The following is a 115343-nucleotide window of genomic DNA, read 5'->3' on the forward strand; positions in this document are numbered from 1 at the left end:
GATTATTCTGACAACAGGTTCGTGTTATCTGGCGATGGTTTATTCACATTTTCTGGTGCGTTATCTGGGTGAAACCGGCAAAGAGATTATCACGCGGATCTTCGGCATTATTCTTTCAGTGATTGCTGTACAGTTTGTAATTAACGGCGTGCTGGAGATATACGCTGGTCTTTAATCAGTATAGCCTCAATCCGATTTTGATGATTTTATCGCCTTCCACCTCATTGACTACCCAATGGATGCCATGCCAGTCCACATCATCACCAACTACCGGGTGTCCTCCCACACGGCGTGAAATAAAGTCACTTACAGTCATGCCATATTCGGCAGAGCTGATAACCAGTCCATAGGCTTTGGCGACATCAGAAAGTAATGCATCACCGCGAATATTGAATGAGCCAAAAAACGCTTCTTTCTGTTTTAGTTTGGAATGACCACTGAAGATTTGATTCAGTGCGTCCAAGTCTTCATTACGACTGATCACGCATATCGTGTCATTGAGTTTCAATTCAGTACTGCCTTTAGGATGCAGCATGACATCATTGCGAAATAATGCGGAAATCAGCGTACCCGATGGAAACCTTATTAACCGTATAGGTTGACCATCCAGCTGTTCGTTTTCAATGCGATACACAAACAACTCATAATCATTCTGCGGCAATATACCCAATGCACCCCGATGATTTGGTTTAATCCCGACCGGTACTTCAACGCGCATCCAACGTGCCATTAACGATAATGTGCTGCCTTGAATTAACAGTGACAGCAACACCACCACAAAAGCAACGTTGAAATATAAAGACGCATTTTCCACACCACCTATCACCGGAAAGATAGCCAATACAATGGGCACTGCGCCTCGTAAACCCACCCAGGAAATAAAACCGATTTCGCGCCAGCGGAAGCGAAAAAAAGGTTTAACCGAGAGAACTACCGCAATCGGTCTGGCAACAAAAATTAATGCTAATGCGATAACCAGAGCGGGCAGTGCGTATTGCATCAATTCACTTGGATTTACTAACAGGCCCAATATCAGGAATAAGCCAATCTGGCTGAGCCAGGCCAGGCCATCATGTACCGGGAGTATGAAATTTAAATGCCGTCCCGGCCGATTGCCAATCATCAGGCCACAAAGATAAATGGCTAAAAAGCCACTGCCGCCAACCGCTCCGGTAAGACCAAAAACACTAAATCCAAGCGCTAGTGCCAGCATGGCATAGAGCCCCGGCGCCAGGTCCAGCCAGCTGAGTAATCTGGCTATTAACCAACCGCCTCCGATACCGATAATCAGGCCAAAACCAAATTGCTGAACAAAAAATAAAATGGTCTCAAGCGGTGCACCAATTTCGCCAACCAGTACTTCCACCAACATAATCGTCAGAAATATTGCCATCGGGTCGTTGGTGCCGGATTCAATTTCCAGTGTAGCGCCGACACGTTCATTCAGGTTGATACCGCGACCACTAAGCATGGAAAAGACAGCCGCTGCATCAGTGGAACCTACAATAGCGCCAATCAATAATCCTTCAAATACACTCAGATCAAACACCCACATGGCAAGAAAACCGACACTGCCACTGGTCAAAAGTACGCCTAACGTTGCAAGGGATAATGCCGGTTTAAAACCAACGCGAAAGGTTTTGAGTCTTGTGCGTAAACCACCATCCAGCAGAATCATGGCTAAGGCGAGATGGCCTATCAGAAATGCCATTGAGTAATCATCAAACTGGATACCCAGAATACCTTCTTCGCCTGCCAACATGCCCAGGGCCAAAAAGATAATCAATAAAGGCAGGCCAAATTTTGATGAAAGTCGACTGCCGAGAATGCTCAAAGCAATGAGCAGGCCGCCGAGCAGGAACAGTGTATTGATAAAATCCATGTTAAACCTTGAACAAGTGTAAAGAGAATTATTACATACTCGTCGGTTGCATTTTTAAGGATTAAGTGTTTCAGCAACAATTATTGTTCAGTGTCGCTGCTTATTGGCAATACAAAAAAACCGGCAATCGCCGGTTTTTTTGTGCATTTTAAACAGAGTCAGGCCTGTTTGAGGAAAGGGTAATCGATATAACCTTTTTCATCACCACCATAAAAGCTTTCCGGATCTGGTTTATTGAGAGGGGCATCGATGGCAAACCGTTCCGGCAGATCCGGATTGGCAATGAATAATTTTCCGAAAGAAATCAGATCCGCTTTGCCTTCTTGTAGTGCTGCATTCGCAGATTTATAGTCGTAATTGCTGTTGGTCATATAGACGCCATCCCATAAGCTACGCAATGAGCTGATATCAAAATACGGACCCGCAATACCCGGAGTTTCTGCACCCATTTCTGTAATGTGTAAATAGCCCAGCCCGAATTTATTCAGGGCTTTGACCATGTAGCTGAAAGTAGCTTGGGGATTAGAGTCATATAAATCATTAAATGGCTGCAGCGGTGAAAGACGAATACCGACTTTTTCGGGATCCCATATTTCACAGACAGCGGCAGTGACTTCCATAATCAAACGCGATCGGTTTTCGATACTGCCACCATATTGATCCTGGCGTTGATTGGTTCCATCACGTAAAAACTGATCCAGGAGATAACCATTTGCTGCATGAATTTCTACGCCATCAAAACCGGCTTCTACGGCACAACACGCTGCGTGACGATATTGCTCAATAATACGTGGGATATCTGCTGTTTCTATCGCCTGTGGAGTTTCATAAGGTTTCATACCCTCATAGGTGTAAACTTCACCAGCCGGTTTTATTGCAGAGGGGGCAAGCGGTTTCATGCCATCTGGTAACATGGAGCTATGCGAAACCCTTCCACAATGCCAAAGTTGCATAAAGATTAAGCCATCTTCTTTATGTACTGCGTCAGTCACACGCTTCCAACCAACTACCTGTGCTTCAGAATGAATGCCGGGGGTGAGTGGATAACCCAGTGCATCATCAGCAATTTGTGAACCTTCACTGATAATCAGGCCAGCGCTGGCACGTTGCCGGTAATAGGTGACATTCATTTCGGTGGGCACAAGACCATCACCTGCTCTATTGCGGGTTAAGGGGGCCATGACCATGCGGTTTTTTAAAGTCTGACGGCCTATTTTAATTGGAGACAGTAACGTAATATCCTGCGATTCGCTCATGAATACCTCTGGCATAAAAGAAAATTAAGGTTAATAGTGCAGTTAGCGTTGATATTGGACTTACTTTAAAGATCCAAACGTTACCGGCTGCAAATCATTGACGATCATGCAGGATGGTTCAGCAAAGCTTTTTACTGATTGGTTCTGGCCTAATATCTTATCGTTGTAGATTTTTCGCTTTTTGTTTTGCTTCAAGTAAAGATTTAATGAATTCCAGTTTTTCCGGAACAGCGTCGCAACTGTCTACTGCACTTCCGCAACGTGAGCAATTTAATGCGAACCATGCCGCATCAATGACATCGCTGCGAATTTCTTCCTCTACCTGATTTGCCGTACCCACCATCGATCTGGCTCGGGTCTGAATATATCCATGTTGATTTTTGCACTGCATCACATCAATCGGCTGCTTGAAGTCGTATTGTTGATGCAGTTCCAGGCCCACCTGATATTGGTAAAGCATTTCCTGATAAACCAGTTTTAGTGGATCGCCCGTACCAAGCTGAGAAACAGCACCGGCGTTAGCCAGCAAGGGCATGCAAAGTAACAGCAGAATTATTTTAAGTTTCATAGCAGTGTCCAGGAAAAATTCCCATAGTAATCACAGCTTAATGGATTTTTAAACTGTGTGCATCGGCAAATTCCTTACTGATAAACTGCTAAAGGAATTGCTATTTAAAATGTAAACTAACAACTTTAAGGTGAACGCAACGTGAACAGGGGACAGTCAATGATGGCCAGTGAATTGAGAATCGTTGTGCCAGTATCTGAGAGTATTCATTTTGCTATTGGTATCAGTCCGGTAGGACATGTGCTTACCGCGGAATCTGCCAAGGGTATATGTGCCGTTTATTTGGGTAAATCCCCAAAATTGATGATGGCCAGTCTCCAAAAACAGTTTCCGGATGCGAAGTGTATAGATGGTGGAAAGGGGGTTAAAAATACACTTTCCAAAGTGATTGAAGTTATTCATAACCCCCAAAAAAATAGAGACTTTTCGCTGGATTTGCGTGGTACGGTTTTTCAGAAACAAGTCTGGCAAGCCTTGCAGCAAATCCCGACAGGAACCACTGTAAGCTACAGTGACATAGCTGAAAAATTAAATAATCCGGGAGCTGTGAGAGCCATTGCCAGTGCCTGTGGGGCAAATAATATTGCGGTGATCATTCCGTGTCATCGGGTCATTCGTAAAGATGGCTCGCTTTCGGGATATCGGTGGGGAGTCGAAAGCAAACTAGCACTGCTGCGTCGCGAAAGGCTTGTTTTGACAAAATGAAGATGGCAGATTTATTTGCCGATTTGATACCCACTGATGTGCAACAGATATTGCCAGATGTATTCTTATTAAAGGGTTTCGCTTTGGCGCAAGCCGAGCAACTTTTTAAGGCTATTTCAGCTATTGAAACACAATCCCCTTTTCGCAAAATGCAGACACCGGGCGGTTTTCTCATGTCAGCGGCGATTACCAATTGTGGTGAAGTTGGCTGGCATACGGATCGACAGGGTTACCATTACAGTGAAATTGACCCGCAAACCGAGCAAGCCTGGCCAGCGATGCCGGTATGTTTTGAGCAACTTGCTCAACAGGCAGCTCTGTTAGCTGGGTTTAATGATTTTATTCCTGATGTGTGTCTGATGAATCGCTATGAAATCGGTGCCAAAATGGGATTACATCAGGACAAGGATGAGCAGGACTTTTCACAGCCAATCGTTTCTGTCTCTTTGGGACTGCCAATCGTGTTTCAGTTTGGTGGGGGCAACAGAAATGATCCAAAGCAGCGAATACCATTGGAACATGGTGATGTGATTGTCTGGGGCAGGGCTGCGAGGCGTTATTATCATGGCGTTTTAGCGTTAAAACCCGGGCAACATGCATTGACCGGGCCTTATCGTTATAACCTGACGTTTCGGCATGCGAGGTAACTCAGCTTAGACCAACTTTACGAACCAGTTCCATGGTTCTCATGCTGTAACCCCATTCATTGTCGTACCAGGCATAGATTTTCACTTGGGTTTCATTGGTCACCATGGTCGACAGCGCATCAATAATGCTGGAACGCGGATCCCCCCGATAATCACTGGAGACCAGGGGTTTTTCTTCATAGCCTAAAATACCATTTAGTTCATTTTCTGCTGCGGCTTTCAACAACCTGTTAACTTCCTCAACGCTGGTAGCTCGATCAACTTCAAACACACAATCGGTTAATGAAGCATTCGCTAAAGGTACGCGTACCGCATGTCCATTCAAGCGGCCTCTCAGCTCTGGAAAAATTTCGGTGATAGCGGTGGCACTGCCAGTCGTTGTCGGTATCAGATTAGTGCCTGACATACGGGCACGGCGAAGGTCCTTATGCGGTGTATCCAGAATTGATTGAGTGTTGGTCAAATCATGAATCGTGGTAATCATGCCGTGTTTGATGCCCAGCGCTTCATGAATCACTTTAACCACGGGAGCCAGGCAGTTGGTGGTGCAGGAAGCAGCGGTGACAATAGGATGTTTACCCGCATCATATAAGTCATCATTTACCCCCATTACAATATTCAAAATGCCGGGTTGTTTTACCGGCGCTGTCACCACCACTCGTTTAACACCCTGATCTAGATAGGTGTGTAATAAAGCGCTATCACGCATTTTGCCGGAAGCTTCTATCACCACATCACAACCAGACCAGTCTGTGTCATTAATAGCTTTATTGGCTGTCACTTTCAGAGTTTTATCACTAATAGTAATCGTATTGCCACTGGCGATGGCCTGATGCTGCCATCGACCATGTACCGAATCAAAATTTAATAAATGCGCGTGGGTTTCGGCATCACCAGCCGGATCATTTAACTGTATAAACTCAATGTCTGGCCAGTCCCAGGCCGCCCGTAAACACAAACGTCCAATGCGGCCAAAACCGTTAATACCTACTTTGATTGTCATGTTGAATCCTTAATCAATTTGTTGGGAACCAATGCCTTGTACGATTGGCAAAATAAACTAATGTCAGCATCACAGGTACTTCAACCAGAACACCCACTACGGTTGCCAGCGCGGCACCTGAATGCAGTCCGAATAATGAAATGGCAACAGCGACGGCCATTTCGAAAAAGTTTGAGGTACCGATTAAACAGGCAGGAGCAGCAACATCGTGTTGCAGACGCATTTTGATGGCGGCGAGATAGCCCAGAGCAAAAATCCCATAAGTTTGAAGCAGCAGGGGAATAGCAATCAGCACAATAACAAAAGGTTGTTGCATAATGGTTTTAGCCTGAAAACCGAATAGCAAAACCACTGTGGCCAATAACCCCATAATTGACCAGGGTTTGATATGGCTTAAAAAACTGGTGAGGGCTGGTAAACCATGCTTTTTCAGGATATGTTGGCGTGTGAAAAAGCCTGCTATCAGGGGTAATAACACATATAAAACCACCGAAATCAGCAAGGTTTCCCACGGTACGGTTAAATCGGTTATGCCGAGTAAAAATGCGGCAATTGGTGCAAAAGCGAAAATCATGATGATGTCATTGAGCGAGACCTGAACCAGGGTGTAATTGGCATCCCCTTTGACCAGTTGACTCCAGATAAATACCATTGCAGTACACGGCGCAACGCCGAGTAAAATCATGCCAGCGATATATTCATCGGCCGATTGCGGATCGACCCAGCCGGCAAAAAACACTTTAAAAAACAGCCAGCCTAATGCGGCCATGGTGAACGGTTTGATGAACCAGTTGATAATCAAAGTAAGCCATATTCCCTGGGGGCGCTTGCCGATATCTTTTATCGCCGTAAAATCCACCTGCACCATCATCGGGTAAATCATTAACCAGATAAATACAGCAATTAGCAGATTCACATGCGCAAATTCCAGACTGGCAATCAAATTGAATATGTCAGGAAACAGGTTGCCGAAAAACATGCCAGCCAGAATGCTCAGTCCCACCCAAACAGATAAATAACGTTCAAATATGCCCATTAGTGCATGGCTCCTATACGTTTGAGTTCGATACTGAGGTTGGCTGCCGATAGTTCAGCCGGATGTAATTGCAGGAGTGCGTCAATACGGGTTTCCAGCAGCTTGATCAATCCTTCAAAGCTTTGCTGACGCTGAGCAGGATCCACTATCTTTGATGCATCAGTGAGTCCCCAGTGTCCTTTAACCGCTTTACCAAACCAGACTGGACAACTTTCACCCGCCGCCTGATCGCAGACGGTGATAACTATATCAGGCTGATACTCACTTAAATCATCCCAGGATTTACTATACAAACCGTCGGTGTTGTACCCGTATTCGGTTAATTTAGTCAGTGTCTCAGGAAAAATCTTACCGGCAGGGTGGCTGCCGGCACTGGTCACGATAAATGTGTCGCCGGCTTGCTGACGGCAAATGGCTTCTGCCAGGATACTGCGACAGGCATTATGCGTGCAGATAAATAAAAGTTTGAGCGGTGCATGGGTCATGATATATGAATATCCATATATATTTAATGAAAATTTTTAGCAGCAATTATCCAGACGTTGCAACTTGGCTAAGTCGGCAACGAGAAAATTTGGTTTACTATGGTGAGCGGCGTTGATGGACTCTATCGCCCAGGCAGGAAGATTCGGATTAAGTCGATAATAGACCCATTGTCCCTGACGCCTGTCCTGTAACACTCCATGCTGTCTCAATAGAGCCAGATGCCGGGAGATTTTAGGTTGACTAATCTGCAGCGCTGAAATCAGTTCACATACACACAGTTCATCCTGATCCGCGATCAGTAATACAACACGCAGACGGGTTTCATCGGCCAGGCATTTATGAAAGTTCAGTAAATCCATAACAGTTTAATATTTGGTAAATAGCATATTCGCTAAATCATATATGAAAGTTTAATTATGTCAATCGATTAATTGCCAGCTATCTTCACCGATTTGAAAAATATCGCCTGCAACCATCTGTCTGCGTTTACGTGTTTCAACTTCACCGTTCACTTTAACGTGACCCTCAGCGATAATATTTTTCGCTTCGGCACCACTATTGGCGATACCTTCAAATTTAAGGATTTTGAACAGTTCAACCGGACTTTTGGTGATATGTACGGTGGTGATTTCGTCGGTCATCAGGAGAACCTTTTATTTAGTGAAAAACATTCGATGGGTCACGTTTTAGTAACGTGAATAGCTCTAAAATCAACGAACTTAAAATGGCTCAATGAAAGGAAACATGGCCATGAAATATCAACAGACCCTGGTAAAGTTGCTACAGATCTCAATTGTAGTGGTGATGTTATACCCGCTCTATTATGTCTGGGAAACTGACAGGATAAAAAGCGCTTGCCAGCAAATCAAACCCGGCATGTCCTATAACGATATCGTCTCAAACCTGAAAGAAGCCGGACTCAGCTTTAGCCGGATGAGTGGTGATTATACCAAAGGTGATAAATGGTTAGGTCTGGTTGAATCACAAGCTTCTTTTGCCGGTTATGCCTGTGAAGTAAGAGGTTTTGGTCAGCAGGTTGCGGGCGTCAGAGTTGTTAAAGGTCAGCAAATTGCTCCCTGAAACATCAGGTTTCAGGGAGCAGAGCCTAATCAGCTGGCGACGTAATTAATCAGAATACCTGCTGCCACTGCAGAACCGATAACACCTGCTACATTTGGCCCCATAGCATGCATTAACAGGAAGTTATGTTTATCCGCTTCCAGTCCCAGCTTATTGGAAACCCTTGCAGCCATCGGCACAGCTGAAACACCTGCAGAGCCAATCAAAGGATTAATAGGTTCTTTGGTGAGTTTGTTGAGTATTTTCGCCATAATGACACCTGATGCAGTGCCGATTGAGAAGGCCACCATACCCAGTAACAGAATGCCCAAAGTCATGTGATTCAAAAAGCTTTCAGCACTTAATTTTGAGCCGACAGCCAGGCCAAGGAAAATAGTGACAGTATTGATAAGTGAATTCTGGGTTGTGTTACTTAAACGATCAACAACCGCACATTCTTTCATCAGATTACCAAAACAGAACATCCCTAACAGTGGTGCAGCATCCGGTAGAAACAATGCGACCAGAATCAACAAAACTAACGGAAAGACAATTTTTTCACGTTGTGACACATGCCGTTGCTGATGCATGCGAATTTTACGATCTTTCTCGCTGGTCAGCGCCCGCATAATCGGGGGCTGAATTAATGGCACCAGAGCCATGTATGAATAGGATGCAACGGCGATGGCACCTAATAAATCTGGAGCCAGTTTACTGGCAACATATATTGACGTCGGACCATCAGCACCACCGATAATACCAATTGCTGCAGCATCAGCCAGACTGAAGTCAAAGATGCCAAACGTCGAGAGTATGACGGCGCCCATTAAGGTTGCAAAAATACCGAACTGAGCAGCTGCACCTAAAAACAGTGTTTTTGGATTGGCGAGTAAAGGACCAAAATCGGTCATTGCGCCAACCCCCATAAAAATAATCAGTGGGAATGCGCCGCTCTCAATGCCAATGGTATAAAACAGATACAGAATACCACCAGGATCAGCTAGGCCCGCTCCGGGGATATTTGCCAGTACACCACCAAATCCGATGGGTACAAGTAACAGAGGTTCAAAGTTTTTCTTGATTGCCAGATATAACAACAACATACCGATCAGGATCATCACAGCCTGACCGAGCTGCATTTGTTGGAAACCCGTGGCTTCCCATAGATGCAATAACTTATCCATTTGACTAGCCCTTAAGCGATTGAAACCAGTGAGTCGCCAACTTTGACGGTATCACCGGGTTTAACATTGATAGAAGTCACCGTACCTGGATGCTCAGCTACGATCTGCGTTTCCATTTTCATCGCTTCAAGGATGAGTAAAACATCACCTTCCTTAACCGTTTGTCCTGCTGAAACCATGATTTTCCAGATATTCCCGGATAATGGCGCTTTAACAGCAATACCTTCACCAGAGCTCGGCTGGCTAGTCGGTTGAGGGGCTTGTGAACTGTCTATCTGGCTGATATCACCGCCTTCATTGACCTCAACAACATATTGCTGGCCATTGACGGTGATGGTGTAGGTCTCTGGCGCATCAGCTGCTTTTGCCGGGGCTGACGGTGCATGAGTAGATTCTGCGGTTGGTAATGGTTCAAATGCATCGGGATTACCACGGTTTTTAAGAAATTTAACCGCCGTTTGATTGAAAAGCGCAAACGTCAATACATCGTCAATCTGTCTTTCACCTTCCTCCAGTTTGAAATCATCCTGATCTGCAAGAGAAATTAGATCAGCGGTCAGTTTATCCATTTCATCTTCCAGCAAATCGGCTGGTCGACAGGTAATCGCTTGTTCACCATTTAGCACACGTTTTTGCAGTTCTGCATTAAATGGTGCAGGAGCTGAACCGTACTCACCGCGCAATACCCCTTGTGTCTCTTCAGTGATGGATTTATAACGCTCACCGGTTAATACGTTAATAACGGCTTGTGTACCGACAATTTGTGAAGTAGGCGTAACCAGTGGAATAAAACCGAGATCTTCGCGAACACGCGGGATTTCATGTAACACTTCATCCATACGGTCCAGTGCGTTTTGTTCACGTAACTGGCTTTCCATATTGGTTAGCATGCCGCCGGGAACCTGTGCCACCAAAATACGGGAATCAACACCTCGTAAACTGCCTTCAAACTTGGCATATTTTTTACGGATATCCCGGAAGTACGCAGCGATTTCTTCCAGCAACTCGATATTCAACCCGGTATCACTATCCGTACCTTCAAAGATGGAAACTACCGATTCAGTTGCTGAATGGCCGTAAGTCATCGACATCGAAGAGATAGCTGTGTCGACATTATCAATGCCTGCTTCAACACATTTCATAATCGTTGCAGTCGACAAACCTGTCGTGGCATGAGATTGCATATGTATAGGAATATCAATGGTTTGCTTAAGACTTTTAACAAGCTCGTAAGCTTTGTAAGGCTTAAGCAAACCAGCCATATCCTTAATGCATAAGGAATGTGCGCCCATATCTTCGATACGTTTCGCCATATCCAGCCACATTTGTAAGTCATGTACCGGGCTGATGGTGTACGCCATGGTGCCTTGTGCATGTTTTTCGTTTTCCAGAACGGCTTTAATGGCAACTTCCAGATTGCGCGGGTCATTCATCGCGTCAAATACACGGAATACATCTACGCCATTGATAGCGGCTCTTTCAACAAATTTACGGACAACATCATCAGCATAATGACGATAGCCGAGTAAATTCTGACCACGTAACAGCATTTGCTGAGGTGTATTGGGCATGGCGGCTTTCAGACTGCGAATGCGATGCCAGGGGTCTTCACCGAGGTAACGTATGCAGGCGTCAAATGTCGCACCGCCCCAGGTTTCGACAGACCAGTAGCCGACCTGATCAAGTTTGTCAGCAATTGGCAACATGTCATCCAAACGAAGGCGAGTTGCGAATAAGGATTGATGAGCATCACGTAAAACGACATCTGTGATGCCAAGAGTTTTTTTTGCTTCGGTCATGTTATGGCCTTGTGATTAAACTGATTTTTATGATGACTTGGCGTCACTTATTTTTTTTATTTCGATATTTATGGACTGCGCTGGATAAGACTGTCAGCAATGTGTGATCTTGTTGGGAAGGCTGGGACTGATTTTGATTATGAGTGGATTTATTTTGACCGAGAACGGCAGTGGGGGCGGGAATTCCTTCTGCTGGAAGGGCGCCTACGCTTTTCTCGTAGCGGGTTATAACCCACGACATCAATGTTGTAACGAGTACTAACACTGTCAAGAACACAAATACAAAACCCATGCCGGTCAGCATGAGCGTTAATCCTTCTGACATAAGGGTGGTGTCATCCATCTGTTTGCCTCTGATTGATTTGGGTCGTTAAAAGCTTGTAGCGTTTTCAACTGTAAACAGCCGCCTAGTATAGCATTGTTGATTTAAGTCACATATTTCCTTTACGCAAAAAGCGACTTCTTATGTAGCGTAGCAGGGTAAAGGAATATTCAAAATAGCTTGTGTTTTAATAACTTGGTCGGTAAAACTCAGAAAAAGGATTGTTCGGTAAACAATAATAAAACGATAGAAAATTAACACACGTATCTAAGGGAAATTTACGGAGTTTTATGGAGCATCATGTCCCGCTTATCAGCACGATAGCTGCAGGCTTTGGCCTGGCGCTTGTACTGGGCTTTATTGCAGAAAAAATCAATGTGCCTGCATTGGTTGGCTATCTGCTTGCCGGCATCATTATTGGCCCCAGTACCCCGGGATTTCATGCCGATGTTGATATTGCCATTCAATTATCCGAGATAGGTGTGATGCTGCTGATGTTTGGTGTCGGGTTGCATTTTTCGCTTAAAGATTTAATGGCGGTTAAACGGATTGCAGTGCCCGGCGCCATAGTGCAGATGTCCATTGCAACGCTGTTAGGCACTATGCTGGCAATGAGCTGGGGGTGGACGTTTGGTGAGGGGCTGGTGTTGGGCTTGTCCTTGTCGTGTGCCAGCACGGTGGTGTTATTAAAAGGCCTTGAAGCCCAAGGCGTGCTGGACACGATGAATGGACGTATTGCCGTAGGCTGGTTGATTGTTGAGGATTTGGCAACGGTATTGATGCTGGTGTTATTACCTGCTTTAGCAGGTATTTTGGGCTCTAGTGATGCTGCCCTGTCTGATGCGCCACTCTGGCAAACGATCAGTAAGATTTTATTGCAGGTAACAGCCTTTATTGCGGTGATGTTAATCGTTGGCCGCCGACTGTTTCCCTGGATTCTCTGGCAGGTGGCTGGCACCGGTTCGCGTGAGTTGTTTACTCTGGCAACCATTACCGCAGCCATCAGTATTGCTTATGGGGCCGCGTTGCTGTTCAGTGTGTCGTTTGCTCTGGGGGCTTTTTTTGCCGGTATGATGATGCGTGAGTCTGAATTCAGTCATCGGGCTGCCCAGGAATCACTGCCATTACGCGATGCATTTTCGGTGCTGTTTTTTGTAGCCGTAGGCATGTTGTTTGATCCGGCTATTTTAATAGAAGAACCACTGCATGTGCTGGCCGTCGTGGGCATCATTATTGTCGGTAAATCCATGGCAGCCATGGCACTGACTCTGGCATTTCGCTATCCGCTTAATACAGCGTTAACCGTCGCCGCCAGCCTGGCGCAAATCGGCGAGTTTTCGTTTATTCTGGCAGGGCTTGGGGTGACGCTGGGACTGCTGCCTCATGAAGGTATGAATCTGGTATTGGCAGGAGCCATTATTTCAATAGCCGTCAATCCTTTATTATTCTCGGCTGTAAAACCGTTGAGGAAGTGGATATTGATGCGTTCATTTCTGGCTCGCAGACTTGAACGGCGACAAGATCCATTTGCTGAACTGCCGATGTCGACTGAGAGTAAATTTCTTAAAGGCCAGGTCGTGTTAGTCGGGTTTGGGCGAGTAGGCAGCCGCGTGGCAGAAGCACTCAATGCACGAGATATTCCTTATGTCGTTGCGGAACAGAATCGTGAGCAGGTAGAAGCCTTGCGCAAACAGGGGATAGCTGCTGTTGCCGGTAATGCAGCAGAACCGGCTGTGTTAATTCAGGCGCATATTGCCAATGCCGCCATGCTGGTGATCGCAACACCGGATCCGGTCGATATCAGACAAATGGCCGATACCGCAAGAAAGCTGAATCCAGGAATTGAAATAGTGTTGCGGACGTATAATGCAGCAGAAGCGCAATTGTTGACCAAAGATGGTATTGGTACAGTTTTCTTCAGTGAAGACGAATTGGCAAAAAGTATTACCAGTCACATCACGACACGTTTTGCCCCGAATAATAATGAACACTGACTCCTGTTGGGGAGTCTGAATTAAGAGGTCTGGATGACACCTGGAAAAGATGATTTTTGGTTCCTGCCGCTGGGAGGCTGTGGCGAAATTGGTATGAACCTGAACGTATATGGACATAACGGGCGCTGGTTGATTGTAGATTGTGGCGTTACTTTTCAGGCAGAAGTGGATGAGTTTGGGGAGCCTCTTAACAGTCAAAACCCGCCGATTCAGATGGCAGATCCACAATTTCTGATTGATCGCCGTCAACAACTGGATGGACTGATTATTACTCACGCCCATGAAGATCATATTGGCGCAGTGCCTTATCTCTGGGAATATTTCCGCTGTCCGGTCTATACCACTGCTTTTACGGCTGAAATGCTGCGACGCAAACTGGTCGAACAGGGTATCGCAGATAAAGTGCCGGTCATTATCGTCGAAGCGGACGCCAAACGGCAGATTGGTGTGTTTCAAGTGGAATGGTTGCGATTGACGCATTCGATTCCGGAGCCACATGCATTATTAATCAGCACCGCGGTTGGGAAGGTTTTTCATACTGCGGATTGGAAGCTCGATAATGCCCCGGTTGTTGGTCAGGCTTATGATGCAGCTGCATTTCAGAAACTGGCGGAATATCAGGTGGATGCAATGGTCTGTGATTCGACCAATGCGAATGTTCAGGGGTGGTCTGAATCCGAAGCCAATCTCTATAAAGGGCTGAAATTCCATGTAGAACAAGCGAAAGGCCGGGTCGTTGTTGCCTGTTTTGGCAGTAATATCGCCAGATTACATACCCTGGCCGGTATCGCTGAAGAAACCGGTCGGCATCTTGGTTTATTAGGGCGTTCCTTAATCAATACCGTCTCAGCAGCCAAAAATGTTGGTCTCTGGACCAGTGTAAAAACATCAGTAGATTCGGCTCATTTGGGGTACTTGCCTGCGCATACGGTTTTATTGGTTGCGACCGGTAGTCAGGGTGAACCTCGAACAGCGCTCAATCGATTAAGTCTGAACAGCTTTCGGGATTTGCAATTGTCACCTGGTGATACCGTTATTTTTAGCTCGAAAGTGATTCCCGGTAATGAGTTGGCTATTGCTGCATTGATTGAACGGCTCAAGGCCATGCAGGTGGATGTGATTGATATGGACAACAGTGCGTTGCCCATTCACGCTTCGGGACACCCTGCCAGTGAAGAATTGAAAACCATGTATCAGTGGGTTCAGCCACAATGTGCGATTCCGGTACATGGCGAATTAATGCATATGAAAGCCAATGCCAAAATCGCCAAAGCCAGCGGGGTGAGGCGGCAATTACTGGGTCAGAATGGTGATCTGTTTTATATCTCGCCAGTGAATGGCATCAGGCGTGGCGCAGTTAAAACAGGAAGATGGGGCCTGTTTGATCGTAAGACGTTAAAAAAACTGTAATTTACGCCTCAGCATCAAATGAGGGGCCGCGCCGCTCTGATGAAACCCGTCTTTCAATCAGGGTTTTCTGCTTGCGTTTGCGCCGTTCACGACGCTGCCGCCGGTCTTCCTGAATGCTAGGCTGGGTTTTATCCGCAGCAGGTTGCCCAGGGTTTACCGGATGTGTGCTATAGGTTATTAAAAAATTGTTATGATAAATTCGTGAAATATCCATCATATTGACCTAACTTTTGTTAACGCTTAAATCATAGCGGTCTGATTTAATATATCTTTAATTTTTTCATCAAGTTAACGCTGACTTCAACCTTTGAGACATGGAAAATAAATGAAAGATTCGCTGAAAATAGGCCTGGCCTTAGGGAGCGGTGCGGCGCGAGGTTGGGCACATATTGGCGTGATTAATGCTCTGAAGAATGCTGGGATTAAACCCGATGTAGTGGTGGGAACTTCTATCGGCGCGTTGGTTGGAGCAGCTTATCTCAGTAACAAATTACCTGATCTGCAACAGCGATTGCTTAAACTGACCAAGCTCGAAACGGCACGTTTTTTCAATATCGGATTTCCGTTTAACGGCGTCGTCAATAAAGACAAATTGCATGAATTTCTAACGCTATATGTTGCTGACGAAACAGTATTAATTGAGTCATTGCCAGAACGTTATGCCAGTGTTGCAACGCATCTTCATTCGGGACAGGAAGTGTGGAACACCGAGGGCAAATTACTGGAAGCTGTCTGGTCGTCAATTTCGTTGCCTGGTTTGTTTCCGGCGATTAAACATCATGGTCGCTGGTTGATCGATGGTGGACTAGTGAACCCTGTCCCTGTATCTGTATGCCGTGCCCTGGGAGCCGATATCGTGATTGCAGTGAATCTGAATGGCGATATTTTAGGGAAACATCTGCATCAAAATCCTCCCGTTACAAAGAATGATCAGAGCGCCAGTTTGCTTGGTAACCGTATCAGTGAATTTATAACCAATTACACTGGAAATCTTTTTGCTGAGGATAAACCTCCCAAAGAAGATGTGCCGGATATGTTTGCCGCGATTGCTGCATCAGTGAATATAACTCAGGACAGGATCACCCGCAGTCGCATGGCAGGTGACCCGCCGGATGTGTTATTACAGCCGCGCTTATCACATATCGGGTTGCTGGAGTTTTACCGGGCAGCCGAAGCCATAGAGGCTGGGGCAAAAAGTGTCGACAAAAACCTGGCGGAAATTCAGTTCTGTCTGGGGCAACGTGATTAGCTGATTCGTCTGCTGTGAAAAATTTAGCAAGTGTTAAGAACCAATTTAAATTTGAAACTGTCATGTCGTGAAGCTGGATTTTTAGTAGAAACCTGCTGACAGCGGTCGCACAAACTGTCAGTCTGGGCAAAACAATCAACAAAAATAACGCAAATCTACAGAGATATAGGCAAATAAAGCATGAAAAATGGAATTGAGGGGATCAGTAAGCTCTGGTTTTGGCTGGCATTAAGTCTGTTTGTAGTGATGTTTCTGCTATTGATGGTTCAGATAGACAGACAATGGACCAGGATGAATGAAATGACGCGGATCATGGAGGAGCAGGCTAAAGACATTCGTGCAACCCGGGGGCTTTTGCGTAATCTGGAGCAAACGCTGCGTACGGCGGAGTTTAGCCGTAACCCGAACAGCCAGCCGGTCAGCCCCAAAGATATCAGAGGCACAGATGCATTTGAACGAGCGCGTCTGGCCGCTGAAAAAGAAGATTATGCACAAGGTGACTGGCTGATGATGGCCTTCGCCAGTAACATCCGCACACTGACCCCATTAGTCTCCGCGGATGCCTATTCTTCAGAAGTGCAACAATATGTCCTGGAATCATTACTGGTCAGAAACCCGGACACATTGGAATGGAATGGTTTATTGGCAGAAGACTGGTCTACGTCTTCAGACGGTCTGACGATTACTTTTGCATTACGCCGGGATATTACGTTTTCCGATGGAGAGCCATTAACTGCCAGGGATGTCGAGTTTACCTTTAATTTCATCATGAACGAGGCGATTGCCGCTCCTCGCAGTCGTGCCTACTTATCCAGAATGGAGCGTGTTACTGCGCTGGATGATTATCATGTGGAATTTGTATTCAAAGAACCGTATTTCAATAGTCTCCAACTAGCGGGCAGTATTGATGTTTTGCCTGAACATTTTTATGGTCGATTTCTCGATGATCCTCAAACCTTTAATGAAAGCCGTGGTTTATTACTTGGTTCAGGTCCGTTCCGTTTAAGTAACCCTGAAGGCTGGTCTCCGGATAAAGGTGTCGTTGAGCTGGTGCGTAATCCTCGCTACTGGGGACCGGTCAGTGCGTCATTTGATCGAATAGTCTGGCGCATTATCGAAAACGACAGCGCACGACTGACTACTTTCCGTAACGGTGATATTGATGTTTATAGCGCCCGTCCACGTGAGTATCAGAATTTGCTCGATGACGAGGGCATTACAGAGCGTAGTCAGAATTTTGAATATATGAGTCCAACAGCCGGTTACAGCTTTATTGCCTGGAATCAGGAACGTGGCGGTGAAAAGACCATTTTTGCCGACAAACGGGTGCGTATGGCAATGTCCATGCTGACTGATGTAGATAGAGTGCTGGAAGAGATTTTCCTCGGTTATGGTCAGCCTGCTGCCAGTCCGTTTATGCCGGGTTCAGCCCAGCACGATGAAGCCAATCAGGCGATCGGTCATAACATCGATAGAGCCAGAGAGTTATTGCAGGAAGCTGGTTTTCAGGACAGTAATAATGACGGCATTCTGGAAACACCAGATGGTGAGGAATTTGAATTTTCGCTGACCTATTTTCAGGACAGTGACGATACCCGGCGGATGGTGCTGTTTCTGCGCGATTTATATGCGCGCTCCGGCATTATCATGAAACCGAATCCAACTGAGTGGTCGGTGATGGTGGAAAACATTCAACAAAAAAACTTTGATGCCATTACTTTGGCCTGGACCTCGGGCATTGAAATCGATATTTACCAGATGTTTCATTCCAGCCAGACAGTCGAAGGTGGTGATAACTTTATCAATTATCGCAACCCTGAGCTTGATGCCATCATTGATGCTGCCCGTGCAGAAGTAAAAGAAGAAGAAAGAATGAAACTCTGGCATCAGGCAGAGAAAATTCTGGTGGATGAGCAACCCTATACCTTCCTGTTCCGCCGTAATACCATGGCATTTATTGATCGACGTATCCATAACCTGCAAAAAACCGGTCTGGGTCTGAATCTGATGAGTGTTCCGGTAGAGATATATGTGCCGGCTGAACTGCAGCATAGACGTTAGTTAAGCAGGCCAAGACCATCATGCTGAATTATTTGCTGAGACGCATCTTGTTGATGATCCCGACCTTGCTCGGTATCACGATTGTTGTGTTTACCGTGATGGCTGCTGCACCGGGAGGGATCAGTGCCCAATCGCTGGTGGACGGCATGGAGCTGGAGCCGCAAAGCCGCCAGGCGCTGGAAGACTATTACAATAAACTTTACGGATTGGATAAACCGGCTCCGGTGCAATATGTTCGCTGGCTGAATAATATTTCACCAATTGGATTTAAACGCCTGCCGGACGGCACCTTTGGCGAATTTTCATTGTGGAAAGGCACTGATCTGGGTACCAGTTTCCGTTATGGCAGACCGGTTACTGATATGATTGCTGAACGGCTGCCAATCACCTTGTTACTCAATCTGATTTCTATCCCGCTCATATACGCCCTGGCCATTGGAATTGGTGTGCAGGCCGCACGCCAACGTGGCGGCCGATTTGATGTGACATCGAATATTCTGCTGCTTGGACTGTGGTCAGTCCCTAGCATGCTGGCCGGTGTTCTGTTTATTGGTTTTTTTGCGTCGGAACAATACTGGCGATGGTTTCCTACCGGTGGTCTGATGCGAAGAGAGACTGCTGACCAGACTTTCCTGCCGTTAATGACCAGTATGGGTGATGTGTTCATTACGTTTGCCTGTGTGGCATTGCTCACCGTTCTGCTTATCAGCGCCGTGGTGACCTTTTCATTGAAAATCAGACAATTCGCCGGTCTTATTGTCGGTGGTTTATTGGGTTATGCCATGGCATTTAATCTCAATGGTGATCTGTTTGGCTTATTGCATGTGTTGCTTATTCCTTCAATGGCTATGCTGGTCAGACTCTTCGCAGGATTGGGTAATATCGCACTGCGAATTGTCATTACCGGTGGATTTGCGGTGGGGTTTGGTTTGGCTTTAGCCGGATTGTTTGGTGTGCAGGTGGTACAGGGGGGCTATTTGCTGGATCGTCTATGGCATCTGGTGTTACCGGTAATTGCCCTGTCATATGGAGGTCTGGCATTTCTGGCCAAATTGACACGCTCATCGCTACTGGAAAATCTGACCGCAGATTATGCGCGTACCGCTCGAGCCAAAGGTGTGGATGAAGAAACCGTATTGTGGCGGCATGTATTTCGGAATTCGCTTTTACCGTTGATCACTGTTTCAGCAACATTACTACCCAGTTTATTGGCGGGTTCGGTCATCGTTGAAAGCATTTTCAGTATCGATGGAATGGGCAAGCTGGCGGTTGAAGCTGTCCAGACCCGCGATCGGGAGCTGGTGTTATCGGTGACACTGATTTCCGGTCTGCTGACGCTAGTTGGTTATTTGTTGGCTGATATTGCCTACGCAATTGTTGATCCGAGGGTCAGTTATGACTGAGCAAGTCGTCGAAGTTCCAGTCAAGCAGCCATCCAAATCCTGGACTCAACAGGTTGCTTCATCATTATTGAAAAGAACCAGTGCCAAAATAGGTCTGGCCTGGATAGGCTTGTTAGTTGTTATCGCCACGTTTTCACCGTTTCTGGCAAACAGTCATCCACTTTACCTGGTGGTTGATGGGCAGGCGACCAGTCCATTACTCAAGCATATGGAAGCACTGGACTGGATTTGGCTGAGTGGATTTTTTATTACGCTGGTGATTTCTGCGTTTTCAGTTGTGCTGTGGAAAAAGATTTTGTTATGGCTGGCGAGCATGGCGATGGTTTCATTTATTGCCTATTCGACTGTGTCACCACCTGTTCTGGTGGTTTATGAACAGTACCGTGAACTGGAAACGGCTGGTAAAGTTGAAAACATCATCCGTGTACCGATTCCGTACTCGGCAAAAGATTATTTACGTGATTATGCGGATACCGGCATTGAATCGCCTTTGTCTGCTGGAGAAAGAACACACTGGATGGGTACCGATGAAAATGGTGCAGATGTAGCATCGCGGATGATTCATGCATCACGGATTGCCTTGGGGATTGGTTTTATTGCTACCGGTATTGCGTTGGTTATCGGCACAATAATTGGCGGTTTGATGGGCTATTTTTCCGGCATTGTCGATATCATTGGCATGCGCCTGGTGGAAATCTTTGAAGCTATACCGACCTTGTTCCTGCTGTTGTCATTTGTTGCTTTTTTCGGACGATCTATTTACATGATGATGGTCATTATCGGCATCACCGCCTGGTCAGGCTATGCACGGTATGTACGCGCGGAGTTTCTCAAACTGCGTCAACAGGACTTTGTTCAAGCGGCAATCGCCAGTGGTTTGCCATTACGATCGATTTTATTCCGCCATATGCTGCCCAACGGTCTGGCGCCGTTGCTGGTCGCTACCAGTTTTGGTGTTGCCTCTGCGATTCTGGCTGAAGCGACATTAAGCTTTCTGGGGTTGGGGCTGGTTGATGATCCTTCCTGGGGACAATTGTTGAATCAGGCCGTTCAATCTTCGACATTTAACTGGTGGTTGGCCGTTTTCCCGGGTGGGGCAATCTTTATGACCGTATTTGCCTATAATTTGTTGGGTGAATCACTGCGTGATGCGGTAGATCCCCATACCAGTCGGGGTATGCAGTCATGAAGTTGCTGGAAGTGAAAAATCTGGTGACAGAGCTGGGTGAGGGCGATAACTGGTTACGGGCGGTGGATAATATCAGTCTCGCTGTTGAGCCCGGCCAAACCTATTGTCTGGTCGGTGAATCCGGTAGTGGTAAATCAGTAACAGCGTTATCGATCATGGGGTTATTGCCGCATGGTCATTACCGGCATCCTGATGGTCATATTCAGTTAACTGACCCTCAGGGACACTTACCTGAAACAGCATTGCTCAATGCAGATGATGAAACGTTGCGCTCAGTTCGTGGCAGTCGTATTGCGATGATATTTCAGGAGCCAATGACCTCACTTAATCCCGTGCAGACAATTGGCCAGCAACTGGAAGAAGTATTGGTGATCCATCGACCGGAACTTGATGAAGAAGCGCGTAGACAGAAGATTCTGGCAGCATTGACAGAAGTAAGGATTCCGGACCCGGAAGGTCGTATTCGGGAGTATCCCCATCGTTTATCCGGTGGCCAGCGTCAGCGGGTGATGATCGCGATGGCGCTGATTTGTGAACCGGCATTATTGATTGCGGATGAGCCGACTACTGCCCTTGATGTCACGGTACAGGCTGAGATTCTTAAGCTGATGCGTGATTTACAGACCAAATACGGAATGGGCATGTTGTTTATTACCCATGATTTTGGCGTGGTGGCACAAATTGCCGATGTGGTTGGGGTGATGCGCAAAGGCAAACTGGTCGAAAGTGGCAAGACGGCAGATGTTTTACGTAACCCGCAACATGAATATACCCAGAGCCTGATAGCCGCATTACCGGAACGCCTGACCAGACCTGACAGAATGGTGAAATCAGAAAAAGTGTTGCTGGAAGTCAAAGATGTGTCCGTGTATTTTCCAGTACGTCGCGGTTTGATGCGGCGGGTAGTCGATCATTTCCATGCCGTTGAAAACGTTTCTTTGCAGGTAAATGCCGGTGAAGTCGTGGCTCTGGTGGGTGAATCAGGCTGCGGTAAAACCACTTTGGGCCGGGCTTTACTAAGACTGCAGGAAGTGACTTCAGGCAGTATTTTTCTGGAAGGACAGGATATTACCCAATTATCAGCCAAAGCGATGCGGCCCCTTCGAAGACGAATGCAGGTGGTGTTTCAGGATCCGGGTTCCAGTTTAAATCCACGCCTGCCAATTCATACTACTTTGATTGAACCGATGCGGGTACATGGTATTGGCAGTAGCGATGCCGAACGTACTCAAATCGCAGCGCGGTTTTTGGACAGGGTTGAAATGCCAACCGATAGTTTATGGCGTTATCCACATGAATTTTCTGGCGGACAGCGACAGCGACTGGCGATTGCCAGAGCTCTGGTACTCGAACCTCGGTTTATTTTGTGTGATGAAATTACCTCAGCTTTAGATGTATCAGTTCAAGCCGGTATTTTAAGGTTGTTACGGCAGCTGGTAGATGAAGAGGGCATCGGTATGTTGTTTATCACACACAACATGGGTGTAGTGGATTATCTGGCCGATCGCATGGTGGTGATGCATAAAGCGCAATTAGTCGAATCCGGTAATACACATGACATCATGAAATCACCACAGAATGAACATACTCGGAACCTGCTGGATGCCGTGCCTAGGCTGGATGATAATTATATGGCCTCTGCCGTTTAACGCTGAGAGACAATTAATTCAGCCGCTTATCAACTTTTAGTCGTTCCTAAGGTCTGCATAAATAACACCTGAGTGGTGACCGAGCTCGACCTACTGATAGCCAAAGGATTTTAAGATGCGTTATATATTATTATTGATATCAAGTTTAATGCTTTCATTTTCGGTTCAGGCAGCAGAATCCTGCCCTGAATTTCTCGACTATGAACTTCCCAAACTGCATTCAAACGAAACCATTAATCTCTGTGAAGTAGCCAATGGAAAACCATTGCTGGTGGTGAACACGGCAAGCCACTGTGGTTATACTCGTCAGTTTGAAGGCCTTGAAGCATTGCATCAGAAGTATCAGCAAAGCGGTTTGATGGTGGTTGGCTTTGCCAGTAATGACTTTAATCAGGAAGCAAAAGACGAGGCCGAAGCTGAGCGGGTTTGCCGGGAAAATTTTGGTGTAACCTTCACCATGATCGCGCCGAGCTTTGTGACGGGTCAGAATGCTAATCCGGTATTTCAGGAAATTAACCAGCAAAGTGAAGAGCCTGGTTGGAATTTCAGTAAATACCTGATTAATGCTGATGGTAAAGTCGTTGCCGCTTTTCCCAGCAAAGTTAAGCCAAGTGATAAGCAAGTGACTGATGCCATTGAGTCATTGCTATAATTCGTAAATATTGGCGATTAAATAACAATAAAGGCTTATTAAAAGTATAAAATTATTTTTGATAAGCCTTTTTTTGTGCAAGGATATGTTGATTTGCCCGCTAACTTGGCTTTACTGAATCATGCTAAACGTGTAATCAGATTGATAGTTTGTCAGATACCTTTGAGTGATTAGGCAACGACCAAAAGCTAGTATCGATATTCCTAATCTAACCTCACTTGTCACGTCGTGTCAGACAATAAATTTTAACTTATCAATCAACGTTAATGCCGACTGGGTATTTTATTAAACTGTGCGCAACTATCCGAATTGCAAAGAGTTTTAGTGTACTTTGATTCTTCACGCGCTATTCTGTCCGTATGACCAAACATATCGATAATTTGTTTTTTAATCGCACGTTTGTAGTGTTTATTCTACTTGTAGTGTGGATCATTGGTGCGTTGAGTTTACGGTTTTTTTACCACCAACAAGTCGCTGGTTATCAAAACCCGATTAATGAGCAAATCAGTCAGCGAGTGAGTATGTTATCCGTGTTGCAAGCCGAGCTGATTGATAAAGAATTTTCTTTTGTAGGAGCCAACCTTAAACAGCTTGCCGCGATGAGCATGGAAGCACCTGAGCAGGTCGCGACTTATGCTGAAAGGTTAACAAATCTGAATCCCACTATATGGCAGCTCTATATCACTGATAACGAAGGGGTAGTTACATTTTCTACCAGTCCAGGATATCAATCACCGATATCGCTCAGAGATTATTTTACTGAGCACACCAAACATGAGCAGACAAAATTTTTCATTTCCTCACCGAGGCAATCCATTATTCAGGAAAGCGCACTCTATATTGCGATGAGTTATCCCATTCGAGATGCTGATGATCAGTTTACCGGTGTGGCGGTGGCAGCCTTGAAAAGTGAAGATCTGACAGCTCAGCTTGGCAATATTACCAAAAACAAAAATATTTCGGCTGTATTGACCGACGAATCGGGCAAACTCATCTGGTCTTCCAGTCTGTACGAAGGGCTGCAAAAAAATGATATTTACAGCCTGTGCAAGGATCATCGATACCTGACATCTACCGAGCTTGGCATACATCGCGTTCAGCTCCAGAATAACGCGCAATGTGATTTTCAATTTCTTAACAAATGGGGAATGTTCTCCATTATTGCTGAAAACCGTGCGTCTGCTGAACAGTCGATAAGACAATATGAACAGCAGATGGTGACCAGAAATTTTATTATCTTGATAGTTTTCACCCTGTTGTTACTTTTTTTAGGTAACCAGTTGCTCAAGCAGATTGAGTCCAGAAAACTGTTGGCGGTGCTTAATCATCGCAATAAAGCCATTATTGATGCGATGCCCGACTTGCTGCTCACCATGAGGGTGGATGGCAAAATAATCGACCATGAAGTAGAGGATAGTTTTCCATTGCTGGTTGATGCGACTAAGTTAAATGGAATGAATATCAGTGAGCTGCTAGATGCCGATCTGGTCGAAAAGAAACTCGCTTTGATGGCTGAAACAATAAACACTGGCGAACCGGCAACGATCGAATATCCGTTGGTATTAGATGGTAAGGAATATTATTTTCTGGAACGGCTAACGGCTCTGGATGATAAGCATGTACTGGCGTTTATTATTGATATCACCAGCAGAAGAGAGGCTGAACTGAAGCTGGAATGGCAGGCATTCCATGATGGACTGACGGGGCTTCCAAATCGTCTGATGTTCTTCGAGTTTTTGAATAAACTGGTACAAAACTATCGGCGTAATAAACGCGAATTTACTATCTTGTTTATTGATTTAAACGGATTTAAAGAAATTAACGATAACTATGGTCATCATGTGGGAGACGAAATCCTTAAACATACTGCCACACAGCTCAGCAGAATCCTGCGTGAAACAGATACTGTGGCCCGACTCGGAGGTGATGAATTTGCAGTCTTATTACCGGAAACCTCACCAAGCCAGGCGCAACGGGTCATTACATCTATTATTGAAACAATCAAACAACCGCTGATTCATAATGGTAAAAGTTTATCAGTCTCGGCGAGTATCGGTATGGCTGCCTGTCCACAGGACGCTACTTCGGCAGACGAACTTTTAAATGCTGCTGATAAGCGGATGTATGAAGTTAAGTCGGCAGAAAACAAACTTTGAAACTCTTGATTACTTATGTATGCAGCCATAACAGTAATTAGAGCTGACAGGTTTTACCCGAACGCATTAGATATGAAAACGAATATCTGATTGTCCAGAAAAAAGCTGTGGTATGCACATATCGGAAAGATGTGATTGTAAAGGTACGCATTCGAGCATATCAAACGAGTAATTTAGAGAAAACCTAAGGACAGAAAACAAAAAAGCAGCTACCAAATTAATGATAACTGCTTGATTGACTTTCAATTTTTGGTGCGCCTGGCACGATTCGAACGTGCGACCGCCTGGTTCGTAGCCAGGTACTCTATCCAGCTGAGCTACAGGCGCTTTAAAGCGTGAAATTGTACTGTTTTTTACTGACTATCACAAGGATAAATTCAGAAAAAAATGGCGGAGAGCGAGGGATTCGAACCCTCGATAGGGGTTAACCTATACGCCCTTAGCAGGGGCGCGCCTTCAGCCACTCGGCCAGCTCTCCATCAAGCCGGCCATTATACCAGCTATGATTCATTTGGCTAGTCGATTTGCTTAATTAACCTGCGTTTGATTGATCTTTTTCTGCCTGGATACGATCGTAGATTTCTTCACGATGAACCGTGACGTCTTTTGGTGCATCAACACCAATTCTGACTTGATTGCCTTTAACACCAAGCACATTTACAACAACATCATCACCAATGATGAGTGACTCTCCAACGCGACGTGTAAGTATTAACATGTTATTCCCCTTGCAGTGTAAATTCTGGCGACGAGCGGAGGAGATTTATTGACTCCTTTCGATGAGCTAGGCCTCGTGCCAGTTCCGTTTATTTCCTTGTGAGAGATCTTCGCCTCTCTTCCTCTATGACAGCGTTGGACAACTAATTATCCATATATCACAAGTGCAAAAAGTATATCAGGATATTAGCACCTTATCGATAGGAAAAACTTCCTGATATCAATGGTTTAGTTGCTCTGTTCAAGCTTGAAAGCCTTGTGTAGCGCTCTGACACCTAGCTCTAAATATTTTTCATCGACAACCACTGAAATCTTGATTTCAGAGGTGGAGATCATGCTGATATTAATATTTTCCTGTGCCAGCGTTTCAAACATGGTGCTGGCAATACCTGCATGTGAACGCATTCCAACACCTACCAGTGAAATTTTGGCAATATGCTCATCGCCTGTAACTTCACGAGCCCCCAGAGAAACCGATGTTTCTTTGAGTAGATTCAATGCCGTTTGATAATCATTACGATGCACTGTGAAAGTAAAGTCTGTAGTTGAGTCATGTCCGGTGTTTTGGATGATCATATCCACTTCAATATTCTGTTTGGCAATTGGCCCCAGAATTTTATGAGCGACACCTGGTTGATCAGGCACGCCCAGAATGGTTAATTTTGCCTCATCGCGATTAAAGGCAATACCCGAAATAAGCGCTTGTTCCATTGAGGGTTCCTCAGAGGTAATTAATGTGCCGCCACCTTCCGTAAAGGATGAAAGTACGCGTAAAGGCACGTTGTATTTTCCAGCAAATTCGACGGAGCGAATTTGCAAAACTTTTGCTCCCAGACTGGCCATTTCAAGCATTTCTTCAAAAGTAATGCGATCCAGTCGGCGGGCTTCCGGGACAACACGTGGATCGGTGGTATACACGCCATCCACATCAGTATAAATCTGACATTCATCTGCTTTCAGGGCGGCAGCTAATGCTACTGCCGTGGTATCAGAACCACCGCGCCCCAAAGTTGTAATGTTGCCTTGTTCATCACAACCTTGAAAACCGGCGACCACAACGACTTTGCCTTCTGCAAGATCCTCACGCATTTTTTCATCATCAATCTGCATGATGCGGGCTTTATTATGCGCATCGTCAGTCAGGATCTTTACTTGAGATCCGGTATAGGATTGTGCGGGCATACCCATTTGTTGCAATGTCATGCTGAGCAGAGCGATAGTGACTTGTTCACCCGTTGACAGCAAAACATCCAGTTCACGTCCTCGCGGATGTGGCGTTATTTCCTTTGCCAAAGCCAGCAAACGGTTGGTTTCGCCACTCATAGCGGATACCACAACGACGATATCATGACCATCTTTGCGATATTGGATAACTTTTTTAGCGACTTCCTGGATACGTTCAACAGAACCTACTGAAGTACCGCCGTATTTTTGTACGATAAGTGCCATGACTTAATTTTCCAGCTTAGATGCCACCCAAGTGGTGACGGAGTCGAGTGCAGCAGTTAATTTTTGTGGTTCGCTACCACCGCCCTGAGCCATATCTGGTCGGCCGCCACCTTTACCACCGACTTGTGCGGCGACATGTGATACCAGATCACCAGCACGAATTTTATCGGTCACATCTTTCGTGACACCGGCAATCAAGGTGATTTTCTCACCTTCTACCGCAGCCAGAATAATGGCGGCGCTACCCAGTTTATTTTTAAGTTGATCAACGGCTTCACGCAGACTTTTAACGTCGGCGCCTTCGAGATTGGCAGCGAGCACTTTGATAGAACCAATCTCCGTTGCTGAAGCAGCTAAATCCGAACCGGCACTGCTGGCCAGTTTTGATTTGAGGGATTCCAGTTCTTTTTCCAGTTGACGAGTGCGTTGCACCAGTTGCTGCGTTTTCTCTTCGACATTCTCTGGTTTGGCTTTGACCAAATCAGTTAGCCGGTTGAGACGGTTTTCAGACTGTTCAATATAGTTCAGTGCCGCTTCACCGGTGACAGCTTCAATACGACGAACCCCTGAAGCGATACCGGTTTCATTGGTGATTTTCAACAGACCAATATCACCCGTGTGACCAACATGTGTGCCACCGCAAAGTTCAACCGAAAATTCACCCATGCTCAGTACCCGAACTTCATCATCATACTTTTCGCCGAACAATGCCATTGCTCCACTTTTACGAGCCTTTTCAATTGGCATAAGGCGCGTTTCAACCGTGTGGTTTACGCGGATGTGCTGATTAACCAGCCGTTCTATTTCACGTAATTGTTCAGCCGAAACCGGTTCAAAATGTGAAAAATCGAAACGCAGTCGTTGTGAATCGACCAACGAACCTTTTTGCGTGACATGTTCACCGAGAATTTTACGCAAAGCAGCATGTAGCAGATGCGTGGCAGAGTGGTTAAGTGCTGTTGCCTGACGGTTATATTCATCTACGTGGGCAATCACCGGCTGACCTACTTCAAAGGTACCATCCTTACATTCACCAATATGTGTAAAGGCTTTGCCCTGTTTGCGTGTGTCTTTAACAATGAAGTGCGCACCAGCCGTGTTGATTTCGCCTTGATCGCCCACCTGACCACCGGATTCGGCATAAAAAGGCGTGTGGTCCAGAACGATAATGCCTTGCTGCCCGGCATGCAGTTTATCGACATTTTCGCCATCAACGAGCAGAGCAGTTATAACACCTTCATTACGCACATGGTCATAACCACAAAAAACGGTTTCGCCATCAATAATCAGTGTTTCGGATAAACCACCACCAAATTGACTGGCACTGCGTGCACGATTACGTTGTGCTTCCATGTGACGTTCAAAACCTGCCACATCAATCGTCAAACCGCGTTCACGGGCGATATCGGCGGTTAAATCAATCGGGAAGCCGTAGGTGTCATACAACAGGAAAATGGTTTCACCAGGAATTTCTTTATCCGCCATTTCGTCAATCGCGTGATCCAGAATTTTCAATCCATTATCCAATGTATCGGCAAAGCGTTCTTCTTCAATTTGCAAAGCCTGTTCAACAATCGCCTGTGCCTTGGAAAGTTCGGGGAAGGCTTCGCCCATTTCATCGACCAATGGCTGAACAAGTTTGTAGAAGAATGCTTCTTTTAACCCAAGCTTATGTCCATGCCGAATGGCGCGACGAATAATACGGCGCAACACATAACCACGACCTTCATTAGATGGTTGCACGCCATCGGTGATCATAAAGGCACAGGAACGAATATGGTCAGCGATAACGCGTAACGAGGTGTTGCTGGAATCAGTGGTTCCCGACAGCTTTTGAATCGCTTTGATCAGATTCTGGAACAGGTCAATGTCGTAATTATTATGTTTATGCTGGAGCACCGCGGCTAAACGTTCCAGACCCATGCCGGTATCCACCGACGGTTTAGGCAGGGGAGTCAGCGTGCCATCAGCAGAACGGTCAAACTGCATAAAGACCAGATTCCAGATCTCGATATAACGATCGCCATCTTCTTCCGGTGTACCAGGAGGGCCGCCAGCTACTTCCGGGCCGTGGTCATAGAATATTTCTGAGCAGGGGCCACATGGACCAGTGTCACCCATTGACCAGAAATTATCTTTAGCACCGATACGGGAGAAGCGTGAAGCATCGACACCAATTTCGTTTAACCAGATATCAGCGGCTTCATCATCTTCCTCAAATACCGTGATCCATAGTTTATCTGCTGGCAGCTGTAATGTTTCAGTCAGAAATTCCCAGGCGTATCGAATCGCTTCACGCTTGAAATAATCACCGAAACTGAAGTTGCCGAGCATTTCAAAGAATGTATGGTGGCGGGCGGTATAACCGACATTTTCAAGATCGTTGTGTTTACCACCGGCACGTACGCAGCGCTGAGTTGTTGTCGCGCGCGTGTACTTTCGGGTTTCCTGACCGAGAAAGACTTCTTTAAACTGAACCATGCCGGCATTGGTAAACAACAATGTCGGGTCATTGGCCGGAATTAATGGGCTACTGGAAACGACTTCGTGACCTTTGTCAGCAAAGAAGTCCAGAAATAATTTGCGTATATCAGCGCTCGTTTTCATTAGTTCAGTTCAAAACTTTCCGTTATTTGTTCATGAGTAAAGCCCCGATATTGTAAAAACCGCATCTGCTTGGCACGGTCTTTATAATCATCGGGACTCTGCTCGCCAAAACGCTTGCACCGAACTTCGATGGCAAGCGCAAACCAATCAGTTTCTGCCTGTTGTATGGTGGAGTTAATCAGTTCATCCGCCACACCTTTTTGTTTCATTTCCTGCCGAATTCGCAACTCACCATAGCCCCGTAGGGCACGGGATCGGATAAACGCTTCGGCAAAACGTTGATCATCCTGCAAGCCACTTTGTTGCAGCTTTTCTAAAGCGGCATGAATTTTATCTGTTTCATGACCGGCTTGTTGAAGTTTTTGCTGTAATTCGGCGGCGCTATGTTCCCGTCTGGCTAAATAACCAATGGCCTGTTCGGTTGCAGAGCGGGATTTCACGCGTCGATTTCATCATCCACAGGGGTTTCAGCGCTTACCTTGATGTTCTTTGGCATCATCACAGCACGAATTTTCGCTTCGATATCCTTCGCCATTTCCGGATGTTCTTTCAGGTAAATACGTACATTGTCTTTACCCTGACCAATTCGATTGCCGTCATAGCTGTACCATGCGCCGGATTTTTCGACGATATTTTCGCTGACACCCAAATCAATCAATTCGCCTTCGCGAGAGATGCCTTCACCATAGAGAATATCGAATTCGACTTGCTTGAACGGCGGAGCGACTTTATTTTTTACGACTTTCACACGGGTTTCGTTGCCCAGAATTTCATCGCCTTTTTTGATCGCGCCAATCCGGCGAATATCCAGTCGGACTGAAGCATAGAACTTAAGCGCATTACCACCGGTAGTTGTTTCAGGATTACCAAACATAACGCCGATTTTCATGCGGATTTGGTTGATGAAGATAACCAGTGTGTTGGAACGTTTGATATTGGCCGTCAGTTTACGTAAAGCCTGAGACATCAAACGGGCTTGAAGCCCCATGTGACTGTCACCCATATCACCTTCGATTTCAGCTTTAGGCGTCAATGCGGCAACTGAATCGACCACGACAATATCAACGGCACCAGAACGGACCAGCATATCGGTGATTTCCAGCGCCTGCTCACCAGTGTCAGGTTGAGAGACCAGCAGATCATCGATATTGACGCCCAGTTTTTCAGCATAAAGGGGATCAAGCGCATGTTCGGCATCGACAAATGCAGCGGTGCCCCCCAGTTTTTGCATTTCGGCAATGGCGTGCAGCGTCAGCGTGGTTTTACCGGAAGATTCCGGGCCGTAGATCTCAACGACACGACCACGTGGTAAACCGCCGATACCCAGGGCAACGTCTAGCCCAATTGAGCCTGTTGAAACCGCATCGATATCACGGTGGGCCGTTCCGTCGCCCAAACGCATTACGGCACCTTTGCCAAATTGTTTTTCGATTTGACCTAAGGCGGCGCCAAGCGCTTTCTTCTTGTTTTCATCCATTTGGTGTGCCCTTTAGCTGATATCAGAAAACTATGGATTATCACACAGATAGCCATGTCTCACCAGCGTCGATTGCGGTTTCAAACAGGCATTTAGTGGATATTAATTTTGTAGTCGGGTTCAGGCGTAATATTCGGTGGAAGCTAATTTTTTCACCAAACCATCAAGTGCGATAAATACGGCCTGGCGGCGAATGAATTCGCGATTGCCGCGCAGATAAAAGGTATTACAAAACACACTTTGTTTATCGGCCCAGGCAAAACAGACGGTTCCAACAGGTTTTTCCTCTGAACCGCCATCGGGGCCAGCAATTCCGCTTATTGCTACAGATATATCGGTATAGAAATTTTGGATGGCACCAGAGGCCATTTCAATCACGGTTTGCTCACTGACAGCACCATATTTTTCAAGCGTACTGAGCTGTACATCAAGATGTTGCTGTTTGATTTGATTGCTGTAGCTGACGATGCCACCTTCAAACCAGGCAGAGCTTCCCGGTAAATCGGTACAACATTTTGCCAGCCAGCCACCGGTACACGACTCGGCGGTGACTAATCGCAGGCCTTTTGATTGAAGCGCCTGTGCCAGTTGCTGGGTAAGCTGATAAAGTGTTGCGTCAGAATAATCTTGCATACGCTAAACTATAAAAATGACCGAAAAAACCAATCATACGCCAATGATGCAGCAATATCTGCGGATCAAGGCTGAACATCCGGAATTATTATTGTTTTATCGAATGGGCGACTTTTATGAGTTGTTTTTCGATGATGCACATAAGGCTGCTGAGCTCCTCGATATCACGCTGACTGCCCGCGGTAATAGTAACGGTGCTCCCATTCCAATGGCGGGTGTGCCTTATCATGCTGCTGAAGGCTATCTGGCCAGATTACTTAAGTCGGGTGTGCCAGTGGCCATTTGCGAGCAGATTGGTGACCCTGCAACGAGTAAAGGTCCGGTTGAACGTAAGGTAGTCAGGGTGTTGACACCCGGTACGTTAACCGATGAAGCCTTACTCGACAGCAAACAAGACAATTTACTGGTGGCGATAGCCCGGCAAAAGGATCAATACGGATTAGCCGTCGCTGAAATCAGCAGTGGTCGTTTTGAAGTTTGTCAGCATGAGTCATTAAATGATCTGCTTGCAGATTTAGCCAGACTGCAACCCGCAGAAATTTTGATTGATGACAGTCATGGCGAATCATTTAATAGCTATAACAAACTACTGCGGTTTGTCCCGGAATGGCATTTTGGTCTGGACGCGGCTCGTCGCCGTTTATGTGAGCATTTTGGAACCACAGACCTGAAAGGGTTTGGCTGTGAGGAGCTGCCGCTGGCCATTATGGCAGCAGGCTGTTTACTGAATTATGCTCAGCAAACGCATCGGACAGCACTGCCGCAATTACGCAAAATCAGTGTGGAAACACCCGTTAATAGCATTCGTATTGATCCGCAGTCCAGACGGAATCTGGAACTGGAACAGAATCTGTCAGGTGGTCGTGAAAATACCTTGTTATCAGTACTCGATAACACTGTTACTCCGATGGGAACACGCTTGCTTCGGCGTTGGTTATTGCAACCCAAACGCGATTTAACGATTTTGCAGCAACGTCAGGAGGCAATTGGCAATCTTATTGAAGCAGATGTCATTGCTTTCGCTCAAACCCTGTTAAAACCGTTGGGTGATATCGAGCGTATTGTGACCCGTTTAGCCCTTTGTAGCGCCCGTCCCAGGGATTTTGTGCAATTAAGACGCATGCTGACTGCGCTGCCGAATCTGCATCTGCATTTATCAGATGTTCAAGCCAGGTTACTGAAACAGATTGATCGGGAATTGGGCACTTTCCCGGAATTACTTGAGCTTTTAAATAAAGCCATTGTTGAAGAACCGCCGGTATTGATTCGCGATGGCGGAGTCATTGCTGAAGGCTACCATGCGGAGTTGGATCGATTACGCAATCTGCATCTGAATGCCAATGATTTTTTGCGTGAACTGGAACAGCGTGAACGGGAACGGACCGGGGTCAGCACCTTAAAAGTCGGTTATAACAAAGTGCATGGCTTTTATATCGAAATCAGCCGTGCCCACAATATTCAATTGCCCGCTGATTATCAGCGTCGGCAAACATTGAAAAATGCTGAGCGTTATATCACAGCTGAATTAAAAACCCATGAAGATCAGGTGCTCAGTGCCAGCGAAAAAGCGTTGGCATTGGAAAAATCTTTATATGAAGAACTCTTTAAACTGATTCATCCTGATCTTGCAGCATTGACCCATTGTGCTGCGGCACTGGCTGAGCTTGATGTTTTGGCAAATCTGGCTGAGCGAGCGCAAACACTCAATTATGTTGCGCCGCAGTTAACCACCGATAAAGGCTTATCGATTCAGGCTGGTCGGCATCCGGTGGTTGAGGCAGTGCAGAAAACCCATTTCTGCCCAAATGATTTGCAATTAAATGAACAGTCGATGCTGGTGATTACCGGACCAAACATGGGCGGTAAATCCACCTATATGCGTCAGACTGCCTTGATAGTTATCATGGCGTATATGGGCAGCTACGTACCGGCGGAATCAGCCAAAATTGGCCAGATAGATCAGATTTTTACCCGTATCGGTGCCAGTGATGATCTGGCGTCAGGTCGTTCCACGTTTATGGTGGAAATGAATGAAGCGGCCAATATTCTGAACAACGCGACGGCACAAAGTCTGGTGTTGATGGATGAAGTGGGGCGTGGGACCAGTACATTCGATGGGCTGGCGCTGGCCTGGAGTTGCGCTGAAAAACTGGTACGGGATATTGGTGCTTATACCTTATTTGCGACACATTATTTCGAGATGACCCAGCTACCAGCGTTATATGGCAAAGCGGCTAATGTGCATTTGGATGCCATTGAACATGGCGACAAAATTGTGTTTTTACATCAATTAAAACCGGGTGCAGCTAATCAGAGTTATGGATTACAGGTTGCACAATTGGCTGGGGTGCCAAACGATGTTATTCAGGCAGCCAAACATAAACTGGCGACGTTAGAGTCACAACGCAGCGTTGGTTCGGAGGGCCAGGAGCTACAACCGCAACAGGATTTATTTGCCCAACCGGATAATGCCGTTTTGATTCATAAAATCGGGCAAATCAATCCGGATGAATTAACACCCAAGGCCGCATTGGAATTACTTTACGAGCTGAAAAAACTGGTTTGACTTAAATTAATGCAGTTGGCCTGTGCGCTCACGATGTAACAATAAATCATTGGTCGGCGGCATTTGTACATGGAAGCCCTGTGTTTCCAGATTATGAATGACTTTATTTACATCTTCTCTAGCCAGCTTTCGCTCCGGGCTAAGCTCGAGTTCCATCACAAATATTGGTTCGTTGCCCATTGACCCATAGAGACTTGGCGGGACTTCTGAAAAATCATCTTTTTTGCTGAGATAAAGATACAGCTCTTCTTTTTTTCGGCTTTTATAGATATAGGCTTTCATAATAACTCTGATTTACGAAATCGGTGGATGATAGATGATCTGCACAACCGTTCCGGCGGGATCAAAACAATAAAAACTGCGGGCACCATCGCGATGGGTGCGAGGTGGCTGGCGCATGGGAACGGCATGATGATCCAGAAAAGCATACCATTCATCAACCTGATCAGGGGTTGGAATGATGAAGCCGATGTGATCCAGGGGCTGAACCGGGGTTTTATTGATATTTTCACCACGGTGCAAGGCCAGGTTATCATTACCTGACGTCAGATACACATTATCTGCATCGGGTCGCCACTCGACTTCCATGCCCAATAAATCCACATAAAACTGTTCACAGGCTTCGAGGTTATCGACGGTTAATGCCACATGGCGTAAACCGCCGGTTCGAGTTGGGCGCTGCATGGTTATGCTCCCTTTTTAAAAATCAAAGAATTACGTTTGTTCAATCACTTCATAGTCGTGAGTGATTTCCGCTGTTTTTGCCAGCATGATTGACGCTGAGCAATATTTTTCGGTCGACAGCTTGACTGCGCGATCCACAAAGTTCTGTTTAAGGTTGCGACCGGTTACCGTGTAATGCACATGAATTTTGGTGAACACTTTGGGGGCTTCAGTACTGCGTTCTGCGGAAACCTCGACCACACAGTCCGTCACATCCTGACGCGATTTTTTCAGAATATCGATAACATCAAATGAGGTGCAGCCGCCCAGACCCAGTAACAATAGCTCCATGGGGCGCATGCCTGTGCCATGGCCACCGGCTTCTTCCGGGCCATCCATTACGATGGTATGGCCGGTACCAGACTCACCGACAAATAAAACATCCTCAACCCACTTTACTCTTGCTTTCATTTAACTCATCCTGCATAAAATACATTTAATAACGTTTAATTTTGCCATATTCATCGGAATTGGGCAGAATTAATCCCTATAAAAATAAAGCTGAGCCTTCATGACATGGATTATTTAAAACATAAAGAAAGAGAAGAGCAGTTGGCAGAATTTTTTAAACACTGTCACAGCAAAGTTTATCCTGCCAAAACGATGCTGGCCCGACCGGGTGATATTCCTGACAAGCTCTATTATATACGCGAAGGCTCTATCAGCATCTGTGTTGAAAATGAAGAAGGTGAGGAATTAATAGTTGCCTACCTTAACCAGGGCGACTTTATCGGTGAAGTGGGGTATTTTCACGATACCATCAACGACCGCATGTCGGTGGTCAAAGCCAGAACCGATTGCCGCACAGAAGAAATCAGTTATCAAACACTGAAAGCGCTTTCCAAAACAGAATTGAAAGGTTGTTATCCGTATTTACTGGAAACGTTGGGTGAGCAGATGTCCAGACGTTTACTGACCACGACCCGTAAAGCCACCAACATGGCGTTTATGGATGTATCGGGCCGGGTAGAAGAAGCCTTGAAAGATCTGGCGGGACAGCCTGATGCCATGCGTCATGAACATGGCCGTCAAATCAAAATCACCCGTCAGGAAGTCAGTCGCATTGTGGGCTGTTCGCGAGAAATGGTCGGTCGGGTGCTTAAAGAATTGCAGGAACGCGGTGTCTTATGGGCTCATGGTAAAACCATGGTGCTATTTGATGAAGAGCATCGCGGCGTTAATGCATTAATTAAAAAGGTTGGCTAGGGCTTCACCCGGTTCATCTGCGCGCATAAAGGCTTCACCCACCAAAAAGCCATTTACTCCGTGCTCACGCATCAAAGCCACATCTGCCTTGCCAAGGATGCCGCTCTCGGTGATCACAATGGTCTCATCCGGAATAAAGTTGAGCAATTTAATAGTGGTCTCTAGCGAGGTTTCAAATGTATGTAAATCCCGGTTATTAATGCCGATTAAGGGCAGATTCAATACCAGTGCCCGATGTAATTCTTCTTCGTTATGCACTTCAACCAGCACATCCATATCCAGCAGAATGGCCAACTGACTCAACTGTTCCAGTTGATCATCATCCAAAGCAGCGACAATCAGTAAAATACAATCCGCACCAATCGCTCTGGCTTCAAATACCTGGTAGGGGTCGATAATAAAATCTTTACGAATAACGGGTAACTGACAGGCCGTTCGCGCCTGTTTGAGATAATCCTCGTGGCCCTGGAAAAAATCCCGATCGGTCAAAACGGATAAACAGGCTGCGCCACCATTTTCATAAGATAACGCAATTTCGGCCGGTTTGAAGTCAGCCCGCAGAACACCTTTACTGGGCGAGGCTTTTTTTATTTCGGCAATAACGGCACTTTGTCCCGCAGCCAGTTTACGTTCAATGGCTTCGACAAAGCCGCGGACCGGGTCAGCATTTTCGGCGAGTTGCTGCAACAGATTAATTGGCAAATGTTTACTGCGTTCAGCAATTTCCTGTTGTTTGCGTTGCAGAATTTTTTTCAGAATATCGGGTGTGTCAGTCATAAACGATCTTTTAAAGTTGGCTGCAGGTGATGAGTGCATCTAGTTTTTGGTGGGCAATACCATTATCGATAAAGTGTTTTGCCTGACGAACGCCTTCAGCAAGGCTGTCAGCCAGATCTGCTGTGTAAATGGCAGCGCCGGCATTCAGCACGACAATATCGCGTGCCGGACCGGGCTCACCGGCAAACACGCGTTTGATAATATCGAGACTTTGCTGTGCATTGGAGACCGTCAGCTGGCTGATATCGGTACGTTGCATGACAAAATCTTCGGGCTTGATAGTGTAGGTGGAAATGACGCCATCTTTGAGTTCAGCGACAAAGGTGTCTGCACCAATACTGATCTCATCCATACCGTCTTCGGCATGCACCACCATTACATGTTTACTGCCCAGTTTTTGTAAAACCTGAGCGATAGGTTCAACCCATTTTTTATCAAACACGCCCATCACCTGATGTTTGGCTTTGGCAGGGTTGGTTAGTGGGCCGAGTAAATTGAAAATGGTGCGTACACCCATTTCACGGCGAGGTCCGACAGTATGTTTCATTGCACCATGATGGCGTTGGGCAAACATAAAACCAACGCCTGTGGTTTCAACGCAATGCGCAACCTGCTCAGGTGTTAATTCCAGATTGACACCGGCCGTTTCCAGTACATCGGCACTGCCGGAAGTACTGCTGACTGAACGATTGCCATGTTTTGCAACTTTGGCACCCGCCGCAGCTACCACAAAGGCACTGGCGGTTGAAACATTAAAACTGCTGGCACCATCTCCACCTGTTCCACAGGTATCAATGACATGTTCACCGGTCACGTTTACTGGCGTGGCTAATTCACGCATCACGGATGCCGCTGCGGCAATTTCAGTAATGGTTTCGCCTTTCATCTGTAAGCCAATTAAAAAGCCACCAATCTGCGCGTCTGTGGCTTTACCGGTCATGATCATTCGCATTGCTGCGGTCATTTGCTGCTCGGACAAATGCTGATGCTGGGTAATAAGTTTTATTGCGGCCTGCATCGTGAACTCAGTATCAACCATGATGTTCATCCAGAAAATTTTTCAATAATTGATGGCCCTGTTCGGTCAGAATGGACTCAGGATGAAACTGCACTCCCTCAATTGGCAGGGTTTTATGCCGGACACCCATGATTTCATCTATGCTGCCATCGGGATTTTCGGTCCAGGCTGTCACCTCAAAACAGTCAGGCAGCGTTTCTTTTTTGATGACCAGAGAGTGATAACGAGTAGCCTGCAACGGATTATTCAGTCCCTGAAACACACCGACATTTTTATGATGTACCGGGGAAGTTTTACCATGCATGATTTCCCGTGCATGGATCACTTCACCACCAAAGGCCTGTCCAATGGCCTGATGTCCGAGACAGACTCCTAAAATGGGTTTTTTTCCGGCGAAATGATGAATAACATCCAGTGAAATGCCCGCTTCATTAGGGGTGCATGGACCTGGCGAAATCACAATAAGCTCAGGGTCAAGTGTTTCTATGTCGTTAATCGTCAGCTTGTCATTACGCTGTACTTCCACCTCAGCACCCAGTTCAGCAAAATACTGCACCAGGTTGTAGGTGAACGAATCATAGTTATCAATCATTAACAGCATAGTCGGTCCTGTTATTTATTCAGTCGGTTTTGGCGGCTCAAGACCCGCCTCTGCCATGGCAACCGCCTTGAATATTGCACGGGCTTTATTCATGGTTTCTTCCCATTCCATTTCCGGAACTGAGTCATAGACGATTCCAGCACCGGCTTGAATGTGCAGTTGTTTATCCTTGATGACGGCGGTGCGGATGGCGATTGCCGTATCCATATTGCCTGCCCAGGACAGATAACCGATTGCCCCCGCATAAACCCCGCGTTTTACCGGCTCGAATTCATCGATTATTTCCATTGCCCTTACTTTCGGTGCACCACTGACCGTTCCGGCAGGGAAGGTGGCTCGGAGGGCGTCCATTGCGGTCATCCCCGGTAATACCTGCCCAGTGACATTGGAAACAATATGCATGACATGCGAATAACGTTCTATTACCATTTTGTCGGTCAGTTTGACGGTACCGGTCTGACTGACACGACCTACATCATTGCGTCCGAGATCAATCAGCATTAAATGTTCAGCCAGCTCTTTCGGATCGTTGAGCAGTTCCTGTTCCAAGGCTTTGTCCTGCTCAGCGTTAGCACCACGACGACGTGTACCGGCAATCGGGCGAACCGTTACCTCATTGTCTTCCATGCGTACCAGAATTTCCGGAGAAGATCCGACAATATGGAAGTCCTCAAGATTCAGGTAATACATATACGGTGATGGATTCAACGTGCGCAAGGCACGGTATAAATCGATCTCCGCAGCATGAAACGGTACAGACAGACGTTGTGACAAGACAACCTGCATGATGTCGCCATCATTTATATATTGTTTGGCCTTGCTGACGGCTTCAATAAAACCATCATGGGTAAAACCGGAAACAAAATCCTGTTCTGAAACCGCATTTTGAGGCCGTTTCTCACTGAACTTGGGAGTGGATTCACGAAGTTTGCGAATCAGTTGATCCAAACGTTCCTGCGCTTTGTCGTAGGCATCAGGAAGCGTTGGATCAGCGTGTACGATCAAAAACAGCCGCCCACTGAGATTATCAAACACCACTAATTCGTCAGACACCATCAGCAGCACATCAGGACAACCCAATGGATCATTCTGCGGTGCATCCCCTAAACGAGTTTCAACATAACGGACTGTGTCATAACCGAAATAGCCAACCAGTCCACCATTAAATTTAGGCAGATGCTCCAGTGAGGGAACATGAAACTTCGACTGAAACTCGGCAATCCATGTTAAGGGATCTTCATGTTGTATCTCATTTATCAGCACATCACGCTGATAGACTTTGATTTGATCACCAAAGACTTTAATCACTGATTCGCAGGGCAGACCAATAATCGAATAACGACCCCATTTTTCGCCCCCATGAACGGACTCAAAGAGATAGGAATAGGGTGCATCTGCCAGTTTAAGATAAGTGCTTAATGGCGTATCTAAATCAGCGAGTACTTCGCGATAGAGAGGGATGCGGTTATAGCCTTCACTGGCCAGTTGGTCGAATTGTGCCTGTTTCATGTCCGGCTTCTAAAAAAGAGTATTTAACTCGGCAAAACTATCAATAACCGCGTCTGGATTAGCAGAGCGGATATCATTCCCGTGGTTGTAACCATAACTCATACAAACAATCTGAAAACCTGCGGCGCGCGATGCTTTGACATCACTTACCGAGTCGCCAATCATCAATGCTCTTCGTGGCTCGATGTTAAAATAACTGGCGGCATAAAGCAGTGGTGCAGGATCCGGTTTTTTCTGCGGTAAGGTATCACCGCTGACAACCAGTTCAAAATAATCATGGATCCCCAGATTATTTAATATCGGTAAAGTAAATTGTTCATCTTTATTTGTTACACAGCCCAGATGTATGCCTTGTTGTTTTAACCATTGCAATCCCTGTTCTACAGCAGGGTATAACTGACTGCGTTTGCTGGTGTTCTCGGCATACAATTCCATAAAGATGGGTGCGGCTTTAGCATAAAGTGCTTCTGCCGGTTCACCATCCAACTGATTTATCAGGGCGCGCTTAATCAGTCTTTCAACACCATTCCCCACCCAGGTTCTGACTTTGGCTTCACCGTGTACGGGCATACCAAGTGTCAGCATAGTCTGATCAGTACACCAGGCCAGATCCGGCACACTGTCAACCAGCGTGCCGTCAAGATCGATGAGTGCCAGATCCGGCTTGATTAAAGCCATTATTTAGATTTTAGCTTGAGCTAATTCTGCACGCAGTGCTGCGATAACGGTTTCGTATTTATTGGGATCGCTGTCCTGAGCTGCACCAAATACTGCTGAACCTGCAACGAATGTACGGGCACCGGCTTCAGCAATTTCACGAATGTTCTGTACGTTTACGCCACCATCGATTTCCAGATCGATGTCGTAACCACTTTCATCAATCATTTTGCGGGCCTGACGGAGTTTTTCCAACGTGTGAGGAATAAATTTCTGGCCGCCAAAACCCGGGTTAACTGACATCAGCAGAATACGATCCACTTTATCCAGAACATGTTCTGCTAAAGTCAGTGGTGTGGCCGGGTTAAATACCAGACCTGCTTTACAGCCTTCGGCTTTAATCAGTTGCAGGCTGCGGTCAATATGCTCGGATGCTTCAGGGTGAAAAGTAATGAAACTGGCGCCCGCTTTAGCAAAATCAGGAATAATGCGATCAACCGGTTTAACCATTAAATGCACGTCAATTTCGGCGGTAACACCGTGTTTGCGCAATGCTTCACAGACTAAAGGTCCGATCGTCAGGTTGGGCACATAATGATTATCCATGACATCAAAATGAACAATGTCAGCACCTGAGGCCAGTACATTTACCACTTCTTCGCCAAGACGGGCAAAGTCAGCGGAGAGGATTGATGGGGCAATTTTGAATTCGGCCATGTCGGATTCTCTCTAAGTTAGTTAAAAATTTACTGTCAAAACCCGTTACTCTACCGCAAAACATGGGTTTTTTCAGCTTTTGAAATTCACTATCGCTGATTATACTGGCGCGAGATGCCTAACCGACACAAATAGGAAAACCGGTGCAAATCCAGAGACGATTATTTCTTACATTATGCATACTTTTTTTAACGAACCCGGCAGCCTATGCTGGAGCTGTGGATGATGCTTCCGCAGAAAAGCCACAAATTTTGCGTCAGGGATCAGTAACAAAAGGTTATGAAGTATTGCCAGTTGGTGAGCAGACTATTGCCGCCGCATATTTATCGCAAACCCTTGGCATACCTCGCGGTGCCGTATTATTGCTACATGATATTAATGAGCATATTGATAGCGCTGCTGTTGGTTTATTAAGACGTCAGCTACCAAGTCATGGCTGGAATACTCTGGCCATTAAGATTATTCGCTTTAGTGAAGATAACGACCAGTCTCAATTGACAGCTGAAACTGAGGCTACAGTGGATCCAGTTGAAGCGGTTCAAACGGCGGAAGTATCAGATGATAATCCTTCCGGTGATGCTGAAGCTCCCGTTGATTCGTTAACAGCGGAGTCATCTGCGGAAATCTATAAAATGGTCACCACAGCTGAGCGAATAGATGCAGCATTACTTAAGTTACAACAAGAGGGCCACGAAAATATCGTGTTGATTGGTCAGGGAGCAGGCGGTCGGCTAGCATTAAAGGCGCTTAATGAAACAGCGGTTCCAGTCACCGCTTTGGTTATGATTAATACTGGAGCGTTATCAGAAGGCATCGGTATTATTGATGTGACCATTCCAACGTTAGAAATTATGGGCAGCAGGCAGAAAGACGAGGTTAAACAAGCCATTCTCCAACGCCGGACACAGATGAAAACCGAACAGAGAACCAATTATCATTTACGACAGATTACTGGAGCGGATCATTATTTCAGTAGTGCGCCTAAACAGTTAACCAACCAGGTTCATGGCTGGTTAGTCAAACAACTGCTGGATGAAGAGGCTTCTCAATAATGCAACTCTATTATGGCGGCTTTGTAGTGTATCAAGCTGCATCTGATGAAGGCATCATTGAAGTCGTTGATATTGGTGATAAAAGATCGTTGCATTTTGGTACCTATCCTCGGCAGAGCAGTATGTCACTGCAATCACCACATCTGCTTGAACTGAGTTACACACGTGCCATGATGGCGGGCTTATTGTTTCAGCCGAAGCCAAGGAATATCTGTGTTATTGGTTTAGGTGGCGGCTCGCTGGTTAAGTTTTTATTACATCATTTTAATGAATGTCAGATTGATGTCATTGAATACCGGCAGGATGTGATTGATGTTGCACAACGTTATTTTAATGTGCCGCATAATGATCCCAGATTGCGAATTCATCATGGTGATGGCTACCAGTTTGTCAGTGACCAGTTTTTCAGTAATGGTGCATTTTATGATTTGCTTTTGGTCGATGCCTATGATCATCTGGGTATGTCTGCCAGCGTTGGTGGTCAGGCCTTTTTTGATGCCTGTGCCGGTGTTTTAAATGATGATGGCCTAATGAGTATTAATTTATGGGGAACTGACCGTCCGGGATTCAGTCAATCGATGCAACGAATTAACCAAAGCTTTGCTGATCAGACCTTGGTGTTGCCAGTTGCTGATAAGGGCAATGTGATTGGTCTGGCCTTGAAACAAAGGTTCAATGTGAGCCAGTTAAAAAGGCATCGTGATCTGGCCGATTCACTGAATCTGCAATTTGATGTTGATTTACCACAATCCCTGCATGATCTGATAAAGCAGAACATTTCATTTTTAAATCGATTATTTCTTTAAAAATATTTATTTACAGGTGATAATTAAGGCGTTTTATGATAAAAATCAGTTCACATCTTTTAGCGGATTAATTGCCCTATGTTCAGGCTGCTTTTCATAGCCCTTTTACTTCACTTCCCAACGGTCACGATGGCGGCATCGGGGGAGATAGAATTGGTTATCGTGCGCTCAGAAAACAAATTATTGGTTAGAAAAGACGATAAAACGTTGCGTAGCTTTAAAGTGGCTTTAGGCAGTGGTGGCCGGCAGCCCAAGATGCAAGAGGGCGATCGCAGAACCCCCAAAGGTCATTATCGGATAAAGGATATTCGCAGTAGTGACCGGTTTTATCTGTTTATGCACCTGGATTATCCAAATATGGATGATGCCAAACAGGCCCTCAAGGAAGGACGCATCACTCGTAAGGAATATCGCCAAATTCTGGCTGCTTTTATCTATAACGAAACGCCACCCCAAAATACGCCTTTAGGTGGGCAGATTGGTATTCATGGAATTGGCGATGAAACGCCTGACAAACTCGATATTCATGAGGTTTCCAATTGGACTCAGGGCTGTATTGCGATGCGCAATGCGGAAGTTCGGGAATTAGCCATGTGGGTAGAAAAAGGTACTCCGGTTATTATCGTTGATTCTTTGGAGTCATTTAAAGCGGCTGTAAACCCCTAATATCACTCCATCATTAATACTTTTTAGAATCCTCAAGATCAATTTTCATTAAATCAAGGCATGGTTCGTCAGCAAACAGCGGTGAGCAAAAGACAAAAATAACAGCCCTGTGTTTGTTACAATAAGCCGTTGATTTTTCGCTGTTGTTGATCTGAGGTTCTATGCAAGCCGCTCCTGATATTTTTTCCTACCGCAAATTCTGGGCTCACCGCTTCGGCATTGCACCACAATTGCCAATGTCACGCAGTGAAATGGAAGCTCTGGGTTGGGACAGCTGCGATGTGATTATCATTACCGGTGATGCCTATGTGGATCATCCCAGTTTTGGCATGGCATTAATTGGTCGCTTGCTGGAATCTCAAGGCTTTCGAGTCGGCATCATCTCGCAACCGGATTGGAACAGCACCAAAGATTTTCAACGACTTGGTAAACCGAATCTGTTTTTTGGCGTCACCGGCGGCAATATGGATTCGATGGTCAATCGTTACACCTCCGATAAAAAAATTCGTCGTAATGATGCTTACACTGCTGATGGTGAAGGTGGCAAACGCCCTGATCACAGCGTCGTCGTATACAGTCAGCGTTGTCGGGAAGCCTATAAAGGTGTGCCAATTGTTATTGGTGGCATCGAAGCCAGTCTGCGTCGTATTGCACATTATGACTACTGGTCTGAAAAAGTCCGTCGCAGCGTGATTATGGATTCCAAAGCGGATTTACTGGTTTACGGTAACGGTGAACGCCAGGTAGTGGAAATAGCCCATCGGCTGGCACAGGGTGAAGCGGTTAAAGACCTGACAGATGTGCGCGGCACGGTTTATACCCGTCGTCATGGTCGACGTGAAGAATGGTGGGAAAAGGACTCTACCAGTATTGATAAGCCCGGCCAGCTTAATCCACCGATTGATCCTTATCAGATGCAGACGGAAGAGAGTTGCGAGCAATCCAAAGCGGAAACCGCCGAGAAAAATGCTGCTCCGGCGGAACCAGCAACTAATGTCATTAAAATCCATCGGGTCTCACCGCGAAATGCCGATAAAACAGTGATTCGTTTGCCGCGTTATGAAACGGTTAAAGATGATCCGATTATTTATGCACATACCTCGCGGATTCTGCATTTGGAGACTAATCCGGGCAATGCACTGGCGCTGGTTCAGCAACATGGCGATCAGGATGTCTGGCTGAACCCGCCGCCCATCCCATTGACCACCAAAGAGATGGATGCGGTGTTTGATCTGCCTTATAGCCGTTTACCGCATAAGGAATATGGCAAAGCCAATATTCCGGCTTACGAGATGATTCGCTTTTCAGTGAACATTATGCGTGGCTGTTTTGGCGGTTGTACATTCTGTTCGATTACCGAACATGAAGGTCGCATTATCCAGAGTCGCAGTGAAGATTCGATTATTCGTGAGATTGAGGCAATCCGCGATACTACTCCGGGCTTTACCGGCATTATCTCGGATCTGGGTGGACCGACCGCCAATATGTACCGGCTGGCCTGTAACAGCGAGGAAATCGAAGCCAGTTGCCGTCGTTTATCCTGTGTTTTTCCGGGTGTTTGCAAAAACCTCAACACCGATCACACGCCATTAATTAATCTATATCGTCGTGCCCGCAGTCTGCCGGGTATTAAGAAGATTCTGATTGCCTCCGGACTGCGTTATGACCTCGCGGTTCTGTCTCCGGAGTATGTTAAAGAACTGGTCACGCATCATGTGGGTGGCTATCTGAAAATTGCGCCGGAACATACCGAAGATGGTCCACTGTCGCAGATGATGAAACCCGGCATTGGCACTTATGACAAGTTCAAAGCGATGTTTGATAAATATTCCAAACAGGCTGGCAAAGAACAGTATCTGATACCTTATTTTATTGCGGCTCATCCGGGTACGACTGACAAGGACATGATGAATCTGGCGTTGTGGTTAAAACATAATGGCTTTCGAGCTGATCAGGTTCAGGCGTATTTGCCCTCACCGATGTCAGCTGCAGCAGCCATGTATCACTCAGGCAAGGACACTTTGCACAAAGTACGCCGTCAGGGCGGCGATATCACCGTTCCAAAAGGTTTGAAAGTAAGGCGCCTGCACAAAGCATTTCTGCGTTATCACGACCCGGAAAACTGGCCGATGTTACGTGAAGCCCTGAAAAGTATGGGCAGATCTGATTTGATCGGTAATGGCAAAAAGCATCTGATTCCGAGCTTTCAACCTAAAGGCACTGGCGAAATGGGTGAAGGCAAACGCATTACCCGTAAGGCTAAAACGCCATCAACGCAACCGGCTTTCCGTACCCAGCATGTCAGATCCAAAAAAGTAAAAAGTGGAACGCAACGTTCCCGCAAACGTTAGGGCTTGTTGATCTTTCATCTCCGCCTCTGTTGTGAACTGAAAAAGCGTCAATCAAGGCTCGAGGAGCACCCTTTAGTTATTCTAAATAAGCGACGAGCAACGCAGAGTGGCGCTTTTTCAGTCACAACCCGAAGGGCTGGGACTTTTTTTGCGCCCGCCTGCGTTGTCAATCACTTATGTAGGATGGCTACACTGCGTGCTTTCCGCCTTGTCTGACACAAAAATAGCCTCCAGCAGTGGTGGATATGAAAGATCAACAAGCCCTAGATGGAACCCAGCCATCAAAAGCTGGGTCAGATATGCATTCTGATAGTTTCCTATGGAGAGGAATAAATGCGTTTAACCAATACTCCTGAACGTTATGGTCTGATCAGTATCTTGCTCCACTGGTCAGTCGCATTGCTGACGATTGGTTTATTCATCCTCGGATTATGGATGGTTGATCTTGGTTATTATGATGACTGGTACTATCAGGCACCCTGGTGGCATAAAGGCCTTGGATTTATCGTCTTTATATTAGTCATTCTGCGTTGGATCTGGCGTCCGGTTGCAGGTAAACCCGCCTCGATTGAATCAATACCTGTCTGGCAACAATGGATGGCTAAAGTAGCTCATCAATTGATGAATATTGCCATTGTTGTATTGACTGTCACGGGATATCTGATTGTCACCGCGAAAGGTCAGCCTCTGGGAATTTTCGACTGGTTCAATATCCCTTCCATCACGCAATTGAGTGTCCCGACCAGTGAGCTGGTGAGCAAGCTGCATTTATGGTCTGCCTATTTCATTATCGGGTTGGCTTCTCTCCATGCGCTGGCCGCATTAAAACATCATTTCATCAATAAGGACGCCACTTTGCGTCGCATGCTTAATCTTTAAACCAACAGGAGTTACCATGAAAAAAACCATCTTTGCTTTGGCGATGAGTACGGCTTTTATATTACCCGCGCAGGCGGCTGATTATGTGATTGATACGGAAAAAGCTCATGCGTTTATTGATTTCCGCATTCAGCATCTAGGCTTCAGCTGGATGAGCGGGCGTTTTAATGACTTTGAAGGGACATTCAACTATGACGCAGAAAACCCGGAAGCATCAAAAATTGATGTGAAGATTGATGTTGCCAGTGTGGATACCAACTTTGCTGAACGTGATAAGCACTTGCGTGAACAATTTCTGAACACGGCCCAGCATCCCGAAGCACGCTTTACTTCAACCAGCTTTGAGCAGCAGGCAGATGGCACTTTATTAATGAAAGGTGATTTCACCTTGCATGGCGTGACCAAACCGATGACTATTCCGGTGGAAAAAATTGGTGAAGGTGAAGATCCATGGGGTGGTTACCGTGTGGGGTTCCATGGTGAAACCAGCTTTATCATTGAAGATTATGGCATTGATGTCAGCAAGCTGGGACCAAGCTCGCAGGAAGTCTTTCTGACCTTGTCTATTGAAGGCATCAGACAGTAACTGAATAAATTACTCTTGACTGGCTAGCGCGTACAAACGCTCCAGTTCGTCATCTAAACTGTTTGCTGGTACAACTTCGTGACCTCGGTTGTACCAGTAAGCAGCATTAGACATATCGCCTTCAATTCGATGCAAGTAACCATGAATCAAGCATGCCATCGGATCATTGTATTGCTGAATAAGCTGGTGAGCGCTATTCCAGTCTTTTTCGCGAATGTTATCCAGTGCTTGCAGATGTATGACGCTCATTGGTTTCCTCGCTATTTATGACTGCCAGGTAACACTACCCAGCATCAGCAAACTACCCACTACTGCGAAAGGTGATGTTACCACCACAAACAACAGTTTCATCAGTTCACGAAAAATATAGATGGAATCAGCGATATAACCCATAGCGAACCTCCTTTGTAGTCGACGGTTGAATTATAATGCGCGTCTATGACGTTCAAATGACATGATGATGACCAGCCAATGAATTTGCTTGCCCTTGATACCAGTACCGAAAGTTGTTCTGCCGCAATAACCATTAACGGCGTGTTGTATCAGCAGCAGCAAATGACTCAGCGGGGTCACTCAACCCTAATACTGGGGATGCTTGATCAGCTTTTCAAGCAAGCAGATGCGTCAATCGCTGATATTGACGCATTGGCATTCGGGCACGGCCCCGGCTCGTTTACCGGGGTTAGAATCGGGGTGGGGGTTGCTCAAGGAATTGCGTTTGCTCGTGAGCTTCCGGTTATTCCAGTCTCGACTTTAGCAGCAGTCGCCCAGGCTGCTGCTTATGAGCAGACCCAACAACACAATATAGCGGTGGCGATGGATGCGCGGATGGATGAAATCTATGCAGCCAGTTTTCAGGTACAAGGTGGGAGCGTTGTGCTGCTGGGTGAAGAAAAAGTCTGTCCGGCAGAACAATTCCTGCCAGCTAATACTGAGATGTGGTTTGGTGCTGGCACTGGCTGGCAAGTTTATGCAGATACATTGCAAAGCAATTTTTCCGGACAGTTAATTGGTCAGCAACCTGATATTTATCCGCAAGCAGCGATTATTTTGAAACTTGCCGAGCAATTATACGCACGGGGCGAATATGTCAGTGCGGAAAAAGCTTTACCCGTTTACCTGCGCAACGATGTGGCCAAAAAGAAGGCGCAACAGGGATGATCAAAAAAGCCGATAACATTTTTGCTTCACCGCTGGAACAGATGGTGGACTTTCGCTTTGATGAGCGCGTGGTGGATGTATTTCCCGATATGATCCAGCGTTCGGTACCAGGCTATGGCACCCTGATTTCCAATATTGGCATTCTGGCCGCTCGATATGCTCAGGCAAACAGCAGATGCTATGACCTGGGCAGTTCATTAGGAGCGGTTACTTTATCAATGCGCCAGCGTATAAAAGCTGAAGGCTGTCAGATAATTGCGGTTGATAATTCGGCCGCAATGATTGAACGAGCAGAGAAAATCATTGGGGCTGATAATAATCGAGTACCGGTTGAGCTGCGCTGTGAAGATATTAACCAGACGCTTATTGAAAATGCCTCAGTAGTGGTGATGAATTTTACGCTGCAGTTTATTGCACCAGATTTACGCGATGAGTTGATTGATAAAATCTATCAGGGCTTGAAACCCGGTGGTGTATTTATCCTGTCGGAAAAACTGGCTTTTGACAGTGATGCGCAACAGATTTTTTTTACTGAAGCACATCATGATTTCAAACGCGCTAATGGCTACAGTGATCTGGAAATCAGCCAGAAACGCAGCGCCCTGGAAAATGTATTAATCCCCGAGACTCAGACAGCACATCAGCAACGTCTCAGCCAGGCGGGTTTTTCCAGCAGTGAATGCTGGTTTCAATGTTTTAATTTTGCCTCTTTGATAGCGTTTAAATGACCGTATATGAACCGTTTTATCGTTGGCTTGACTCCGTTGGACAAGCTGACTGGGCCAAACAATTGGCCAAATTTACTGACCAGCGACTGGCTGATGATTTTCATGGCAAGATGCCGTTATGGCAAAAAGCGTTGGCTGACTTACCCTTCATAAAGCCTTCCGCTATAGAACTTCAACAACAGGTGGCTATTGGCTCAAAAGAAGATTTGGCGGCTTATGACTCAGCTTCATTTATTGAGCTGATCAAAACTTTTCATCCCTGGCGCAAAGGCCCGTACCAATTATTTGATATACACATTGATACGGAGTGGCGATCGGATTGGAAATGGGAGCGCGTATTGCCGCATCTTAGTTCATTGCAAGGTCGTAAGGTACTTGATGTCGGTGGCGGCAATGGGTATCACGGCTGGCGCATGGTGGGTGAGGGTGCCAGCATGGTGATGGGCATAGATCCGACACTGGTTTTCAGTATGCAGTATCAACTGATGCAACACTTTATTCAAAGTGACAGACATTTTGTCTTGCCGATTGGAATTGAACATATGCCGGAAAAACTGCACCTGTTTGATACGGTGTTTTCGATGGGCGTTTTATATCATCGCCGTTCACCGCTAAATCATTTACTGGAGTTACGCCATTGTCTTCGCCCGGGGGGGGAGCTGGTGCTGGAAACGTTGATCATTGACGGGGAAGAAGGCATGAGTCTGATGCCAGAAGAGCGTTACGCGAAAATGCGTAATGTCTGGTTTATCCCCTCGGTGCCGACCATGCTGATATGGTTGCAGAAATGCGGCTATAAAAACATACGCTGTGTAGATGAAAATCAAACAAGTCTGGAAGAGCAGCGTGCAACAGAATGGATGACCTTTGAATCATTGCAGGATTTTCTGGATCCTAACGATATCAATAAAACAATTGAAGGTTATCCAGCACCGAAGCGGGCCATATTTATCGCTGATGCGCCCTAGGGCGTGTTTATCTACTGCTGGTGGCTATTAATAAGGCTAAACAGGTTCTAAAAAGCCATTGAGGTAGGGGAAACTGAAATCCATTTACCACTTCGATGCTGACAGGCATCCAGCGATTTTTCCTGTATATCGTCGCCATTTTTAATTTTCAACTGATAGGCCAGACAAGGGTAATGACCGTAAGAATAACTGCGTAAAAGCTGGATTTGATAGTGAATTCCGGTGTGATGATTAATCCAGCCATGTTCGGACTCGAAATCATTTGACGAGAGGATTTCCTGGGTTCTGTCCAGATCAATAGTCGTCATCGCAGTATCAGTTTCAATACCGGCCTCGACACCCGCTAAAAGATCGAGTGATGCATAAGCTTGTGGTATTAACAGCGCCATTAGAAGGGCCGGATATAAAGTATTGTGCCAAATACGATTCAATGTGCATTCCCATAATTGGTTTAAGTCCATTAGAAACCGAAATATACCATCCTTCAATAAGTAAACTATCCTTGTTTAAGCAGGATATTTTTCCTTTAAATCCATATGCTTATTTTTTTCCGATGTTTGACCACCCAAAAAACATTACTTAGCAATCCCTAATCTTGCAACCTGGTCATATAGTTGAGGCTTCAGAAATGAGACATTTCATTTACACAATTAGCTCCAGTAAAACGCTTTAATCTCACGCATTTTCATCAACAGCATCAACATGAAATGAACCGTCATCGTTCACATAAACCGAAAACTGTATTGGCCGGCAGCAGACAAAACAATCTTCAATATATTCCTGAAAATTCACACTGGCATCGAGTAAAACTTCAATAATTTCACCACAGTAAGGACACATAACAGATTGTTCCTGTAAAGCTTGCATCGTCATACTCCAAAATTGTTTATTATCGTTATGAATATATGGGGATGGATTAGTTCAATATCTTAAAGGTATTGAGTGTGATAAACCTATGGCCAGTCTTTTTGGAAAATCCGGATGCAACAGGCAATAAAGCAAACTTTTTCTGCACTTCTTATCAGTTGGCGTGAACAATTCAATAGTCGTCCCATTATGTCAGCGTTCATCCTGTTAACGCTAATGGCGATTGTCGGCATGCTGCTCATGAATTTTCTGAGCACACATACCAGTGTTGATCCGCTTTTCCTGAAATGGGCATTGATTGGCGGTGGTGTGGGAGCGCTTTCAACGGCAATGGGAGCCGCACCCGGATTAATTGTTAAAAAACTTCCCACGGTAACGGAAGATACGATGTTGGGCATGGCTGCCGGCATGATGCTGGGAGCAAGCTTTTTCTCACTTATTCTGCCTGGTATAGACGTTGGAACTGCATTAACCGGCCATGCTCTCAGCGGTGTGGTTATTGTTATTGTGGGTATGATGGGGGGCGTGTTGTTGATGTTAGGGCTGGACTATTATTTGCCGCATGAACATCAGCACTCCGGTCCATGTGGAGCGGGACATCAACAAGTGGGACGGGTAAGCCTGTTTGTTTTGGCTATTGCGCTGCATAACTTTCCTGAAGGCATGGCAATTGGTGTCGGGTATACAGATGGAAATCTGGCTGTCGGGATTCCACTGACAGCTGCAATCGCGTTGCAGAATATTCCTGAAGGACTGGCCGTTGTATTAGCGCTGAGACGTATCAATATTTCAGCTGGCAAAGCCGTAACAATTGCTGCCGCAACTGGATTGGTAGAGCCGGTGGGAGCAGTGATGGGGATTTTTCTATCAAGTGGTTTGCCAGTTTCTTACCCTCTGGGATTAGGTATTGCAGCCGGAGCGATGATATTTGTTGTTTCTCATGAAGTCATACCGGAAACGCATCGTAATGGTCATCAGACCAAGGCCACAATGGGGCTGATGGGGGGATTGTTTGCCATCATGTTATTAGATACGTTATTGGGTTAAATCACCATACTCAAACAGATACCGACGATCACCGAGACCAATACCTTCGGCAATCTGTTTAAAACCTGATTGCCGATAAAATTTCAGCAGCTCGGGGTAATGTGCTACTGCATCTAACTGCAGTGTTCGCCCTTCAGTCAGTTCGAGACAGTACTGCAGCAAAAATCGTCCGTAACCAGATTGTTGATGCTGTGGGTGGATTGCCAGTTGGGTGAGATAAAAATCAGCATCAGGTGCCTGTGGCCAGCAGTCAGTGTAATAACTGGCTGGTTGAACGCCCAATGCCACACAACCAATGAGCTGTGATTTTTGTTTGAGAACATAGACTGTTTTTTGCAGCAGATTTTGTTTGACGGATTGCTCATCATAAACATTCAGCCAATGCGACATACCTTGCTGATGCATATCTCTGGCACAGTGGTTTAATAGCGAAACAAGGTCCGGAATATCTATCTGACAAGCAAGCTGAATTTGTACGTTAACCATCTGCATAATGTCAGTTCAGTGGCCAGATCAGCATTATTACTGCAAGCGTTACTGCACCAATAAATAAATTCATTGGTATACCCACTTTTAAAAAGTCACGGAAATGATAGCCGCCCGGACCGTATACCATCAAATTGGTTTGGTAACCCAACGGCGTTGCAAAACTAGCTGAGGCCGCCATCATTATGGCAAAAACAAATGGCTCATTATGCAATCCTGCCTTTTCAGTAAGCTCAAGCACGATGGGTAACATTAACACGGCCGCTGCATTATTGGTGATCAACTCGGTCAGCACTGAAACGGCAATATAAGTCATTATCAACATCAACCAGGGTTGATTCTGACTGACCGAAACAATGCCTGTAGCCAAATAGTCTGCGACGCCGGTCTGTTGTAATGCCACACCCAAAGCAAACGATGCAGCAATGGTTAAAATAACCGTTAAATCCAGACTGCGTTCCGCCTGACTAACGGAGCAACAACCCGTTAATATCATTAGTGTTGCACCGATCAACGAGGCGTGGAGCATATCAATAAAACCGAATCCTGCAGCAGCCACCAAGCCTATCAAAATCACCCAGGCAAGAACCGCTTTATCGTGATTGGGTGATTCTTTACCCAAATCATTAATCAATAAAAAGTCTTTGTTGTAACGTTGTCGGCTGACAAAAGCGGGTCTGGCTTCCAATAATAGCGAGTCACCCGCTTTTAAAACAATATTGCTCAAATTGCCCACGATACGTTCACCATTTCTGGCGACAGCCATAATGACAGCACCATATCGTTGACGGAATTTTGCTTCACGAATGGTTTCGCCAATAGCCGCACAGTGCGGTGAAACAACAGCTTCTACCAGACTACGTTCAGGACGATCTGCAGAAAGGACTGTGCTTTCTGCATCAGAGGTTGAGGCGACAATACCTCTAATCCGCAACAAATCAGTAATGCCCTGAGTATCTCCGGCAAATACCAGACGATCACCACCTTGCAGACGCTGTTCAGGTGTGACCGCCGTTAATACTGTTCCATTACGTTCAATTTCCACCAGATAAACACTTTTCTGTTCACGTAAGCCCGCTTGTTGAATACTTTGCCCAACCAATGGCCCATTGGCCTCGACCATCACTTCCAGGGTGAACTCCCGTACATTTTCGAATGCATGACTTTTTCCAATATCCGGCAACCATTTAGGAAAAAACAACCACATAAAAATCAAGCCGCAGATAGCGACAGGCAACCCTATAATCGTGATCGAAAAAATAGAGAAACCGGCTTCACCGGTTAACGATTGATACTGACCGTTTAAGACCAAATTGGTACTGGTTCCAATTAACGTGAGTGTTCCGCCCAGAATAGCCGTATAACTCAAAGGAATCATGAGTTTTGATGGATTGATGTTTATCCGTTTACACCAGGCGAGCAGACCCGGAACCATGGTGGCAACCACAGGCGTGTTATTTAAAAATGCACTGAGAAAAACGACCGGGGTAAACATTCTCAGATAAGAGCCACGAATAGATTTTGGCGAGCCTAACAAGGATTTCACAAAAATATCCACGCCCCCTGAAGCATGCAAACCGGCGGCAACAATAAACATGGCGGCAACCGTAATCAAACCTGCATTACTGAATCCTGCCAATGCCTGTGGACCATTGAGAATACCGGTGGCTAACAACACTGTCATCGCCGTTATCATGGCGATATGAGGTCTCACTCGGCTAAATGTCAGCACCAGTAAGACCGATAAAGTAACGGCTATGGTAAACCAGCCTTGCCAACCCATTTTCTACCTCAAGCTATTTTTCAAAGTGCTAATAATGACAGGTTTATAAATAAGTGGAATTAATAAGAGGGAATATACATATATTTAAAAGCTATATGGAAAATGGCACTGCTTAGTTGGAAACAAAACTTAAAGGTCATTATCCACTTGTATGAAAGGAGAAAAATCATCTGCATTTTTTATTTGCTAGCGCCCAATCAAATTCACCGAAGCTGAAAAGCTTGCTGAAAAAGTATCTGCACTGTTTTTTTTAACAGATAAAATCATAGCTGAATGCTCAATTTTACTTGCTTAACAAGATAATGAATAAACAATCCTTTTTTACTTGGTTCGCTTTATAACCCTGTCTTTCTACTATCTGCCTGCACTTCACAAAAACAGGAGATAGACAGTGTCATTCAAACTTAAACCTTTAACACAGCATTTGCTGCTGGCCGGATTGATAAGCATCTCGCCGTTAGCGGCACAGGCGGCTGATAATGATGCCGATGCGCGCATCGAAAAGCTCGAACAGCAAGTGAATTTGCTGCTGGAAAAACTTGAGCAGCAAAATGTACAACTTAACCAACAACAAGAAGATATTCAAGCTACTAAAGCAGTAACTAAAAATGCAGTAATCACCAAAACTAATGGACGAAGTCTGTCATTTGAGTCGGCTGATGGTGATTTCAATGCACAAATTGGTGGCCGTATCCAAGCTGATGCTGCTTTTTATGATAGTGAAATCCCAAGTGGTGATGGTACTGATTTTCGACGTTTGTTTGTCGATTTACGTGGTACCGTCTACAAAGATTGGGACTATCGCTTTCAATACGACTTTGCCCGTCCCAATGGCAGTAGTTCAACACGCGGTGTCAGAGATGCCTACTTCAAATATACCGGGCTCAATATTGGCAATATCACCGTTGGTCAGTTCAAGGCGCCATTTGGCCTTGAGCATCTGACCAGCAGCCTCAATAGTACTTTCCTCGAACGCGGCCTCAACCATGTGTTTACCCCTGACAGGCGTATCGGTGTCGGTTTTGATACCGCAAGCGATAACTGGACGTTTGCCGTGGGTGGGTTTGGCGGTCCGGCAGAAGAAAGTGAAGATAACTCCAATAATGATTCAGATGAAGGCTGGAATCTGATTGGTCGTCTGACCGCGACACCGGTTAAAACCGACAACGGCTTTATTCACCTTGGTTTGGCGGCACGTCAGAACTGGGCACAGGATACTGATGGCAGTGTTCGTTTTCGCGAGCGGCCTGAAGTACGCCTGGATGGTGCCCGTTTAGTGGATACCGGCAATATTGCCGGGGTTGATGATTCACAGTCTTATGGGCTTGAGTTTGCCACTGTTTATGGACCTTTTTCCGTACAAAGTGAATTCATTCAAACCAAGCTGAAACGAGATGGTGCGTCTGACCTGGATTTTGATGGCTGGTACGCCTACGCCAGTTATTTCCTGACCGGCGAATCACGTGCTTACAAAAATGGCATCTTTGATCGCACTAAACCTAAATCGCCAGTGGGCAAAGGCGGCTACGGAGCCTGGGAGGTCGCTGCTCGCTACAGTACGCTGGATTTAAATGATGACACGTTAACAGGTGGAGAACTGGACAATGCCACTTTAGGTGTCAACTGGTATGCAACTGACAATATTCGGTTTGCCGCCAACTACGTCAAGGTACTGGACGTAGATCGCCCAGGCAATGCCAATGATGATCTCGATGGCGATATTTTTGCCGTACGGGCCCAGGTCGACTTTTAAAACTTAAATCTTAATCACGTAACTTTTTGGAGAAAAAAATGAAATTTAAAACAGTATTGAAAACCCTGCCTTTGGCATTGAGCCTGGCAATATTTTCGGCAAACACACTGGCAAAGGATATTGAAATCCTCAATGTTTCTTATGATCCGACTCGTGAGCTGTATCAAGAGTACAACCCAATTTTTGCTAAGTATTGGAAAGAAAAAACCGGTGACAACGTTAAGATACAACAATCTCATGGTGGTGCAGGCAAACAGGCGCGGGCCGTTATTGATGGCCTGGAAGCCGATGTTGTTACCTTGGCATTAGCCTATGACATTGATGCCATTGCCGAAAGAACCGGCAAAATTCCAGCGGATTGGCAGTCACGTCTCGAAAATAATAGTGCGCCGTATACTTCTACCATCGTTTTTCTGGTGCGTTCTGGCAACCCGAAAAACATCAAAGATTGGGATGACTTGGTCAAAGAGGGCGTGGAAGTTATCACACCTAACCCGAAAACATCAGGTGGCGCACGTTGGAACTATCTGGCGGCATGGGGCTTTGCTGAACAAAAGTATGGCAGTGCAGAAAAAGCCGAAGAGTTTGTCAGCAAAATCTATAAAAACGTCCCCGTTTTGGACTCTGGAGCACGTGGTTCAACTAACACCTTTGTGCAGCGTGGAATTGGTGATGTGTTTATTTCCTGGGAGAACGAAGCATTTCTAGCGATAAACGAATTGGGCAAAGATCAGTTTGAAATCATTGTTCCCTCGGTTTCAATTTTGGCAGAGCCACCAGTGACAGTTGTCGATGGTAATGCTGAAAAAAACGGAACACAACAAGTGGCTAAGGGCTATCTGGAGTATTTGTATTCACCGGTCGGCCAGGCTTTGGCAGCCAAACATTATTACCGCCCCTTTTCTCCAGAGCATGCTGATCCGCAGGATATTGCTCGCTTTCCACAAGTGAAAATCTTCACAATTGATGAAGCATTTGGGGGTTGGCAAAACGCCCAAAAGACTCATTTTAACGATGGCGGTGTGTTTGACAGTATCTATTCTGTTCAATAATAAAATCAGTAAATCCGGCCTGAAATGGTTCAGGCCGGACCTTAAAAAGTAAAGGAAATTATCATGACAATTAAAGCGATAAACAGTCGAAATCAATTTAAAGGCATTATCAAGCGAATAAAACGCGGTGATGTGGTCAGTGAAGTTGAAGTGGATACCGGTGCGGGTGTGATTACCTCGGTGGTGACAACGAGTTCTATTGATGACCTGGGTCTAAAGCCAGGGTTTGAAGTCATTGCTTTGTTTAAATCCACTGAAGTTGCTCTGGCAAGTTTTAGCAAAATATAAAAACAAAGCCGAGGAGAAGATCAATGAAAACCAAAATCTTAACTGTGCCAGGGTACCATGGCAGTGATGAAAATCACTGGCAGACATGGCTGGAGCAACAATTTCCTGACAGCGAACGGCTGACGGGTGTGAACTGGAAATCACCACGAATTTATCCCTGGGCAGAAGCGCTTGAGAAACAGCTTGATACTATGCCGGGGCAAGTGATTTTAGTCGCTCACAGTTTTGGTTGCCTGGTGAGTGCATTGATTGCTTCCTGGCGTCCCGAGAAAGTGGCAGGTGTTATTTTAGTCGCTCCAGCCGCACCACAGCGCTTTTCGCTTTATGGACCGATCACCGAAAACCAACAGAATTTACAAACCATAGCTGGCGCATTACCTGACCAACGTCTAAATACCTTAGGAGTACTAGTGGCCAGTAAAAATGACCCATGGATGTCAGTTGTTCAGGCTGATCAACTGAGTCGCGATTGGGGATTGGCCTTTTACAATGCAGGAAACGCCGGACATATAAATAGTGAGTCCGGTTATGGCGAATGGCCGTTAATTAAAGACTTTGTTTCAGCCATGCTGGAAGCTATTGAACCCTTACCTGGTGATGAGGTCTTTCAATTAAGTAGCTGGAACAGCTCTCGTAAACGTCTTATACCTAAAACATATTCAACAATCGGTTTAACAACGCAGCAAAGTGCATTTTTACAATACGCCTGATATGCAGGCTTGGATAATGGAGAATTAACATGTCAATTCGATTGGGTGATGAAGCCCCTGACTTTGAACAAGATTCAACAGAAGGGCGTATTCATTTTCATCATTGGTTAGGAAACAGCTGGGGCGTGTTATTTTCACACCCAGCCGATTTTACCCCAGTGTGTACAACAGAACTTGGTTTGACCTCCAAGTTAAAAGCCGAGTTTGACTCGAGAAATGTCAAGGCGTTGGCGTTATCGGTTGATCCAGTGGATAAGCATCACCAATGGATCGACGATATCAACGATACGCAAAATACCACGGTGAACTTTCCAATATTGGCCGATGCCGATCGAAAAGTATCTGAGCTTTACGACATGATTCACCCCAATGCCAGTGCGACTCTCACGGTACGATCATTATTTATCATCGATCCACAGAAAAAGGTCAGGTTAATCATTACCTATCCTGCCAGTACCGGACGGAATTTTAATGAAGTGTTGCGAGTAATTGATTCGCTGCAGTTAACCGATAATGAAAAAGTAGCGACGCCAGGTAATTGGCTGCCGGGCGACCGGGTGGTGATTGTGCTATCTCTGCAAGATGAAGCAGAACTTGCTAGTCGTTTCCCTCAGGGATATGAAGCCGTGCGACCTTACTTACGTTTTACAAAGTTAAAGTGATCTAATCTAGCTATAAATAGCTATTGCATTTGTGATATCAGCCAGTAGTTCTTATCGGACTACTGGCTTTTTATTATCTAAAACCAATAGCCAAAGCGCAGCAAAAATTGTTTTAGTTGCTAAAAGAGATATTTAAAGACAAAACATTAACTTTTTTAACTGATAAAAAAGCGATTGTTTTATCTAAGTTATTGTAAATTAAAATTAAAAAATCTAATCCAGTGCTATGCATAAGCTTTGCATATTTTGTTATTTCTCAGCATAAAAAAGCCTCTCTACACTTTGCGAACATCGTTTTGAGAAGGAATAGACATGTTACGCAACCCCATGAAACAGGCCACTCAGATCCTTGCCAGCGGTGCGTTAAACCGTGATGAAGGAAATGACTGATGGCCTCAATAAAATCATTTTCTGTTTTACCCGGTTTCGGTTTGTCGATGGGATTCACCCTGGTTTACCTGTCGCTGATTGTGCTGATTCCATTAAGTGCCGTATTTATTTTTACCAGCCAATTAACCTGGGCAGAATTTTGGGCGATTGTCACTGCGCCACGGGTCGTTGCTTCTTACAAACTTTCATTCGGTGCGTCATTAGCGGCAGCTGCCATTAATACTGTGTTTGGTCTGATGCTGGCATGGGTATTAGTTCGTTACTCGTTTCCGGGGAAGAAGATTGTCGATGCGTTGGTCGATTTGCCTTTTGCCTTACCTACGGCGGTTGCCGGTATTGCATTAACCGCTTTATATGCACCGAATGGCTGGTTAGGTCAGTTTATCCAAGGCTATCTGGGCATAAAAGTCGCCTTCGCGCCATTGGGCGTTTTGGTGGCATTGGTGTTTATTGGTTTGCCGTTTGTGGTTCGGACGGTACAGCCGGTATTGCAGGATCTGGAAACTGAACTGGAAGAGGCTGCCTCGAGCCTGGGCGCGAATCGCTGGCAGATTTTTCGTTATGTGCTGATGCCTATTCTACTGCCTGCGCTAATGACAGGGTTCGCTCTGGCATTTGCCCGTGCGGTCGGTGAATATGGCTCGGTTATTTTCATCGCTGGCAATATCCCGATGGTTTCGGAAATCACGCCGCTGATGATTATTACCAAACTGGAACAATACGACTATGCCGGTGCCACGGCGATTGCAGCGGTGATGCTGGTCGTGTCATTTGTGATGTTGCTAGTCATTAACGGCCTGCAATCTTGGGCTGGCAAACGAACAGGAAGGGATAAATGAGCCATACAATAATAGTGGATAACATTTCCAAGCATTCTGCCTGGGTTTCCCAGACAAAATTTGAAAAAAATGTAGCAACGCGGGAATCGAAGTGGATCAAATTCAGCATTATTAGTATCGCGCTGATTTTTTTTGGCTTGTTTTTAGTATTGCCCCTGGTCGCCGTATTTGCAGAGGCATTACGCAAAGGTGCGGGTGTTTACTGGCTGGCATTAACTGATGCGGATGCTTTATCAGCAGTCAGATTGACCTTGATAACGGCGTTGATTGCAGTGCCATTAAACCTGGTGTTTGGTGTAGCGGCCGCCTGGGCGATTGCCAAGTTTGAATTCAAAGGCAAGCAGTTGCTGATTACTTTTATCGATCTGCCTTTTTCCGTTTCACCTGTCATTGTGGGTTTAGTGTATGTGCTGGTTTTTGGTGTGAATGGCTGGTTTGGTGAATGGCTGGTGGCCAACGACATCAAAATTATTTTTGCTGTGCCGGGCATTGTGCTGGCCACCATTTTTGTAACCTTTCCGTTTATCGCGCGTGAGTTGATTCCGTTGATGCAGGCGCAAGGCAAAGAAGAAGAGGAAGCGGCTGTGGTATTGGGCGCGAGTGGCTGGAAGACGTTCTGGTATGTGACGTTACCGAATATCAAATGGGGTTTGTTATACGGCGTGATTCTGTGTAATGCCAGAGCGATGGGCGAATTTGGTGCGGTATCCGTGGTATCCGGACACATTAGAGGCCAGACCAATACGATGCCGTTACACGTTGAAATTCTTTATAACGAATATAACTTCGCGGCGGCCTTTGCAGTGGCTTCATTACTGGCATTACTGGCTTTAGTCACGTTGGTATTAAAGACCTGGGTGGAACACCGCGCTGAAACCAATGCTTCGGCACACTAATTAAAAGAGATACGAAGATGAGTATAGAAGTTAAAAATTTACACAAACAATTTGGCAGTTTTACAGCACTTGATGATATTTCGTTGAATTTTCCGTCAGGTGAACTGGTTGCGCTTTTGGGGCCATCAGGTTGCGGTAAAACGACATTACTGAGAATTATTGCCGGTCTTGAACAGGCAGATTCAGGTTCAGTTATTCTGGATGGTGAAAATGCTTCAGATACCCATGTCCGTGAGCGGCAAGTGGGTTTTGTGTTTCAGCATTACGCATTGTTCAAACACATGACCGTATTTGATAACGTCGCGTTTGGTTTGCGGATGAAACCGCGTAAATCCAGACCTAGTGAAAAAGTGATTGCCGAAAAAGTCCATCGTTTGCTGGAGTTGGTGCAACTGGATTGGCTGGCGGACCGTTTTCCTTCACAACTGTCTGGAGGTCAACGACAACGTATTGCTTTGGCTAGAGCATTGGCGGTAGAACCTCGAGTTCTATTATTGGATGAGCCATTTGGTGCCTTGGATGCCAAAGTACGTAAAGAGCTACGGCGTTGGTTACGTAAATTACATGATGAGTTACACATCACCTCAATTTTTGTGACCCACGATCAGGAAGAGGCACTGGAAGTAGCTGACCGAGTGGTGTTAATGGATCATGGAAAAGTTGAGCAGGTAGGCACGCCTGATGAAGTGTATAACCATCCGCAAACGCCGTTTGTTTATGGTTTTTTAGGATCGGTAAACCTGTTTCATGGCCGGGTAGACGATGGACATCTGCATGTCGGTGATGATGTGCTGCATGACCAAGGTGAAAATTACGGCCCCGGTTCAGAAGTTTACGCTTTCGCACGACCGCATGAATTGGATATAGTCGTCGATACACAACAAGTCAGTGGATTATCTGCCAAGGTGAATCGCGTTTTGTCGTTTGGTCTTAATTCACGGGTGGAGTTGGATGGTATCAATAGTGCTCACGGCCAGCATTTTGAGGTGGAATTAAGTCCTCAACGGGTGCATGAATTATCATTAATACAAGGTCAGATTGTTAAATTAGTGCCATCAAAATTAAAGCTGTTTCAACGAGATAGCGTACAGAAGGATTATCACGCTTGAACTTTCAACAATTAAGAATTATCCGCGAAACAGTCCGACGCAATTTCAACCTGACAGAGGTAGCTAATCATTTGTTTACCTCGCAGTCAGGTGTGTCCAAACACATTAAAGATTTGGAAGACGAGCTTGGCGTTGAGCTATACATCAGAAAAGGGAAACGATTGACCGGCCTGACCGAACCAGGCAAAGAAATGTTGAAGATTGTTGAACGCATGTTACTCGATGCGAATAATATCAAACGCCTGGCGGAGCATTACAGTCAGCAGGATACCGGCAAATTAACCATTGCGACAACCCATACGCAGGCGAGATATGTGTTGCCGGAAGTGATTACCCAGTTTAAGCAACGCTATCCTAAAGTACATTTAAAACTGCATCAGGGCAGCCCGGATGAGATCGTCAAAATGATGATTGAAGGGGAGGCTGATATTGGCATTGCCACAGAGGCGTTGGGGAATATTCCCGAATTAGTCAGTTTTGCTTATTACCATTGGCAACATGCGGTGATTGTGCCCAAAGAGCATCCTTTGATAAAACAACAGAAGCTGACTTTGGCGGATATTGCAGAGTATCCCATCGTCACCTATCACGAGGGGTTTACCGGACGCGCCACTATCGACAAGGCCTTTCTCAAACAACATATTGATGCTGATATTGCGATGTCTGCACTGGATGCGGATGTGATTAAATCTTATGTTGAATTGGGATTGGGTGTCGGCATTGTCGCGGCTATGGCCTACGATGCCGAACGTGATATCAAATTAACGTTGTTGGATTCCAGTCATTTATTTGAACAAAACATCACCAAGATTGCCGTCAGAAAAGGGCACTACATGCGCCAGTTTGCCTATGATTTTATTCAGCTTTGTGTACCGGATTTGCCGGAAGAAGCCATGGTCGCGGCGATTACGCAATAATGACACGGCAATGGCTTTTTAATCTGGCCATTGCTGGGGTACTTTCTGAATCTCTGAAATGTCATAACCCTGCTCAGCGAGCAACTGCAGCATCTGCAGGTAATCCTGTTCGGGAATCTGCGGTGTTCTGGCCATTATCCAGACGTAATCACGTTTTTCACGACCGACAATCGTCTGCGTGTAATCTTCATTCAGATAAACGATTCGATAATCGGCTTTGACTGGCCAGATAAACTGCATACCCCAGACAGCATTTGATTCGTCATCCAGAATGAAACCTTTGGGATGGTACTGTTTCTGTTCGCCATCGAAACTGTCTTTATTAAAGGTAAAGGTGGTGGCGATAGTGCCATCTTCATTTAGTTCATAAGTTTCAACAGCGTTGTGCGCACCTTTCTCAATAAAGGTTGGAATATTGGCGATGACATACCAATCGCCCATAAAGCGATTAATATCAACATAGTTTTCCGTGCGAATGGGTTGTGACATTGACTGACATCCTGCTAATAGCGTGATAAACAGCAACAGAGATAATTTACGACCAGACATCGGCATCACTCCTGATTGGAGTACATATGATCAATCGGCAGGTGTGAACTGGATGTGAAAGTTCTGGTTTGTTTAAGATGAGTCGGCTGCTATCAGGTTTTGGCTTTGATCAACAGTTTCAACTCTTCAATTTGCATAGATAAGTCTTCAATTGTCATATCGTTTTTATGTGCTTCTTCATGCTCTTCAGCACGTTCCTGTTCCATTACATTCACAACAATACCTATCAGCATATTTAGAAAAGCAAAGGTATTCAGGAAGATAAATATCAGATAGAAAATCCAGCTGAAAGGGTATACCTCCATGGTTTCATACATGACATCAGTCCAGTCTTCAAATGTCATAACCCTGAATAACGTCAGCATGGATACCGCGATATCGCCCCATAAAAAATCATTGACGTCTGCGAACAGCGTGGTACCGATGGCCGCAAAAATATAAACGATGATAAACATCATCAATGCAACATAACCCAGTTGGGGTAAGGCTTTGAGTAATGAGTTAAGCAAATGTCGTAATTCCGGAATCACTGATACCATCCGTAATACACGGAAAATACGAATCAATCGGGCAACGTAGGCCAGTTCACTGTCATTAACCGGTATCAGGCTGACAGCGACGATAAGCGTGTCAAACACATTCCAGCCGCTTTTGAAAAAATCCCTTTTGTTGGGTTCGGCCAGAAATCGTACGCTGATTTCCATGACAAAAAACAAGGTGATTGCGTAGTCCATCCAGTCGACTAACCGTAGGATCTGAAAAGGGATTTCATAGGTTTTTACACCTGTCACCATCGCAGAAAACAAAATGACACTGACAACGACAACTTCAAATAAACGGTTGTGTCGCAGGTTCTCCAGCTTGGTCTGAAAAGATATTGGAGAGGGTGCTGAGGTTTGCATATATAAAGCGGCCAAAAGTAAATCAAGGCCGCGATCATAATCGGAATTTATGGTGGGTCAAAGATGTTTAGCTAAACGCTGCAGAATTTGATGTTAATCGTTATCAGCAAGGTTATTGATAAGGGTAAGGATAACCTTTTTATTCGCTTCATTAAGACCACGGAATAAATCCAGCAATCGTTGTTCAGAATCCGTAATCGTAAATTCTTTAGCTGATGTTGAGCGGTAATCGTTGTGACTGATTTTTGCGGCGGCTGAATGTCGACGGTACTTATCATAACTGTGGGATAGTCGCATAACGATTTCCAGATTCAGACTAATCTCATGCTGCTGACTGAAATCGCGCAATAGTATCTTGAGATCATCAGGGATGCGTAAACCAAAGGCTTCGGTATTAGTGCTTGTAGGGCACTTTTTCAGAAATTCTCGCACAGCCGTTTTATCGAAGCGATGGGCCAGACTTTTCTGTAATAAAAACAAAGCCTCGCTGGTCGTGCTCCGGTTGTGTTGTGTCGCCTCATAACGTAGCCAAGACATAAGCTCAGCAGGCAGTCGGAGGCCAAAAGGTCCTTTTCTCGCGCTCATTAATTAAAGAGTGTAAACAGTTGTTATTGACATAGTTAGTTACCATCTGTAGTTTCATTACCACTGGTATCTATCACCGTGGTATAAAGTTAAATAAAGTTTAGTCCTTATTACTGTGAAATCCCCGTGAATAAAGGGTAAACAGCTGACGAAACTTATGACTGAAAATCCACGTTAAGGACAAGGCAGGTAGTGTGAGAAACACATTATTAGAAAATGCTTTCAGGTTTGCACATGAAGGCATTGTCATCACGGATGAACATCAGAAAATTGTTGATATCAATGAAGCGACTCAACACATTACCGGGTATTCACGATCAGAACTTATCGGCAGCAATCCCAAATTCCTTAGTGCTGAAAGCCAAAATAAAATTTTAAATCAGACCATCCTGCAATCATTGCATCGCAACGGTTTCTGGCAGGGTGAAGTGTCAAATAAACGGAAAGACGGTTCGCACTATATTGCCCGTTTGAGTGTGAAACGTATTCATGCTTTCAACAAACTGTTTTATCTGGTGCATCTCAGTGATGTGACTGCTGACCGAAAATATCGCGCTATCCTTTCTGATCTGATTCTCAACCGTAATTCGCATCAAATCCTCAACAAAAACCAGCTGGAAAATGATTTTGGTCAGATGAGCTCAATGGCTGATCAGAATAATGAAAAACTGGTAGTTGCCTTTATGGATCTGGATGAGTTCAAAACAATCAATGATATTCATGGCAAAGCGGTTGCAGATAATCTGCTGGACCAGGTACCAAATCGTGTGAAAACCGTATTAGCGGAAACAGACTGTATTGTGCGTTATGGCGGTGATGAGTTTGTTTTGATAATTGGTGGTATCAAAAATGATGCTATCGCATCACAAACAATCCAGAGGGTATTATCGACAATTGCCAGTCCGTTTATTGTGAACGAAGTGCCAATGATGATCACGGCATCCATCGGTTATACACTTTATCCAGATGACAAGGGCAGTCTGGATACCTTAATCCGTCATGCTGATCAGTGTATGTATAAGGCCAAGCTTGACGGAAAATCAACCTTGTTCGCCTATGATCCGGGTGAAGAAGAGCAGATTACCGAACGCAATCAGCAACTACGTGAAATTGCCACAGCAATCCAGGAAGATCAGTTTGTTTTATTTTTTCAACCTAAAGTTACCCTCAGTACAGGGCATATTTTCGGTTTTGAGGCTTTGATTCGCTGGCAACATCCTGAAAAAGGTTTACTGACGCCGGATAGATTTATTGACCAGGTTTATGATACGGAACTGGAAGTCAGCCTTGGTCAATGGGTTATCCAGAAAGCCATAAAACAACTTTCCCAATGGCAGCAAGCTGGTCATAAGTATCAGTTAAGTATTAATCTGACGGCTTATCACTTGTCTACCAGCGACTTCTTCGATTGGTTGCAGTTTCAGATTAAACAATACCCCGAACTGGATACCAGTCGTTTTCAGATTGAGATCCTGGAAAGTAATCGTCTTAGTGATCTGAGTCTTATCAACAATGTGGTCGAGTTCTGTAAATCGGAGTTTGGTATTACCACCGCGCTGGATGATTTTGGTACAGGTTATTCCTCTCTCACTCATATTCGGGTATTGCCGGTCGATGTGGTGAAAGTGGATCAAAGTTTTGTCCGGCGGATGCTGACAGAACCCGAAGACTGCAAAATTGTGGAAGGCGTCATAGCGCTTGCCCAATCATTTAATATTCAGGTGATTGCTGAGGGGGTTGAATCTATTGCTCACGGTGAAGTGCTATTGGCGATGGGCTGTAACCAGGCTCAAGGCTACGCGTTAGCCAGACCGATGCCGATTGAGCAGCTGATGACATTTTTAAGTGCTTATCAGCCTTTCAGCCAATGGTGTGCTCAATCAGGCCTGTTGAAGAATCATAAACAAGCCCGGTTGAGTTTATTTTATTTTTATTTAAAACACTGGATACATCAGCTTCAGGAACGACTGTTCGCTGAACCGGAGATCAAAACGGAGTGGCCGATAACACAATTAGCGGATTCTCATTGCGGGATCTGGCTGGAGAAAGCCCGTTATCATCATTATCTGGATAACACAACGCTAGACCAAATCAGTCATTATCATCAATACATTTTTCACTCGGGGAATGATTTGCTGGCCAGTTACCTGGCGGGTGATATTCATGCCAGCCGAGCAGGCTATAACGCTCTTGAAACCACTTTCAAGACAACCCTTGCAGAATTGCATTCACTAATCAGACGAATGTCTGAATAAGCCCGCCATAAACAAGTCTTGACATCAGGCCGGGAAGTTGAAATGATATGATATATCATAATTTGGAGCGTTTAATGAAAGATGATTTGGCGATAGCCTGTTCCGGAGCCTGCATGGTTCATTGCTTGTTAACGCCGATGATAATCGGCTTTGGTGCTGCAGGACTGGTGGGAGAATGGTTAAGCTCGGAATGGGTTCACCGACTGATGTTGGTGCCTGTTGTTTTACTGGCTTTATTGAGCTTGCCTGGCTCCTACAGAGTACATAAAAATCAATGGCCCTTATTGCTTGGTGTAATGGGGGTTTTAACCATGGTGTCGGCGTTATTAGGGCCGGAATCCCTGGAAGCCTGGATAACGATAAGCGGTGGTCTGTTGCTGATTACGGCGCATTTGTGGAATCGCAAGTTATCTTTAAGATTATTGCTACCTCAAAGAGAGCATGCAAATGGATGAAAAAGCTTTATTAGCGGCTAACGAAGCGGATTACATGAATGCTGAGCAACTGATCTTTTTTGACAATCGACTTCAGCAACTCAGAACCGAAACATTAGACGAAATTACAGCAATAAAGACCCAAATGCTGGGTAATAGTCAGGTCAGTGATGTACTGGACAGGGCACAACAGGAAGAAGAGTCACAAATTGCTTTACGGATCGCTGATCGGAAACGTCAGCTGATTCCTAAAATTGATGCAGCACGTCAGCGAATCCGCTCAGGGGAGTATGGTTATTGTTTGCAAACCGGTGAACCAATCGGCATTGAACGATTATTGATTCGTCCAACCGCAGAATATTGCACTGATGTGAAAACCATTAATGAACAAAAAGAAGGGCTTTATGAGCACAAAACCCGATAAACGTTTGCCGGTAACGGTGTTGTCCGGCTTTCTGGGCGCTGGAAAAACGACGGTACTGAATCATATTCTGAATAACCGTGATGGTCTGAAGGTGGCGGTTATAGTGAATGATATGAGTGAAATCAATATCGATGCTCAGCAAATTCAGCAGGATGTGCAACTTAACCGTGCTGAAGAAAAGCTGGTGGAAATGAGCAACGGTTGTATCTGCTGTACCTTACGGGAAGACCTGTTAATTGAAGTACGTCGACTGGCTGAAGAAAAACGTTTTGACTATCTGGTCATCGAATCAACGGGCATTTCTGAACCTTTACCCATTGCTGAAACCTTTACTTTTGCCGATGAAGATGGCGAAAGCCTGTCACAGATTGCCCGGCTGGATACCATGGTTACAGTGGTCGATGCGATAAATTTTCTGCGTGATTTTAATGAGGCCAGAAATCTGCAGGAAACGGTGGAAAGTCTGGGTGAAGAGGACATGCGTAGTGTGGCCGATTTGCTGGTAGAGCAGGTTGAGTTCTGCGATGTGATATTAATCAGCAAAACCGATTTATGCACCACAGAACAATTAACGGAATTAACAGGTATTTTAAAAAGCCTTAATACCGAAGCAGAGTTGATTGCTATCGAAAATGGTCAGGTCCCACTGGATAAAGTATTGGGAACACATAAATTTAGCTTTGAAAAAGCCGAGCAAGCGGCGGGTTGGCTTAAAGAAATGCGCGGTGAACATATTCCTGAGACTGAAGAATATGGCATTAGCAGTTTCACCTATGTTGCCAGGCGACCGTTTCATCCACAGAAATTCTTTGAGTTTCTGCATCAGGACTGGCCTTGTGGCAAGTTAATTCGTTCCAAAGGTTATTTCTGGTTGGCCAGCCGTCCACAGTTTGCTGGCCAATGGAATCAGGCTGGTGGCATTGCCCGTTATGGATTTGCCGGCATGTTCTGGAAAGCCATCCCGGAGAATCGCTGGCCGCAGGATGCCGAAAGTCTGCAAACCATCAAAGAGAATTGGCAGGAACCGTTTGGTGATATGCGTCAGGAACTGGTGTTTATCGGCCAGAACTTAAATCCCCAAGCCGTGACAGCCCAGCTGGATGATTGTCTGTTAAGCGATATCGAGTTACTGGCAGGTAAACCATTATGGGAGTCGTTACCTGATCCATTTCCAGCATGGGATGCGGCTTAAAATGAATCAGAGTGCATTAGCCGTAAACCCATTGTTTGAGCATGTACTCAAGGCAGATTCGCCATTAGTGATGACAGCAATTTATGAGCCGCACATTAATCTGGTGGTCTGGCAACGCCAGTTAAGTAATGCACTTGACCATTATATTGCGGAAGTAACTCAAGGACTCAATGCGCTACAATTACGTACGGTTATTACCCCAGACGAAGTCAGTGACTGGTTAACCGGTTTATTACCTGATAAACCACAGCGAAATTTGTTTGTTGATGATGTCAGGCAATTAGTGGAAATGTATGCGGATTTGTTTGAGTTAAACTCGGTTGGCTTGCGCCTGAGTCTGATACACGAGACTATGTGTCCCAGATTTCATACTGATCATCTGGCGTGCAGACTGGTAACCACTTATCATGGGCAGGGGAGTGAATGGTTAACAGAGGAAGCTGTAGATCGTTCAAAACTGGGGCCCGGTGCACAAGGTTTAGCGGATCATTTATCGGGGATATACCAGGATAAAGTGGATATCCAACAATTGAATCAGGGTGATGTCGCATTATTGAAAGGTGATGGTTGGATGGATAGTCAGGTGAGCGGCATTGTGCATCGCTCACCACATATTCATAAATCTGAGAAACGATTATTGTTAACCTTGGATTTTGCAGAGTGATTGGGAGACAGATAAAAATGCGGATAGCACCATATTTATTTTCTGCGGTTTGTGGCTTCGCTGTTATGCCCATCACAAACGCCCATGAAGAGTCTCATGGGCATAAACATCACGAGCATCATGAACATCACCAACATGAGGGACATCGCCATCATGGAGCGCATGTTCATGGCATGGCAACGCTGGATTTAGTGATGGATGGTCAGGAATTGATGTTGCATTTACAATCGCCGTTGATGAATTTTTTAGGTTTTGAGCACCAACCCGAAACAGAGCAGCAAAAGGCCATTTACCACGATATGTTGCAACAACTGGAAATGTTGGATGTATTGCTGACCGTTGAAGGTTCAACTTGTAAAGCCGAGTCAATCGAAATCGATGAGCCTTTTGACAGTCAAGGTCAAGCAGGGCATGCGGATCTCGATGTCAGTTATTTTGTGCGTTGCGAACAGCCAGATAACATAACCGGTTTGAAAATCAATTTATTCGATGTGTATAACCGTCTGGAAACGTTGCAGGTTCAAATGGTGTTACCTACCGGTCAGCAGCAACTGGAATTAAATCCACAACGAACCACTATCCGGATCAACTAATGACGACAGTCGATATAGAGAATGTTCTGCAGCAGGCCGAACGTAGTTGCGTTGAGCATGGCGCCCGATTAACCAGTAAACGTAAGTACATTCTTGAAGTATTACTGAAAGCTGAGGCAGCGCGTTCAGCGTATGAGATTGCTGAACTTTATCGTCAGCAAACCAATGAAAATATTCCGGTGATGTCAGTCTATCGGATGCTGGACTTTCTGATGCAGAACAGCTTGGTTCATAAGCTGGCCTCCAATAATAAATTTATTGCCTGTGCCCATATTGCCTGTTCACATTCACACCAGACGCCTCAATTTCTGATTTGTGACAATTGTCAGCAGGTACGGGAAATCGGTGTAGATAAACAATTGATTCATGCATTGGAAGAGAGTATTGAGCACAATCATTTCCAGCTTAATAGCCCACAGCTTGAACTGCATGGCTTGTGTGAAGCCTGCCAACAACAACGTTAAGTAGAAATTTTTTTCATTCGCAGATTTACGTATTTTGCATTAAATTGATGTGATATATCGTATTTATTATGGTGATCGTTTTGCCCGATACCCATTTGATAAAACGCTTCAGGAGAAACCATGCTGGAAGTAAACCAGTTAACCAAATCATTTGGCAATCGAATTGCCGTTGATCATCTCAACTTCAAAATCGCTTCCGGTGAGGTTTTATGTTTATTGGGTGCCAATGGCGCGGGTAAGACAACAACGTTGAATATGTTGCTTGGCTTTACTGCACCAAGCAGTGGCAGCGCCACGCTGGAGGGTGATGACCTCTATCAGCAGGCCTCCTTATGCCGACAGAAAATCATGTATGTGCCGGAAAACGTCAATCTTTATCCGCGTTTTAATGCCATTGAAAATATTCACTATCTGGCTGTGCTGGCCAAAATGAAATTAACTGACCAGCAAATTCACGAAGCGTTGCTCAGTGCCGGACTCAAACCGGCTGACTTTACCAAGCATCTCGCAGAATATTCCAAAGGCATGCGGCAGAAAGTAGCCATTGCCTTTGCGTTGTTAAAACACGCTCGTTTGATTTTGATGGATGAACCGACATCCGGTCTGGATCCGGTTGCCACTCAGGATTTTATTCAAGTAGTGAATACGATTAAATCTCGCGGTGCGGCAGTGTTGATCGTCACACATGATCTTTTATGCGCCCATCAACTGGCTGACCGGATTGGCATTATGAAACAAGGTCATTTAACCGATCTCATTACCACGCAATCGTTAACACTGGATCAGCTAACGCAACGTTACTTTGATCAGTTTGCTGCCTAAGGAATTTATGATGAAAAAAACTTTTATTAGCAGCCTGATTGTGTCTGCTCTACCGTTATCTGTGGTCTTTGCCGAGACTGATAATGAACCCGCCGCCCGTATTGATCCTTTAGTGGTATTAGGTACACGTCCGGATTATGCCGATGAAAATCTGGCCGGTTCACAGGATATTATCTCGCGAGAAGAGTTATCCATCAGTCATGTGAACAACACCATGGAGCTGTTTACCAAAATTCCCGGTGTTTATTTTGCCCGATACAATCAGGGCATTATCAACACCGATATCGGCATTCGTGGCTTTGCCGCTGAGGGAAGTACTCCGCACGCCAAGCTGTTAATCGATGGTATTCCATCCAATCTGCATAACGGCTACAGCGAGATGGATCAACTGTTTCCGGGTAATATTGACACCATTCAGGTTTATAAAGGCAATAGTGATCCGCGTTATGGCACATTTAACGTAGCCGGTAATTACAATATTGCCACTCGCTCAGATATAGCGCGTGAAGTTGAAGTCACCCTTGGCAGTTATAACGCACGTGAGATACAAGGCTATTGGGGAGAACAAACCGGTAACCTGCAACACAGCTATTTTGCCGGTTATCGTGAATCGGAAGGTTACCGGGATAATTACGATATTGATAAATACAGTGTGGGTGGCCACTGGTTTTATGATTTATCTGACGATACCTCGCTCGGTTTTATTGCCCGAGTCGCCGAGTATGATGCCGATGCGCCGGGTTATCTGACCCAAGAAGAAGCCCGTAAACATCCGACCCGATCAGCTGCCTATGCAAGACAGGATGGCGGTGATAAGGAAACCCAATCCTACAGTCTGCATTTTGATACCGCCTTACGTAATGATCTGACCTGGTCAGCCAAAGCCTATTACAACTATTACGAGCGTGAGCGTTGGGTGAGGTTCAGTGAGGCTGGTTCATTGGCCAATCGTTATGATGAGCAGGATCATTATGGTTTTATCTCAACCTTGTCCTGGGATATCAATGAGCAGTGGGCATTAAACTGGGGGCTGGATATCGAGCGCCAGGATGTGTTGGAGCAGCGTTTCGGCACCATCGGCAATGTCCGCGAACGTGATACCAGTAATGTTTCGCGTAACTTTGATTATGATTTTGTCAGCAAAGGCACTTATCTGCAGGTATCTCACGCACCGAATGAATTTATAGCCTGGAATGCAGCGGTTCGGGCTGATCGAATTGATGGGGATTTTAAGCAGCGTAATGCAGCGGGTGAGGTGATCAGTAATCAAGATAGTTATGACTATGGCACCATTGTGCAACCCAAATTTAATCTGTTCCTCTACCCAACGGATCAAGTGACGTTATTTGCCAATGCTGGACGCAGTTTTCAACACCCGGTCAGCAGTAGTGGCTATACCGATGGCGATCGTTCTGCACGTGATGTCTCGGTCAATGATGGCTGGGAACTTGGGGTGAAGTGGATGCCAACCTATAGCCTCGAGTTACGATTATCCTATTGGGAACAAAAGGCTAAGGATGAGTTTATATTAGTTGATGGCCTGGCTCAAAACGTCGGTAAAACCCTGCGTCAGGGAGCTGACTTTGGTATGAGCTGGATGGCAACTGACAAACTAACGCTATGGGGTAACTTCAGCACCGTGGATTCAGAAATTCAAAGCCCTGGCGCTGATCGTGGCAATGAATTACGCAGCATTCCGTCTTATACCGCATCAACTGGTATCGCTTACCTGTTTACACCAGCTCTCACAGGACGTGTTCACTATGACGCGCAAGGCTCATCGTATATAAACGAAGCCAATAGCGGCGGCAAGTTTGGTAAATACAATCTGGTGAATGCCAGCATGGATTATGCAACCAGTTGGGGCAATATTAACTTCCAGGTCAATAATCTGTTCAACGAATACTATGAGTATGTCTACGACAATGGTGGCGTTGATGGGGTGATTTATTCACCGGGTGATGGCGTCAATGCCAGTGTCTCAGTAGCTTATAAATTCTGATTATGAAACATCCGATAGTCGAAATCGCTCGTCATGAGCTGATCACCCAATGGCGCAGCCAGACCCTGAAAATCCTGTTGCCATTGTTATTGGTGTTAACGGCATTAATTGCGTTTTCCCATTGGCAACAGCAGGAGGATTTTATTGAAGCGCAAACCATCTGGCAGCAGCAGAATGATGCTGAATGGGAAGCACAGCCAGATCGACATCCGCATCGTGCAGCACATTACGGCACGATGGTGTTTCGCATCATCTCACCACTGAGTTTTATTGATAGCGGGGTGAATCCGTTTGTCGGTAATGCCTTGTTTCTGGAAGCGCATCGGCAAAACAGCAGCAGCTTTAAACAATATGTCAGCAGCACGGCCTATATGGGACTGGGCTATCTGTCAGGGGCGACGATTATTCTGGTGATCTGGCCGCTGGTATTGATCGCTCTGGCCTTTAATAGTGTGAGTGGTGAACGTGGTCATGGCACATTACGTCAACTGGTCTCGCAAGGCATCAGTGTCAGGCAGCTTTTATTCGGCAAAACGCTGGCTTACAGTCTGATCTCACTGATTTTTCTGTTAGTGATTTTCAGTATTGCTATTGGCTTTATGCTGTTATCGCATGTGCATGGCAGCGATGTGTTACGCATGGGCTTGATGTTTGTTTTATATCTGTTTTATTGCCTGTTATGGACCATCACGGTGGTGCTGTTTTCTAACTGGTGCCGCACCAATCAGCAAAGTTTGTCTGCATTATTGTTGTTTTGGCTGCTGACAGTGATTGTGATGCCGAAAATGGCCTACAGTCTGGCTGAGATGCAGTATCCGATGCCGGATCGTGCGGTATTTGATATTCAGACAGCACAGGAGATTGCCAAAGTCGGTGATTCGCATAACCCGGATGATCCGCATTTCACTGAATTTCGTGAAAGAGTGTTGGCCGAATATGGCGTGTCACGTGTCGAGGATTTACCGGTCAACTGGCGTGGCATCGTGATGCAGGAAGGCGAGCGCATTACCAGCGAAGTATTTACCCAACAATATGAAAACGTGATGCAAATCGCTGAGCAGCAAAATCAACTGGTCAGTTATGTAGCGTGGTTTTCCCCCTATTTATTAGCTAACAAGTTATCGTCTATTTTTGCGGCGACCAACGCGGGTAGTTTTTTGCATTATGAAAATGCTGCGGAGCAATTTCGCTTTAATTTCATCAAGCAACTGAATCAGTTGCATGCAGAACAAATCGACCATGCCCATGATCGTGAACAAAAAGTCTCGAATGAGCAATTGGCAAATCTGCAGCAATTTGATTATCAATCACCTACCTTGCAGAACGAACTGAATCTGATTTACCTGCCTTTATTAATATTGCTGGGGTGGTTAATCATCGGTGTGTTGTTACTTTCCCGCAGTCGTAACGAGGTTGATTAAGGTGAGATTTATTCAATTTGAATTACGCTTGTTATGGCAGAACAAGCTCTTTAAATGGCTGATGGCAGCTTATCTTCTAGCAGCTTTATTAGCCATTATCTGGGGACAGACAGGACTGCATCGTGAATATCAACAGCGGGCTATCAGCGAAGCAAATTACCAAGCCGAATTGGCAGACTATCAGAAGGATGCTCCGTTAGCGCCATACGACTCAGGATATCTGAGTTATTACCAGTTTCATCCTGTCTGGCAAAAACCTTCTGCCTGGTCGGCATTGATACATGGTGAACGTAGCGAATCGGCCAGCCACACAAGAGTTCGTTTATTAGGTTTGCAAAGTCAATTGAGCAATACGGCGACTGGCAATATTGCTGCTATGCCTATTGGTAAGCTGGACTTGAGTTTTATCTGGATTTACCTGATGCCGTTATTGATTGCGGCATTAAGTTTAAATCTGTTGGCGGAAGAGAAGGCCAGCGGACGCTGGTCATTACTGGCATCGCAGGTAGCAAATAGTGGCATGTTACTGACTAAAAAGATGTTGATTGCAGCTGGACTGCTGGCAGTGGTGAATTTACTGATTCTGCTTGCAGCAGTGGTCATGACAGATATTGATTTTGATTCAATATGGTTGCAGGTTGCTGCGGTTTTATTGGCTTATCAACTCTGCTGGTTTTTAATCACTGGCTGGATTATCAGCTTGCAACGCACAGCTATTTTTAACAGTTTGTTATTTATCAGCCTGTGGATTGTGTTTGCTTTTGTGCTGCCCGGATTAGCATATCTGTATCAAACACAACAACAGCAACCCGCTGAACATGTTTCCATGATCTTTGATCAACGAGAGTTTATGCATGACAGCTGGGACAGGGATCAGCAAGCGGATTTCGATGTTTATTTGCAGGATTATCCTCAGTGGCAAACTACTGAACCGACGTTGCAAAAGCCTTTCGACTGGCGCTGGTATTATGCGATGCAGCATATGAGCGATGTGATTGTGGCAGAGGCGGTCGCGCAGTTTCGTGAGAGTCGTGTGCATTCCCACCAGATTGGCAATCAAGTTGCCTGGTTATCACCGGTGATGCGTTTGCAATACAGTATGAATCGTTTCGCCGATACCGATATGTTGGCAAGTCAGGCATTTCTGGATCAGATTGGTGATTATCACCAGCAATTGCGCGATTACTTCTTTGATTTCTATTTTTTTGACAAGTCGTTTACGGAAGCCGATTTCGCTAATATTCCTGTATTTGAATATCAGCCGGTAATGCAAAGCTATACGTTAAAAAGCTTAATTAATTTAGTTTTGATCGGCCTGTTTTTTGTCGGCTTGATTATGTTACAAACTCGGCGTAATCGTGGCTGAACCAACCGTCCAATTTAAGCTTTTTCAAAAGGCGATACCGACCAATGTGATTACCGGTTTTCTTGGGGTTGGTAAAACCACAGCGATCCAGCACCTTTTACAGACCAAACCGGCAGGTGAGCGCTGGGCGGTATTAATTAATGAATTTGGCAAAGTGGGCATAGATAGTCAGTTGTTAAAGACTGATGATTCTGCTGAAGGCGAAGTCACCATTCGTGAAGTGCCCGGTGGCTGTATGTGCTGTGCTGCCGGTTTACCAATGAAGGTGGCACTCAATCAGCTTATTGGAAAAGCCAAACCCGACAGGTTATTGATTGAACCCAGTGGTCTGGGGCACCCGGAAGAAGTGATCGCCGTGCTGTCAGGTGAATTTTATCAATCAATTATTGATTTACGTTCCACGCTGACCTTGGTGGATGCTCGTCATATGGCTGAAGCGAAATATCGTGAACATGAGACGTTTCAGCAGCAATTGCAGATTGCTGATCTGTTGGTAGCGAATAAGGCCGATATGTATGACCAGAGCGAAGTTGATGCTTTAAAACGATACATCAATGAGCTGCATCTTCAGGAATTGCCTTTACAGATCACGCAAGAAGCCAAAATTAATCCTGAATGGCTAAAACCAAAAGCTAAATTTAATCAGGCTGTCTGGCAGGAACAGCCAGCGGAGTTTAATGTTGATAATGAAGAACAACTTATTCCAGATTGCGGCTACCTGGCGGCCACACAAAAGTTAAGTGGCTGGTATAGCTATGGCTGGCGGTTCAAATCAACATTCAGTTTTGATTACCAACCGCTGATGTCATGGCTGGAGCAATTTAAACAGGTGCGTTTTAAAGCTGTTTTTCGAACCAGAGAGGGCTTTGTTGCAATCAATCAAGCTGATGACAATTTAACCATTGGAAAACTGCCCGCTCAGGCAGCAGAAAGCCGTATTGAGTTCGTTACCGATATGCCACTTGATGCAAAAAAAATGGAAAACCAACTATTACAGATATGTGGGATAAAGCATGTTAACCCGTCTTAAAAACGCTCGCGTATACGACCCGGTACAAAAGTTAAATGGTGAACTCATGGATCTGTGGATCCGTGATGATCGAATCGTTGATCCGAAAAATATAAGTGATAAGGATTCGGCTATTACCTATGATTTAAATGGGGCTATTACCATGGCGGGCGGTGTGGATATTCACAGCCATATTGCAGGGGGTAATGTGAATACAGCCCGTTTATTACTGCCCGATCAACATCGTAATCATCTGCAACGACAGGAAAATCTGCCATTCTATAATGCCCGCTGGTCTAGTTTTGAAACCGGTTATCGCTATACAGAAATGGGCTACAGCATGGTGGTTGAACCGGCGATGTTGCCGGTCAATGCGCCGCAGGTTCACCGTGAAATGGCGGATATTCCGATCATTGATACCGCAGCGCTGGCGATTCTCGGCAGTGATGATTTGCTGGTATCGATGTTGCGAAGTGGTGCCTCGCAGGATCAGATTAATGACTATGTGAGCTGGACCATCAATACCACGCAGGCATTAGGCTTAAAAGTGATTAATGCCGGTGGTTCGCAGGCGTTTAAGGCTGGAGTTGAACAGTTTGGTTTGGATGATGAAGTACCGGATTATGGCATCAGTTCCCGGCGCTTACTGACTTCATTACAGATCGCTGTGCATCAGCTGGGTATTCCGCATCCGGTACATGTGCATTGTAATAACCTTGGTGTGCCCGGCAATGTACAAACTGCCATTGATACCATGGAAGCCGCTCAAGGCTTGCCGATGCATCTGGCACATGTGCAATTTTATGGCTATGGAGCCGAAGGCACTCGTGGTTTTTCTTCAGCCGCGGCACAGCTAATGGAAGCGTTTAATCGCCACCCCAATATCACTATGGATGTCGGGCAGGTGTTATTTGGTCAGACCGTGACTATGTCTGGCGATATCATCGCTCAATTTTCCCGTCGTGGTGATGCCAGTCCGCATAAATGGGTAATGTGGCATGCCGAAGATGAGGGCAGTGGTGGCATCGTGCCATATCAATACAAAAAAGCCAGTTTTGTAAATGGTTTGCAGTGGGCTATTGGTCTGGAGATTTTCCTGTTATCCGGCGATCCCTGGCGTTTGTTTTTCACCACCGATCACCCCAATGGTGCACCGTTTACCCGTTACCCGGATTTACTGCATCTATTGATGGATTATGATTTTCGCATGGCTTGTCTGGCCGAACTGGATCCGGAGATCATGGAGCTGACCTTGCTCAAAGATCTGAAACAGGAATTCAGCTTATATGATATTGCCATTATGACGCGGGCGGCCCCGGCAAAATTACTTGGGTTGAATGGCCGTGGACATCTGCAACCTGGCGCATTGGCTGATATTGCGGTTTATCGGGAGCAGGATGATAAAGCGGCGATGTTCAGAAAAGCCCAATGGGTCTTCAAAAACGGTCAGTTGATTATCGAAAAAGGTGAGTTTGTACATCGCCAGTTTGGGCAAACCATGACCGTTAAACCACATTTTGATCGGCAGATTGAATCGACAGTGAAAGACTACTTCGATCGTTTTTATTCGATGAAATTATCTAATTACGGGGTGCAGGAGGATCTGCTTGCGGATCAACCTCAGCGGTTTGCAGCAATAAAGTGTTAGCGGATTATTCCTCGTATAACTCAATATTGTCGGCTGTCATCGAATAGGCTGATACGGCCACTTCATTTTCGGTGATGGTGGTTGTCAGAGTGCCCTCAACCCAATAAGGATCGTACAGATTCTGTTGAGCGACACCTTCTTTGGATGTGACATAAATAATCTGATTGGGCGGGGGCGGGGGATAATGGATGCAGGCACCGAAAAACGGCACCAGAAAAAATTCGGTCACCAGTTGCTTTTCGTTCATTTCGACTGGGACCATAAAACCGGGTAGACGAATCTGCCGCTGATCATATTCAGGTTTGACCTTGGCAGACGTTAAGGCCTGTTGATAGCGATCATCGGCAGAACTTTCGAGGGCACCGACCAATTGACTGCTGATTTGATCTTCAAATGAACCATCTTCGATTTCACTGAGATATTCCGGTGGATTCATTAATGCTTCAAGGTCGTCTTCTGGCATCAGGTCGACCCAATCGATGGCCTGGTATTTGTCGTTTGCGAACAGAGGTTGCGCTATTGTCAGGCCAGCTATGACGGAAAAAACAAGCCAGAACTTTGCATATTTCAGTGCGGTCATGATGTATCCGGGAAGTTAAAATTCGAACGAAAATGGTATGTTATAACAATAAAGTGACTGACATAAATTATCCATCATTCAATTCGGTAAACGTATGACCCAGTGTCCCGCTATCCAAATAGAAAATTGTCAATTTCGTTATCACCCTGACTCAGACAAGGCCTTATTGCAAATTGCTCACTGGCGGGTGGAAAAAGGTGAAACGGTGTTTGTTTATGGGCCATCCGGGTCAGGTAAATCGACCTTATTGAATCTGTTGGCAGGCATCTTGTTACCCCAGCAGGGCAATATCAGTCTTGATAATGTGATCGTCAACCGGCTCAGTCATCGAAAACGTGATGCGTTTCGGGCTCGGCATATTGGCATGGTGTTTCAGCGGTTTAACCTGATCCCGTATTTAACCGTTGCAGACAATATCAAACTGGCCAGTCATTTTTCCTTGAGGGATAAACAGTATCTGCAACAACGCAGAGACGGGTTGTTGAATGCGTTGCAACTTGATCCTGAAATACTGATGCGGCCTGCATCTCAACTGAGTGTAGGCCAGCAGCAACGAGTGGCCATTGTCCGTGCCCTTATCAATGAACCCGAATTACTAATTGTCGACGAGCCCACATCAGCTCTGGACAGTGATGCACGTGACAGTTTTGTTGATTTGTTACTGGATCAGATCAAAGCGGCACAGGCAACACTACTCTTTGTCAGTCACGATCGCAGTCTGGCACGGCATTTTTCCAGACAGTTGGATATTCAGTCATTTGTAGATGCAGGAGAAAATCATGCTGTTTAAACTGGCCTGGAAAAGTTTGTTGGCCCGGCGAGTCAGCGTGTTACTTACTATTTTGATGATGACTGTGAGTATTTTTGTTTTATTGAGCGTGGAAACGATTCGTTATCAGGCAAAGGACAGTTTTAGCAAAACGGTTTCGGGTGTTGATTTGATCGTCGGCGCACGTACCGGTCAGGTGAATCTTCTGCTGTATTCTGTATTTCACATTGGAGTGCCGACCAATAATGTTTCCTGGCAAAGTTATCAGGAATTTGCGACGAATCCATCTGTGGCATGGAGCATTCCAATTTCTTTGGGGGATTCACATCGAGGTTATCGTGTGGTGGGAACCAGTACTGACTTTTTTGAATTTTTCCGCTTTGGGAATAAACAAACGCTCACCTTTCAGCATGGCAAAGCGTTTAATGAACATTTTGATGCGGTGATTGGCTCAGAAGTCGCCAAACAACTGGGTTATCAAGTAGATGATGCCATTGTGCTGGCACATGGTATTGCCAGTACCAGCTTTAGTAAACATGACGATCATCCGTTTAAAATTACCGGTATTCTGGCCCCGACTGGCACACCGGTCGATCAATCTGTGTATGTGAGTTTACAAGGCATTGAAGCCATTCATTTCAACTGGCAGGGCGGGGTGCGAATGCCGGACACAGCCACGCCCGAGTTAGAAGATTTACAGCCAGAAACCATTACGGCATTTATGCTGGGACTTAATTCGCGGATACAGACCTTTAATCTGCAACGCCAAATCAATGAATATCGGCAAGAACCATTACAGGCAATTCTGCCAGGTGCGACACTGATGTCCTTATGGTCGATGCTGAGCAGCGTAGAGCAGATATTATTACTGGTTGCCTCACTTGTGTTGTTAGGTGCTTTGATTGGCATGGCCAATATGCTTCTGGTTTCAATGCGTGAGCGTAGACATGAGTTGTCAGTGCTTCGGGCTTTAGGTTATCGGCCTGGCTTTTTGTTTGCCTTACTTCAGATTGAGGCGTTATTAATCAGTCTGGCCGCGGCAATCTCAGCCTTTATCAGTTTGCAATTAAGTATGTATGTACTGAAAGACTGGTTGTTGCAGGAGTATGGGATTTTGCTGACGCGATTATCAATCATTAATGAGTTTCTGTTTATGTTGCCAATAGTACTTATCGCGAGTTTTCTGGTGGCGCTGATTCCGGCAATCAGTGCCTATCGACAAGGCCTGCATCAGCAATTAAACCTGTAGCTCAAATGCGTTTGAGTTTTGGCAGATGCTGTTTTAAATGTGATTTGATGTCTTCAATATCAGCTGAAAATACCAAAGCATAAATTTCTCGTTGCATGGTATCGGTTATGAAGGGATAAATTTCATAACCCTCTGCATAAAGTTCTGCTCGTGCCCGGCAAACTTTACGAATACCTTCACTGAACGCGAGGTTATCCACGGCCAGCAAATCCGACTCACCCATAGTCCATTGCTGATCTTTCCAGTGCTCAAAACACCAGTGAGTTAATTGCAGAACAGGATCAATTTTATCCTGCTCAACCTTGTCTGTTTGTTCATTACAACCCAGCAAACAGCCGACCAGGCTGAGGATGAAAAGCTGATGTCGCATTGGCAAACTCCACGGCAATATTCGTTGGAACAATATTGCCTGCTTTTGAGCTCAAACACCAACCTTTGATGGTCATATTAATTGCTGATCAACAGGCAATGACAAATTGTTTTTATCAGGTCATTATCTGTATGGAGCCATCTTAAATAAGGGTATCAATGGATAAGTTTTCAACCATAGGCGTGATTCTGTTGCTGATTCTTGCAGTAGTTGGCGGATATATGACTGGGTTGTTTGCCGGATATTTATACGATTTGGGAAAACGCCGACTGGGAAAAGTGTTAACGGTGATGTTGAATCTGGTGTTTTATATTGTTCCAGCCTGGGCCATTCTGAGTATTGTGTCTGATGATGGGTTACTGTTTTTTTATCTGTTATTGCTGGTTTTCTATTTTCTGGGGATTCATGATTCAAAACAACCCTCGATTCGCGATGATAAACCTGATAAAAATTATGAGCCCTATGATTAATATGACTTACCGGATAACTTTAGTGAAGATGTATCGCGCATCAAGCATGTTTAATTTCTTTTAACAATAACAATCAAATGTAACAATCTACTGGAATAGGTTTTGCCACGTCGGTCCGGGTATGAACAAATACCAATATACAAACGGGAGTTATTGTTGAAAACAGCATTACATCGCGGCCAGAGTATTGCTGCACTGACTATGCTCAGTTGCGTGCTATTGGCATTCATTCCATTTGAGTCAAATGCGGGAAACCAACTAAGTGAGATGCTTAAAGTCACTCTGACGGTGTATGCCATTGCACGTGGACTGAATGCCGTCATTTCAGTTGCTCAGGGTACGGAATTGTCCATCGAACCAATGGGGGTTGGCCTGACGCTTACCCCGGGACAAATACTGGACCCGCTGAATGATTTGATTGAACAGTTTTCTACGGTGCTCTTAATGGCCTCCGCATCATTGGGTATCCAGAAGATCCTGTTATCCATGGGAGATATTGCCATATTCCGTTGGCTACTAGCTGGCTTTGCAGCCATTGTCTTGGTGCTGGTACTTTGGCAAAAATTACCTGAACGCTGGTCTGCAAGATTGTTCAATCTGGTGCTGGTAATTACCTTACTGAGGTTGGCTATTCCATTGACGATCATGGCATCCAATCAGGTGCAGGTTTGGCTGGAACACGATAGACAAGACGCGATAGCCGTTTTACAAACCACCCGGCAGCAAGTGGCTGCACTGCAGCCTGATCCCGAGGAACCGTCACGCACATGGTATCAAGGATTTAAAGATAACCTGGATGTAAAAGCCAGATTGCAGGATATTCAACAAAAAGCCGAGCAGGGCATTAATGCTGCCATTTATTTATTAGCTGAGTTTGTATTAATTATGCTGATTTTGCCGATTGGCTTTTTGTTTGTTGCCTGGCGATTGATAACGAAACTTACCCGAACGTAACCTTAGTTATTTAAGGAATCGTAATGTTTTCGCCATCATCAATTGTTTATCAAGAATGCGTCTGGTTCGATTAAATTGTGGACTATTATCGGTAAGCCAACTGCAGAATGTAAGCAGATAGATACCGGTCAGCACCGTTTCATCAACGGCCCGCCATGGCAATGTGGAATGTTGTGCTGAAGCTTCCCGTAACCACTGAACTGTTCGGCTGATCCGCAGCAAAGCGGGTACCTGGATATGCAGATGCCCCGGTTCCAGTTTATTCACGATCATTTGTCGGGTAACACGCTGATTTAATGCCAGGGGTTCCAGCCAGGCCATTAACAAATGATGAAATTTCTGCTGATTGTTTAGTGTTGGAAATATGGATGACTGGATTGAGTTGAGCATATTCAGGTCGGCCCGATCAAACCAGGCATCGCTGATTTGTTCTTTTTCAGCGAAACAACCATACATATCAGCCAGTGAAATATTCAAATCAGCTGCAATTTCGACTAAACGAAGGGATTCCCATGATGTGGCAGAAGCCAGTTTGACTGCGCTATCAACAATCTCCTGCTGTAAATCAGTATGTTGAGTCATGATGCCTCTCCAATAACTGGTCAGGACTAGGGTCTGTTGATCTTTCATAGCCACCACTGCTGGAGGCTATTTTTTCGTCCAACACCGTGGGGCGGAAAAATAGTCCCAGCCCTTCGGGTTGTGCCAGAAAATCCACCACTCTGCGTTATTCGTCATTTATTTAGAACGACTACAAAAACGTCGGGACAAGCAATGTTCCAGACATTGCTTTTGCATACACTCCATCCATGGAGATAAACGTTTTTGAGCGTCAGCCCCGAAGGGGTGAGATACACGGATGTATCTCACAAACGACATTCCCGCGCCTTGATTGGTGCATTTTCAGTCACAACAGAGGCGGCTATGAAAGATCAACAGACCCTAGCATAACGTAAAAATGGCAGGCAAAAAAAAAGCCCCGAACAATGTCGGGGCTTTTTGATGTTTAGCTTGTCTGCAGATTAACGGTTGCAGATGTACATAGTAACTTCAAAGCCAAAACGCATATCTGAGTATTCTGGTTTAGTCCACATGTCGATTTCTCCAAATTTATTAAGAAATAATTTCTTGTTACGGATTAAATAATACGCTTGAGGAAAACTATTTTTATCAGTAATTAGCTCAATGACACTCAGGATTTTCCTGAATCCTTAAACCGTCTTTCATCTGCATTAAGAATTTTAACTTCACGCTGTGGATAAGGAATTTCGATATTGTGTTCCTTTAAAGCATCCCAAATCATCAGTAACAGATCCGCACCGACTCGATTTTCCCCATCATCTATGCCTTCCATCCAGAACTCGATCAGGATATCGACCCCTGAGTCACCAAAGCCTGCAATTTCAGCATCAGGGCGTTCTTCAATTGGAATATCATCACCACTAATAACCCTTGGATGACTGGCCACGACTTCACGTAATAATTCAAATAGAAAGTGCAAATCAGTTTTGTAAGAGACCTGGAATTCAATATCGTAACGTTGCTTGATATTTTTGTGCGTCCAGTTGGTAAAACTGGTCGTTATAAACTGTTCATTAGGCACCATAATATCTTTGCCATCAAAGGTTTCCAGTGTGGTTGAACGCATATTGAGTTCGCGGATAATACCTTTACGTCCGTCTTCCATTTCGATGTAATCGCCAACACTTAAAGAACGTTCAAGTAGCAGAATAATGCCGGAGATAAAATTGGAAGCAATAGACTGTAAACCAAACCCCAACCCCACACCTAACGCACCACCGAATACTGCGAGAGCGGTGAGGTTAATACCCATAATCTGTAATAGCAGAATAAATACGATGAAAAACAGGGCAATTTGAAACAGTTTGGCAAATACCTCACGGGTACCAATATCCAAATCTTCCTGACTGCGGATAATTTGTTGTCCGGCATTGCTTGAAATACGGCCTAACCAGAACAAAATCGAGCCGAATATCAATACCCGGACAATCCCATAAGCGGAAATGTTGATATTGCCAACCTGAAACGACATGGATTCGAGATAAGCAATGACCGTGTCAAGCCAGCCAAACAGATGCAGAATTGCAATAGGTAAAATAACCCAAAGCGCCAGTTTCTTGAATAGGGCTTTATGTACGAGTCGATCGATCAGCTTATAGAGCATAAAAATGACTGCCCAGCTCATACAAACCTGAATTAACCAGCTTTGGCCGATCCATAAATGGCTGATATCAGCAGCAACTGAAAACGCCATGATCAACATTAACGGCAGGATCAAATCGCGGCTGCGATAAATGCTGTTACGAAATTTGAGTAAAGGACCTGACGCTGGAAGTTGTCTTAATAGCGGTGAGCGGTTTTTTAAAAAACTGGCAATGGAATATGCCAGCAGGCTGGCTAAAACAATCAACCCGATTTGGGAATAAAATTTCGGACTACTTGCCCAGTCCATGGCAATGCTCAGTGATTGAAAAAAGAGGGTTTCAATTTGCTGGATATCCATGACCATTCCGTATGATGTGCTAAAAGACTGCTAATGTAGGTGAGCACAAGCGTCGAATCAAGCGGGTCTGAATAGGACTTTTAAATACAATAGCTGATTTATGTGAAAAGCGGGAGGGATTTAGATGAATGTAACCTATGACATAACAGGTAAAACAGCCTTAGTGACAGGGGCTAACCGGGGTATTGGTAAAGCGATTGTCGAGGCTTTTATCCACGCAGGTGTCAGCAAAATTTATTTGGCCGTTCGTGATGTCGCATCAGCTGATGCATTATTAGCGCAATATCCCGAACAGCTTGTTGCCATTGCGGTAGATTTAGCAAAGCCAGAAACCATATTTGCTGCTGCCAAAAAAGCCAATGATGTTGATCTGGTCGTAAATAATGCAGGTATTTTGCTAATGGCAATGCCGTTAGATGATCGTGTGGTTGAAGCCTTACAAACGCAGATGGCAGTTAATGTAAACGGTTTGCTCTATATGGCTCAGGCCTTTGCGCCTGTATTGAAATCAAATGGTGGCGGGGCCTTTGTTCAGCTTAATTCAATTGCTTCATTAAGATCTTTCCCGGCCTTTTCAAGCTATGCAGCCTCTAAAGCCGCAGCTTATTCATTAACTCAGGCCTTACAGGAGCAGCTTGCTGAACAAGGCACCAGAGTAATGAGTGTGCATCCCGGGCCAATAGCAACCGATATGGCAAAAGAGGCTGGGTTTAATGATATTGCAGAAACTGCTGATACCGTTGCAAAAGCAATTATTGATGGCCTTAAAGCGGGGCAATTTCATGTGTTTCCAGATACTATGGCACAGGACATGTGGATGCAATATCAGAGTTTTGCCCGTAATGTTGTGGAAGCTGACAGTGTTGAATAACACCCAGATACAAAAAAGCCCCGGTTAAGGGGCTTTTCGTTTCACCGAGAGGTGAAAGACAAACTGTTATATCGTGTGCAATTAAGCAGGAACGATATTTTCAGCTTGTGGACCTTTTTGACCTTGAGTAACATCAAATGTTACACGTTGGCCTTCAGTCAATGTTTTGAAACCGTCACCTTGGATTTGACGGAAATGTGCGAAAACGTCAGGGCCGTTTTCTTGTTCGATAAAACCAAAGCCTTTAGCTTCGTTAAACCATTTAACTGTTCCAGTTGAAGACATAAATCATCCTATTTTTTGTAAATCTAAAAATGCCCATGCGGGCGGGTTTGCTGTAAGTGGAGCGGGTATTTTGAAAACAGGACGAGTACTCTTTGGATCTAACATTAAAGCGGAAACATCGAACTTGAAAACAAATATCTGTCGTACTTGCAAGCACAATCGACTATATAGAGATTATTTGTAAAGGTCAAAACATATTTTTGTAAAAAACGAAATAGTATGGGGCTTGAGTAAACACTGTTCTCGGCTTCAAGTCACAATGCTAATTCATTACTGGTACAGGTGTGCGCTTTTGTCGCCTTTGACGAAACCATGTCAGGCACGGTTTCTCGACGTAATAATGGATAAGTGTTGCCAGAAGAAAAGATACAACAACAGCCATTGTTACGCCTGTTAACCCTGATAAACCCATTGCGTAGCTCTGATCGATGATTCCATAACCAATGTTCTGGTGTATCAAATACAGCGAATATGACAGGCTACCTAACCAGAGGGTGATGGTGTTAACAATAAAATTCAAATAACCGCTTATGGCCATAACAAACACGCCATAGCACGCTAATACAAAAATATTGAACGGTGCAGGATAGGCAATCAGAGCATGACTCATTGCCAGCGCAAGAAAAAAAACGTCTATTGCAGGCAAACTGCCCGATTTATGCCAGTTGTACAATAAAATCCCACTGATAAACAAAGGTGCATACAAGACAAACAGTAATTCGTGAGTAATGAACAGCATTGTGTGAGATAAATTTTCCATATTCATCACAGCGAGATAACTGATTATGATCCAACCGAATAAAACGATGCGTAACAATTGCCAGCTTTTCAAGGTATAAAACAGTAACGCCATCCAGACATAAAATGTGACCTCAATCACCAGGCTCCAGTAGGCTCCATCTACATGGGCATGATTAAAATAACTGTGAAGCAGCGTGAAGTTCATCAGGGCTGAACTCAACGGAACAGTTCGATCAGGAGGGCCAAGTAGATGAACAGCCATGAAAGTCAGAATAATGCCAACCCATAAAGCGGGTAATAATCGAAAAGCGCGGGCTAAACCAAATTTGCCTGCATGTTGTGTTCTCTCCAGAGTCATGAAAATGACAAAACCACTAAGCATGAAAAATAAATGAACGCCATAACGACCAAATTCCAGCACATCGGGCGGAGTGAATGCATGACCGTACAATTCGTTGTAATAAGGAAAATAATGAAAAAGAACTACGCCTAACGCTGCAATTCCTCGCAATGCATCAAGTGCCTGCAGTCGGTTTTTGGCCTTCGCCATACATCGCTCCTGCTGTAGAAATGCTGATGAGTATAACGTTCGAGAATTAACGCAGACTTAACATAGGCTATATAAACAGGAATTAATGCTATTTGAGAATAGCAGAATTACTAAAAAAATCACGACACAACACAGTTTTTTCCTTGATGCTTCGCAGCATAAAGATTGCGATCTGCTCGGCTGAGCAGGGCAAAAATACCATCATCCTGTTCACAATACTCGGTCAGACCAATGCTGACGGTAAAGGTTACTTTTTCGCCACTGACTAACGGCAGACTTAATTGCTCTACACACTCACGCATCCGTTCTGCTAGCGTCAGCGCTGAAGCCAGATCGGTTTCCGGTAAAACCATGGCAAACTCTTCACCACCAATACGACCAAAAATATCGTACGAACGCTTTGAACTCATAATGCATTCGCTGAATAACTTTATGGCCTCATCGCCGGTGTTATGGCCATGCAGATCATTTATACGTTTAAAGTCATCGATATCAAACATCAATAAACATAATGTTCGATTATGACGGGAGGTACGTTGCAATTCGGTTTCTGCTTGAGCAATAAATGCCCTGCGATTCCAGATCCCAGTTAAATCATCCGTATTGGCAAGATATTCTAATGTTGTTGCGACTTCTTCCAGTTCAAAGTTCTTTTCCAGAATATCCAGGTGGGCTTCAAATATATTACGTAACTGCACCAGCATTTTGCGTTGCAATTCACTGTAATAATGCGTTTTTGTATCCAGAACACACAATGAACCAAACGGATCACCATTAGGCCAGCTGACGGGGACGCCCAGATAATTGATCATGCCTAATCTGGAATCATACTTATCTTTCCAGTTATCGTCCTCATTGGCATTGGCGACAAACAGGGTTTGCTGATGATCAATAACAAATTCGCAGTACCTTCCTGAACCGGTCAATTGAAATTGTTTATTGATTTGATAAGGGTTTTCAGGTGCTCGATTTTTTACTTTTACAACAAGTTGATCATAGCTGTTAATACACGTCAACAAAGCCGCTGGTGTTTCCATAAACTCAGCTAACAAATCAATCAGATCCTGCCATTGCTGAAAATAATCATCGCTTACAATCGGATGAGACATATTCAATTTATTGGTCAAGGAGTTGATCCTTTGTTTTTACACCTAATCAAGAGCATACAATAAATTTAAAACGAGTCTTTAACCTATTTAAAGTGTCTGAAAAATAGGTTCCCAGTTTTTGGTTAAAAACGCATTATTAATGTCTGTTCCGTATCGAATTACATTCCTGTTAACTTGCCTGTTCGGGTTGATTGGCTGCGACCCGTTCGCTAAACCTGAAACCATGATGGATGAGTATGTAAAAAGGTTAGGCCATGTACTGGATGTTGAGCCGAAATACTCTGATTTAATTTATATTGAAAGAATACCCAGACCTCGGGAGCGCAAGTTATCAATCCCGGAAACCGAGATAAATATGCTCGACTTTTTGGCGTTGTATGGTTGTGAATTGCAATTTGTTGTCGGTGAGAAAAACTCGATTATGGGCCGAGTCATGCAGCCGTTGAATAATCTGCGTTATGAATTACGTTTTATTGAAGCGGCCAGGGTATGTTTAGCAGAGATTGATAACGACAACTTGCGACAAAAAGTTTCAGAAGCGATTGAAACAAAACAGCAGTCTTTACCACTAATTATCTGGAATGCTACCTGGGGAACTGATGAAATAGCCAGATTGATGAGCCTGTCCAATGGGCTGTATCAGCCCGAACAGAGCCAGCATGAAATATCGACATATTCTAATGATATTAACTATTTAAATTCGGTTGTCAGAAAGCTCCAAGCTGGTGATTATGCAGATGATCTGAATTACGTGGGTGATATACAACAGCGCTGGCAATATGGAAGCAGGGCAGGTCAGTTGCACAATAGTGTGAGATTACTGGCCAGCAGGCTTGATGATGCAACACAAATCCTGAAACAGCGAATTCATCAAAAAACCTTATGTCCACAAGGTCAACCCAATAATAAGGCAAAAATTGTAGAGTCGGTGTTCTTCAATGTCTACATCGCTAACGTTCAGCCATATCTGTCCAGCGTGAATCGTGGAGCCGAACAGTTATTCAAACCATTAGCCGAACTGGCTGACATCCAACAGCATGTCATGCCGGACTCTTTTCGGCCCTATTACGATCAAAGTTTACGTTGGGATAATGATAAAGGGCTTTGGAGCAAGTATCAGCAACAAGTTAAAGCGCACACTGAAGCCTGGCAGGATTTGCTGGAACAATGTGGTCTTCGGCCCACTCCTGATTAATATCTAAACCTTAAAGCGACTCATCATTTGTTTCATAGCGTCTGAAAAGCGTCTGATTTCCTGGGAGAGCTCTTCACCGGTTTCAGCGACTTCACTGGCCGATTCTGTCTGTTCATTCAGGCCATGCAGATTTTTACTGATCTCTTCGGCAACACAGGTTTGTTCCTCAGTTGCCTGAGCAGTTTGAGTTGCCATGTCGTTAACACGGTTAGAAGATTCCTGGATTTCATGGAAGACCACATCGGCTTCGACAAAAGTACTCGCGGTTTCATCTGCATTCACTTTACCTTCAGAGATAGCCTTGGAAGATGCACTGACGGAAAGCTGTAATTGCTGAATGATTTTATCTATGTCATTAGTACTTTGCTGAGTTCGGGTCGCCAGGGTGCGGACCTCATCTGCTACAACGGCAAAGCCACGGCCATGTTCGCCAGCACGAGCGGCTTCAATGGCTGCATTCAACGCCAGTAAATTGGTTTGTTCGGCAACACCACGAATAACATCCAATACCGTCACTATATTATTTGAGTTGGTTTCCAGTTCCTGAGACGAATTCAAGACCAAATCCATATTACGGATCAGGGCCGAAATTTTTTCATTCGATGTTCTGACAACGGCCATACCCCGATCCGCTAAACCAGCAGTTTTATCGGCTTCTGATGCTGAGTTCGTAGCAACCTGTGCCATTTCCTTATTGGCCAGAGTCATTTCATGAACGGCGCTTACAATGGATTCAGTTGATAAATTTAACTTATGGTTAATGCTTTTAGTATGTTCTGAGGCATCTGAGAGACTGGCAGTCAGACTTCCCAGGTTGCCGACTTGTGACAGGATGTTTTTTATCAGATCCTGCAGGTTGGAAACAAATACGTTAAAGGCTTGGGCCAGATTGCCAAATTCATCTTTGGAAGACACGTCTATTCTTGCGGTGAGATCACCATCACCTGAAGCGATTTCATTGATACGTTTCACCAGGTAGTTAATATCATCTGTCAGCTTTTTAGGAATCAGATAACTGAACGTTAAGGCAATCAACAAGACAATACCAACAGCAATAAAAGTAAACGTCATTTTGGTACGGATAGCAGCAGCCAATTCTTTTTCGATGACCTCAAAACCGGTAATAACTGCTTCACCTGATTTATCAAGAATATCCCTCAATTCGGCAAACTCCTGATCTTCAACCTGTCCAAGGCGATTTAATGAAAGCTTGTTATTAAAAGCTTCAATTAAAGCGTTGGATGAGCTTACCCACTCCTGATAAGCCTGATCAAATACTGCCGGATCACCTGCTATTTCCGGAAAGTCTTTCAGGTACGCTCTGTAATCAGCATAACGCGCTGCAACTTGCTGGATATTTTCCTGCCGGTCTGCTTCCTGTTGTTCGGCATCAGATTGTCCGGAAAGAATATTTAATTGCGCTAACTTGGCTTGGTAAAGATCACGATCAGCATTCAGAATAACCTCACTTGCTGGCATAAAGCTTCGAGACTGAATTTCAATAAGATTGTTTTGTAATGACATCATCCACCAGAACATCGAGATGACGATAATAATGGTTAACCCCATGACCAATACCGGTAATGAGCTTTTGGTTCGAATGCTGTGGATGTTCATATCAATGTCCTTAGAGACCGCAAAATCGTGTAATTACCAGCTTATACATGTAGTTCCTTGCAGAAGGACTTATGTACAGCAATGTTGTCGACAATCTAAGGAAAACCTTTAGAAAAAACCTGAATTAATGACACATAAGTCACATTGTTGATTTAGAGGAAAAATGGGTTTGCTGAAAAAAAGATGTCGCCAAGCTCTACAGGAACAAGAGCCTGTGTGAGAGGATTTTTTCGCTATGGCAGGTTTGATAGCTTATCTTTAAAGGTTCAGAAACGATAGAACCGTTTCACCTGCAGTCGTTAGCATTCCAGTTTATTTGGACTTTGTTTTTTTGTTGGCTTTCTTTTTATTCTTATCGGCTTTTTTGGATTTGTTGACTTTGGCTTTTAATTTTTTTGCAGATTTTTTGTCTTTTTTAGTTTTGTCTTTGTTGTCTGTGTCCAGTTTGGTCTTAACTGGCTCGGGAAAGCAGTCAATTCCATTTGTGCGGTAACGTCCCAGCCAATATCGAACCTGCCCAAGACTTAATGTAGTTTGATCTGCCGTCTCAGTTTGAGTGGCACCTTCTGAAAGTAATAATAAAGCCTTTGCTCTTTCACTATTTACGGAGTTTTTTTCACTGATTTTACGAAGTTGTTTTTGGGCTTTTTTCTTTAATTCCAATAAAACTGCTGAGTCGTTCATGCTGGATCCCCAAAATAATGAATAAATGATCTAAAACACTTAATTTTTCGACATTACTGCAACTGTATTTCAAAAATGTGACAAACAGACCTTAGGCCAGTTTATTCATGGTTTCGTGCAACTGTTTATCATAGTCAGTATGAATAACCCGCCCACTGTCTGCATCGAAATTTTCATAAAAAGAGGGTAATGACATACTGCCTTTTATTTCTGCAGCAAAACGAGGAAGGGCGTTCAGCGCAATATCCATGACTGTTGCACCACCGCGTTCACCAGGAGATGTTGAAAGAAGAATAGTGGGTTTTTTCTGAAAGATTTTTTGTTCGATGCGAGAACACCAGTCAAACAGGTTTTTCCATGCCGCTGAATAGTTTCCATTGTGTTCTGCAAACGAAATAACCAATGCATCAGCACTGCCCAATTTAGCAATAAAAGCTTGTGCCAAAGCAGGTTGTCCCAGTTCTTTTTCTATATCAACACTGAATAAAGGCAGCTCATAATCATTCAGATCAAGAACTTCTACCTCTGCCTTGTCTACCAGACTTGCCGCATAAGTGACTAACTGCTTATTGATGGATTGTTTACTACTGCTGGCTGCAAAAGCGATGACTTTCATAAAATCTCCATTAATTGAAACTCAGTTTTGTGACAGGTAGCCTGTCGAAAAGTTGTTCATATTGCAAAAGTAAAAAAGGCATCCGAGGATGCCTTTATGTATTACTGACTAATCGTAGCTGTAATGTTTTTTCAGCTGTTTAGTGACTTGCCACATGCTTTTTAAACCTGTTGGGAAAATTGCATAATCACCAGGAACGATAGTGACTGGCTCGCCGCCGTCTGGTGTAACGACAATTTCACCTTCCAGAATGTAGGCTTTTTCGGTTTCATCAAAATCCAAACGGAATTCAGTGACCGGGCAATCCCAAATTTCCCAACCTGACACACCCAGTTCTTGTAAACGAGCTTCACTGGGGTTTTTTTCAATAATAATCTCTGGCATAAAAATCCTGATATATAAAAAAGTATGATCCTGGTTGTCATGCGACAAACCGATTGCTTTTACTGTCGTCCATGTCCTATCACACGGCAACATGTCAGTATTTGACCGGCAAATAATAGCAAACCTGACTCTTTAAATCCTAAATGTATCAGTTTAACCTGCTGCACAGGTGTTCTTGTCTATCTAAATGAAAATGATTAGTGTTTACATTGGCGTGTGTCGGGCGTAGCATATATTCCTTTGAAATCTACCCCGGAGACCCCCGATGCAAACAAAATTATCGCCTTTTGCGATATCCATTGGTTTAGCTTTATTGGCAACACAGACTTTAATGGCTGCAGAAAGTGATAATGATTCTGCAGTGTTAGATGCCATTACTGTTACAGCCAGTGCCGATGCTTCTGCTGAAGGTCTATCTCCAGCCTTTGCCGGTGGTCAAGTTGCTGAGGGGGGACGTGCAGGTATTCTGGGGACTAAAGATAATCTGGATACACCTTTTAGTATTACCAGCTATACCAACGAATTTATTCAGGACCGTCAGGCGCAGAGCGTCGGAGACGTCCTGCAAGCCGATCCCGGTGTCAGGGTTGCTCGCGGCTTTGGTAACTTTCAGGAAACCTACTTCATTCGGGGTTTTCTTCTTTATTCAGATGATGTTGCCTACAATGGTCTGTATTCGTTGTTACCCCGTCAATATATTGCGACAGAGTTATTTGAACGCGTTGAAGTATTGCGTGGTGCCTCAGCATTTCTGACAGGTGCCGCTCCGGGTGGGAACGGTATCGGAGGTGTGATTAATTTACTCCCTAAACGAGCTCCAAACTATGATTTGAACCGAATCACTGTCGGTGCATCGCACAATGATCAACGCAATGTCGCTGCGGATGTGGCACGTCGTTTCGGTGAAAATCAAGAGTTTGGTATTCGAGTCAATGCTGCCCATCACAATGGTGGTACTTCGATTGACGATGAAAACGCGGAGCTGAGCCTGTTCAGCGTCGGTTTGGATTATCGGGGTGATCGACTGCGTTTATCGGCGGATATGGGGTATCAAAATCATCAATTAGATGAAACCCGAACCAATGTAGCGATTAACGGCTTAACAGATGTCGTACCGAAAGCGCCAGATGCGAGCAAGAATTGGGCACAGCCCTGGAGCTATTCCAATGAAGAGGATGTGTTTGGCACCTTCCGGGCAGAATATGATCTCAATGACAATGTGACTGCCTGGGCAGCGTATGGTCTGCGTCGGACAGATGAGGATAATTCGCTAGCTAATTTTACGCTTCAGGATGCTCGTTCTGGTGAGGGTGTGATGGGCAGATTTGATAATACCCGCGAAGATCGGGTTGATACCGGGGAAATCGGCTTCAGAGGCAATTTTGATACCGGCGCAGTCGGGCATGAATGGGTGGTGTCATATTCGTATTTCCAATTGGAAACAAAGAATGCCTTCCTTGGTGAGTTTGGTGAGCGCCGTCTGGACAGTAATTTATACAATCCGGTTTATTACAACAGACCCGGATTTGGTAGTGGCGCTGCCACCGGAACATTCTTTGGCAATGACCTCGACTCGCCTGGGTTAACTGGCAGAACAAAACTGAATAGCTTTGCCATTGGTGACACGCTCTCTTTTATGGATGAGCGTTTGTTATTGACGCTGGGCGCCCGGCATCAGTCAATCAGGGTGGATAACTATAGTAGTGACTCAGAATTTGAGACAGCAGGGGTGCGGACTTCTTATGAGGACAGTGAGATCACCCCGGCAGTCGGCGCCGTGTTCAGGGTCACTGATCAAGTGTCACTCTATGCCAACTATATTGAGAGTTTAGCGCAAGGCGAGACGGCACCGAGCACCGGTGTGATTAATGTCGGAGAGTCATTATCTCCCTATGTTTCGGAACAAAAAGAAGTGGGCGTCAAATATGAGACGGGGCAGTTAGGTCTGGGCTTGGCCTATTTCACAACGTCAAAACCCAGAGCGGTCATTGAAAATAATATCTTTCAAGAGTCAGGAGAAGATGAACATAAAGGTATCGAACTGACCGTTTACGGCAAAGCTTCTGACAATGTCAAAGTTTTGGGTGGCGTGACCTGGCTGGATACAGAACAGAAAGACACCGGGGATGCCTTAATTGATGGCAATGAAGTAATTGGTGTAGCTGAGTGGCAGGGCAATCTCGGTGCAGAATGGGAAGTCCCGCACTTGAATGGTCTGGCGCTGGATACCCGGGTGACTTATACCGGTTCACGTTATGCTGATGACGCCAATACGCTGAAAGTCGATGACTGGACCACGGTTGATATTGGCGCCCGTTATATTATGGCTGTTGGAAATCAGGATGTGACACTAAGGGCACGTGTACACAACTTGTTTGACCGTAACTACTGGGCTTCGGTGGGTGGTTTTCCCGGAAGAGGCTATTTGGCGCTTGGTGCACCTCGCACCGTAATGGTAAGCGCCACAATGGACTTCTAAACTAAGCAATATCAGTTTAAAAAAACGGCTTGCAGATACAACTTTGCAAGCCGTTTTTTTATGTTCGCTTTTTAAACATTCACCCGTTGATAATCACGATAACGTGGCAGCCAGAAGTTATCTTCAATGGCCTGTAATAAAGTATTTTCAGTCATTTCAGGGGCGAGTCGTTTTTGCTGAGCCAGTTTGGCCACTGCAAAAGCAATTTTTTTACTGAGTTCTGCCGTTTCAGTCAGTGGGGGGAGAAGTTCCTGGTGACCACTGGTCGCCATTGGCGATGCAGCCGCCAGCACTTCACTGGCGATTATTAACATATCATCGGTAATTCGTTCGATACCCGCTGCCACCACAGCGAGACCCAGCCCCGGGAAAATGTAACTGTTATTGCATTGAGCGATAGGGTAAAAATTTCCATCATAAACGACCGGCGTGAAAGGGCTACCAGTTGCTATAAGTGCATTGCCATCTGTCCATTCGATAAGTTGTTGAGGATGAGCTTCAATCTGTTTGGATGGATTACTTAACGGGAAGATGATTGGTTTTGGGCAATGCGAATACATTGATTTGATAATGGTTTCGGTAAAAATCCCTGCCTGACCGGAAACACCAATTAATACGGTCGGTTTTGCATTATCAATCACTTCTGCCAGGTTGGCATTGATACCCGACATATTCCAGGTAGCACAAACCAGATCGAGTTGAGCTAGTTTTTGTTGAAAATCCGGTAGCCCGGGTAACGATTGGGTCAGTAGTCCCGGTCGGTCAATCATAAAAATGTGTTTGCGGGCATCAACTTCACTGGTACCTTCAGTCATCATTTGTGCCACGATTTGCTCGGCGATGCCACATCCAGCAGAGCCTGCACCGACAAATACAATGGTCTGTTCCGAGAGTGTTTGTTGTTTGGCACGACAGGCGGCCAGTAATGAACCAACGGTGACAGCTGCTGTTCCCTGAATATCATCATTAAAACAACACAATTCATCGCGATAACGATTGAGTAACGGCAGGGCTTTGCGTTGTTCAAAGTCCTCAAACTGTAACAATACCTTGGGCCAGCGTTTTTTGATGGCGCTAATAAACAAGTCCATAAACTCATCGTATTGCTGAGCATCAATACGTGGATGTTGCCAACCAATATATTGGGGATTATTCAGTAATTCAGCATTGTCCGTGCCAACGTCAAGCATGATGGGCAGGGTATACGCCGGGCTGATACCACCGCAGACGGTATATAGGGAAAGCTTGCCAATCGGGATACCCATACCACCGACGCCTTGATCCCCCAGACCGAGAATACGACTGCCATCCGTCACGACAATGACTTTGACTTTGCGTTTAGTGGCATTGAGCAGTATTTCATCTATGTTGTGACGATCCGGATAGGAAATAAACAAGCCTCTTGCCCGTCGATAGATTTGCGAAAAACGCTCACACGCATCACCCACAGTGGGGGTGTAAATGATCGGCATCATTTCCTGCAGATGCTGTTCCAGCAGGTAATAAAACAGCGTTTCATTATTATCCTGAATCGTCCGCAGATAAATGTGCTTGTTAATCGGTTCAATAAAACTGGAATATTGCTGATAGGCCCGTTCAGCCTGTTGTTTTATGGTTTCAAAACGTTGCGGAATCAAGCCTCTGAGATTGAACTGCTGTCGCTCGGCTTCGCTGAATGCAGTACCTTTATTAAGAAGTGATGTTGCCAGGAGGGTCGGGCCAGCGTAAGGAATATATATTGGTTTAAGCGACATTTGATTAACGATCCGGTTAATGGTGATTCAGCATCAATATAAACATCAGTCACAGTCAAGATTCAAATCTAAATTTCCGGGTCACCACGGACTTTATGAACCAGATACACGGAGCAATTCGTGAAAGAGTAGATATTTTTTGGATATAAGTCAGGTTTACCGGTTGACTAAAGGCTATTTAAAGTCGCATATTGTCACGAGTTTTTACAGATGCCCGCGGCTGAATAGTGAGAAAAATCATGTTTTTATCTAACCTTATTTCAGTGTCAATGGCGACACTCCTGCTCTCTGGCCCTGCATTTGCAGGGAATGCCTCTTCACACGAAGAAAGTATGGCCTGTGGAAGTAACAGCATCACCATTGGTATGAGCACTGATGACATAAAAACAATATGCGGTCAGTTTTGGGAGCCAGCGTTTATCAGTTCACATACTCGCCCCGTATTAAGGAAGGTTGCTGACTCAGATCAGGTAAACGACCATTTCGAAAAATGGCTATATCGCATCGTAGATAATCAGGAAACTCATGTCGTTATAAAAAATGGTCTGGTAGTAAAAATATTCAATACCCCACAGCCATAGAGTTAGATAAACAATCAATTCAAATAAAAAAGCGGTCTTAACAGACCGTTTTTTTATTGTCACAAACATCTTATTCATCGTGGATTGATTGGCATGTTTTCAGTCACACCTTAGACGGCGATAAAAGATAAACAGACCAAAGAATAATTATTTATAAGCTGCTGGATTTTTACTGTTTAATGACGAGTCGTAAGTTTATCTTTTAACACAACACTCGCAGAGCAACTGATGAAAACATCTACTATTTTGGTTTTACCCTTGCTTGGTTTTTTAAGTCTCCCGCTTTTTGCAGATGAAATGGAAAACAATAAACAGTGTGAACTGATCGCCAATCTGACCGGAGATTACTATCACCACAAGCAATCCGGTAAATCGAAACAGGACGTAGAGCAGACCATGCGTCCTGAGTTTGCAAACGACGAATTTTTACGGGTGGTCGATCTGGCGATTAACCTGGCTTATACCTTTCCCGATGACTTACCGGAAGAAGCCGTTGAACAGCAAGTATTTAAGGGCTGCGAACAGCACCAGCACTGATGCGGGTGGTGTGACCCTTGATCTGAATCAAACACACAGCAGATAAACTTATACTTTCGGTTTAACCAAGCATTTTTGTCGTACACTGACTACCACGGTGTAAAATATTAATGCGTATATTTATGGCTTGTTATTGACCAAACCTTCAATACATCCCTCACCGATAAACGGTATGGCAATGGGGCTTCTGATCACCAATAATCCGGCGTATTAATCGTGATTTTTCAGCTGCTTCGGCAGGTTTGATTTTTTAATAAGGACTGCAATGGATGCCACCTAACCGAAATTCCAAACTACTTCGCGCAGCCATATTGTTAGTTTTCATCGCATTGTCGATATTTTTCTTGTGGCGCTGGTATCTGGCCCCTGATCCAAATGCCGGTCTGGTGTATGGAAATGGCCGGATTGAAGCGACAGAAATTGATGTGGCAGCCAAAATGGCTGGGCGTATTCAGGATATCCTGGTTCGGGAAGGTGACTTTGTCACAGCTGGTCAGGTAGTGGCCAGAATGGATACTGAAAACCTGATGGCCCAGTTACGTGAGGCCCAGGCGTTGTTTCATCAAGCCGAGAGCTCCGTGGCTATTGCCAATAGTCAATTGGTACAGCGCGAAGCAGAAAAACAAGCGGCATTAGCTTTGGTTGCTCAGCGCGAGGCCGAATTAAATGTAGCTCGTAAGCGTTATGAGCGGTCTTCGTCGTTAGCAGGACGTGGCGCAACATCCCAACAGGAAGCAGATGATGATTTTGCTCGTCAGCAAAGTGCCATAGCCGCGGTCAGTGCTTCAAAGGCACAAGTAGCCGCTTCCGATGCTGCCATTGTCACAGCCAGAGCTCAAATGGCTGGAGCCGAATCGGCTTTATTAGGTGCTCAGGCCAGTATTGATCGTATTCAGGCAGATATTTCTGATAGTGAGCTTAAAGCTGTCCGTGATGGTCGAGTCCAGTATCGTATTGCCCAACCTGGAGAAGTCATTGCTGCTGGTGGACGCGTATTGAATCTGGTGGATCTGCGTGATGTATATATGACCTTCTTTTTACCGACCAGCAGTGCCGGACGTCTGGCATTAGGTACAGAGGTCAGAATTATTATCGATGCAGCACCGAATTATGTTTTTCCAGCCAAAGTATCTTTTGTCGCCGATGTCGCCCAGTTCACACCTAAGTCAGTCGAGACTGCCAGTGAACGGGAAAAACTGATGTTTCGGGTGCGTGCCCAAATTCCTCAGGATTTGCTGGATGCGAATATTCTTCGTGTAAAAACCGGTTTGCCAGGCATGGCGTTTATTCTTGAAAATGCACAAGGAGAGTGGCCAGAACATATGGCGGTGAGGATTCCTTAATGACCTGGTCGCCACTGACGGAGGTTAACAGCAAGCGCCCAGTTGTAGTGCTGAAAAATGTTCGTCTCGACTATGGCAAAACACAGGCATTGAAAAATCTGAATCTCGATATTCCAGCAGGGGTGATGGTTGGCGTCATCGGTCCTGATGGCGTCGGTAAATCCAGCTTGTTTTCGCTGATATCTGGTGCACATGCCATTCAGCATGGTGAGGTAGAGGTGCTTGGCGGTGATATGCAGCAAAAAAAGCATCGTCAATCGGTTTGCCCACGGATCGCCTATATGCCACAAGGTCTGGGTAAAAACCTCTATCACACGTTATCTGTATTCGAAAATGTCGACTTCTTTGCTCGTTTATTTGGCCAGGATCGGGCTGAGCGTGAACAACGCATCACACAATTATTGCAAGCCACCGGACTGAGTGCTTTTGCTAATCGTCCAGCAGGCAAACTATCCGGCGGTATGAAGCAGAAATTAGGATTATGCTGTGCGCTGATTCATGATCCGGACTTATTGATTCTGGATGAACCAACAACGGGTGTGGATCCGTTATCCAGACGCCAGTTCTGGACCTTGATTAATCGCATTCGGCAAGACAATCCTCTAATGAGTGTTTTAGTGGCCACCGCCTATATGGAAGAGGCCGCAGATTTTGATTGGTTGGTCGCTATCAATCAGGGTCAGGTATTGGCTACCGGAACCCCGCAGCAGCTACTTGAGCAAACTTCTACCACCTCACTGGAATCGGCTTTTATTGCCTTACTACCGGCGATACAACGTGGTCGCCACCAAGCAGTTGTGATTCCGCCGCGTAATGAATCTATTCAGGATGGTTTTGCGATCGAAGCGGATAATCTCACTATGCGCTTTGGTGATTTTACAGCGGTCGATAGGGTGAGTTTTCGTATACCGCGTGGTGAGATTTTCGGCTTTCTCGGTTCCAATGGTTGTGGCAAAACCACCACGATGAAAATGCTCACTGGCTTATTGGCCGCCACTGAAGGCCAGGCCAGGTTGTTTGGCAACATGATTGATCCTCATGATCTGACAACCCGACAACGCGTGGGCTATATGACGCAATCCTTCTCTTTGTATGGCGAACTCACAGTCAGGCAAAACCTGGATCTGCATGCACGTTTATTCAAACTGCCATCGCAGAATATTGCGAGTCGAATCAGCGAAATGGCAAAACGTTTTGAACTTGAAACGGTGATGGATAGTTTGCCGGAGTCGTTACCGTTAGGACAAAGACAACGATTATCGCTGGCGGTAGCGATGATTCATGGTCCGGAAATGCTGATTCTGGATGAACCGACATCAGGTGTTGATCCGATTGCCCGCGATGCGTTCTGGCAAATCATGGCGGATTTGGCGCGGCATGATGGGGTGACTATCTTTATCTCCACACATTTTATGAATGAAGCGGAGCGCTGTGACCGGATTTCATTGATGCATGCCGGACGGGTATTAGTGACAGATACTCCCGATAACTTAAAAGCCTTCAAGAAAACCACATCACTTGAAGATGCCTTTGTCGATTATCTGCAGGAAGAAGTCGATCGACACGAGAAAAAGCAAGCGGTTGCCGAACAAACTGCTGAAAACACTCTGCCAACACCCATTAAAACAGCTGTTGCTACGAATACGGATAACCGATTCAGCCTGCGACGTTTATATAGTTACAGCCGACGTGAAACACTCGAATTGCTCCGTGACCCTGTGCGTTTAACGCTGGCGATGGTGGGGACTTTATTACTGATGTTTGTAGTCGGCTATGGCATTAGTCTGGATGTTGAAGATCTCAAATTTGCTGTGCTGGATGCTGATCAATCTGCTACCAGTCGTGATTACACATTGAATTTATCCGGTTCACGTTATTTTATTGAGCAGCCTGCGCTATATAGCCATGCTGAAATAGAAAAGCGCATGCAGTCAGGTGAATTGAGTCTGGCGATCGAGATTCCCTATGGTTTCGGCCGGGATCTGGCACGTGGTCAATCTGTAGAAATTGGTGCCTGGATTGATGGTTCAATGCCAACCCGCGGTGAAAATGTTCGTGGATACGTGCAAGGGATGCACGCCCATTGGCTCACCACTAAATCAAGAGAAATACTGGGCTCGGCGATATTCGCTCAGCCGGCGACGATTGAAACCCGCTTTCGTTATAATCCCGATGTGAAAAGTTTGGTGGCAATGGTACCCGCGATGATTCCTTTGCTATTGATGTTGATTCCATCCATGTTGACGGCGCTTTCGGTGGTTCGTGAGAAAGAGTTGGGGTCGATTGTAAATCTGTATGTCACCCCGGTCAGTCGTCTGGAATTTCTGTTGGGTAAACAACTACCTTACATTGCGTTGGGCATGCTGAATTATTTTTTACTGGTGTTATTTGCTGTCTTTATCTTTCAAGTGCCCTTTACCGGCAGTTTTCTTACCTTGTCGTTTGCAGCACTATTCTATGTATTTTGTGCAACCTCGTTAGGGTTGTTGATATCGGCCTTTACCCGCAGCCAGATCGCGGCATTATTTGGCACAGCATTACTAACGCTGGTACCCGCGGTACAATTTTCCGGCATGATTGATCCGGTGTCTTCGATGCAAGGTGCCGGCAGATGGATTGGTGAGATTTATCCGGCGACGCATTTTCTCACCATTTCTCGTGGTGTGTTTTCCAAAGGGCTGTCTTACACCGATTTACAATCTGCCTTTATCGCTTTGTTTATTGCGGCTCCAGCCTTATTATTTATGGGCGTGATGTTACTGAAAAAGCAGGAGCGCTGAGATGGGTGTCGCCAATCTGCTGCATTTAGGCATCAAAGAATTACGAAGTCTGGCGCGTGATCCGGTATTGATGATTTTCATTGTTTACGCATTCAGTTTATCAATTTATACCGCTGCGACAGCGATGATTGATTCCTTGAATAATGCACCGATAGCCATTGTTGATGATGATCGTTCACCCTTATCTATGCGTATTGTAGATGCTTTCTATCCACCGTATTTTATGCCTCCTGTACTGGTTGAACAGCATGAAATAGATGCTCGTATGGATATGGGAATTGATACCTTTGCTTTGCATATTCCGTCTAATTTTCAACGTGATTTACTGGCTGGTCATCAACCCGTTATTCAGTTAAATATTGATGCTACCCGAATGGGGCAGGCGTTTACCGGAAATAGTTATGTACAGTCCATTGTCAGTGGAGAAATAACAGCCTTTGTTGAACGGCATCGTCAAATCAGCACGACGCCAGCAGATCTGGTACTGCGGGCAAAATTTAATGCCGAACTCAATAGCCAATGGTTTGGCGCGGTAATGCAGTTGATTAACAACATTACGATGCTGTCAATTATTCTCACTGGGGCTGCGCTTATCCGGGAGCGTGAGCATGGCACGGTCGAGCATTTACTGGTGATGCCAGTCACACCGTTTGAGATCATGGCCAGCAAAGTCTGGTCGATGGCATTAGTGGTATTAGTCGCCACAGCTTTATCATTGTGGCTGGTGGTTCAGACATGGCTATCAGTGCCGATCCATGGATCCGTATGGTTGTTTCTGCTGGGCACCTTGCTGCATTTATTTGCAACCACTTCATTAGGCATTTTTCTGGGCACGATAGCCAGATCAATGCCTCAATTTGGTTTGTTGATGGTGCTGATTCTGTTACCTCTGCAAGTGTTATCCGGCGGCAGCACCCCGCGTGAGAGCATGCCGGAGATTATTCAGCACATCATGTTGATAGCGCCTAATACTCACTTTGTCATGCTGGCCCAATCGATTCTGTATCGCGGGGCAGGTTTCAGTGACGTTTGGCCACAGTTCCTTGCCTTGATACTGCTTGGGGCGGCTTTGTTCGGTATATCGTTGAGCCGTTTTCGCAAAACCATTGTCTCCATGGCCTAAGATCACCAGACCGATAAATCGTATTTATTGGCACAATGATAAAGACTCAATGTCATCAATATTAAATTGCATGAGCGATTGAAAAGTGGTTCTGGTCATAGTATTGATTACATAATCTGCAGCCCGGATTGGATTAACATAAATTACCTGCATTCCAGCTGCATGCGCTGCCCTGACGCCGGTTGGTGAATCCTCGAATACCAGACAGTGTTGGGGATCTACCTGCAGGACTTCAGCACTTTTAAGATATATTTCCGGATGCGGTTTGGTATTTTCAACATCATCAGCGGTATGTACGGAGTCAAAGTAGCGTTCGATGTTCAGGCATTGCAGCACGGTGTTGCAAACTGGACGTGGTGCATTCGTCGCTAAACCAATAGGTAATTGACCGGGCTTAAAAAGCGTATCAAGTAAGTTGAGCGCGCCTTGCATAGCACGGGGGCTTTTTTGAATCTGCAGGCAAACCTCTTCAATGACACGTTGCTCGGCAGCTTGAAGCGAAAAGGATGTAAGTGCTTTTGCCGACCAGAATTCCGAGACTTCCTGCATGTTCATATTGCGGGTCAGTAATTGATCGGCTTCAGTAATTGAAATTCCGTAACTGGAAAAAACAGTTTTTTCAGCATCATCCCAAATCTGCTCGGAATCAATCAGTACGCCATCCATATCAAAAATAACGGCTTTAATCATAACGATTTCCATGATGATGGCAGTTTGGCTTCAAATGAAGCATATTTAGTTTAAACATTCGGCAACATTTCAGCGATTAATCAGGTCAGATACAAGGTTTAATTAAGTTAATCTACTGTTCGAGTAATGCAAGTAACTCAGACCAGATATTATCAAGTAGTTGCGGTTGTGCTTTTGCCGTTGGATGAATCCCATCTGCCTGCATCATTGCTTCACCATCATAAACATCGGCCAGAAAGAATGGTAAAAAAGCCACGTTATACTCTTTTGCCAGACTGGAATAAACATTGGCAAATGCTGTTGTGTAACGGGGACCATAGTTCGGTGGAATTTCGATGCCGACCAATAAAACTTTTGCCTCGTGCTGTTGGGATAACTGGATCATTTTGGCTAAATTATTTCGAATAACGTCAGGTGGAAAACCTCTTAAGCCGTCGTTACCACCTAATTCTATAACGACAATGGTGGGCTCATGTTTGTCCAGTAAATCGGGTAGTCTGCGTAGACCACCGTCGGTTGTTTCACCACTGATACTGGCATTGGCCACATGCCAGGTGCCAGGTGTCTTATCTTCCAGACGATTTTTGAGCAGCTCAACCCAGGCGGCATCACTGTCGATACCATAGGCAGCGCTGAGGCTGTCACCAACAATTAACAGGTTTTTTCGCTGTGGTTCAGCAGCTTGTGACTGAAAACTGATCAGTACTAAAAACAACCAGATAAACAATTTTTGTGACGATAATAAGGTTTTCATAACCACCCATTAATTATGTGAGGAAAGCATGTCCACTGATAGACAACCGGATCTTTCAAACGACTTCATGATACAGGTACAAAATCTGTCGCACTCTGTCGATTTAGGCACTGATAAGTTATCGATTTTGCAGCATGTGAATCTGGATATCCGTAAAGGTGAATCGGCCGCTATCGTCGGCCGGTCCGGCTCAGGTAAAACCACCTTACTGGGGTTACTGGCAGGACTGGATTTACCCTCCAGTGGAACGGTTAAGCTTGATGGACATATTATCAGTGCATTATCGGAAGATGAACGTGCCAGTCTCCGTTCGCAGCGTGTTGGCTTTGTATTTCAGTCTTTTCAATTATTACCGACGTTATCTGCAATCGAAAATGTCATGCTTCCCATAGAGTTAGCAGGACTGTCTAATGCTAAAACACAAGCTGAAAACCTGCTTGAGCGTGTCGGTCTTGGCGAGCGTATGCAGCACACACCACGGCAATTATCGGGAGGTGAGCAACAACGGGTGGCTATTGCCAGAGCCTTTGCCGTTGAACCGAAAGTGTTATTTGCGGACGAACCCACTGGCAATCTGGACACGCGTACCGGTGAAGCTATTACGGATTTATTAATGGCACTGAATCGTGAACAGGGCACCACGCTGGTGATGGTGACACATGATCAGCAACTTGCCGATCGTTGTCAGCGACATTTTGTAATTGATGCGGGTGTATTACATGAACATCACGCCGCTGATGCAGGGGTTATATCTGCATGAGTGTGACAGGTAAAGTCATTTCGTTTAGTCAGGATTTACGCGAACGAAACGTTAAAGTCATGTTGCTGGCTATGATTATAGCGGTTGCTACGGTAGCCACCATTAATGCCTTTGCTGATCATCTGCAACGTACGTTAATGACGTCTGCCAGTGCTTTTTTGGCAGCAGATCGTCAATTAAACAGCCGAACCAATGCACCGATTCCAGAGGCGTGGTATGCAGAAGCAGAAAATTTTGGTTTAGAAATTGGTCGAATGATTGAGTTTGGCACCATGGTGTCTAATGAAAGCCAATTTCAACTGGTTGCGGTTAAGGCGATTGATAATAATTACCCGTTGCGAGGTGAACTTGAATGGCAGGCCGATCTGGAGGCGGCACGGCAAATTATTACATCAGGGCCCAAGCCTGGTGAAGTCTGGTTGAATCCACGTTTAATGCGCTTATTGGAATTACGTCCGGGGGATGCTCTGGAAGTCGGGGCTACATCACTTGAAGTGACTGGGGTGATCATGCGTGAGCCAGATGGCGGCTTTCGACTTTCCAATCTGGCGCCACGGGTTATGATGCATATTGACGATGTAGCGTCTACCGGGGTTATACAAGAGGGTAGCCGGGTGCGTCATCGTGGTCTGTTTGCCGGAGGTGCCACCAATCTGGCGGATTTTGAAACCTGGTTGGAACCACAGTTAACCGATAATTACCGCTGGGTAGATGTTCGTCAGGGAGAAACCCTGGGGGAATCTCTGGATAAAGCAGAAGGATTTTTATTGCTGGGCGGCAGTCTGGCCGTGTTACTGGCTGTAGTGGCCATTGCCGTTGCCAGCCGCCAATATGCACTTAGTCAGCGGGATCGGGTGGCCTTATTAAAAACTATGGGTCTGACCGGTAAACGTATTCGCAAGTTGTATTTATCCCGACTCGTCATCTGGGGACTGATATCGACAGTGATTGGCTTATTGTTAGCGATACCGGCAGCCTGGTTAATGGCCTCGATGACAGCTCAATTGATGGAACAACCGTTACAGTTTGAATTGGATTTCTGGCAACTGTGGCCAGCTATATTAACGGCTTTGGTCGCGTTGTTTGCCTTTGCCTATCCGCCAATAGATCGATTACGGAATACCCCGGCAATGCGTGTGTTTCGCAGCCTGCCAACCAATGATAAAGGTGCTTTAGCCAAAGATTTGTTGTTGGCTGTTGCGGTAATATTGGGTCTGTTGTGGATCTATGTCAGCGATCTTAAATTGGTAATAGCCTTACTGGGCGCCATTATCACTCTAGTCGTCACTCTGGCTATCGTAGGTGCCGGACTAATCTGGCTGTTACGCAAATTTACGGCAGGACAGGGTAGTTGGCGGTTAGCGGTCATCGCTTTGTACCGACATCGCAACGCCACCTTGTCACAAATGTCAGTGTTTGCCATGACGATTATGCTGGCCGCTACCTTGGTTCTGGTGCGTTCTTCCTTGTTAGCTGACTGGCAGGCACAGTTGCCTGAAGATGCGCCAAATCACTTTTTGCTTAATATTGCACCGGAATCTGTTAATGAAGTTGAAGCTTTTTTTACTGAGCATGATCTAAACAGAAGCCCGCTATACCCGATTATCCGAGGCAGACTGACCGAGATAAATGCACAGCCGGCTCAGGAAGTCGCGTTAAACAAAGATGACGATGAACTGCGCCGGGAATTAAACCTGACGATTTCAGATAGTTATCCGGATGATAATGAAATTGTGGCCGGACAATGGTTTAAGGCGGGAGATACCAAGGGCTTATCAATTGAGCAGTCATTAGCTGAATCGCTTGGAGTAAAGGTTGGCGATGAACTGGGTTTTACAGTGGGTGCTGAAAAAGTGACTGCTAAAATCACCAGTATTCGCAGTGTGCAATGGGACAGTATGCGGCCGAATTTCTTTATTATTTTTCCACCCAATGGTGCGATAGATGGATTGCCCAGTACGTCGCTTACCAGCTTTTATCTGGCAGAGCAGGATAAAGCACTGTTGAATGATTTTGTGCGACAGTTCCCAACGATTTCAGTACTGGAAATTGATCATATTATCGAACGTATTCAGCAAATCATCCGCCAGGTCACGCAGGCTGTTGAAGCAATATTATTAATGATTCTGCTGGCTGCCATTGCGGTGATGGTAGCCGTTGTCAGCGCGACGATGTCTGAACGACAACGTGAGGGGGCATTATTACGTACCTTAGGCGGTCAACAACAATTACTGGTAAGAGCCACGATGATTGAGTTTGCATTGATTGGCTTTCTAGCCGGTATTCTAGGGGTATTTGCTGCAGAAATAGCGGTTTGGGCTTTGCAAAGCCGTATGTTTGATGGCGAGTTTCGCTGGCATTGGCCGGTAGTGGTCAACTTGCCGTTTATCAGTGCTTTTATACTGGCGTTATTAGGACGCTGGCAATTAACGCCGGTATTGACCGTGTCACCCATGTTGTTACTCAGAAGACTGGAATAACGATGCCCGGAATAACGTTATCCGCATTGACTGTATTAATGAATGTTGCATGGCAAAAATAAACGCCCCATTATGTGCGGGTTTGCATCTTTGAAGATGTCTGTTTTGTTTAGGAATGGCTGTGCGTCGAGTTTATCGGTTTATTTTACGGGGATTACTGCAAGCGATATTGGCGTTTGTTCTGTTGAGTTTATTGCTGGTGTTGCCATTTCGCTGGGTGAATCCACCGATCACCATGGTGATGGCTGATAGATGGATTCATTCAACGGAAGACTTTGAATTACGACAATCCTGGTTAAGCTGGGAAGCGATTCCTAAACACGCGGCGTTAGCGGTGGTCACTTCTGAGGATCAGAAATTTCCCTTACACAGTGGGTTTGACCTTAAGGCGATTCAGCAGGCGCTGAAAGAGCGAGAGCGTAGGGGAGGCTTGCGTGGTGCCAGCACTATCAGTCAGCAAGTGGCGAAGAATATGTATCTCTGGACTGGACGCAGCTGGTTCAGAAAGGGCTTGGAAGTATGGTTTACCTTACTGATCGAACTCTCATGGAGTAAGCAACGTATTCTTGAGGTTTATCTGAATATCGCTGAGTGGGGGCCTGGGGTATTTGGCATCGAGGCCGCCAGCCAATATCACTTCAGACTTCCGGCAGCGAATCTGACCCCCATGCAGGCGGCTTTACTCGCGTCTTCATTACCCAGCCCATTAAATTACAATCCAGCGAGGCCAGCGCAGCATCTGCATAAACGTGCTGAATGGAATTTACAGCAGCAACGCAGGCTTGGTGGCGTGCAGTGGTTAGCGCCGTTAAACGAAAAATAATGCAAATCATAACGGGCCGATATAAATGTGAATCAGCTCACATGTCGACGACAAAGCATTGATTCTTCACATGAATTACACATCATCTTAATAAAATGAAAACGTATTAATTGAGTGATAACAGCTTCAATTAACAGTTTTTTCTATAACTATTGGGATTGAGATGATGAGAATGAATACTGAAATGCAGGACCTGGAGACTTGGGTCAGACATTACGCAGACCATAATGTGTTTGAACATAATGGTGAATTAATTGATAGTGAAAGTGCATTTAGTTCTGCCGGTTTACACGCTCAAGCCAAGCCAAGTTATCAGGACTGGCTGGCCACGGTTGCTTAATCAGTTCGGAAATCACCGTGGAGATTAACACGCCAGAAACAATGATTTTCCTGCAAATTTGAAATTCCAGTCTTCTCTTTGAAAAGCAGCCTATTAAGCGTAATGTAAGTTCAGTTATGATGTTTCAACGCTTGTGAATTCGAGGATATTGGCTATGGATATGTCGCAGCACAATATGGAAAATCTGTTTATGCAGCTGGGGTTGGAGAGCAATGAGGAGGCCATTGAAGACTTTATGGCGGATCATACATTGCAGGAAGATGAAAAACTGGAAGATGCCAGCTTCTGGTCAGCATCCCAGGCAGCGTTTATTAAAGAATGTCTGGCTTCAGACTCGGACTGGGCAGAAGTGGTTGATCAGCTTAATGTTCAATTACGCCAGTAATGTTTCTTTACAGAAACATGTTTGATGGTTTAACCCTGAATCGTTTTTATGTCCAGTGAAAGACGTTGGGGTAAGCAAACACAGCTTGCCCTCAGACATTTTTCTATCGGTGAAGAAACCTTTCCCCGGGAATTTATTCGTGCATTAGCTATCGTAAAACGTTGTGCTGCCCAGGCCAATATGGATATTCGCCAACTAGATTTTCAATTCGGCCGGACCATTTCAGAGGTGAGCCTTGAAGTCATAAACGGCGAACATGATCAGCAGTTTCCATTAAGCATCTGGCAATCCGGTTCCGGTACACAAACCCATATGAATATGAATGAGGTCATTGCCAACCTTGCCACACAGCGATTAGATACTGCCAGTCAAATTCATCCCAATGATCACTGCAATATCGGTCAATCCACTAATGACAGCTTTTCGACTGCAATGCATATTGCGACGGTTGAACAAATTCATCATCAGCTGTTGCCTGCATTGGAAAATATGCAACAGCTACTGGAACAGCATGCAGACCAATGGCAAGCCATTATCAAAACTGGCCGTACCCATCTGCAGGATGCCACGCCCCTGACTCTGGGCCAGCAGTTTTCGGCTTATGCCTCGCAAATTAACGCTAATATCAGATGGCTGAGACAAGTCACGGGTGAATTATATTCGGTCCCTCAAGGCGGAACGGCTGTAGGAACGGGGCTAAACAGTACCGTCGGTTTCGCCGAAAAGTTTGCTGAATATTTAACTGAGTTTACCGGTTTACCTTTCACCGCCAGTCAAAACAAACTCTCTTTGCAGGCTGCTCACGATGGGCTGGTCAATGTGTCGGGGGGATTAAATACTCTGGCGGTCAGTCTGAATAAAATCGCTGCCGATATTCGTCTATTAGGATCCGGACCGCGTTGCGGTATAGGGGAATTAAAGTTACCTGAAAATGAACCCGGTTCATCCATCATGCCGGGTAAGGTCAATCCCACTCAATGTGAAGCAATGATGATGGTCTGTGCCCAGGTAATGGGCAACCATATGACGATAACCTTCGCCGGGGCTCAGGGACAATTAGAGTTGAATACGTTTAAGCCGGTAATCATTCATAACCTGCTGCAGTCGATACGATTGCTGGTGCATACCGTAAACAGCTTTACGGAGTATTGCCTGATTGGGCTGGAACCCGATCGACTACGCATCGACGCCTTATTAAACCATTCGCTGATGCTGGTTACGGTCTTATCTCCCGTGATCGGTTACGATAACGCCAGTTTTATCGTTCAACAGGCGCACGCTAATGGAACCACATTACGGGAGGAGGCGATACGCTCTGGTTATATCAGTGCAAAAGCGTTTGATGAACTTATCCAGGCGGAAAAGATGTTGGGGCCTGTTGAGCGTTCATCATCTGGGGATGAATTGAAAGATATATAAAATGGGTGTCACAAATGCTTTGGGATATTCATTGATAAAACAGTGACCAAACAGCATACGTAAGCACAGCTGAAAAGAGTAACCAACAACAGATTATCGCTACGGCAGCATAACGATTTTCCGGTAATTGAATTGGCTTCATTGCAGCTTTTGTCAGACAGTCAGCCCATACCTCCTCCGGTATCAGTTTTACGGCCAGATAAATACCCAACGGCAGAATAAGCAGTTCATCCAAATAACCGATGACAGGAATAAAATCCGGAATAAGATCAACAGGGCTTAATGCATACGCTACTACAGCAATTCCCAACCATTTCGCCATTTCAGGTACTGCCGGGTCCTTGCTGGCTAAATACAGAGCTGAGATATGCAGTTTCAGACCCCTGGCAAACTGTTTTAACGTATTTTTCAACATGGCTTTATATTCAGCAATAGTCAGTAATGCAAAGTGCACTCTTTTAAGACACTAATTTTATTGACATAAAATTCACAATAAATCCGTTTTAATTCCTTACAAAATGCAGTGATTAGTTGGTGTTTATTCATATTGATCACATTATAAAAATTGGATGGGTTTAGATGTTTAATAAAAAATTAAAAAGAGATTTAGCTGAGACATACAGTAAATATAATGAGATTAATAGTCTGATGAATTCAATCCAGTCATCAGTGGCAACCATCCAATTTGATAATAAAGGAATTATCGAAGAGGTTAACGACAGTTTTTTATCCGTTGTGGGCTATGAAAAATCTGAACTGATTGGCAAGCATCATCAGATATTTTGTGATGAGGATTATATCCAGTCTGCTGAATATAAAAGTTTTTGGGAGCAACTTAGTCATGGTAAACAAAAGTCGGGTACGTACAAACGATTCACTAAATCCAGGCAAGTAGTTTGGTTGGAAGCTTCCTATTTTCCGATAACTAACAAGGATAATAAGGTTACCGGTATCCTTAAAATTGCAGCAGATGTCACTCAGTCTCATAACAACATGCGCGATCTTGAAGCAGCGTTTAGTGCATTAAACCGCTCGATGGCGATTATTGAGTTCACTCCTGATGGTCAGATCTTAAAAGCCAACGATAACTTTCTTTCGGTGGTGGGATATACATCAGAGCAGGTGGTTGGCAATCATCATCGTATCTTCTGTTTCGATCAATTTTATGAAGAAAATCCACATTTCTGGGCAGACATCAGTTCGGGAAAATTCTTTTCCGATCAATTCGTCAGGAAAACAGCTTCCGGACATTCCGTCTGGTTGGAAGCCTCTTATAACCCTGTGTTTGACGATGAGGGTAAGGTTGTCAAGGTGATTAAATTTGCCAGTGATATTACTCAGAGAATCGAACATAACGACAGGGTCATGCGTGCAGCAGAAATGTCATTTTCCACCGCGGAGGAAACCTCTCAAATCGCCAAAAATGGTGTTGAT

The 115343-nt window shown here is 45.2% G+C and carries 118 protein-coding genes and 2 tRNA genes (2 of these 120 running past the window's edge); 66 read left to right on the top strand and 54 right to left on the bottom strand.

Annotated features, from left to right (window positions below; all coding sequences use genetic code 11):
- A protein-coding gene (locus B2W60_RS07930; protein WP_292359919.1) for a MarC family protein crosses the window boundary here: on the top strand, nucleotides 1-175 show its final stretch. Its footprint begins 470 nt before the window's first position; the window shows 175 of its 645 coding nt (coding positions 471-645); its start codon lies off the left edge, out of view; it ends in the stop codon at nucleotides 173-175.
- Here the strand turns inward: B2W60_RS07930 and B2W60_RS07935 are convergent, their stop codons facing one another.
- The 3 genes from B2W60_RS07935 to B2W60_RS07945 all read right to left on the bottom strand — a co-directional run bounded on the left by B2W60_RS07935 (nucleotide 176) and on the right by B2W60_RS07945 (nucleotide 3706).
- The gene (locus B2W60_RS07935) at nucleotides 176-1882 is read right to left on the bottom strand and encodes a potassium/proton antiporter (RefSeq protein WP_292359918.1); all 1707 of its coding nucleotides are present in this window, start codon (nucleotides 1880-1882) and stop codon (nucleotides 176-178) included.
- 158 nt (nucleotides 1883-2040) lie between these two features.
- A complete protein-coding gene (locus tag B2W60_RS07940; RefSeq protein WP_292359916.1) occupies nucleotides 2041-3138 on the bottom strand; it encodes an alkene reductase in 1098 nt (365 codons plus the stop codon).
- A gap of 157 nt (nucleotides 3139-3295) precedes the next feature.
- Nucleotides 3296-3706: a hypothetical protein gene (locus B2W60_RS07945; RefSeq protein ID WP_292359914.1), complete on the bottom strand. Its 411-nt coding sequence runs from the start codon at nucleotides 3704-3706 to the stop codon at nucleotides 3296-3298.
- Between the two features lie 141 nt (nucleotides 3707-3847).
- Between B2W60_RS07945 and B2W60_RS07950 the strand changes: the two genes are divergently transcribed.
- Nucleotides 3848-4411, top strand: a complete 564-nt coding sequence (locus B2W60_RS07950) for a methylated-DNA--[protein]-cysteine S-methyltransferase (protein WP_292362684.1) — start codon at nucleotides 3848-3850, stop codon at nucleotides 4409-4411.
- Nucleotides 4412-4413: 2 nt separating this feature from the next.
- The gene (gene alkB, locus B2W60_RS07955; protein ID WP_292359910.1) at nucleotides 4414-5058 is read left to right on the top strand and encodes a DNA oxidative demethylase AlkB; all 645 of its coding nucleotides are present in this window, start codon (nucleotides 4414-4416) and stop codon (nucleotides 5056-5058) included.
- A 1-nt stretch (nucleotide 5059) separates the two neighbouring features.
- Here alkB and B2W60_RS07960 read toward each other — a convergent pair whose 3' ends face one another.
- Genes B2W60_RS07960 through B2W60_RS07980 form a run of 5 tightly spaced genes read right to left on the bottom strand, consistent with a single transcriptional unit; the run spans nucleotide 5060 to nucleotide 8224 of the window.
- Nucleotides 5060-6061 carry an ArsJ-associated glyceraldehyde-3-phosphate dehydrogenase gene (locus B2W60_RS07960; RefSeq protein WP_292359908.1) on the bottom strand — a complete coding sequence of 334 codons (1002 nt, stop codon included), beginning with the start codon at nucleotides 6059-6061 and terminating at the stop codon, nucleotides 5060-5062.
- 13 nt (nucleotides 6062-6074) lie between these two features.
- Nucleotides 6075-7097: an ACR3 family arsenite efflux transporter gene (gene arsB / locus B2W60_RS07965; protein ID WP_292359906.1), complete on the bottom strand. Its 1023-nt coding sequence runs from the start codon at nucleotides 7095-7097 to the stop codon at nucleotides 6075-6077.
- Nucleotides 7097-7582, bottom strand: a complete 486-nt coding sequence (locus tag B2W60_RS07970) for an arsenate reductase ArsC (RefSeq protein ID WP_292359904.1) — start codon at nucleotides 7580-7582, stop codon at nucleotides 7097-7099. Before B2W60_RS07970 ends, arsB begins: the two co-directional genes overlap by 1 nt.
- A 36-nt stretch (nucleotides 7583-7618) precedes the next feature.
- Complete coding sequence (locus B2W60_RS07975; protein WP_292359902.1) at nucleotides 7619-7942, bottom strand: metalloregulator ArsR/SmtB family transcription factor; 324 nt, start codon at nucleotides 7940-7942, stop codon at nucleotides 7619-7621.
- Nucleotides 7943-8002: 60 nt separating this feature from the next.
- Entirely contained in the window at nucleotides 8003-8224 is a 222-nt protein-coding gene (locus tag B2W60_RS07980; protein WP_349676068.1) for an RNA-binding S4 domain-containing protein, read from the bottom strand.
- Between the two features lie 109 nt (nucleotides 8225-8333).
- Here B2W60_RS07980 and B2W60_RS07985 point away from each other — a divergent pair, with 109 nt between their 5' ends.
- Nucleotides 8334-8663 carry a hypothetical protein gene (locus tag B2W60_RS07985; protein WP_292359900.1) on the top strand — a complete coding sequence of 110 codons (330 nt, stop codon included), beginning with the start codon at nucleotides 8334-8336 and terminating at the stop codon, nucleotides 8661-8663.
- Nucleotides 8664-8692: 29 nt separating this feature from the next.
- Here the strand turns inward: B2W60_RS07985 and B2W60_RS07990 are convergent, their stop codons facing one another.
- The 3 genes from B2W60_RS07990 to B2W60_RS08000 are packed head-to-tail and all read right to left on the bottom strand — an operon-like array spanning nucleotide 8693 to nucleotide 11968.
- On the bottom strand, nucleotides 8693-9826 hold the full coding sequence (locus B2W60_RS07990) for a sodium ion-translocating decarboxylase subunit beta (protein WP_292359899.1): 1134 nt from the start codon (nucleotides 9824-9826) through the stop codon (nucleotides 8693-8695).
- An 11-nt stretch (nucleotides 9827-9837) separates the two neighbouring features.
- Nucleotides 9838-11625, bottom strand: coding sequence for a sodium-extruding oxaloacetate decarboxylase subunit alpha (gene oadA / locus B2W60_RS07995; RefSeq protein ID WP_292359897.1), 1788 nt, complete (start codon nucleotides 11623-11625; stop codon nucleotides 9838-9840).
- Nucleotides 11626-11668: 43 nt separating this feature from the next.
- Complete coding sequence (locus B2W60_RS08000) at nucleotides 11669-11968, bottom strand: OadG family transporter subunit (RefSeq protein ID WP_292359896.1); 300 nt, start codon at nucleotides 11966-11968, stop codon at nucleotides 11669-11671.
- A 269-nt stretch (nucleotides 11969-12237) separates the two neighbouring features.
- On the opposite strand from B2W60_RS08000, the gene ybaL reads away from it, so the two are divergent.
- Nucleotides 12238-13941, top strand: coding sequence for a YbaL family putative K(+) efflux transporter (gene ybaL / locus B2W60_RS08005; RefSeq protein ID WP_292359894.1), 1704 nt, complete (start codon nucleotides 12238-12240; stop codon nucleotides 13939-13941).
- 33 nt (nucleotides 13942-13974) lie between these two features.
- Nucleotides 13975-15351, top strand: coding sequence for a ribonuclease J (locus tag B2W60_RS08010; RefSeq protein ID WP_292359892.1), 1377 nt, complete (start codon nucleotides 13975-13977; stop codon nucleotides 15349-15351).
- Nucleotide 15352: 1 nt separating this feature from the next.
- Here B2W60_RS08010 and B2W60_RS08015 read toward each other — a convergent pair whose 3' ends face one another.
- Entirely contained in the window at nucleotides 15353-15565 is a 213-nt protein-coding gene (locus tag B2W60_RS08015; protein ID WP_292359890.1) for a hypothetical protein, read from the bottom strand.
- Nucleotides 15566-15676: 111 nt separating this feature from the next.
- On the opposite strand from B2W60_RS08015, the gene B2W60_RS08020 reads away from it, so the two are divergent.
- The 7 genes from B2W60_RS08020 (at nucleotide 15677) to B2W60_RS08050 (ending at nucleotide 25710) form a co-directional block, all read left to right on the top strand.
- Nucleotides 15677-16600 carry a patatin-like phospholipase family protein gene (locus tag B2W60_RS08020; RefSeq protein ID WP_292359889.1) on the top strand — a complete coding sequence of 308 codons (924 nt, stop codon included), beginning with the start codon at nucleotides 15677-15679 and terminating at the stop codon, nucleotides 16598-16600.
- 180 nt (nucleotides 16601-16780) lie between these two features.
- Nucleotides 16781-18661 carry a peptide-binding protein gene (locus B2W60_RS08025; protein ID WP_292359888.1) on the top strand — a complete coding sequence of 627 codons (1881 nt, stop codon included), beginning with the start codon at nucleotides 16781-16783 and terminating at the stop codon, nucleotides 18659-18661.
- A 20-nt stretch (nucleotides 18662-18681) separates the two neighbouring features.
- A complete protein-coding gene (locus B2W60_RS08030) occupies nucleotides 18682-20064 on the top strand; it encodes an ABC transporter permease (RefSeq protein WP_292359886.1) in 1383 nt (460 codons plus the stop codon).
- The gene (locus tag B2W60_RS08035; RefSeq protein WP_292359885.1) at nucleotides 20057-21253 is read left to right on the top strand and encodes an ABC transporter permease; all 1197 of its coding nucleotides are present in this window, start codon (nucleotides 20057-20059) and stop codon (nucleotides 21251-21253) included. The genes B2W60_RS08030 and B2W60_RS08035 overlap by 8 nt, the downstream gene beginning before the upstream one ends.
- Entirely contained in the window at nucleotides 21250-22902 is a 1653-nt protein-coding gene (locus B2W60_RS08040; protein ID WP_292359883.1) for an ABC transporter ATP-binding protein, read from the top strand. Before B2W60_RS08035 ends, B2W60_RS08040 begins: the two co-directional genes overlap by 4 nt.
- 115 nt (nucleotides 22903-23017) lie before the next feature.
- Nucleotides 23018-23554, top strand: a complete 537-nt coding sequence (locus tag B2W60_RS08045) for a glutathione peroxidase (RefSeq protein WP_292359882.1) — start codon at nucleotides 23018-23020, stop codon at nucleotides 23552-23554.
- A gap of 359 nt (nucleotides 23555-23913) precedes the next feature.
- On the top strand, nucleotides 23914-25710 hold the full coding sequence (locus B2W60_RS08050; RefSeq protein ID WP_292359880.1) for a sensor domain-containing diguanylate cyclase: 1797 nt from the start codon (nucleotides 23914-23916) through the stop codon (nucleotides 25708-25710).
- A 250-nt stretch (nucleotides 25711-25960) separates the two neighbouring features.
- Here B2W60_RS08050 and B2W60_RS08055 read toward each other — a convergent pair.
- From B2W60_RS08055 to B2W60_RS08090, 8 genes are all read right to left on the bottom strand, one after another.
- Nucleotides 25961-26037: transfer RNA gene (locus tag B2W60_RS08055), tRNA-Arg, on the bottom strand.
- Nucleotides 26038-26098: 61 nt separating this feature from the next.
- A tRNA-Ser gene (locus tag B2W60_RS08060) sits at nucleotides 26099-26188 on the bottom strand.
- Nucleotides 26189-26242: 54 nt separating this feature from the next.
- Nucleotides 26243-26428, bottom strand: coding sequence for a carbon storage regulator CsrA (gene csrA, locus B2W60_RS08065; protein ID WP_014706856.1), 186 nt, complete (start codon nucleotides 26426-26428; stop codon nucleotides 26243-26245).
- A gap of 227 nt (nucleotides 26429-26655) precedes the next feature.
- On the bottom strand, nucleotides 26656-27876 hold the full coding sequence (locus B2W60_RS08070) for an aspartate kinase (RefSeq protein ID WP_292359878.1): 1221 nt from the start codon (nucleotides 27874-27876) through the stop codon (nucleotides 26656-26658).
- A gap of 3 nt (nucleotides 27877-27879) precedes the next feature.
- The gene (gene alaS, locus B2W60_RS08075; protein WP_292359876.1) at nucleotides 27880-30483 is read right to left on the bottom strand and encodes an alanine--tRNA ligase; all 2604 of its coding nucleotides are present in this window, start codon (nucleotides 30481-30483) and stop codon (nucleotides 27880-27882) included.
- On the bottom strand, nucleotides 30483-30923 hold the full coding sequence (gene recX / locus B2W60_RS08080) for a recombination regulator RecX (protein ID WP_292359875.1): 441 nt from the start codon (nucleotides 30921-30923) through the stop codon (nucleotides 30483-30485). Before recX ends, alaS begins: the two co-directional genes overlap by 1 nt.
- A complete protein-coding gene (recA, locus tag B2W60_RS08085; protein WP_292359873.1) occupies nucleotides 30920-31960 on the bottom strand; it encodes a recombinase RecA in 1041 nt (346 codons plus the stop codon). The genes recX and recA overlap by 4 nt, the downstream gene beginning before the upstream one ends.
- A gap of 120 nt (nucleotides 31961-32080) precedes the next feature.
- Nucleotides 32081-32593, bottom strand: coding sequence for a CinA family protein (locus tag B2W60_RS08090; RefSeq protein WP_292359871.1), 513 nt, complete (start codon nucleotides 32591-32593; stop codon nucleotides 32081-32083).
- A 16-nt stretch (nucleotides 32594-32609) separates the two neighbouring features.
- Here B2W60_RS08090 and mutS point away from each other — a divergent pair, with 16 nt between their 5' ends.
- A complete protein-coding gene (gene mutS, locus B2W60_RS08095) occupies nucleotides 32610-35159 on the top strand; it encodes a DNA mismatch repair protein MutS (RefSeq protein ID WP_292359870.1) in 2550 nt (849 codons plus the stop codon).
- A gap of 6 nt (nucleotides 35160-35165) precedes the next feature.
- Here the strand turns inward: mutS and B2W60_RS08100 are convergent, their stop codons facing one another.
- The 3 genes from B2W60_RS08100 to B2W60_RS08110 are packed head-to-tail and all read right to left on the bottom strand — an operon-like array spanning nucleotide 35166 to nucleotide 36293.
- A complete protein-coding gene (locus B2W60_RS08100) occupies nucleotides 35166-35441 on the bottom strand; it encodes a YcgL domain-containing protein (protein ID WP_292359868.1) in 276 nt (91 codons plus the stop codon).
- A 12-nt stretch (nucleotides 35442-35453) separates the two neighbouring features.
- A complete protein-coding gene (locus B2W60_RS08105; protein WP_292359867.1) occupies nucleotides 35454-35843 on the bottom strand; it encodes a VOC family protein in 390 nt (129 codons plus the stop codon).
- 30 nt (nucleotides 35844-35873) lie between these two features.
- Nucleotides 35874-36293 carry an OsmC family protein gene (locus B2W60_RS08110; protein ID WP_292359865.1) on the bottom strand — a complete coding sequence of 140 codons (420 nt, stop codon included), beginning with the start codon at nucleotides 36291-36293 and terminating at the stop codon, nucleotides 35874-35876.
- A 105-nt stretch (nucleotides 36294-36398) separates the two neighbouring features.
- Here B2W60_RS08110 and crp point away from each other — a divergent pair, with 105 nt between their 5' ends.
- A complete protein-coding gene (gene crp / locus B2W60_RS08115; protein WP_292359863.1) occupies nucleotides 36399-37088 on the top strand; it encodes a cAMP-activated global transcriptional regulator CRP in 690 nt (229 codons plus the stop codon).
- Here the strand turns inward: crp and trpC are convergent.
- From trpC to rpe, 6 genes are read right to left on the bottom strand one after another with little or no spacing between them, the layout of a single operon-like run.
- Complete coding sequence (gene trpC / locus B2W60_RS08120) at nucleotides 37068-37865, bottom strand: indole-3-glycerol phosphate synthase TrpC (protein ID WP_292359861.1); 798 nt, start codon at nucleotides 37863-37865, stop codon at nucleotides 37068-37070. The two genes, crp and trpC, sit on opposite strands and share 21 nt — an antisense overlap.
- A gap of 10 nt (nucleotides 37866-37875) precedes the next feature.
- Nucleotides 37876-38904 carry an anthranilate phosphoribosyltransferase gene (trpD, locus tag B2W60_RS08125; RefSeq protein WP_292359859.1) on the bottom strand — a complete coding sequence of 343 codons (1029 nt, stop codon included), beginning with the start codon at nucleotides 38902-38904 and terminating at the stop codon, nucleotides 37876-37878.
- Nucleotides 38897-39484, bottom strand: a complete 588-nt coding sequence (locus B2W60_RS08130; RefSeq protein WP_292359857.1) for an aminodeoxychorismate/anthranilate synthase component II — start codon at nucleotides 39482-39484, stop codon at nucleotides 38897-38899. The genes trpD and B2W60_RS08130 overlap by 8 nt, the downstream gene beginning before the upstream one ends.
- Before the next feature lie 15 nt (nucleotides 39485-39499).
- Nucleotides 39500-40993, bottom strand: a complete 1494-nt coding sequence (gene trpE, locus B2W60_RS08135) for an anthranilate synthase component I (RefSeq protein ID WP_292359855.1) — start codon at nucleotides 40991-40993, stop codon at nucleotides 39500-39502.
- Nucleotides 40994-41002: 9 nt separating this feature from the next.
- Nucleotides 41003-41671 carry a phosphoglycolate phosphatase gene (locus tag B2W60_RS08140; RefSeq protein ID WP_292359854.1) on the bottom strand — a complete coding sequence of 223 codons (669 nt, stop codon included), beginning with the start codon at nucleotides 41669-41671 and terminating at the stop codon, nucleotides 41003-41005.
- Nucleotides 41672-41674: 3 nt separating this feature from the next.
- Entirely contained in the window at nucleotides 41675-42367 is a 693-nt protein-coding gene (rpe, locus tag B2W60_RS08145; RefSeq protein ID WP_069295252.1) for a ribulose-phosphate 3-epimerase, read from the bottom strand.
- A gap of 218 nt (nucleotides 42368-42585) precedes the next feature.
- Here rpe and B2W60_RS08150 point away from each other — a divergent pair, with 218 nt between their 5' ends.
- From B2W60_RS08150 to B2W60_RS08175, 6 genes are all read left to right on the top strand, one after another.
- The gene (locus B2W60_RS08150) at nucleotides 42586-43419 is read left to right on the top strand and encodes a DUF3530 family protein (protein WP_292363846.1); all 834 of its coding nucleotides are present in this window, start codon (nucleotides 42586-42588) and stop codon (nucleotides 43417-43419) included.
- On the top strand, nucleotides 43419-44225 hold the full coding sequence (locus B2W60_RS08155) for a spermidine synthase (protein WP_292359848.1): 807 nt from the start codon (nucleotides 43419-43421) through the stop codon (nucleotides 44223-44225). The genes B2W60_RS08150 and B2W60_RS08155 overlap by 1 nt, the downstream gene beginning before the upstream one ends.
- Nucleotides 44226-44387: 162 nt before the next feature.
- Nucleotides 44388-44891 carry a L,D-transpeptidase family protein gene (locus tag B2W60_RS08160; RefSeq protein ID WP_292360226.1) on the top strand — a complete coding sequence of 168 codons (504 nt, stop codon included), beginning with the start codon at nucleotides 44388-44390 and terminating at the stop codon, nucleotides 44889-44891.
- Between the two features lie 161 nt (nucleotides 44892-45052).
- Nucleotides 45053-47242, top strand: a complete 2190-nt coding sequence (locus B2W60_RS08165; protein WP_292359847.1) for a YgiQ family radical SAM protein — start codon at nucleotides 45053-45055, stop codon at nucleotides 47240-47242.
- Between the two features lie 333 nt (nucleotides 47243-47575).
- Nucleotides 47576-48121 carry a cytochrome b gene (locus B2W60_RS08170; RefSeq protein WP_292359845.1) on the top strand — a complete coding sequence of 182 codons (546 nt, stop codon included), beginning with the start codon at nucleotides 47576-47578 and terminating at the stop codon, nucleotides 48119-48121.
- A 16-nt stretch (nucleotides 48122-48137) separates the two neighbouring features.
- Nucleotides 48138-48707, top strand: coding sequence for a YceI family protein (locus tag B2W60_RS08175; protein WP_292359844.1), 570 nt, complete (start codon nucleotides 48138-48140; stop codon nucleotides 48705-48707).
- A gap of 9 nt (nucleotides 48708-48716) precedes the next feature.
- Here B2W60_RS08175 and B2W60_RS08180 read toward each other — a convergent pair whose 3' ends face one another.
- Entirely contained in the window at nucleotides 48717-48956 is a 240-nt protein-coding gene (locus B2W60_RS08180; protein WP_292359843.1) for a hypothetical protein, read from the bottom strand.
- Between the two features lie 15 nt (nucleotides 48957-48971).
- Entirely contained in the window at nucleotides 48972-49100 is a 129-nt protein-coding gene (locus B2W60_RS08185; RefSeq protein ID WP_292359841.1) for a hypothetical protein, read from the bottom strand.
- A gap of 78 nt (nucleotides 49101-49178) precedes the next feature.
- Between B2W60_RS08185 and tsaB the strand changes: the two genes are divergently transcribed.
- Genes tsaB through cmoB form a run of 3 tightly spaced genes read left to right on the top strand, consistent with a single transcriptional unit; the run spans nucleotide 49179 to nucleotide 51564 of the window.
- Entirely contained in the window at nucleotides 49179-49868 is a 690-nt protein-coding gene (gene tsaB / locus B2W60_RS08190; RefSeq protein ID WP_292359840.1) for a tRNA (adenosine(37)-N6)-threonylcarbamoyltransferase complex dimerization subunit type 1 TsaB, read from the top strand.
- A complete protein-coding gene (gene cmoA, locus B2W60_RS08195) occupies nucleotides 49865-50596 on the top strand; it encodes a carboxy-S-adenosyl-L-methionine synthase CmoA (RefSeq protein ID WP_292359838.1) in 732 nt (243 codons plus the stop codon). Before tsaB ends, cmoA begins: the two co-directional genes overlap by 4 nt.
- Nucleotides 50593-51564 (top strand): tRNA 5-methoxyuridine(34)/uridine 5-oxyacetic acid(34) synthase CmoB, encoded by a 972-nt coding sequence (gene cmoB, locus B2W60_RS08200; RefSeq protein WP_292359836.1) that lies wholly within the window; start codon nucleotides 50593-50595, stop codon nucleotides 51562-51564. The genes cmoA and cmoB overlap by 4 nt, the downstream gene beginning before the upstream one ends.
- A 47-nt stretch (nucleotides 51565-51611) precedes the next feature.
- Here the strand turns inward: cmoB and B2W60_RS08205 are convergent, their stop codons facing one another.
- Together B2W60_RS08205 and B2W60_RS08210 are read right to left on the bottom strand one after the other, a co-directional pair.
- On the bottom strand, nucleotides 51612-51953 hold the full coding sequence (locus tag B2W60_RS08205; protein ID WP_292359834.1) for a hypothetical protein: 342 nt from the start codon (nucleotides 51951-51953) through the stop codon (nucleotides 51612-51614).
- A gap of 286 nt (nucleotides 51954-52239) precedes the next feature.
- The gene (locus B2W60_RS08210; RefSeq protein ID WP_292359832.1) at nucleotides 52240-52431 is read right to left on the bottom strand and encodes a CPXCG motif-containing cysteine-rich protein; all 192 of its coding nucleotides are present in this window, start codon (nucleotides 52429-52431) and stop codon (nucleotides 52240-52242) included.
- Nucleotides 52432-52545: 114 nt separating this feature from the next.
- Between B2W60_RS08210 and B2W60_RS08215 the strand changes: the two genes are divergently transcribed.
- Nucleotides 52546-53478, top strand: coding sequence for a ZIP family metal transporter (locus B2W60_RS08215; RefSeq protein ID WP_292359831.1), 933 nt, complete (start codon nucleotides 52546-52548; stop codon nucleotides 53476-53478).
- Here B2W60_RS08215 and B2W60_RS08220 read toward each other — a convergent pair.
- Both B2W60_RS08220 and B2W60_RS08225 read right to left on the bottom strand, forming a co-directional pair.
- Complete coding sequence (locus tag B2W60_RS08220; protein ID WP_292359829.1) at nucleotides 53467-53964, bottom strand: GNAT family N-acetyltransferase; 498 nt, start codon at nucleotides 53962-53964, stop codon at nucleotides 53467-53469. The two genes, B2W60_RS08215 and B2W60_RS08220, sit on opposite strands and share 12 nt — an antisense overlap.
- Nucleotides 53965-53974: 10 nt before the next feature.
- Nucleotides 53975-55747 (bottom strand): SLC13 family permease, encoded by a 1773-nt coding sequence (locus B2W60_RS08225; RefSeq protein WP_292359828.1) that lies wholly within the window; start codon nucleotides 55745-55747, stop codon nucleotides 53975-53977.
- A 391-nt stretch (nucleotides 55748-56138) separates the two neighbouring features.
- Here B2W60_RS08225 and B2W60_RS08230 point away from each other — a divergent pair, with 391 nt between their 5' ends.
- The 9 genes from B2W60_RS08230 (at nucleotide 56139) to B2W60_RS08270 (ending at nucleotide 64363) form a co-directional block, all read left to right on the top strand.
- Nucleotides 56139-57500, top strand: a complete 1362-nt coding sequence (locus B2W60_RS08230) for an OprO/OprP family phosphate-selective porin (RefSeq protein WP_292359826.1) — start codon at nucleotides 56139-56141, stop codon at nucleotides 57498-57500.
- A 38-nt stretch (nucleotides 57501-57538) separates the two neighbouring features.
- Nucleotides 57539-58552 (top strand): sulfate ABC transporter substrate-binding protein, encoded by a 1014-nt coding sequence (locus B2W60_RS08235; RefSeq protein WP_292359824.1) that lies wholly within the window; start codon nucleotides 57539-57541, stop codon nucleotides 58550-58552.
- 63 nt (nucleotides 58553-58615) lie between these two features.
- Complete coding sequence (locus B2W60_RS08240) at nucleotides 58616-58840, top strand: TOBE domain-containing protein (RefSeq protein WP_292359822.1); 225 nt, start codon at nucleotides 58616-58618, stop codon at nucleotides 58838-58840.
- A 23-nt stretch (nucleotides 58841-58863) separates the two neighbouring features.
- Nucleotides 58864-59550 carry an RBBP9/YdeN family alpha/beta hydrolase gene (locus tag B2W60_RS08245; RefSeq protein WP_292359820.1) on the top strand — a complete coding sequence of 229 codons (687 nt, stop codon included), beginning with the start codon at nucleotides 58864-58866 and terminating at the stop codon, nucleotides 59548-59550.
- 29 nt (nucleotides 59551-59579) lie between these two features.
- The gene (locus B2W60_RS08250) at nucleotides 59580-60212 is read left to right on the top strand and encodes a peroxiredoxin (protein ID WP_292359818.1); all 633 of its coding nucleotides are present in this window, start codon (nucleotides 59580-59582) and stop codon (nucleotides 60210-60212) included.
- Nucleotides 60213-60601: 389 nt separating this feature from the next.
- Entirely contained in the window at nucleotides 60602-61441 is an 840-nt protein-coding gene (cysT, locus tag B2W60_RS08255) for a sulfate ABC transporter permease subunit CysT (protein ID WP_292359816.1), read from the top strand.
- On the top strand, nucleotides 61438-62337 hold the full coding sequence (cysW, locus tag B2W60_RS08260; protein ID WP_292359814.1) for a sulfate ABC transporter permease subunit CysW: 900 nt from the start codon (nucleotides 61438-61440) through the stop codon (nucleotides 62335-62337). Before cysT ends, cysW begins: the two co-directional genes overlap by 4 nt.
- A gap of 17 nt (nucleotides 62338-62354) precedes the next feature.
- Nucleotides 62355-63446: a sulfate/molybdate ABC transporter ATP-binding protein gene (locus tag B2W60_RS08265; RefSeq protein WP_292359812.1), complete on the top strand. Its 1092-nt coding sequence runs from the start codon at nucleotides 62355-62357 to the stop codon at nucleotides 63444-63446.
- Nucleotides 63443-64363, top strand: coding sequence for a CysB family HTH-type transcriptional regulator (locus B2W60_RS08270; protein WP_292359810.1), 921 nt, complete (start codon nucleotides 63443-63445; stop codon nucleotides 64361-64363). Before B2W60_RS08265 ends, B2W60_RS08270 begins: the two co-directional genes overlap by 4 nt.
- A gap of 18 nt (nucleotides 64364-64381) precedes the next feature.
- Here B2W60_RS08270 and B2W60_RS08275 read toward each other — a convergent pair whose 3' ends face one another.
- The 3 genes from B2W60_RS08275 to B2W60_RS08285 form a co-directional block, all read right to left on the bottom strand.
- Nucleotides 64382-64912 (bottom strand): lipocalin family protein, encoded by a 531-nt coding sequence (locus B2W60_RS08275; protein ID WP_292359808.1) that lies wholly within the window; start codon nucleotides 64910-64912, stop codon nucleotides 64382-64384.
- A gap of 92 nt (nucleotides 64913-65004) precedes the next feature.
- Nucleotides 65005-65814 (bottom strand): ion transporter, encoded by an 810-nt coding sequence (locus B2W60_RS08280; protein ID WP_292359806.1) that lies wholly within the window; start codon nucleotides 65812-65814, stop codon nucleotides 65005-65007.
- Between the two features lie 93 nt (nucleotides 65815-65907).
- Nucleotides 65908-66399: an Arc family DNA-binding protein gene (locus B2W60_RS08285; RefSeq protein ID WP_292359804.1), complete on the bottom strand. Its 492-nt coding sequence runs from the start codon at nucleotides 66397-66399 to the stop codon at nucleotides 65908-65910.
- A 194-nt stretch (nucleotides 66400-66593) separates the two neighbouring features.
- On the opposite strand from B2W60_RS08285, the gene B2W60_RS08290 reads away from it, so the two are divergent.
- From B2W60_RS08290 to B2W60_RS08350, 13 genes are all read left to right on the top strand, one after another.
- Complete coding sequence (locus tag B2W60_RS08290; protein WP_292359802.1) at nucleotides 66594-68654, top strand: sensor domain-containing protein; 2061 nt, start codon at nucleotides 66594-66596, stop codon at nucleotides 68652-68654.
- A gap of 74 nt (nucleotides 68655-68728) precedes the next feature.
- Nucleotides 68729-69109, top strand: coding sequence for a MerC domain-containing protein (locus B2W60_RS08295; RefSeq protein ID WP_292359800.1), 381 nt, complete (start codon nucleotides 68729-68731; stop codon nucleotides 69107-69109).
- Complete coding sequence (locus B2W60_RS08300) at nucleotides 69102-69512, top strand: TraR/DksA family transcriptional regulator (protein ID WP_292359799.1); 411 nt, start codon at nucleotides 69102-69104, stop codon at nucleotides 69510-69512. The genes B2W60_RS08295 and B2W60_RS08300 overlap by 8 nt, the downstream gene beginning before the upstream one ends.
- A complete protein-coding gene (gene zigA / locus B2W60_RS08305) occupies nucleotides 69493-70704 on the top strand; it encodes a zinc metallochaperone GTPase ZigA (protein WP_292359797.1) in 1212 nt (403 codons plus the stop codon). The genes B2W60_RS08300 and zigA overlap by 20 nt, the downstream gene beginning before the upstream one ends.
- A 1-nt stretch (nucleotide 70705) precedes the next feature.
- Nucleotides 70706-71368 carry a DUF1826 domain-containing protein gene (locus B2W60_RS08310; protein WP_292359796.1) on the top strand — a complete coding sequence of 221 codons (663 nt, stop codon included), beginning with the start codon at nucleotides 70706-70708 and terminating at the stop codon, nucleotides 71366-71368.
- Between the two features lie 17 nt (nucleotides 71369-71385).
- Entirely contained in the window at nucleotides 71386-71961 is a 576-nt protein-coding gene (locus B2W60_RS08315; protein WP_292359794.1) for a DUF2796 domain-containing protein, read from the top strand.
- Nucleotides 71961-72425, top strand: coding sequence for a Fur family transcriptional regulator (locus B2W60_RS08320; RefSeq protein ID WP_292359792.1), 465 nt, complete (start codon nucleotides 71961-71963; stop codon nucleotides 72423-72425). Before B2W60_RS08315 ends, B2W60_RS08320 begins: the two co-directional genes overlap by 1 nt.
- A 120-nt stretch (nucleotides 72426-72545) precedes the next feature.
- The gene (locus tag B2W60_RS08325; protein WP_292359791.1) at nucleotides 72546-73247 is read left to right on the top strand and encodes an ABC transporter ATP-binding protein; all 702 of its coding nucleotides are present in this window, start codon (nucleotides 72546-72548) and stop codon (nucleotides 73245-73247) included.
- Between the two features lie 10 nt (nucleotides 73248-73257).
- Complete coding sequence (locus B2W60_RS08330) at nucleotides 73258-75249, top strand: TonB-dependent receptor (protein WP_292359789.1); 1992 nt, start codon at nucleotides 73258-73260, stop codon at nucleotides 75247-75249.
- Between the two features lie 2 nt (nucleotides 75250-75251).
- Complete coding sequence (locus tag B2W60_RS08335) at nucleotides 75252-76670, top strand: ABC transporter permease (protein ID WP_292359788.1); 1419 nt, start codon at nucleotides 75252-75254, stop codon at nucleotides 76668-76670.
- Between the two features lies 1 nt (nucleotide 76671).
- Nucleotides 76672-78036 carry a DUF3526 domain-containing protein gene (locus B2W60_RS08340; RefSeq protein WP_292359786.1) on the top strand — a complete coding sequence of 455 codons (1365 nt, stop codon included), beginning with the start codon at nucleotides 76672-76674 and terminating at the stop codon, nucleotides 78034-78036.
- Complete coding sequence (locus B2W60_RS08345; RefSeq protein WP_292359784.1) at nucleotides 78029-79066, top strand: CobW family GTP-binding protein; 1038 nt, start codon at nucleotides 78029-78031, stop codon at nucleotides 79064-79066. Before B2W60_RS08340 ends, B2W60_RS08345 begins: the two co-directional genes overlap by 8 nt.
- Nucleotides 79050-80693, top strand: a complete 1644-nt coding sequence (locus B2W60_RS08350) for a formylmethanofuran dehydrogenase subunit A (protein WP_292359782.1) — start codon at nucleotides 79050-79052, stop codon at nucleotides 80691-80693. Before B2W60_RS08345 ends, B2W60_RS08350 begins: the two co-directional genes overlap by 17 nt.
- Nucleotides 80694-80697: 4 nt before the next feature.
- Here the strand turns inward: B2W60_RS08350 and B2W60_RS08355 are convergent, their stop codons facing one another.
- Entirely contained in the window at nucleotides 80698-81273 is a 576-nt protein-coding gene (locus tag B2W60_RS08355; RefSeq protein WP_292359780.1) for a DUF3299 domain-containing protein, read from the bottom strand.
- 94 nt (nucleotides 81274-81367) lie between these two features.
- On the opposite strand from B2W60_RS08355, the gene B2W60_RS08360 reads away from it, so the two are divergent.
- On the top strand, nucleotides 81368-82063 hold the full coding sequence (locus tag B2W60_RS08360) for an ATP-binding cassette domain-containing protein (protein ID WP_292359778.1): 696 nt from the start codon (nucleotides 81368-81370) through the stop codon (nucleotides 82061-82063).
- A complete protein-coding gene (locus tag B2W60_RS08365) occupies nucleotides 82053-83291 on the top strand; it encodes an ABC transporter permease (RefSeq protein WP_292359776.1) in 1239 nt (412 codons plus the stop codon). The genes B2W60_RS08360 and B2W60_RS08365 overlap by 11 nt, the downstream gene beginning before the upstream one ends.
- Before the next feature lies 1 nt (nucleotide 83292).
- Here B2W60_RS08365 and B2W60_RS08370 read toward each other — a convergent pair whose 3' ends face one another.
- On the bottom strand, nucleotides 83293-83661 hold the full coding sequence (locus B2W60_RS08370; RefSeq protein ID WP_292359774.1) for a hypothetical protein: 369 nt from the start codon (nucleotides 83659-83661) through the stop codon (nucleotides 83293-83295).
- 158 nt (nucleotides 83662-83819) lie between these two features.
- On the opposite strand from B2W60_RS08370, the gene B2W60_RS08375 reads away from it, so the two are divergent.
- Nucleotides 83820-84131, top strand: a complete 312-nt coding sequence (locus tag B2W60_RS08375; protein WP_292359772.1) for a hypothetical protein — start codon at nucleotides 83820-83822, stop codon at nucleotides 84129-84131.
- A 156-nt stretch (nucleotides 84132-84287) separates the two neighbouring features.
- The gene (locus B2W60_RS08380) at nucleotides 84288-85085 is read left to right on the top strand and encodes a hypothetical protein (protein ID WP_292359770.1); all 798 of its coding nucleotides are present in this window, start codon (nucleotides 84288-84290) and stop codon (nucleotides 85083-85085) included.
- 6 nt (nucleotides 85086-85091) lie between these two features.
- Here the strand turns inward: B2W60_RS08380 and B2W60_RS08385 are convergent, their stop codons facing one another.
- The 3 genes from B2W60_RS08385 to B2W60_RS08395 all read right to left on the bottom strand — a co-directional run bounded on the left by B2W60_RS08385 (nucleotide 85092) and on the right by B2W60_RS08395 (nucleotide 87609).
- Nucleotides 85092-85667, bottom strand: a complete 576-nt coding sequence (locus B2W60_RS08385; RefSeq protein ID WP_292359768.1) for a TetR/AcrR family transcriptional regulator — start codon at nucleotides 85665-85667, stop codon at nucleotides 85092-85094.
- 440 nt (nucleotides 85668-86107) lie between these two features.
- Nucleotides 86108-86179: a pyrroloquinoline quinone precursor peptide PqqA gene (gene pqqA, locus B2W60_RS08390; RefSeq protein WP_081443609.1), complete on the bottom strand. Its 72-nt coding sequence runs from the start codon at nucleotides 86177-86179 to the stop codon at nucleotides 86108-86110.
- A 98-nt stretch (nucleotides 86180-86277) separates the two neighbouring features.
- Nucleotides 86278-87609: a mechanosensitive ion channel family protein gene (locus B2W60_RS08395; RefSeq protein WP_292359766.1), complete on the bottom strand. Its 1332-nt coding sequence runs from the start codon at nucleotides 87607-87609 to the stop codon at nucleotides 86278-86280.
- Between the two features lie 124 nt (nucleotides 87610-87733).
- Between B2W60_RS08395 and B2W60_RS08400 the strand changes: the two genes are divergently transcribed.
- A complete protein-coding gene (locus B2W60_RS08400) occupies nucleotides 87734-88480 on the top strand; it encodes an SDR family oxidoreductase (RefSeq protein WP_292359765.1) in 747 nt (248 codons plus the stop codon).
- A gap of 81 nt (nucleotides 88481-88561) precedes the next feature.
- Here B2W60_RS08400 and B2W60_RS08405 read toward each other — a convergent pair whose 3' ends face one another.
- The 3 genes from B2W60_RS08405 to B2W60_RS08415 form a co-directional block, all read right to left on the bottom strand.
- Complete coding sequence (locus B2W60_RS08405; RefSeq protein WP_014706925.1) at nucleotides 88562-88765, bottom strand: cold-shock protein; 204 nt, start codon at nucleotides 88763-88765, stop codon at nucleotides 88562-88564.
- Nucleotides 88766-89027: 262 nt separating this feature from the next.
- Nucleotides 89028-90056, bottom strand: a complete 1029-nt coding sequence (locus B2W60_RS08410; protein WP_292359763.1) for an acyltransferase family protein — start codon at nucleotides 90054-90056, stop codon at nucleotides 89028-89030.
- A 119-nt stretch (nucleotides 90057-90175) separates the two neighbouring features.
- Complete coding sequence (locus B2W60_RS08415) at nucleotides 90176-91183, bottom strand: sensor domain-containing diguanylate cyclase (RefSeq protein WP_292359762.1); 1008 nt, start codon at nucleotides 91181-91183, stop codon at nucleotides 90176-90178.
- 100 nt (nucleotides 91184-91283) lie between these two features.
- Here B2W60_RS08415 and B2W60_RS08420 point away from each other — a divergent pair, with 100 nt between their 5' ends.
- Entirely contained in the window at nucleotides 91284-92360 is a 1077-nt protein-coding gene (locus tag B2W60_RS08420; protein WP_292359760.1) for a DUF3080 family protein, read from the top strand.
- Between the two features lie 3 nt (nucleotides 92361-92363).
- On the opposite strand, the gene B2W60_RS08425 is transcribed toward B2W60_RS08420, so the two are convergent.
- The 4 genes from B2W60_RS08425 to B2W60_RS08440 all read right to left on the bottom strand — a co-directional run bounded on the left by B2W60_RS08425 (nucleotide 92364) and on the right by B2W60_RS08440 (nucleotide 95661).
- Nucleotides 92364-93977, bottom strand: a complete 1614-nt coding sequence (locus tag B2W60_RS08425) for a methyl-accepting chemotaxis protein (protein WP_292359758.1) — start codon at nucleotides 93975-93977, stop codon at nucleotides 92364-92366.
- Between the two features lie 312 nt (nucleotides 93978-94289).
- Nucleotides 94290-94661 carry a helix-turn-helix domain-containing protein gene (locus B2W60_RS08430; protein WP_292359756.1) on the bottom strand — a complete coding sequence of 124 codons (372 nt, stop codon included), beginning with the start codon at nucleotides 94659-94661 and terminating at the stop codon, nucleotides 94290-94292.
- Between the two features lie 91 nt (nucleotides 94662-94752).
- On the bottom strand, nucleotides 94753-95277 hold the full coding sequence (locus B2W60_RS08435; protein WP_292359754.1) for an NADPH-dependent FMN reductase: 525 nt from the start codon (nucleotides 95275-95277) through the stop codon (nucleotides 94753-94755).
- Between the two features lie 108 nt (nucleotides 95278-95385).
- The gene (locus B2W60_RS08440; RefSeq protein WP_292359752.1) at nucleotides 95386-95661 is read right to left on the bottom strand and encodes a cupin domain-containing protein; all 276 of its coding nucleotides are present in this window, start codon (nucleotides 95659-95661) and stop codon (nucleotides 95386-95388) included.
- A 265-nt stretch (nucleotides 95662-95926) separates the two neighbouring features.
- Here B2W60_RS08440 and B2W60_RS08445 point away from each other — a divergent pair, with 265 nt between their 5' ends.
- Complete coding sequence (locus B2W60_RS08445; RefSeq protein WP_292359750.1) at nucleotides 95927-98140, top strand: TonB-dependent receptor; 2214 nt, start codon at nucleotides 95927-95929, stop codon at nucleotides 98138-98140.
- 71 nt (nucleotides 98141-98211) lie between these two features.
- Here the strand turns inward: B2W60_RS08445 and B2W60_RS08450 are convergent, their stop codons facing one another.
- Nucleotides 98212-99894, bottom strand: coding sequence for an NAD-dependent malic enzyme (locus B2W60_RS08450; RefSeq protein WP_292359748.1), 1683 nt, complete (start codon nucleotides 99892-99894; stop codon nucleotides 98212-98214).
- A 239-nt stretch (nucleotides 99895-100133) separates the two neighbouring features.
- On the opposite strand from B2W60_RS08450, the gene B2W60_RS08455 reads away from it, so the two are divergent.
- The 5 genes from B2W60_RS08455 to B2W60_RS08475 all read left to right on the top strand — a co-directional run bounded on the left by B2W60_RS08455 (nucleotide 100134) and on the right by B2W60_RS08475 (nucleotide 106258).
- Nucleotides 100134-100475 (top strand): DUF2845 domain-containing protein, encoded by a 342-nt coding sequence (locus B2W60_RS08455; RefSeq protein ID WP_292359746.1) that lies wholly within the window; start codon nucleotides 100134-100136, stop codon nucleotides 100473-100475.
- Between the two features lie 228 nt (nucleotides 100476-100703).
- Complete coding sequence (locus B2W60_RS08460; protein WP_292359744.1) at nucleotides 100704-101012, top strand: hypothetical protein; 309 nt, start codon at nucleotides 100704-100706, stop codon at nucleotides 101010-101012.
- Nucleotides 101013-101281: 269 nt separating this feature from the next.
- A complete protein-coding gene (locus B2W60_RS08465) occupies nucleotides 101282-102355 on the top strand; it encodes an HlyD family secretion protein (RefSeq protein WP_292359742.1) in 1074 nt (357 codons plus the stop codon).
- Nucleotides 102355-105135 carry a ribosome-associated ATPase/putative transporter RbbA gene (gene rbbA / locus B2W60_RS08470; RefSeq protein WP_292359740.1) on the top strand — a complete coding sequence of 927 codons (2781 nt, stop codon included), beginning with the start codon at nucleotides 102355-102357 and terminating at the stop codon, nucleotides 105133-105135. The genes B2W60_RS08465 and rbbA overlap by 1 nt, the downstream gene beginning before the upstream one ends.
- 1 nt (nucleotide 105136) lies before the next feature.
- Entirely contained in the window at nucleotides 105137-106258 is a 1122-nt protein-coding gene (locus tag B2W60_RS08475) for an ABC transporter permease (protein ID WP_292359738.1), read from the top strand.
- Between the two features lie 24 nt (nucleotides 106259-106282).
- On the opposite strand, the gene B2W60_RS08480 is transcribed toward B2W60_RS08475, so the two are convergent.
- Together B2W60_RS08480 and B2W60_RS08485 are read right to left on the bottom strand one after the other, a co-directional pair.
- On the bottom strand, nucleotides 106283-106948 hold the full coding sequence (locus B2W60_RS08480; protein WP_292359736.1) for an HAD family hydrolase: 666 nt from the start codon (nucleotides 106946-106948) through the stop codon (nucleotides 106283-106285).
- Between the two features lie 112 nt (nucleotides 106949-107060).
- The gene (locus tag B2W60_RS08485; protein ID WP_292359735.1) at nucleotides 107061-107702 is read right to left on the bottom strand and encodes an arylesterase; all 642 of its coding nucleotides are present in this window, start codon (nucleotides 107700-107702) and stop codon (nucleotides 107061-107063) included.
- Between the two features lie 28 nt (nucleotides 107703-107730).
- On the opposite strand from B2W60_RS08485, the gene B2W60_RS08490 reads away from it, so the two are divergent.
- From B2W60_RS08490 to B2W60_RS08515, 6 genes are all read left to right on the top strand, one after another.
- A complete protein-coding gene (locus B2W60_RS08490; protein ID WP_292359734.1) occupies nucleotides 107731-108462 on the top strand; it encodes an ABC transporter ATP-binding protein in 732 nt (243 codons plus the stop codon).
- Nucleotides 108459-110942, top strand: coding sequence for an ABC transporter permease (locus B2W60_RS08495; RefSeq protein WP_292359732.1), 2484 nt, complete (start codon nucleotides 108459-108461; stop codon nucleotides 110940-110942). Before B2W60_RS08490 ends, B2W60_RS08495 begins: the two co-directional genes overlap by 4 nt.
- Before the next feature lie 115 nt (nucleotides 110943-111057).
- The gene (mtgA, locus tag B2W60_RS08500) at nucleotides 111058-111765 is read left to right on the top strand and encodes a monofunctional biosynthetic peptidoglycan transglycosylase (protein ID WP_292359730.1); all 708 of its coding nucleotides are present in this window, start codon (nucleotides 111058-111060) and stop codon (nucleotides 111763-111765) included.
- Nucleotides 111766-111931: 166 nt separating this feature from the next.
- Complete coding sequence (locus B2W60_RS08505; RefSeq protein WP_292359729.1) at nucleotides 111932-112105, top strand: hypothetical protein; 174 nt, start codon at nucleotides 111932-111934, stop codon at nucleotides 112103-112105.
- Nucleotides 112106-112259: 154 nt separating this feature from the next.
- Nucleotides 112260-112490, top strand: a complete 231-nt coding sequence (locus B2W60_RS08510) for a DUF2789 domain-containing protein (RefSeq protein WP_292359728.1) — start codon at nucleotides 112260-112262, stop codon at nucleotides 112488-112490.
- A gap of 48 nt (nucleotides 112491-112538) precedes the next feature.
- Nucleotides 112539-113909, top strand: coding sequence for a class II fumarate hydratase (locus B2W60_RS08515; RefSeq protein WP_292359726.1), 1371 nt, complete (start codon nucleotides 112539-112541; stop codon nucleotides 113907-113909).
- Between the two features lie 28 nt (nucleotides 113910-113937).
- Here the strand turns inward: B2W60_RS08515 and B2W60_RS08520 are convergent, their stop codons facing one another.
- Nucleotides 113938-114363 (bottom strand): YkvA family protein, encoded by a 426-nt coding sequence (locus tag B2W60_RS08520; protein ID WP_292359725.1) that lies wholly within the window; start codon nucleotides 114361-114363, stop codon nucleotides 113938-113940.
- A 125-nt stretch (nucleotides 114364-114488) separates the two neighbouring features.
- Here B2W60_RS08520 and B2W60_RS08525 point away from each other — a divergent pair, with 125 nt between their 5' ends.
- Nucleotides 114489-115343: the 5' portion of a methyl-accepting chemotaxis protein gene (locus B2W60_RS08525; RefSeq protein WP_292359723.1), read on the top strand. 441 nt of this gene lie beyond the right edge of the window; the window shows 855 of its 1296 coding nt (coding positions 1-855); its start codon is at nucleotides 114489-114491; the stop codon falls past the right edge of the window.

The sequence above is a fragment of the Methylophaga sp. UBA2496 genome, from assembly GCF_002341635.1.
GTDB lineage: Bacteria > Pseudomonadota > Gammaproteobacteria > Nitrosococcales > Methylophagaceae > Methylophaga.

Excerpts from the sequence above, each read along its gene's own strand:
- B2W60_RS07935 (WP_292359918.1), bottom strand. The coding sequence starts at position 1,882 with ATGGATTTTATCAATACACTGTTCCTGCTCGGCGGCCTGCTCATTGCT.
- B2W60_RS07940 (WP_292359916.1), bottom strand. The coding sequence starts at position 3,138 with ATGAGCGAATCGCAGGATATTACGTTACTGTCTCCAATTAAAATAGGC.
- B2W60_RS07945 (WP_292359914.1), bottom strand. The coding sequence starts at position 3,706 with ATGAAACTTAAAATAATTCTGCTGTTACTTTGCATGCCCTTGCTGGCT.
- alkB (WP_292359910.1), top strand. The coding sequence starts at position 4,414 with ATGGCAGATTTATTTGCCGATTTGATACCCACTGATGTGCAACAGATA.
- B2W60_RS07960 (WP_292359908.1), bottom strand. The coding sequence starts at position 6,061 with ATGACAATCAAAGTAGGTATTAACGGTTTTGGCCGCATTGGACGTTTG.
- arsB (WP_292359906.1), bottom strand. The coding sequence starts at position 7,097 with ATGGGCATATTTGAACGTTATTTATCTGTTTGGGTGGGACTGAGCATT.
- B2W60_RS07970 (WP_292359904.1), bottom strand. The coding sequence starts at position 7,582 with ATGACCCATGCACCGCTCAAACTTTTATTTATCTGCACGCATAATGCC.
- B2W60_RS07975 (WP_292359902.1), bottom strand. The coding sequence starts at position 7,942 with ATGGATTTACTGAACTTTCATAAATGCCTGGCCGATGAAACCCGTCTG.
- B2W60_RS07980 (WP_349676068.1), bottom strand. The coding sequence starts at position 8,224 with ATGACCGACGAAATCACCACCGTACATATCACCAAAAGTCCGGTTGAA.
- B2W60_RS07985 (WP_292359900.1), top strand. The coding sequence starts at position 8,334 with ATGAAATATCAACAGACCCTGGTAAAGTTGCTACAGATCTCAATTGTA.
- B2W60_RS07990 (WP_292359899.1), bottom strand. The coding sequence starts at position 9,826 with ATGGATAAGTTATTGCATCTATGGGAAGCCACGGGTTTCCAACAAATG.
- oadA (WP_292359897.1), bottom strand. The coding sequence starts at position 11,625 with ATGACCGAAGCAAAAAAAACTCTTGGCATCACAGATGTCGTTTTACGT.
- B2W60_RS08000 (WP_292359896.1), bottom strand. The coding sequence starts at position 11,968 with ATGGATGACACCACCCTTATGTCAGAAGGATTAACGCTCATGCTGACC.
- ybaL (WP_292359894.1), top strand. The coding sequence starts at position 12,238 with ATGGAGCATCATGTCCCGCTTATCAGCACGATAGCTGCAGGCTTTGGC.
- B2W60_RS08010 (WP_292359892.1), top strand. The coding sequence starts at position 13,975 with ATGACACCTGGAAAAGATGATTTTTGGTTCCTGCCGCTGGGAGGCTGT.
- B2W60_RS08015 (WP_292359890.1), bottom strand. The coding sequence starts at position 15,565 with ATGGATATTTCACGAATTTATCATAACAATTTTTTAATAACCTATAGC.
- B2W60_RS08020 (WP_292359889.1), top strand. The coding sequence starts at position 15,677 with ATGAAAGATTCGCTGAAAATAGGCCTGGCCTTAGGGAGCGGTGCGGCG.
- B2W60_RS08025 (WP_292359888.1), top strand. The coding sequence starts at position 16,781 with ATGAAAAATGGAATTGAGGGGATCAGTAAGCTCTGGTTTTGGCTGGCA.
- B2W60_RS08030 (WP_292359886.1), top strand. The coding sequence starts at position 18,682 with ATGCTGAATTATTTGCTGAGACGCATCTTGTTGATGATCCCGACCTTG.
- B2W60_RS08035 (WP_292359885.1), top strand. The coding sequence starts at position 20,057 with ATGACTGAGCAAGTCGTCGAAGTTCCAGTCAAGCAGCCATCCAAATCC.
- B2W60_RS08040 (WP_292359883.1), top strand. The coding sequence starts at position 21,250 with ATGAAGTTGCTGGAAGTGAAAAATCTGGTGACAGAGCTGGGTGAGGGC.
- B2W60_RS08045 (WP_292359882.1), top strand. The coding sequence starts at position 23,018 with ATGCGTTATATATTATTATTGATATCAAGTTTAATGCTTTCATTTTCG.
- B2W60_RS08050 (WP_292359880.1), top strand. The coding sequence starts at position 23,914 with ATGACCAAACATATCGATAATTTGTTTTTTAATCGCACGTTTGTAGTG.
- csrA (WP_014706856.1), bottom strand. The coding sequence starts at position 26,428 with ATGTTAATACTTACACGTCGCGTTGGAGAGTCACTCATCATTGGTGAT.
- B2W60_RS08070 (WP_292359878.1), bottom strand. The coding sequence starts at position 27,876 with ATGGCACTTATCGTACAAAAATACGGCGGTACTTCAGTAGGTTCTGTT.
- alaS (WP_292359876.1), bottom strand. The coding sequence starts at position 30,483 with ATGAAAACGAGCGCTGATATACGCAAATTATTTCTGGACTTCTTTGCT.
- recA (WP_292359873.1), bottom strand. The coding sequence starts at position 31,960 with ATGGATGAAAACAAGAAGAAAGCGCTTGGCGCCGCCTTAGGTCAAATC.
- B2W60_RS08090 (WP_292359871.1), bottom strand. The coding sequence starts at position 32,593 with ATGCAAGATTATTCTGACGCAACACTTTATCAGCTTACCCAGCAACTG.
- mutS (WP_292359870.1), top strand. The coding sequence starts at position 32,610 with ATGACCGAAAAAACCAATCATACGCCAATGATGCAGCAATATCTGCGG.
- B2W60_RS08100 (WP_292359868.1), bottom strand. The coding sequence starts at position 35,441 with ATGAAAGCCTATATCTATAAAAGCCGAAAAAAAGAAGAGCTGTATCTT.
- B2W60_RS08105 (WP_292359867.1), bottom strand. The coding sequence starts at position 35,843 with ATGCAGCGCCCAACTCGAACCGGCGGTTTACGCCATGTGGCATTAACC.
- B2W60_RS08110 (WP_292359865.1), bottom strand. The coding sequence starts at position 36,293 with ATGAAAGCAAGAGTAAAGTGGGTTGAGGATGTTTTATTTGTCGGTGAG.
- crp (WP_292359863.1), top strand. The coding sequence starts at position 36,399 with ATGGATTATTTAAAACATAAAGAAAGAGAAGAGCAGTTGGCAGAATTT.
- trpC (WP_292359861.1), bottom strand. The coding sequence starts at position 37,865 with ATGACTGACACACCCGATATTCTGAAAAAAATTCTGCAACGCAAACAA.
- trpD (WP_292359859.1), bottom strand. The coding sequence starts at position 38,904 with ATGGTTGATACTGAGTTCACGATGCAGGCCGCAATAAAACTTATTACC.
- B2W60_RS08130 (WP_292359857.1), bottom strand. The coding sequence starts at position 39,484 with ATGCTGTTAATGATTGATAACTATGATTCGTTCACCTACAACCTGGTG.
- trpE (WP_292359855.1), bottom strand. The coding sequence starts at position 40,993 with ATGAAACAGGCACAATTCGACCAACTGGCCAGTGAAGGCTATAACCGC.
- B2W60_RS08140 (WP_292359854.1), bottom strand. The coding sequence starts at position 41,671 with ATGGCTTTAATCAAGCCGGATCTGGCACTCATCGATCTTGACGGCACG.
- rpe (WP_069295252.1), bottom strand. The coding sequence starts at position 42,367 with ATGGCCGAATTCAAAATTGCCCCATCAATCCTCTCCGCTGACTTTGCC.
- B2W60_RS08155 (WP_292359848.1), top strand. The coding sequence starts at position 43,419 with ATGCAACTCTATTATGGCGGCTTTGTAGTGTATCAAGCTGCATCTGAT.
- B2W60_RS08165 (WP_292359847.1), top strand. The coding sequence starts at position 45,053 with ATGCAAGCCGCTCCTGATATTTTTTCCTACCGCAAATTCTGGGCTCAC.
- B2W60_RS08170 (WP_292359845.1), top strand. The coding sequence starts at position 47,576 with ATGCGTTTAACCAATACTCCTGAACGTTATGGTCTGATCAGTATCTTG.
- B2W60_RS08175 (WP_292359844.1), top strand. The coding sequence starts at position 48,138 with ATGAAAAAAACCATCTTTGCTTTGGCGATGAGTACGGCTTTTATATTA.
- B2W60_RS08180 (WP_292359843.1), bottom strand. The coding sequence starts at position 48,956 with ATGAGCGTCATACATCTGCAAGCACTGGATAACATTCGCGAAAAAGAC.
- B2W60_RS08185 (WP_292359841.1), bottom strand. The coding sequence starts at position 49,100 with ATGGGTTATATCGCTGATTCCATCTATATTTTTCGTGAACTGATGAAA.
- tsaB (WP_292359840.1), top strand. The coding sequence starts at position 49,179 with ATGAATTTGCTTGCCCTTGATACCAGTACCGAAAGTTGTTCTGCCGCA.
- cmoA (WP_292359838.1), top strand. The coding sequence starts at position 49,865 with ATGATCAAAAAAGCCGATAACATTTTTGCTTCACCGCTGGAACAGATG.
- cmoB (WP_292359836.1), top strand. The coding sequence starts at position 50,593 with ATGACCGTATATGAACCGTTTTATCGTTGGCTTGACTCCGTTGGACAA.
- B2W60_RS08205 (WP_292359834.1), bottom strand. The coding sequence starts at position 51,953 with ATGGCGCTGTTAATACCACAAGCTTATGCATCACTCGATCTTTTAGCG.
- B2W60_RS08210 (WP_292359832.1), bottom strand. The coding sequence starts at position 52,431 with ATGCAAGCTTTACAGGAACAATCTGTTATGTGTCCTTACTGTGGTGAA.
- B2W60_RS08215 (WP_292359831.1), top strand. The coding sequence starts at position 52,546 with ATGCAACAGGCAATAAAGCAAACTTTTTCTGCACTTCTTATCAGTTGG.
- B2W60_RS08220 (WP_292359829.1), bottom strand. The coding sequence starts at position 53,964 with ATGGTTAACGTACAAATTCAGCTTGCTTGTCAGATAGATATTCCGGAC.
- B2W60_RS08225 (WP_292359828.1), bottom strand. The coding sequence starts at position 55,747 with ATGGGTTGGCAAGGCTGGTTTACCATAGCCGTTACTTTATCGGTCTTA.
- B2W60_RS08235 (WP_292359824.1), top strand. The coding sequence starts at position 57,539 with ATGAAATTTAAAACAGTATTGAAAACCCTGCCTTTGGCATTGAGCCTG.
- B2W60_RS08240 (WP_292359822.1), top strand. The coding sequence starts at position 58,616 with ATGACAATTAAAGCGATAAACAGTCGAAATCAATTTAAAGGCATTATC.
- B2W60_RS08245 (WP_292359820.1), top strand. The coding sequence starts at position 58,864 with ATGAAAACCAAAATCTTAACTGTGCCAGGGTACCATGGCAGTGATGAA.
- B2W60_RS08250 (WP_292359818.1), top strand. The coding sequence starts at position 59,580 with ATGTCAATTCGATTGGGTGATGAAGCCCCTGACTTTGAACAAGATTCA.
- cysT (WP_292359816.1), top strand. The coding sequence starts at position 60,602 with ATGGCCTCAATAAAATCATTTTCTGTTTTACCCGGTTTCGGTTTGTCG.
- cysW (WP_292359814.1), top strand. The coding sequence starts at position 61,438 with ATGAGCCATACAATAATAGTGGATAACATTTCCAAGCATTCTGCCTGG.
- B2W60_RS08265 (WP_292359812.1), top strand. The coding sequence starts at position 62,355 with ATGAGTATAGAAGTTAAAAATTTACACAAACAATTTGGCAGTTTTACA.
- B2W60_RS08275 (WP_292359808.1), bottom strand. The coding sequence starts at position 64,912 with ATGTCTGGTCGTAAATTATCTCTGTTGCTGTTTATCACGCTATTAGCA.
- B2W60_RS08280 (WP_292359806.1), bottom strand. The coding sequence starts at position 65,814 with ATGCAAACCTCAGCACCCTCTCCAATATCTTTTCAGACCAAGCTGGAG.
- B2W60_RS08285 (WP_292359804.1), bottom strand. The coding sequence starts at position 66,399 with ATGAGCGCGAGAAAAGGACCTTTTGGCCTCCGACTGCCTGCTGAGCTT.
- B2W60_RS08295 (WP_292359800.1), top strand. The coding sequence starts at position 68,729 with ATGAAAGATGATTTGGCGATAGCCTGTTCCGGAGCCTGCATGGTTCAT.
- B2W60_RS08300 (WP_292359799.1), top strand. The coding sequence starts at position 69,102 with ATGGATGAAAAAGCTTTATTAGCGGCTAACGAAGCGGATTACATGAAT.
- zigA (WP_292359797.1), top strand. The coding sequence starts at position 69,493 with ATGAGCACAAAACCCGATAAACGTTTGCCGGTAACGGTGTTGTCCGGC.
- B2W60_RS08310 (WP_292359796.1), top strand. The coding sequence starts at position 70,706 with ATGAATCAGAGTGCATTAGCCGTAAACCCATTGTTTGAGCATGTACTC.
- B2W60_RS08315 (WP_292359794.1), top strand. The coding sequence starts at position 71,386 with ATGCGGATAGCACCATATTTATTTTCTGCGGTTTGTGGCTTCGCTGTT.
- B2W60_RS08320 (WP_292359792.1), top strand. The coding sequence starts at position 71,961 with ATGACGACAGTCGATATAGAGAATGTTCTGCAGCAGGCCGAACGTAGT.
- B2W60_RS08325 (WP_292359791.1), top strand. The coding sequence starts at position 72,546 with ATGCTGGAAGTAAACCAGTTAACCAAATCATTTGGCAATCGAATTGCC.
- B2W60_RS08330 (WP_292359789.1), top strand. The coding sequence starts at position 73,258 with ATGAAAAAAACTTTTATTAGCAGCCTGATTGTGTCTGCTCTACCGTTA.
- B2W60_RS08335 (WP_292359788.1), top strand. The coding sequence starts at position 75,252 with ATGAAACATCCGATAGTCGAAATCGCTCGTCATGAGCTGATCACCCAA.
- B2W60_RS08350 (WP_292359782.1), top strand. The coding sequence starts at position 79,050 with ATGTTAACCCGTCTTAAAAACGCTCGCGTATACGACCCGGTACAAAAG.
- B2W60_RS08355 (WP_292359780.1), bottom strand. The coding sequence starts at position 81,273 with ATGACCGCACTGAAATATGCAAAGTTCTGGCTTGTTTTTTCCGTCATA.
- B2W60_RS08360 (WP_292359778.1), top strand. The coding sequence starts at position 81,368 with ATGACCCAGTGTCCCGCTATCCAAATAGAAAATTGTCAATTTCGTTAT.
- B2W60_RS08365 (WP_292359776.1), top strand. The coding sequence starts at position 82,053 with ATGCTGTTTAAACTGGCCTGGAAAAGTTTGTTGGCCCGGCGAGTCAGC.
- B2W60_RS08370 (WP_292359774.1), bottom strand. The coding sequence starts at position 83,661 with ATGCGACATCAGCTTTTCATCCTCAGCCTGGTCGGCTGTTTGCTGGGT.
- B2W60_RS08375 (WP_292359772.1), top strand. The coding sequence starts at position 83,820 with ATGGATAAGTTTTCAACCATAGGCGTGATTCTGTTGCTGATTCTTGCA.
- B2W60_RS08385 (WP_292359768.1), bottom strand. The coding sequence starts at position 85,667 with ATGACTCAACATACTGATTTACAGCAGGAGATTGTTGATAGCGCAGTC.
- B2W60_RS08395 (WP_292359766.1), bottom strand. The coding sequence starts at position 87,609 with ATGGATATCCAGCAAATTGAAACCCTCTTTTTTCAATCACTGAGCATT.
- B2W60_RS08400 (WP_292359765.1), top strand. The coding sequence starts at position 87,734 with ATGAATGTAACCTATGACATAACAGGTAAAACAGCCTTAGTGACAGGG.
- B2W60_RS08405 (WP_014706925.1), bottom strand. The coding sequence starts at position 88,765 with ATGTCTTCAACTGGAACAGTTAAATGGTTTAACGAAGCTAAAGGCTTT.
- B2W60_RS08410 (WP_292359763.1), bottom strand. The coding sequence starts at position 90,056 with ATGGCGAAGGCCAAAAACCGACTGCAGGCACTTGATGCATTGCGAGGA.
- B2W60_RS08425 (WP_292359758.1), bottom strand. The coding sequence starts at position 93,977 with ATGAACATCCACAGCATTCGAACCAAAAGCTCATTACCGGTATTGGTC.
- B2W60_RS08430 (WP_292359756.1), bottom strand. The coding sequence starts at position 94,661 with ATGAACGACTCAGCAGTTTTATTGGAATTAAAGAAAAAAGCCCAAAAA.
- B2W60_RS08435 (WP_292359754.1), bottom strand. The coding sequence starts at position 95,277 with ATGAAAGTCATCGCTTTTGCAGCCAGCAGTAGTAAACAATCCATCAAT.
- B2W60_RS08440 (WP_292359752.1), bottom strand. The coding sequence starts at position 95,661 with ATGCCAGAGATTATTATTGAAAAAAACCCCAGTGAAGCTCGTTTACAA.
- B2W60_RS08445 (WP_292359750.1), top strand. The coding sequence starts at position 95,927 with ATGCAAACAAAATTATCGCCTTTTGCGATATCCATTGGTTTAGCTTTA.
- B2W60_RS08450 (WP_292359748.1), bottom strand. The coding sequence starts at position 99,894 with ATGTCGCTTAAACCAATATATATTCCTTACGCTGGCCCGACCCTCCTG.
- B2W60_RS08455 (WP_292359746.1), top strand. The coding sequence starts at position 100,134 with ATGTTTTTATCTAACCTTATTTCAGTGTCAATGGCGACACTCCTGCTC.
- B2W60_RS08460 (WP_292359744.1), top strand. The coding sequence starts at position 100,704 with ATGAAAACATCTACTATTTTGGTTTTACCCTTGCTTGGTTTTTTAAGT.
- B2W60_RS08465 (WP_292359742.1), top strand. The coding sequence starts at position 101,282 with ATGCCACCTAACCGAAATTCCAAACTACTTCGCGCAGCCATATTGTTA.
- rbbA (WP_292359740.1), top strand. The coding sequence starts at position 102,355 with ATGACCTGGTCGCCACTGACGGAGGTTAACAGCAAGCGCCCAGTTGTA.
- B2W60_RS08475 (WP_292359738.1), top strand. The coding sequence starts at position 105,137 with ATGGGTGTCGCCAATCTGCTGCATTTAGGCATCAAAGAATTACGAAGT.
- B2W60_RS08480 (WP_292359736.1), bottom strand. The coding sequence starts at position 106,948 with ATGATTAAAGCCGTTATTTTTGATATGGATGGCGTACTGATTGATTCC.
- B2W60_RS08485 (WP_292359735.1), bottom strand. The coding sequence starts at position 107,702 with ATGAAAACCTTATTATCGTCACAAAAATTGTTTATCTGGTTGTTTTTA.
- B2W60_RS08490 (WP_292359734.1), top strand. The coding sequence starts at position 107,731 with ATGTCCACTGATAGACAACCGGATCTTTCAAACGACTTCATGATACAG.
- B2W60_RS08495 (WP_292359732.1), top strand. The coding sequence starts at position 108,459 with ATGAGTGTGACAGGTAAAGTCATTTCGTTTAGTCAGGATTTACGCGAA.
- mtgA (WP_292359730.1), top strand. The coding sequence starts at position 111,058 with ATGGCTGTGCGTCGAGTTTATCGGTTTATTTTACGGGGATTACTGCAA.
- B2W60_RS08505 (WP_292359729.1), top strand. The coding sequence starts at position 111,932 with ATGAGAATGAATACTGAAATGCAGGACCTGGAGACTTGGGTCAGACAT.
- B2W60_RS08510 (WP_292359728.1), top strand. The coding sequence starts at position 112,260 with ATGGATATGTCGCAGCACAATATGGAAAATCTGTTTATGCAGCTGGGG.
- B2W60_RS08515 (WP_292359726.1), top strand. The coding sequence starts at position 112,539 with ATGTCCAGTGAAAGACGTTGGGGTAAGCAAACACAGCTTGCCCTCAGA.